Source organism: Streptomyces sp. NPDC015220, from assembly GCF_043079345.1.
Lineage (GTDB): Bacteria > Actinomycetota > Actinomycetes > Streptomycetales > Streptomycetaceae > Streptomyces.
Map to the genome: position 1 here is coordinate 1 of NZ_JBIBUK010000014.1, position 111,123 is coordinate 111,123.

Here is a 111,123-nt window from a genome sequence, read left to right on the forward strand (position 1 = left end):
GTCCAAATCAACCTCCCCAAAGGCCCCACCCTCCCCGAAACCACCCTCGAATGGCACATCCCCCGCTGGTCCAACACCATCGAACGCGACCGCGCCCGCCCCTACTTCATCGCCTACGCCGCCGCCATGGCCCTGCAATTCCTCCAACAAGCCACCACCCTCATCCGCGCCGGCCACACCCAGGTCTACGAGAACTTCGACGTCCCCGACCAAGCCATCGGCTGCGGCTTCCACGAAGCCGTCCGCGGCGTCCTCTCCCACCACCTCGTCATCCAAGACAAGAAAATCGCCAACTACCACCCCTACCCACCCACCCCCTGGAACGCCAGCCCCCGCGACCACTACGGCACCCCCGGCCCCTACGAAGACGCCGTCCAAGGCCAACCCATCTTCGAAGAAAACGGACCCGACACCTTCAAAGGCGTCGACATCATGCGCACCGTCCGCAGCTTCGACCCCTGCCTCCCCTGCGGCGTCCACATGTACCTCGGCAACGGCAAAACCCTCACCACCCACCACACCCCCACCTACGGAGCCACCCCATGACCGACGCCGGGCAGCACCACACACCCGGCACCAGGCTCGGAGATCCGGAGGTGGAGGCGCGGCTCGCCCGGATCGACGAACTGCTCGCGGGGCTGGAGTCCGCGCCGGGCCCGACCGTGCGCGCCGCGCTGGAGGCGGTGCGGCTGCTGACCGAGGTCCACGGCGAGGCGCTGGCCCGGGTGCTGGAGCAGGCGGACGCCGCACTGGCCCGGCGCCTGACCGAGGACGAGTTGCTGGGGCACCTGCTGGTGCTGCACGCGATCCACCCGGAGTCCGCCGAGCGCCGGGCCGTCCGGGCGGTGGAACGGCTGCGGCCCGCCGTGCGCGAGCGCGGCGGCGACGTGGAGTGGGCGGGCCTGGAGGGACAGGTGGCCCGGGTGCGCTTGACCTCGGGCGGCGGGTGCGGTTCGGGCTGCGGCGCGAGCGGCGCCGCGGACGTCGCCGAGGCGGTCCGCGAGGCGGTTCTCGCCGCCGCTCCGGAACTGGCGGCGGTGGAACCGGTGCCGGCCGCCACCGGAGGGCGGACGGCGCCCGCGTTCGTGCCGCTGGGCACTGTGACGCGCCGGGGCGCGGGCGCGCCCCGGGGGCGGGAGGCCGGGTGAGCGTGGACGGAGCGCTGGCCCGCCTGATCCGGACCTCGGCCGAGCGGACGGCGACGGCGGCACAGGTGTGCGAGGTCTGCGCCGCCCCGGTGCCCGGGGAGCACCCGCACCTGTACGACGCCGAGCGGGCTCAGGTGAGCTGTGCCTGCGGTCCCTGCTCGGTGCTGTTCGCCGGGGACGGCGCCGGCGGCGGGCGTTTCCGGCTCGTTCCCCGGCGCCGGGTCCGGCTCGGCCGGGTCGACACGGAGGCCCTCGGCGTGCCGGTCGGCCTGGTCTTCTTCGTGCCGCACGCCGACGGCACGGTCACCGCCCAGGGGCCGAGCCCGGCGGGGACCATGCGGTGGGAGGTGGACGCGGCGGCGTGGCGGCGGGCGGCCGAGCGCCGCCCGGAACTCGCCTCGATGGAACCGGAGGTGGAGGCGGTGCTGGTGAACACCGTGCGCGGCCTCGACCACCACTGGATCGTGCCCGTCGACGACTGTCTGCGGATGCTGGCGGTCGTCCGCCGGGAGTGGCGGGGCCTGTCCGGCGGCGGCCGGGTGTGGCCCGCCGTCGAGGACTTCTTCGCGCAGTTGACCGAACGGCGGTGAGCGACGCGGCGCGGCCGACGGCACGCGGGACCACGGACGACGACGCCGACGAGGACGACAGGGAGCGGCCGTGCACGAGTTGTCGATCGCGAGCGCGATCGTGGAGCGGGCCGGTGAGCTGGCCCGGGCCGACGGGACGGACGCCGTCTCGGTGGTGACGGTGCGGGTGGGCGAGCTGTCCGGCGTGGTGCCCGACGCCCTGGACTTCGCCTTCGAGGTGGCCCGGGAGGGCACCGCGCTGGCCGGGGCCCGGCTCGTCGTCGAGCGGGTGACCGCGCTGGCGTACTGCGGGCCGTGCGCGGCCGAGTTCGCGGTCGGCATGCCCCCCTTCTTCTGGTGCCCGCGCTGCGACCGCCCCTCGCGGGACCTGCGCAGTGGGCGGGAGCTGGAGATCACCGGGGTCGAACCGATGACGTCGACCGGACCGTGACGGGCGGTCGGCCGGGAAGCGGCCCCGCCGGCGCCCGAGGGCGTCGGCGGGGCCGCCGCTCTCCCGGTCAGCAGATGCGCGGGAGTTGCTCGCCGAGCGGCAGGTCGACCACCCGGGTGCCGCCGAGGCCGGTGGCGACGACGACCATGCCGGGGTGCTCGGTGACGCACTCGCCGATCAGCGCGGCGCCGGCGCCCTGCGGGTGGGCGCGCATCGCCGCCAGGACGGCCTCGGCCTCGGTGGGCGGGACGAACGCGACGAGCCGGCCCTCGTTGGCGACGTAGAGCGGGTCCAGGCCCAGGAACCCGCAGGCGTTGACGACCGCGTCCGGGACGGGCACGGCGCGCTCGGTCAGCCGGACGCCGGTGCCCGAGGCGCGGGCGATCTCGTTGAGGGAGGCGGCCAGTCCGCCCCGGGTGGGGTCGCGCAGCACATGGACGTCCGGGGTGACGGCCAGCATCGCCGCCACGAGATCGGCCAGGGGCGCGGTGTCGCTGGCGACCTCGACACCGAACTCCAGACCCTCCCGGACGCTCATGATCGCCACGCCGTGCAGGCCGATCGGGCCGCTGACGATCACGGCGTCGCCCGGCCGGGCCCGCTGCGGGCGGATGTCGACCCCCTCGGGCACGAGTCCCACGCCGGCGGTGGTGACGTAGACGCCGTCGCCGTGGCCGGACTCCACCACCTTGGTGTCGCCGGTCACCACGGTGACGCCGGCCGCCTCGGCCGCCGCGCCCATCGCACGGGCGATCCGGTCGACCACGGTCAGCTCCACGCCCTCCTCCAGGACGAAGGCCGCCGAGAGGTACGCGGGCCGGGCGCCGCTCATCGCCAGGTCGTTGACGGTGCCGTTGACGGCCAGGTCGCCCAGGCTGCCGCCGGGGAAGAACAGCGGCCGGACGACGTAGGAGTCGGTGGAGAACGCCAGCCGGGCGCCGCCGAGGTCCAGGACGGCGGAGTCCCCCATGGCGGCCAGGGTGGGGTTGCCGTAGGCCGGGGCGAAGACGTCCTGGATCAGTTCGGCGGACAGGGCGCCGCCTCCGCCGTGGCCCATGACCACGACCGGCTGGTCGCGCAGCGGGGCGGGGCAGGTCCAGTTCGCGGGGTCGACGGGGGCCTCGGACATGTCGGAGACCTCGGGAGCCAGTTCAGCCAACGGGGTTCATCTCCTCCTGCTGGGTACGGGAGACCTGTGCCGGAGCGCCGTTCATCCGGCGGTACAGGTAGTAGGCCGCGCAGGCGCCCTCGCTGGAGACCATGGTGGCCCCGAGGGGCGTGCGCGGGGTGCACTCGGTGCCGAAGGCGGAGCACTCGATGGGCTTGATCAGGCCTTGGAGGACCTCGCCGGCGCGGCACACCGCGGGTTCCTCGGTGCGGATGCCGGTGACGTCGAAGCGGTGCTCGGCGTCATAGGCCCGGTAGGCGTCCGAGAGGCGCCAGCCGCTGGCGGGGATGCGTCCGATGCCGCGCCAGGACCGGTCGGCGACCTCGAAGACCTCCTCCAGCATGCGCAGCGCGGCCGGGTTGCCCGTCTCGCGCACCGCGCGCGGATAGGCGTTGTCCACCCGGTGCTCACCGCGTTCGAGCTGGTGCACGGCACGGCGGATGCCCTCCAGGACGTCCAGCGGTTCGAAGCCGGTGACCACGATGGGGACGCGGTGCCGCTCGGCCAGTTCCGGGTACTCGGCGGTGCCCATGACGCTGCACACGTGTCCGGCGGCCAGGAAGCCCTGCACCCGGCAGGCGGGGGCGGTCATGATGGCCTCGATGGCCGGGGGGACCCGGACGTGGGAGACCAGGAGGGTGAAGTTGTCCAGGCCCAGCCGGCGGGCCTGGTGCACGGCCATGGCGTTGGCGGGGGCGGTGGTCTCGAAGCCGATGGCGAAGAACACGACCTGCCGGTCGGGGTGCCGGCGCGCCAGCTGGAGGGCGTCCAGCGGGGAGTACACCACCCGTACGTCGCCGCCCTCGCCCTTGACCCGGAACAGGTCACGGTCGGTGCCCGGCACCCGCAGCATGTCCCCGAAGGAGCAGAAGATCACGTCGGGGCGGGCGGCGATCTCCAGTGCCTTGTCGATGACCTCCAGCGGGGTCACGCACACCGGGCAGCCCGGCCCGTGGATCAGCTCGACCTCGTCCGGCAGCAGTTGGTCGATGCCGTGCCGGATGATCGAGTGGGTCTGGCCGCCGCAGACCTCCATCAGCGCCCACGGCCGGGTGACCGTGGCGCGGATCTCGTCCAGCAGCCGCCGGGCCAGATCCGGGTCGTTGAACTCGTCGATGTACTTCATCGGGCCTCGCTCCCGCTCTCCTTGCGTGCCACGGCGCCCGGGCTCCCCGGCACCGCGTTCCCGGCCTGCTCGGCCGCCTGCTGCCAGGCGTCGCCGAACTCCTCCTCCAGCAGCCCCAGTTGCTCGAACAGCTCCAGGGACGCCCGGGCCGACTCCTCGTCCAGCCGTTGCAGGGCGAACCCGACGTGCACGATCACGTACTCCCCCACCCGCAGGTCGGGCAGGTACTCCAGACACGCCTGTTTGCGCACCCCGCCGAAGTCGATCAGGCCGGTGAGCGGGTCGGCTCGATGGTCGATGGACACGACCTTGCCGGGCACTGCCAAGCACATGGGTCACTCCGTCTCGTCGCTGTCTGTGGTCCGCCGGCCGCGCGGTCCCCCGCGCGTGGGTCCGGCCGGCCCGGTCGGCTGGTACGGCGGCTCGCGGACGCCGCCGCTCCGGTCACTCGTGCCGTCGCTCGTGCGCCGCGACGACCAGTTGTCCGAGGGCCAGTCCGCCGTCGTTCGGCGGGACCTCGCCGTGGCGCAGCACGGCGAAGCCGTCGCCGCTCAGCAGCGTGGCGCACTCCTCCTCCAGCAGGGCGTTGGCGAAGACCCCGCCGCTGAGCACGACGGTGGTCAGGCCGGTGGCGGCGCGGGCGCGCCGGCAGATCTCCGCGACGGCCCGCGCCACCCCCCGGTGGAACCGGGCCGCGAGGACGGGCGCCGGGGTGCCGCGCCGCCGGTCGGCGAGGAGCGCCTCCAGCAGGGGCGCGGGGTCGCATCCGACGGGGCCCGCTCCGGTGGTCAGCCCGAAGGGGTAGGCCGCCGTGTCGGCGTCCCGTGCCTCGGTGGCCGCCGCCTCCAGCTCCAGCGCGGCCTGGGCCTCGTAGCGCGCGCGGTGGCAGACGCCGGCGAGGGAGGACACCGCGTCGAAGAGGCGTCCCATGCTGGTGGTCGGCACACAGGCCAGGCCCCGCTCCAACTGCTGTCGCAGCAGCGCGAGTTCCTTGGGCTGGCAGGCTTCTACGCTGGGCAGGTCGGGCTCCCAGGGCAGTCCCGCGGCCCACAGCCGGGCCAGCGCCAGGCGGCACGGGTTGGCCACGCCGGCGTCGCCGCCGGGCAGCGGGGCGGACGTGAGGTGGGCGAAGCGGCGGTGGCCGGCGTAGTCGGCGAGCAGCACCTCGCCGCCCCACACGGCGCCGTCGTCGCCGTATCCGGTGCCGTCGAAGGCGACGCCGATCACGGGTGTGGTGCCGGGCAGGCCGTGCTCGGCCATCGCCGAGGCGATGTGCGCGTGGTGGTGCTGGACGAGCACCGGCTCGGCGGCGCGCAGTTCGGCGGCTCGCCGGCGGGCCCAGCGGGCCGAGTGGTAGCCGGGGTGCCGGTCGGCGGCGACCACCGAGGGTGCGACCCCGGTCAGCCGCAGCAGTTGCCGTTCGGCCCGCCGGGCGGCCCCGAGGGTGGCCAGGTCGCCCATGTCGCCGATGTGCGGGCCGAACCAGGCGTGGTCGCCCTCGCCGACGCAGGGCGCGTTCTTCAGGTCGCCGCCGACCGCGAGCGCGGGGCGCACCGGCAGCGGCAGGCGCAGCGGGCGGGGCACGTAGCCGCGGGAGCGGCGCAGCACCTGTTCGGTCCCGTCGGGGCGGACCCGCAGCAGCGAGTCGTCGCAGGGGGACGCGACGGGGCGGTCGTGGGCGAGCCAGGCGTCGGCCAGGCCGGCCAGCCGGGTCAGCGCCTCGCCGTCGTCGGTGACGATGGGTTCTCCGGAGCGGTTGCCGCTGGTCATCACCAGCACCCGGGGGCCGGGCGGATCGCCGGGCAGTCCGAACAGCAGGGTGTGCACGGGTGTGTAGGGCAGCAGCACGCCGACGTGCGGACTGCCGGGGCACACGTCGTCGGCGAGGCGGAGGCCGTCCGGCCGGGCGCGCCGGCGCAGCAGCACGATGGGGCGGCGGGGGCCGGTGAGCGTGGCGCGTTCCCGCTCGCCCAGTTCGGCGATCCGCTCCGCGGTGGCGAGGTCGGCGCACATCACCGCGAACGCCTTGCCGCCGCGTTCCTTGCGGGCGCGCAGCGTGGCGACGGCGCGCGCGTCGGTGGCGTCGCAGGCCAGGTGGTAGCCGCCGACTCCCTTGACGGCGACGATCCGTCCCGCGGCGAGCAGGGCCCGGGCCGCCGTCAGGGCGTCGGCGTCCCGGGCCGGACGCGCGCCGCTGCCCTCGGCGGGCACCAGGCGCAGCCGGGGGCCGCAGTCGGGGCAGGCGACGGGCTGGGCGTGGAAGCGCCGGTCGGCGGGGTCGGCGTACTCCCGGGCGCAGGCGGGACACATGGGGAAGCCGGCCATGGTCGTGGCGGCGCGGTCGTACGGCATCGCGGTGGCGATGGTGAAGCGCGGGCCGCAGTGGGTGCAGGTGATGAAGGGGTGACGGTGGCGGCGGTCGGCCGGGGCGGCCAGCTCGCGCAGGCAGTCGGGGCAGGTGGCGGTGTCGGGCGGGAGGTGGGTGCGTCCGGCGGACCGCTCGGTGGGGCGGATGCCGAACGGGTCGGTGGCGCCGGTGACGGGGAGTTCCTCGGTGCCGATGCCGGTCACCGCGGCCAGCGGCGGCGGCTGCCGGGCCAGCCGGTCGCAGAACCGGTCGACGCCGTCGGCCGGGCCCTCGACCTCGATGAGGACGCCGCTCGCGGTGTTGCTCACGAAGCCGGCCAGCGCCAGATCGGCGGCGAGGCGGTGCACGTACGGCCGGAAGCCCACGCCCTGGACGGTTCCGCGCACGGTGATCCGGCGGCGGACCGGGCCGGCGGCGGGAGCGGTCATGAGGCGGGCGAGGACACCGGGGCCGGCGCCGGGTGGGGATGCGCCCGGTGGTCGGCCGTGTCCTCGGGCGCGTGTTCGTGGCCGTGCGCGTGTTCGTGGCCGTGCGCGTCGCCGTGGCCGTGCGGGTGGCCCTGGTCCTGGTCGTGCGTGTGGTCGTGCGGGCGGGGGGCGAGGGGCGGGCGGTGCGGCGGGGCTCCGTCGCGGGCGGCGAGCGCCCGGTCGAGGACGGTGTCGACGCCGTCGCCGGTGCGGGCGCAGGTCCGTACGATCTCCACCCCCGGGTTGACCCGGTGCACGTTCGCGCGGAAGGCGTCCTCGTCGAAGCCGGCCGGCTCGGCCAGGTCCGTCTTGGTGGCCACGACCAGGTGGGCGGAGCCGAAGGCGGTGGGGTACTTCAGCGGCTTGTCCTCGCCCTCGGTGACCGCCATGAGCACGATCCGCAGGGTCTCGCCGAGGTCGTACGAGGCCGGGCAGACGAGGTTGCCGACGTTCTCCACGAACAGCACCGCGGTGTCGGCGGGGAGCCAGCCGGCCAGGCGGGTGCGCACCTGGCGGGCCTCCAGATGGCACAGGCCGTCGGTGAGGACCTGCTGCACCGGGGCGCCCGAACGGGCCAGCCGGCGGGCGTCGTTCTCGGTGGCCAGGTCCGCGGTGAGCGCGGCCACCGGGACACCCCGCCCGACCGCGCGGGCCAGCACCCGGCCGAGCAGCTCGGTCTTGCCGCTGCCGGGGCTGGACAGCATGTTGACCACCGTCACGCCCTGCCGCGTCAGCTCCTCGCGCAGGGTGCGGGCCAGGTCGTCGTTCCTGGCGAGGACGGCCTGCTTGACGTCGACGGACCGGCACATGGCGGTTCTCCTCGGGGCGGGGGTCGGTGCGGGAGGGGCTCTTCGCTGTCGGCGGGGGCGGGCCGGGGCCCTCACCGATCCTGGGCCGCGCCGGTCGCGAGGTCCGGCAGCGCAGCCGTCCGCGGCGGCGCGGATTCGTCCGGGCGGCCCAACGGCGGGGTGGCGGCGGGGTCGGCGAGCAGCGCCGGGACCATCGTGTGCAGGGCCGTGACGGCGTGGCCTACGGCCGCGCGGACCGGGGTGCTGAGCCCGGGCATGATGTCCTCGTCCGCGCGTGGCACCGCCTCGGGCTCGCAGGCGAGCACGAGCACGCGCGGCAGGGGGCCCTCGCCGAGATGGGCGGCCAGGGCCAGCACCCTGGCCGGGTCCATGCCGTGGGCCTCCGGCGGGGCCGAGGCGGTGCCGTCCGGGAGGTCCGGCTCGATCAGGGACAGGGTGCCGGGGCGGTGGCCGCGCGGGGCGGCGTCGACCAGGACCACGGTGTCGTACCCGTCCAGCAGTTCGTAGGCGAGGTCCAGGCCCCGGATGCCGAAGTCCCGTACCCGCACCTCGGACGGCAGCGGCCGGGACCGCAGGGCAAGCAGCACTTCGGGGCCGAAGGCGTCGTCGGCGAGGAAGATGTTGCCGACGCCCGCGACCAGGAGGCGGGCGTGCGGCGTGGCCGGGCCCGTCATCGGACGTTCCCGGGGAGCGGGTCGCCGGCCGGCGCCAGGGGGCGGGCGGAGCCGCCGGGCGCTTTGCGGACGAAGGCCGAGCGCAGTGCGTGGTAGGGGGCGCCCGGGTCGAAGAAGACGGCGTGCATGCGGGCCAGTTCGGCGCGGCGGTGGTCGGCGAGCGGGCGGCGGGACTCGTCGCGCGCGCGTGCCGCCGCCTTGGCCTCGATCCGCCGGCCGAGGTCCGGTGCGGCGGCGAGCGCGGCGGCCGTCCGGCCGGTCTCGGCGGCGAAGCCGGCGGCGGGGACGGGGAGCAGCCGGTCCACCAAACCCAGGCCGTGCGCGGTGGCGGCGCTGACCGGCAGGGCCTCGGTGGTCAGCCGTTCGGCGGTGCGCGCGCCGACCCGGCGCGGCAGGCTGTACGTCCACAACTCCGAGCCGTACAGGCCCATTCTGCGGTAGTGCGGGTTGAGCACGGCGCCGGTGCGGCACCACACCTCGTCGGCGGCGAGGGCGAGCATGACGCCGCCCGCGGCCGCGTTGCCGCCGAGCGCGGCGACCACCAGCCGGTCGGTGGTCCGCAGCACCGCCTCGACCAGGTCGTTCATGGCGTTGAGGTTGGTCCAGGACTCGGCGGCCGGGTCGGGGGCGGCTTCGATGACGTTCAGGTGGATGCCGTTGGAGAAGAAGTCGCGCGCGCCGCCGAGGACCAGGACGGGGGTGGGGCGGTCGAGGGCGTGGCGGTAGGCGGCGAGGAGTCTGCGGCACTGGTCGGTGCTCATCGCGCCGCCGGGGAAGGAGAAGGTGAGGAAGCCGACGTCGCCCTGGCGCCGGTAGCGGATGTCGGTCCAGGTGCGCCGCTCGGGGGGCAGTTCCAGCGGGGCGGCGGCCTCCGGGAGCGCGGTGGGGCCGAGCACCGAGGCGGCCGGGCGCTTGAAGGGCGCCGGGTCGCCGGAGTTCTTGCGCGGCCTGAGCTCGGGGATCCACACGGCGCCGTCCCGGGTGGCGCGGCAGACCGCTCCGGCCCGGGTGGCGAGCAGTTCCCCGGGGCGGCCGCGCAGCCGGTCCTCCGGGTGGCCGCCGTGCAGGAAGACCTCGCGGCCGTGGACCTCGTCGAGCACTCCGGGCTGCGAGTCCGCGGCGCGCAGCTTGCGCAGCACGGTGTCGGTGCTGTCGCGGTCCCAGTCGATGCGCCGCCGCGGCTGGCGCAGGGGGTCGCGCCAGGTGACCTCGACCGCGGGGTCGCTCTGCGGCCGCGGTTTGTACGAGCCCTCGGCGTAGCGCCGTACGGCCAGCAGCACGGCGGCCACGGCGGCGTCGGACGCCTCGTTGCGGTACAGGTCGCTCTTGCCGACCGGCGCGGTCTCGAAGGGCGTCGCCGCCCAGATGTCACCGGCGTCCATGGCCGCCTCGGCCTGGAGCACCGTCACGCCCCAGTGCGTGGCCCGGTCGGTGATCGCCCAGTCCAGGGACGACGGGCCGCGGTCCCCCGGGGGCCCCGGGTGCACGACGAGGCAGGTGTGCTCCCGCCACAGGTCCTCGGGGAGCGCCGTCCTCAGCATCGGGGCGACTACGAGTTCCGGTCGCGTCCCGGCCACGGCGGCCCGGACGGCGTCGGCGCCGTGCGAGGCGAGGACGACGTCCACCCGGTGCCCGTGGTCCGACAGTTCGGCGTACACCCGCTGGGTCAGGCTGTTGAACGCGCTGGCGACGAGCAGAATGTCCATGACGCGGCATATTCGTCTCTTTGTCCGACGCACGGAAGGACCGCTGCGGCGTTTCGGCCGACTGCCCCGGGACCCTTCCTCCATCCGGATCGAGGCCCCGGCTCCTCCCGCACCGCGTCACGCACCGGTCCTGCCCGTTCCAGCACACCGGCGTGTCGTTTCGCTACTTTCTGCTCATATTATGTAACAGTCCGTGCATGATCTGGCAGCAGAACATCAACAGGGTCCCCGCCCCTCTCCCGGGGGCCCCGGTTCACCGGTCCCGGCGCGCACTGCGCGGGGCGCTGCTGGTCGCGGCGACCACCGCCGCGCTGGCCGGCGGCCCCACGGCGACCGCGCTCCCCTCCGGTGTCCGCGCTCCCGACTGGGACGCCATCGCGGCGTGCGAGTCGGGCGGCAACTGGAAGGCGAACACCGGCAACGGCTACTACGGCGGGCTGCAGTTCAAGCAGTCGAGCTGGGTCGCTGCCGGCGGACGGCGGTACGCGCCACGGGCCGACCTGGCCACGCGCAGGCAGCAGATCGCCGTGGCCAGGCGGCTGGCCGTGATCCAGGGCATGTCCGCCTGGGGCTGCTGGTGACGGCGTACCCGCGCCGCCCGGGACGCCCGGCGTCCTCCGTTCGGATCACGCAGGATCCGAACGGAGGACTTCGACCGGCGGCCCGTCAGAACGGGTAGTGAGCGTGCTGGGTGGCGATGGTGACCCAGCGGGTGCCGGAGAACGCCTCGATGCCCCAGCGGCCGCCGAAGCGCCCGTAGCCGGAGGCCTTGACGCCGCCGAACGGGGCGTTGGGCTCGTCGCCCACCGACTGGTCGTTGATGTGCACGATCCCGGTACGCACCCGGCGCGCGACGGTCAGGCCGTGCGTGGCGTTCTCGGTGATGATGCCGCAGGTCAGCCCGTTCTCCGTGTCGTTGGCGAGCCGTACGGCGGTGTCGTCGTCCGGGAACGTCTCCACCACGCACAGCGGCCCGAAGGCCTCCGCCCGGTACAGGTCGGCGTCCTCGGGCACCTGGGTGAGCACGGTGGCCGGGTGCAGCGCGCCGTCCGGTTCCCCGCCGCCGACGAGGACCTTCGCGCCCTTGTCCACGGCATCGCGCACCAGGGCGGCCACGCGCCGCGCGGCCCCCTCGCTGACCAGCGGTCCGACGACGGTCCGCGGCTGGGCGGGGTCGCCCGCGGGCAGCGCGGCGACCTTGGCGGTGAACTTGGCGGTGAACTCCTCGGCCAGCGACTCGTGGACGAGGACGCGGTCGCCTGACATGCAGATCTGACCCGCGTTCATGAACACGCCGAAGCAGGCGGCGTTCACGGCGTGGTCCACGTCGGCGTCGTCCAGCACGATCACCGCGTTCTTGCCGCCGAGCTCCAGGACGGCCGGCTTGAGGTGGCGGGCCGCGTGCTCGCCGATGATCCGGCCCACCCCGGTGGAGCCGGTGAAGTTGACGGCCCGCACCCGCGGGTCGGCGATCAGCGCCTCGGCGATCCGGGCCGCGTCCTCGCGGGCGTTGGTGACGACGTTGAGCACGCCGTCCGGCAGGCCGGCCTCGCGCAGCACGTCCGCGACGAGCAGCCCGCAGGCGATGGGCGCGTCCTCGCTCGGCTTGACGACGACGGTGTTGCCGGCGGCCAGCGGCGCGGCCACGGCCCGCACGCCCAGGATGACCGGCGCGTTCCAGGGGGCGAACGCCGCGACGACGCCGAGCGGTTCGCGCACCGCGAGACCGAGGACGCCCTCCTCCTGGGCGCTGAGCACCTCACCGCGCGGCGCGGTGACCGCGGCGGCGGCCTCCCGCAGGATGTTCGCGCCGAGCATGACGTTGAAGTGCGCCCAGGGCCGGGTGCCGCCGGCCTCCTGGGCCATGAGGACGGCCACCTCCTCGGCCCTGGCGTCCAGCAGGTCGGCGGCCTTGAGGAAGATCGCCCGCCGGGCGAACGGCGCCAGGGCGGCCCACTGTTCGAAGGCGGCGTCCGCGGCGTCCACCGCCCGGGTCACGTCCTCCGGTCCGGCGGCGGCCACGGTCGCGTACACCTCACCGGTGTGCGGGCTGACGTCCGTCTCGGTCCGCCCGGAAGCGGCGGGGACGTCCTTGCCGCCGATGAACAGCTCACGGGCTATGGGCATGATCGCGACCCTTCGGTGGTGCCGGTGTGCGCGGCGCGCACGGTGTTCGCACAGTGAACATTCGTTCACGTGATTACCGGCATGCTGCTCCCCTCTCCCGGCTACGTCAAGGGTCGCCCTTCCGGCCGTCGGGCACGACCGGAGGCGGACGGGCCCTCCGGCGAGGGAAGAGCAGGGCGCGAAGGCACGGCGCGGCACGCGGACGGGGGCCCGTCACGCTCCGGGGACCGGGCCGGTCAGCACAGGACGGCGAGGGCGCCGGGCAGCACCCGGGCCGTGACCGGCAGGACGGCCTCGACCTCGCCGTCGGCGCCGTAGGGCACTTCGCGGTCGGCCGCGATCCTGATCTCCCGGCCGCGCAGGATCCGCACCTGCGGCCGGTTCACGTGCGCGCCCGACTTCAGCTCGTTCATCAGCGCGAAGAAGAGCCGGCGCGGCGCGGCCCGGATCAGCACCACGTCCAGCAGCCCGTCGTCGACCCGCGCGCCGGGGGCGATCTTCCGGCCGGAGCCGTAGTAGGCCGAGTTGGCGGCCACCACGGTGTAGCCGCGGTGGGTGTGCTCCTCGCCGTCGACGGTGACGCGGTAGGTCGCCGCGCGCCAGGTGGCGACGGCCCGCAGTCCGCCGGCGTAGTACGAGGCGGCGCCGCGCAGCAGCCTGGCCTGGTTGGCGTGCCGGTTGGCGAGCGCGTCGACCCCCGCGTACACGCTGCCGAGGACCACGGTGCGGGGGTGGACGGCCGACTCCACCTCGATGGTGTCGACGGCGCGTGGCGCGCGGTGCAGCAGCACCTCGGCCAGCGCGGACGGGTCGGCGGGCAGGGCGAGCGCGCGGGCGAAGTCGTTGCCGCGGCCGGCCGGGACGAGTCCGAGTACGGTGCCGGTGCCGCTGAGCGCCCCGCCGACGCCGCCGGCGATGCCGTCGCCGCCCACGGCGAGGACGACCCGGCCGCGCTCCCCCGCCCGCCGGGCCAGCTCCTGGGCGTGGACGAGGCTGCGGCTGTACTCGGTCTCCAGCCCGGCGCCCGCCTCCCGCAGGATCCTGCCCACCCGCAACAGCGCCGCGGCGCCGGTGGAACCGCCCGCGGTGGGATTGACGATGGCGGTGAACTGTCGCATCGGTGGGCCTCCGGGCGAAGAGGGGCGGGTGGCGCGGTCACGGGACGGGGGAAGCCGGGCGGGGCCGTGCTCGGCGGGAGGGCCGGGCCGGGGGTCAGCCCGGGGGCAGGAGGACGCCCGGGTTGAGCAGGCCGGCCGGGTCCAGGCGCCGTTTGACGGCCCGCAGCGCGTCGGCGCCGAGCGGCCCTGCCTCCCGCAGGTACCAGTCGCGGTGGTCGGTGCCCACGCCGTGGTGGTGGCTGATGGTGCCGCCCGCGGCGAGGATCGCCTCGTTGGCGGCGTGCTTGGCGGGCGTCCAGTGCGCCACGGGGTCCTCGCCCTGCGCGCAGACCACCGTGAAGTAGAGGGATGCGCCGTTCTCGTAGACGTGCGAGACGTGGCACATCACCAGCGGCGGGGTGCCGGCCTCGGTGAGCGCCGCGGTCAGGGCGTCGCGGACGGCCGCGTACAGCCCGGGCAGGCGGGACCAGAAGGCGGCGGTCTCCAGTGTCTCGGCGAACGCGCCCACGTCCAGGAGCGCGTCGCGCAGGTACGGCGCCGAGTAGCGGCCGTGCGCCCAGCGCTCGCCCGGTTCCTCGCCGAGGTAGGTGCCGCCGCACTCGCGCAGGACGGCCGCGGCGCCCTCCCTGCGGCGGGCGACGTCCTCGGCGGTGCCCTCGTGGCCCACGATCGCCTGGCAGCCCGCCCGCGACGCGCCCGGGACGCCGATGGCGTCGGGCTGGGCGAGGCCGATCAGCGTCTCGGTCTCGTCGGACAGACGCAGCACGGTCGGCCGCGGCCCGTCCTGGGCGAGCCGGCGCAGCGCGGCGGCGCCCTCCTCGAAGGAGGCGAAGCGCCAGCCCTCGTGGACACGGGTCGTGGGCAGGGGGCGCAGGCGCACGGTCACCGAGGTGATGACGCCGAACGCGCCCTCGGAACCGAGGACGAGCTGACGCAGGTCGGGTCCGGCCGCCGAGCGCGGTGCGCGGCCGGTCTCCAGGGTGCCCTCGGGCGTGGCGAGGGTGAGGCCGAGGACCATCTCGTCGAAGCGGCCGTATCCGGCCGACGCCTGGCCGCTGGAGCGGGCGGCGGCGAACCCCCCGATGGTGGCCCACTCGTAGGACTGCGGGAAGTGGCCGAGGGTGAAGCCGTGCTCGGCGAGCAGCGCCTCGGCCCGCGGGGCGCGCAGCCCGGGCTGGAGGGTCGCGGTGCGGGAGACCGGGTCGAGGGCGAGCAGGCGGTCCATGCGGCGCAGGTCCAGGGCCACGAACGGGCGCCGGTCGGACGCCGGCCGCTCGGGGGCGAGACCGCCGACGACGGAGGTGCCGCCGCCGAACGGGACGGCGGCCAGGCCGTGGGCGGCGCAGGCGCGCAGGACGGCGAGCACCTCGTCGTGGCCGTCCGGGAGCACCACGGCCGCGGGGAGGCCGGTGACGTCACCGCTGCGGATCCGCAGCAGGTCGGGGGTGGACTTGCCCCGGGTGTGGCGGACGCGGGACTCGGCGTCCGTGCGCACGTGCGCCGCGTCGCCGACGGCGTCCAGCAGCGCCCGGTGAGCGGCGGCCGTCAGCGGCGACTCGGGGACGTCGAGGTCCGTGAGGCCGACCGGCCCCGTGCCGCGCGGCACGACCCCGAGCAGATCGCGCAGCAGCGCGGTCACCGAGTCGGGCAGCGGTGTGGCCTTGGCCGGGTCGCCCCAGCCGCTCCACAGCATGTCCATGGGGTTGTTCCTCACCGGTCGGTTCGAGGGGTGCCGTGCCCGCGCGCTTCACCGCCGGGGCGGGGGTGCGGCCTCGTGGGGCGTTACACTGTTACACATGACGCCTATTCGTCACAACGGTTCGGAGGGGGCCGACGGCTCGGCCGACGCGGCCGGTCCGGAGCATTCGGCCGGTTCCGCGGGCGCGGCCGGTCCGGAGCATTCGGCCGGTTCGGCAGGCGCGGCCAATTCAGCAGGCGCGGCCGGTTCGGCAGGTGATCCCGTGCTCGACGCCGTGCGCGACTGCGTCCTGGCCGTCGGTGTGCGCCGTACGACCATGACGGACGTGGCCCGTCGCGCCGGCGTCTCCCGGATGACGCTCTACCGGCGCTGGCCGGACGTGCGGTCGCTGGTGGGCGATCTGATGACCCGGGAGTGGATCGGGGTGGCCACCGGGGCGATGCCCGAGCGCCGGCCGGGTACCGGCACCCGCGCGCTGGTCGTGGACGGGCTGGTGGCCGGGGTGGCCGCGTTCCGCGCGCATCCGCTCTTCCGCAAGATCGTCGACGTCGATCCCGAGCTCCTCCTCCCCTACGTGCTGGACCGGCGCGGCGCCAGCCAGGAGGCCCTGCTCGACCTGATCGCCGGCTTCCTGCGCGAGGGCCACGCCGACGGGACGGTGCGGGTCGGGCACCCGGCCCGGCAGGCGCGGTCCCTGCTGCTGGTCGTCCAGTCCTTCACGCTGTCGCTGCGCACCATGACCGGCGAGGACGATCCCGAACTGACCGCGGAGGCGTTCCTCGCGGAACTGCGGACCATCCTGGAGAGGAACCTGACGCCATGAGCTCCGGCAGCAGCCCACTGAACCCGGACGACCCGGCCGGTCCGGCTCCGGGCTCGTCGCTGACCGCAGCGCGCCGCGCACGCGAGCTGGCCCTGACCGTCGGCGGACCGGCCGTGGACGTACTGGTCGTCGGACTGGGCGCGACGGGCGCCGGGGCCGCGCTCGACGCCGCCGCCCGCGGTCTGACCGTGGCCGCGATCGACGCGCACGACCTGGCCTTCGGCACCTCCCGCTGGAGCTCCAAGCTCATCCACGGCGGGCTGCGCTACCTCGCCTCGGCCCAGCTCGACGTCGCCCACGAGAGCGCGGTCGAACGCGGGGTGCTGATGGAGCGCACCGCGCCGCACCTGGTCGGCGCGCAGCCGTTCGTCCTGCCGCTGACTCCCCTGGTCTCCCGCGGTCAGGCCGCCCTCGCCTGGGCGGGCTTCCGCGCGGGCGACGGCCTGCGCCTGGCGGCGCGCACCGCCCGCGCCACCCTTCCGGCGCCGCGCAGGCTCTCCGCGGTGGAGACCCGCCACCTGGCCCCCGCGGTGCGCGGCACCGGGCTCCGCGGCGGCCTGCTGTCCTGGGACGGCCGCCTCACCGACGACGCCCGCCTGGTCACCGCCGTCGCCCGTACGGCGGCCGCGCACGGCGCGCGGATCCTGACCCGGGTCCGCGCGCTGGAGCTCACCGCTTCCGGCGCCCGCGTCCGCGACGAACTGACCGGCGAGGAGGGCGAGATCCGGGCCCGCGCCGTGATCAACGCCGGCGGCGTGTGGGCGGGCGGCCTGGTCGAGGGGGTCCGGATCCGGCCCTCGCGCGGGACCCACCTCGTACTGCGCTCCGACCGGCTGGGGCCGCTGCCCGCCGGACTGCACGTTCCCGTCCCCGGGGAGACCAACCGCTTCGTCCTGGTGCTGCCCCAGGGCGACGGCCGGGTCTACGTCGGACTCACCGACGAACCGGTCGACGGCGCGGTGCCCGACGTCCCCGAAGTTCCCGAGAGCGACATCGGCTTCCTGCTCGACGTGCTGGGTTGCGCCCTGGAGGCGCCGGTGCGGCGCGAGGACGTGGTGGGCGCCTTCGCGGGGCTGCGTCCCCTGCTGGACACCGGCCCGGCGGGCGGCACCGGCCCGGCGCCCCGGACCGCGGACATCTCCCGCAGGCACGCCGTGCTCACTTCGCCGGACGGTGTGGTCACCGTGGTCGGCGGTAAGCTCACCACCTACCGTCGGATGGCCGAGGACGCCGTGGACGCCGCCCTGACGGCGCGCGGGCTGGCCGCGGGCCCCTCCCCGACGGCCTCCCTCCCGCTCGTCGGCGCGGCGTCGCCGCGGGTCCTCGCCGCGCTGCGGGCGCCGCGCCGGCTGGTCCGCCGCTACGGCACCGAGGCGCCCGCCGTGCACGCCCTGGGCGTCCGCGACCCACGACTGCGCGAACCCGTGCCCGCGGGCCACCCCGTCACCCGTGCCGAACTGGTGTGGGCCGTACGCCACGAGGGCGCGCTCGACGAGGCGGACCTCCTGGACCGGCGCACCCGCATCGGCCTGGTCCCGGCCGACCGCGCGGCGGCACTCGGCGCCGCGCGGGACGCGGTGGGCGAGGCGCTGGAGTCCCGCTGAGCCCACCGGCGAGCACCGGTCGCGGCCAGCGTGTCCGGGGCGGGTGTGTGCGGGGCGGGTGTGTGCGGGGCGGGTGTGTGCGGGGCGGGTGTGTGCGGGGCGGGTGTGTCCGGCGTGGGTGTGTGCGGGGCGGGTGTGTCCGGCGTGGGTGTGTCCGGGGTGGGCGATCCCAGCGGGTGGGTACCGGTGGGTGAGTCCCGTTGGGCGCATCCCCGCGGGTGGGCATCGGTGAGCGCGTTCCGACAGGTGTGTCCCGGTGAGCGCGTCCCGGGTGTGTGTCTCCCGGCGGGTGAGTCCCGGCAGGCGCGTCCCGCTGTGCCCGCCGCGGCGGGCGGCCTCGGCGGGCGGCCCCGGCGGGTTCGCGGGCGGCGGGCTCAGGCCGCCATCGCCCGGCCCGGCTCCAGGCGGTCCAGGAGCTGGGTGCGGTGCAGGACGGCCACCGGCGCGAGGAAGTCGGGATGGCGCAGCAGCGCGGCGGCCCGGCGGTCCGCCTCGTCGGGTGCGAGCAGGCGCCTGAACTCGACCGGCGGGCCGCCGGCGCGCTCTCCGTCGGCGAGCGCGGTCACCGCGCGGCCGGCCAGGCCGGGGTCGGCGAGCAGACAGGCGGCCCAGCTGGCGACGACCTCGTCCACCCAGGTGCGCCAGGCGCGGGTGTCCGGGTCGTCCTCCTCGGCGCCGTCCGCGCCGGTGATCCAGTCCAGCCGGGCGGAGCCGCCGGGGCCGGACATGCCGACCAGCGCGGCGTCCATCGGCGTCGGGTAGCGCAGCCAGGCCGCCACCGTCACGGCCTGGCGCGCCTGCACCTCGCACAGGGCGGACGCCAGGGCGCCGCCGGCGGCCGGATAGGCGCTGGTGAGCCATTGGGCGGTCGCCGCGATGAGGGGGGAGAGATCTTCGAGCACTGGTGGGCCGTTCGAACTGTTCGCGGACACGGGGACTGCTTCGAACGGTAGCCCGCGGCTCGTGGCCGGCGATATGGTCCGGGCCTCCTCCGGGGCGTGGCTTCGGCCACACCGGGCGGAGGAGGCCCGGACGCTGTGCGGTGGGGCGGGTGCGGGTCAGACCCCCGCGGGGAAGCGTTCCCAGACGCGGTGCGCGCCCAGGAGGCGCACGATCTGCTCCAGCGTGGTGGTGCCGCTGTCGCCGACGATCACGCCGGGCGCGTCGGCGGGCACCCCGGCCGCCTCCAGCGCGGCCTCGGCGCCCTTCCAGGCGCCGATCGCCTTTCCGTGCCGGAACGCCTCGGACAGCAGCAGACCGACCCGCGGGTCGTGGGTCGCAAGCTGCGCCGAGGGGAGGGGGGACTTGGCGTCCCGGGCGCCGAAGGCGTCGGCGCCCACGCCCGGTGTCCCGGCCACCAGCAGGGCGTCGAACTCCACCGAGCGCGCGGTGGCGTAGGTGCGCTGGACGGTCAGCGCGTCGGCGCCGTCGCCGAGCCTGCCGCCGGACGGTGCGACGACGAGGGGCACCATGCCGCCGGCGAGCACCGCCTCGCGTACCGCCCGTACGCCGTCCACGTCACCGTCCGGGCCGGCGACGATGCCGATGATCCTGCCGTCCGTGGGCCAGGTCCGGCCGACCTGGGAGAGGGCGGCGCTGGGCTGGACGTCGGCGAGCGGCACGGTGGCCTCGGGCGCCGGCAGGCCGAGCCCGGCGGCGACCTCGGCGCACAGCTCGGGGTCGATGTTGGCCAGCACCTGCAGTCCGCGCTCCTTGATCGCCTGCTCGTAGCACTTGCCGAGCTCGAAGGTGTAGGCGCCGATGATGTGCTCGCGCTCGACCGGGCTCATGCTGAGCCAGAACCGGCGGGGCTGGCTGAAGTGGTCCGCGAACGTCTCCGGCGCCTCGCGTACCTTCCTCCCCTCGGGGACCCGTACCGGCGTCTCGATGTACGCGCCCGTGTCCGCGCCGGCGGTGAACGGGCAGCCGCCGTCGAGGGAGTTGGGCCGGTAGGGGGCCACGCCCCGGTGCACGGCCGTCTGGTGGAAGCCGTCGCGCAGCATGTCGTTGACCGGTGCGTGCGGGCGGTTGATCGGGATCTGCGGGAAGTTCGGGCCGCCCAGACGGGTGATCTGGGTGTCCAGGTAGGAGAAGAGGCGTCCGGCGAGCAGCGGGTCGTCGGTGATGTCGATGCCGGGCACGAGGTGGCCGACGTGGAAGGCGACCTGCTCGGTCTCGGCGAAGAAGTTGGACGGGTTGCGGTTGAGGACGAGCCGGCCGACGGGCTGCACGGGGGCGAGTTCCTCGGGGACGATGTTGGTCGGGTCCAGCAGGTCGATGCCCTCGAAGGTCTGGTCGGGGGTGTCGGGGAAGGTCTGGATGCCGAGCTCCCACTCGGGGTAGGCGCCCGCCTCGATGGCGTCGGCGAGGTCCCGTCGGTGGAAGTCCGGGTCGACGCCGCCGATGATCTGCGCCTCCTCCCACACCAGGGAGTGCACGCCGAGCTTCGGCTTCCAGTGCCACTTCACCAGTGTGGTCCCGCCCTCGGCGTCGACCAGCCGGAAGGTGTGGACGCCGAAGCCCTCCATGGTCCGGAAGGAGCGCGGGATGCCCCGGTCGGACATGTTCCACAGGACGTGGTGGGTGGCCTCGGTGTGCAGGGTGACGAAGTCCCAGTGGGTGTCGTGGGCCGTCTGCGCCTGGGGGATCTCCCGGTCGGGGTGCGGCTTGGCCGCGTGCACGATGTCGGGGAACTTGATGGCGTCCTGGATGAAGAAGACCGGGATGTTGTTGCCGACCAGGTCGAAGACGCCCTCGCTGGTGTAGAACTTCGTGGCGAACCCCCGGGTGTCGCGCACGGTGTCGGCCGAGCCGCGCGAGCCCAGCACGGTGGAGAACCGGACGAAGACCGGGGTCTCCACGTCCTTGGCGAGGAACGCCGCCTTGGTCACGGAGGCCGCCGTGCCGTAGCTGGTGAAGACGCCGTGTGCCGCGGAGCCGCGGGCGTGGACCACGCGCTCGGGGATGCGCTCGTGGTCGAAGTGCATGATCTTCTCGCGCAGGTGGTGGTCCTGCAGCAGGACGGGTCCGCGGGGCCCGGCCTTGAGCGAGTGGTCGGTGTCGTACAGGCGTGCGCCCTGGGCGGTGGTCAGATAGCTGCCGCTCTGCGCCATCCGGGCGCGGTCCGCCCCGGTCGGCTGCCCCGTGGGCGAGACGGTGTCCGGGCCGCTCTGGTCCGGCTTGGGCGGCAGCGGGTCCCGGGGCTCGGTCGGCTCCGCGACGGACGGCGACTCGGGCGCCGGCTTCCCGGGGATGCCCTCTTCCGGTCCCGCGCCGTCGCCGCGCAGCGCGTCGGTGACCTTCTGGGCTGCCTGCTTGATGGGGTTGGCCTCGCTCATCAGTGCTCGTTCCTCCGATCCTGGCCGTACCGCCGTACGGGCGCCTCGGCCGTGTGCTCTGCGATTGCCGGTCGTCCTCGGCCGCGCCGGTCCGTCACCGCTGGGCCCGATCCCTATGGGCGAGTGGATGAATCGCCACGAAAGGGCGTCAACCCTGTCAATCTCTCATGGGGTGGGCAGCGGCGCATGGGGCGGACAACGAGGGGGTGATCCCCGGGTAGCGTCCTCACCCCGTGCCCTCCCTCCGCACCCTCGCCGCATCGACCGCCCCACCCGCGTACCCCGGAAAGGGCGCTCAAGCCCGGTGGGACGTCCCCGGTCGCGGTGACCCGCCCGGCGGCGGCGCGGGACCCCGGCCGCCGGCTCGGTCCCTTCGCCCGTCGGCGCCGGACCCGCAACCGGCGCGCCGTGTCGATGCGGGCACGCCGGGTACCCGCCGGACACGAGAGGCGCCCGGGAGCGCGCCCGCGGCCGCCGCCGGTGCTCGGCCCGGTGCGCGTGGTCCGGGTTCGGTGCAGTGAATGGAGTGGGCATGGCACACAACGGAGGCGACGCGGCCCCCGCCCGGCAGGCGGGTTCCGCCGGCCTTCGTCTGGCCGCGGACGGTTCCTCGCGCCACGGAGCGCCACCGCGGGAGGAACACCTGCCGCGCGACCGCAACCAGGCGATCCTGGAGGCGGCCAAACAGGTGGGGGCGCTCCTGAAACGGAAGGGGCACGCGTTCGCGCTGGCGGGCAGCGTGGCCGCCTACGCGCACGGCGGCAGCGAGAACCTTCAGCACGACGCCGACTTCTGCGTACGCCCCGACGACGCCGAGGCGGTGGCGGACACCCTGCGGGAAGGCGGCCTGACCGTCTACGTGCCGCCGGAGGACTGGCTGATCAAGGCCAAGTGCTTCGACCAGGACATCGACATCATCTTCGAACTGGCCCACCAGCCCGTCTCCGTGGACATGCTGGACCGGGCCGAGGAGCTGTCGGTCGACTCCGTCCGGATGCCCGTGCTGGCCCCCACCGATCTGCTGTGGAGCCTGGTCTCCGCCTTCTCCGAACACCACTGCGACTTCGGGGCCGTCCTGCCGATCGCCCGCGCCCTGCGCGAGAAGGTCGACTGGGCGTGGATCCGGCGCGCCTGCGGCGACGAGCCCATGCCCGCCGCGTTCTTCTTCCTCCTCGAACGCCTGAACGTCATCGCCCCGCTGGAGACGCGGAAGGAGCAGTCATGAGCCAGCACGACGCGGAGCCGGCGGCCGGCGCCCCGGCCGGCGGGAACGACGCCGGGGCCAACCTGGAGTACCGCATCGCCCATCTGAGGGAGCGGATCGCCGCCGGCCCCCTGGGCGAGCTGGGGGTACGGCTTGAGGTGCGCGGCGAGGCCCTGTTGCTGACCGGCACGGTCCCCTCGGCGCACTGCCGCGACGAGATCTGCGGCCTCGTCGACGCGGAGCTGGCCGGGCACCGGGTCCACTGCGACATCGTCGTCGCCGACGCCACCTCTCCCGACCACGCGGAGGACCTCGCATGATCCGGATAGCAGCCGTCGGGGACATCCACATGGCGCCCGAGACCCGGGGCACGCTCCGTCCCGCGTTCGAGACCCTGCCCGACTGCGCCGACGTCCTGCTGCTGGCCGGCGACCTCACCCGGCACGGCACGCCGGAGGAGGCGCGGGTGGTGGCCGAGGAGATCCGGGACCTGGGCGTGCCGGTGGTGGCGGTCCTGGGCAACCACGACCACCACGCCGACCGGCCCGAGGAGGTCACCGCAGTCCTGGAGGACGCCGGCGCCCAGGTGCTGGAGGGGAGCGGAGTCGTCGTGCCCTGCGACGGGGCACGCGTCGGCGTGGCCGGCACCAAGGGGTTCGGCGGCGGCTTCGTCGGGCGCTGCGCGGGCGAGTTCGGCGAGCCGCTGATGAAGGAGTTCGTCCGGTACACCCGCCGCTGCGCCGACAACCTGCGCACCTCGCTGGAGCAGCTCGGCGAACAGGGCTGCGACGTGCGGATCGCGCTGACCCACTACTCCCCCGTGCCCGAGACGCTCGCCGGCGAGCCCCTGGAGATCTACCCCTTCCTCGGCAGCTACCTGCTGGCCGAGGCCGTCGACACGGCGGGCGCCGACCTCGCCGTGCACGGCCACGCGCACGCGGGCACGGAGAACGGCATGACCAGCGGCGGGGTGCGGGTGCGCAACGTCGCCCAGCCGGTCATCGGCCGGGCCTTCCACGTCTACCACGTGCACGCGCGCCGGCCCGTCCCGGCCGGCGCACCCGGCGGGCACCCCGGCTGAGCCCTCACCACCGGCGCGGCGCCGCCGTCCGCGACGCTCCGGCGGCGCCGTCGCGCACGGCGGGGGAGCCAGGACACGGGTGACACGGGCGGGCCGGAGAGGGCCCGGGGACGGCGGGGCCCGGGCCCGGCGGGGGCCACGGCGCGCCCCGGCGGCCGCTGCGTAGTCTGGGCCCGTGCACATCTGTTTCGTCTGCAGCGGGAACATCTGCCGGTCGCCGTCCGCCGCGCTGGTCCTCGCCGAGCGGCTGCGCCGGGCCGGACTGGCGGAGTCGGTGCGGGTCAGCAGCGCCGGCATCGGGCCGTGGCACGTCGGGGAGGCCATCGACGCACGAGCCGGTGCGGCGCTGGCCCGGCACGGCTATCCGGTCGAGCACGTGGCCGCGCAGGTCGGCGCGGAGCACCTGGACGCCGATCTGTTCCTGGCCATGGACCGGGGCCACGAGAAGGCGCTGCGCCGCCTCGTCGACGACCCGTCCCGGGTGCGGATGCTGCGCTCCTTCGATCCCGACGCCACCGGTGACCTCGACGTGCCCGACCCCTACTACGGCGGCCCGGAGGGGTTCGACGAGGTGCTGGCCATGATCGAGGCCGCGGTGCCCGGCCTGCTCTCCTGGGTGCGCGAGCGGCTGCCGTCGTGACCGCGGGTCCGGCGGCCGGAGCCGACGAGGGCGGACCGGGTCCCGGCGACGGCGGTCCGGGCGCCGCCGCGGCCCGGCTGACCGGGCGCCGGGTGACCGCCGAGCACCGGCTGTCCGCGACGCTCGCCGAAGTGACGCTCGACGACGGCCGGGCGGTGATGGTCAAGGACGGTGCCGAGCCGGACGCCGTGCGCGCCGAGGCCGCGGGGCTGCGCTGGCTCGCCCTGGCCGGAGCCGTGCGCGTCCCCGCGGTGCGCGGTCACGACCGGCGCCGGCTGGTGACCGACCGGGTCACCACGGGCCGGCCGGACGCCCGGGCCGCCCTCCGGTTCGGCCGTGACCTGGCCGCGCTGCACGCCGCCGGTGCGCCCGCGTTCGGCGCGCCGCCCCCGGGCGGCCCCGAGGAGGCGTACATCGGGCTCGCCCCGATGCGCAACGTCCCTCGCGACGACTGGCCGAGCTGGTACGCCGAGCACCGGGTGCTCCCCTATCTGCGCCGTGCGGTCGACGACGCCGCCCTGCGCCCGGCCGAGGCGGCGGTGATCGAGGGCGTCCTCGAACGGCTGCCCGAGCTCGCCGGCCCGGCGGAACCGCCCGCGCGGCTGCACGGCGACCTGTGGAACGGCAACGTCCTGTGGGGCGCGGACGGCCAGGTCTGGCTGATCGACCCGGCCGCGCACGGCGGCCACCGGGAGACCGACCTGGCCATGCTCCACCTGTTCGGCTGCCCGCACCTGGACCGGGTGCTGGCCGGCTACCAGCAGACGGCGCCCCTCGCCGACGGCTGGGCCGGCCGCATCGGGCTGCACCAGCTCTTCCCGCTGCTGGTGCACACCGTGCTGTTCGGACGCGGCTACGCCGAACAGGCGGTCGCGGCGGCCAGGAGCACCGGCCGGTGATCCTGGCCGCCACGAGCCCGGCCGGTCCCGCCCGGAGCTGATCCCGGGCCCTCCCCCGCCCGGCCCTTCCCGGCAGGGCGGGGCCGGCGTGGGCACGGGGCACCCGCAAGCCGCTGCCCCGCGTACCCGACGGCGCCGCACCGCACCCACGGACTCGCCGGACCCGCCGTCGGCGCAGGGCGCCACCAGCCGTCAACACATCAGCCCGCTTCCACCCTTGAGGGTGAAGAAGTCCCCCGCATGACGTGTTCACCTGCGGGGGGTCGCCCCGGCCATGTCCCGGTTTCGTCACCAAGTGGAACGGCTGCCCCAGCCGTCGCCGTACCGCGTCCGGCACGTGCTAAGAAATACGGCGTCACGGCATGCGGCGTACCACGGGGGTGCGCCACCGGTCATGCCGTTCGGCCCGTCAGGGCCGCAGGGGGAAAGGGTCACCCGAGTGAACCGCACACGCACGACCGTCGCCGCCCTGGCCGCCGCCGGGCTCGTCACCGCCGCCCAACTCGGCCTCGCCGGGGCCGCCTCCGCGGCGACCGCCGCACCGCAGAGCACCGGCTGCCCGGTCAACATCGTCTATCCGACCCGCTTCTACGTCGACCACAACGGCTGGGTCACCAACGGCGGCCTGTACTTCGGCGTCAAGAGCAAGACCGGCAAGAGCTTCAAGAAGGTCACCTTCACCGTCACCAACGTCAAGAACCTGCGCTTCGGCACGGCGGCCCCGACCGGCGGCCGGATCAGCCACAGGACCTCGCAGACCGTCTCGGTCTACACCTCGACCCTCAAGGGCAAGGCGAGCCTCGGCTTCCGGGTGCACACGCGCCTGCTGAACAACCGCAGCTACAAGCTGAAGCTCACCCTGCACGGTTCCGGCTGGAACTGCGCGGTCAACCAGGGCACCTGGGGCCACTGACCACGGGGACGCCCGTACGGTCCTGAACGCCGCACTCCCCCGGCGCCCCGGCCCAGCGGCCGGGGCGCCGGCATGCCCGGGCCGTGCCGCGCCCGCCTCGGTGCGGCCCCTCGCTCCCCGGTGCGGCCCCTCGCTCCCCGGTGGGACCGCACGCGTCGGCGGCCCCGCCTGGCGGCCCGGCGCGCATTGGCGTCATGATCGGAGTTGCGGGTACGACCGTGCGTGCGAGGTAGGCTGCGGCTGCCGGAGGGCGCGGGCGGCGTCACCCTCGCTGGGCGGGCGGCCGGGAGAAGGGGTGGTGCGGGCAGGATGGACTGGCGTGAGTTCGCCGAGCAGATGGCCGAGCTCGCCCGGCGTCTGCTGGCGCAGGGCTCCCCTCAGGCGACGCTCGACGGAGTCGTCGCGGCGGCGGTCCAGCTGATCGACGGGTGCGAGGCATCCGGGATCCTCGCCGTGCGCAGGGGCCGCGCCGTCAGCCTGGCGGTGAGCGGGGACATGGTCGCCGAGTCCGACCGGTTGCAGGGCGAGCTGAACGAGGGCCCCTGCTTCGACGCCGCCCGCCGGGTGAACGACGACCGGATATTCCGCATCGCCGACATGTCGAAACCGCAGCCCGCCTGGCCACGGTACGCGCCCGCCGCCCGTGACCTGGGCATCGGCAGCATGATGGGCTTCCTCCTCTACACCGAGGACGACGACTTCGGGGCGTTGAACTGCTACTCCAGCCGTCCCGGCGCGTTCACCCCGGAGAGCGAGACGGCCGGCTGGCTGCTCGCCTCGCACGCCGCCGTGGCGGTGTCCAGCGCCCGCACCGTCGACCAGCTCGAACACGCCCTGGAGACCCGGCACGCGATCGGCGAGGCCATGGGCATGCTGCGCGAGCGCCACCGGCTCAGCGAGGACGACGCCTTCGCGGTCCTGCGCCGCATCTCCCAGCACCACAACATCAAACTCCGCGACGTCGCCCAGAACATCCGCGACAAGGCGCCCGAGAAGCCCTGACGGGCACCCCGGAAAGGCCCGGTTCCCGGTCTCGCGGTCGCTTCCGTACTGCCCGTCCCGCTGACCTCCCGCACCGCCGTGCGCCCGCGCACCACCGCGCCGGGCGGACGCGACGGGCAGACGCGACGGGTGCACGCGGCAGACGGACGCGACGGGCGCACGGGGCGGGCCGTCCGGGTGGCGCGCGCCCGGCCGCGCCGCCCGGACGGCCCTACCGGTGTCCGCGGCCTGCCGGACGGCACCACCGGGGCGGTGACGCCGTCCCGCCCGGGGGCCGCCCCTCGATGTGGCCCCCTCCCCCGGAAAGCGGGCCCGCGCCGCCTCGCCTGTCGGCCGGACCGCCGTCGGAGCGGGCCTGGCCCGGTCGCTCCGACGGGCCGCAGCCACCGCCCACGCCGGCTCGCGCGTAAGGGGCCGACGTCTCCTCAGGAGAGGGTGACGGCCCTCGCCTCACGCGGCGCGGCAGTGTAGACATGGCAACATGGTCCGACTTCCGGGTCGAACCGGCCCCCGGTCGGCCCGCCGTCCCAGCGACGAGCGCCTCGATCACGCGCCCGGCCCCGCCCGCCGGGCGCGCGAGCGCGCCGAACGGAGGCGGTCCGCGGCCGGCCCGTCCGCCGGACTGCGCTCCGCGCTGCGCGGACGCAGCGTCGCCGGGCAGGTGTTCCTGCTCCAGGTGGTCGTCGTGCTGCTGCTGGTCCTGGCGGCCGTGGCGGCACTGGTGCTGCAAGTACGGCACGACAGCACCGAGGCGGCCGGCGACCGGTCGCTCGCCGTCGCCGAGACGTTCGCCAACGCGCCGGGCACCCCCGCGGCACTGGCCTCCCCCGACCCGTCGGCCCTCCTGCAACCGCGGGCCGAGGCCGCCCGCGCGGCCGCGCACGTCGACTTCATCGTGGTGATGAACACCGCCGGGGTCCGCTACACCCACCCCGTTCCGAACCGCATCGGAGGGAAGTTCGTCGGCGCCATCCAGCCCGCGCTGAACGGCGGCACCGTCATCCAGGAGGTCAACGGAACCATCGGGCCCCTGGTGCAGGCCGTGGTGCCGGTCAGGGCGCCGGACGGCACGGTGGTGGGACTGGTGGCGGCCGGCATCACCACCCGGAACGCCGGGGGGCCGGCCGACCGGCAGCTGCCCGTCGTGCTGGGCGCGGCGGCCGTGGGACTGTCCCTGGCCACGGGCGGAACGGCACTGGTCAGCAGACGGCTGCTGCGCCAGACACATGGTCTGGGGCCGGGCGAGATGACCCGGATGTACGAGCACCACGACGCGGTGCTGCACTCCGTCCGGGAGGGCGTCGTCATCGTCGGCGAGCAGGGCGAACTGCTGCTCGCCAACGACGAGGCGCACCGCCTGCTCGACCTGCCCGAGGACGCGGAGCGGCGGAGCGTGCCCGACCTCGGCCTCGACCCCGCCACCGCCGAGCTGCTGACCTCCGGACGGATCGCGACCGACGAGGTGCACCTGGTCGGCGACCGGCTGCTGGCCATCAACCAGCGGCCCACCGACCTGGAGGGCGGCCCGTCGGGCAGCGTGGCCACGCTGCGCGACTCCACGGAGCTGCGCGCCCTGTCCGGTCGCGCGGAGGTGGCCCGGGAACGCCTCAGCCTGCTGTACGACGCCGGGCTGGGCGTCGGCACCACCCTCGACGTGACCCGGACCTCCGAGGAACTGGCCCAGGTCGCCGTGCCCCGGTTCGCGGACTTCGCCACCGTGGACCTGTACGACGCGGTCCTGCGCGGCGAGGACCCGGAACCGGGAGCCGCGCTGCGGCGTGCGGCGCTCGCCGGCATCCGCGAGGGCGTCCCGCTGTATCCGGTGGGAAAACAGATGCGTTTCATCGCCTCCTCGCCGCAGGCCGACAGCCTCCGGTCCCGCAGAGCGGTCCTCGAACCGCGCCTGGCGGCGGCCGCGGGCTGGCTGGCCCAGGACCCGGAGCGCACCGAGCGGATCGTGGAGTACGGCATCCACTCGCTGATCAGCGTGCCGGTGCGGGCCGGGGCGGTGGTGCTGGGACTGGTCAGCTTCTGGCGGTCCGAGAAGCCGGAGCCGTTCGACGCCGAGGAGCTGGCCCTCGCCGAGGAGCTGGTCGCCCGGGCCGCGGTCTCCATCGACAACGCCCGCCGCTACACGCGCGAGCACGGCATGGCCGTCACCCTGCAGCGCAGTCTGCTGCCGCGCAGCCTGCCCGAGCAGAGCGCCCTGGACGTCGCCTACCGTTACCTGCCCGCGCAGTCGGGCGTGGGCGGGGACTGGTTCGACGTGCTGCCGCTGTCCGGGGCGCGGGTCGCGCTGGTCGTCGGCGACGTCGTGGGCCACGGGCTGCACGCGGCGGCGACCATGGGCCGGCTGCGCACCGCGGTGCACAACTTCTCCGCCCTGGACCTGCCGCCCGACGAGCTGCTGACGCTGCTGGACGAACTGGTGGGGCGTATCGACCAGGACGAGACGGCGGACGGGCCCGGCGCCCCCGTCGTCGGCGCGACCTGTCTGTACGCGATCTACGACCCGGTCTCCCGGCGGTGCGCCCTCGCCCGGGCCGGCCATCCGCCGCCCGCCGTGATCGACCCCACCGGCCAGGTCGCCTTCGCCGACGTGCCCGCCGGTCCACCGCTGGGTCTGGGCGGGCTGCCGTTCGAGACGGCCGAGCTGGAGCTGGCCGAGGGCAGCCGGCTGGTCCTGTACACCGACGGGCTCGTGGAGGACCGGAAGCGGGACATCGACACCGGTCTGGAGGAGCTGCGCGCGACGCTCGCCACGGCCGGCGAGTCGCCCGAGGAGACCTGCCGCGCGGTGCTCGACGCCCGGCAGCCGTTCCGGCCGGGCGACGACATCGCGCTGCTCGTCGCGCGGACCCGGGCCCTGGACGCCGATCGGGTCGCCGAGTGGGACGTGCCGCCGGACCCGGCGGCCGTGGGCGAGGTGCGCGCCTCGGTGACCCGGCGGCTGGCGCGGTGGGGGCTGGAGGAGCTGACCTTCACCACCGAGCTGATCCTCAGCGAGCTGGTCACCAACGCGATCCGCTACGGCAGCCCGCCCATCCGGGTGCGTGTGCTGCGCGACCGCGCCCTGATCTGCGAGGTGTTCGACAGCGGCAGCACCTCGCCGCACCTGCGCTACGCGACCGCCACGGACGAGGGCGGCCGGGGCCTGTTCCTGGTGGCGCAGCTCGCCGAGCGGTGGGGCACCCGCTACACGCGCTCGGGAAAGGTCATCTGGGCCGAACAACCGCTGCCCTGACGCGTCCCCGCCGCTGCCCAGACACGCGCCCGCCCCTTCGCAGGCTGCCTCCGTACGTACCCGCGGACTCCGCGCCCGAAGGGCGACGGCCTGGTCGAGCCGCCGCGCGCGCTCGGCCGGTTCGCCTGCTCCGCAGCGCTCGTGACGCCCGGCGGCGGTGACGAGCCGCCGACGGGTTTCCGCGGCCCACGGGATCGCGTCCCGCGCCGCCGCACGGAACCGCCGGCGAGGGCGTGCGGCGACGAGGAGGCACACCTCTACTCGTTCCTCCACGCGCCGAGGTGGGCCGGGCCGACAGACGGAGGCCCGGGGCGGCGCCGGCGGGGTCGGCACCGAACAGCGGGTCTTCTTCCCGCGCGGGCACGACCTCGGCCCGGGCCCCCGCCGCCGGCGGCGGAAGGCGTACGAGCCCCGGGCCACGTCGGCCGGCGCACGCGCGCCGGACCGGCCCCAGGGCCCTCGACGGGTCTTCGGGGGGCCGGCCCGGCCGGGGCGCCCTCAGCCGCCGCTCAGGCGCTGCCGGAGCAGTTGCTTGCCCAGCTCGGCGCCCTTGCGGCTGTCCGCCTGCGCCTTGCGGAACAGTTCCACGATCTCGTCGTCCTTCTCCCGCTCCGCGTCCTGGATGTACTGCTCCAGCCGCAGCGCGTTCTTCAGGCACGCCTCGACGAACCAGATGAGGTCGTAGTCCTTGTCCCGCGTACCGGTGACGTCACCGGTCTCGGTACCGCTCGTCATGCGGGCCTCCTCCTCGCCGGGACCCGGTGGGAATCCGGGACCTTCGTCCTCGGTGGGGCGCCGGGTACCCCCGGGCGACGCCGGACACACACCGGGTCAGCCCAGGGCCCGGTCGAGGTTGTAGGCGGCGCTGATCAGGGACAGGTGTGTGAAGGCCTGCGGGAAATTGCCCTGCTGCTCGCCGGTGCGGCCGATCTCCTCGGCGTACAGGCCGAGGTGGTTGCCGTAGGTGAGCATCTTCTCGAAGGCCAGCCGGGCCTCGTCTAGGCGGCCGGCCCGGGTGAGGGCCTCGACGTACCAGAACGAGCAGATGGAGAAGGTGCCCTCGTCGCCGCGCAGCCCGTCGGGACTGGTCCGCGGGTCGTAGCGGTAGACCAGGGAGTCGGAGACCAGATCCTCGGTGAGCGCGTCCAGCGTGGCCAGCCACTTGGGGTCGGTGGGGGCGATGAACTTCGCCAGCGGCATCATCAGCACGGCGGCGTCCAGCACGTCGCCGCCCTCGTACTGGACGAAGGCCTGCCGCTTCGCCGACCAGCCCCGGTCCATCACGCGCCGGTAGATCGCGTCCCGGCCCTGCCGCCAGCGCGGCAGATCGGCGGGCAGCCCGCGGCGGTTGGCCAGCCGGATCGCCCGTTCGACGGCCACCCAGCACATCAGGCGCGAGTACAGGAAGTCCTTGCGGCCGCCCCGGGTCTCCCACACGCCCTCGTCCGGCTGGTCCCAGTTCTCGCAGACCCAGTCGACCAGCCCGCACACGTCGTCCCACTGGGCGCTGGAGATCGGCTCGGCCCACTTGTCGTAGAGGTAGATCGAGTCGATCAGGGCGCCGTAGATGTCCAGTTGGAGCTGGTCGGCGGCTGCGTTGCCTACCCGGACCGGGGCCGAGTCCAGGTGTCCCGCCAGGTGGCCGAGTTCCCGCTCGGGCAGTTCGGTGCGGCCGTCGATGCCGTACATGATCTGCAGCGGGCCGGTCGCCCTGCCGTCGCCCGGGCTGATGTGCCGGGTCACGAACCGCATGAAGGCGGCGGCCTCGCCGGAGAACCCCAGCCGCAGCAGTGCGTAGACGGCGAACGCGGCGTCACGCACCCAGACGTAGCGGTAGTCCCAGTTCCGCTCGCCGCCCAGCCGCTCGGGCAGGCTCGTGGTGGGCGCGGCGACGATGGCGCCGGTCGGGGCGTAGGTGAGCAGCTTCAGGGTGAGCGCGGAGCGGTGGACCATCTCGCGCCAGCGGCCGCGGTAGCGGGACTGCGCCAGCCAGCGCCGCCAGTACGCCACGGTGGCCGCGAACTGCTCGTCGGCCTCCGCGCGGGCGCAGCGGCGCGGCACCACGTGGCCGCCCACCTGGTCGAGGGCGAAGACGGCCGACTCCCCTTCGATGAGCTTGAAGTCCGCCCGGACATCCGGTCCCTCGGCCTCCAGCGGCACGGTGGCGGTGAGGGAGAGGGACAGCGACGGCGACTCGAACAGGACCACCAGGCCCTCGGTGCGGACCGTGTGCGGGTCGGCGCCGTAGTTGAACCGGGGGGCCACCCGGGCCCGGAAGGCGAGGGTGCCGCGCACGCACACCACCCGCCGGATCAGCCGGTGCCGCTCGGCCTCCCCGGCGGCCCCGGCCCCGCCGGTCACCGGCATGAAGTCCTGCACCTCGCCGACGCCGTCCTCGGAGAAGAAGCGGGTGATCAGCACGTTGGTGTCGGGGAAGTAGAACTGCTTGGTGCGCGCCGCCTCGACCGCGGCGAGTTCGAAGCAGCCGCCCCGCTCGGCGTCCAGCACGGCCGCGAACACACTGGGGGAGTCGAAGGCGGGGCAGCAGTACCAGTCGATCGTGCCGTCGGTGCCGACGAGGGCGACGGTGCGCAGGTCGCCGATCAGGCCGTGGTCGGCGATCGGCACGTGGCAGGGCTCGTGGGGCGGGAGCTGCGGGCTCGGGGTCTCGGCCATGACGACGGCCTCCCTGTCTGGGCGCGCGGGCAGCTCAGGACCTCGGGCCGCTGCCCTGCCTTCTCGGGCTCTTCCAGCTTCTTCCAGCTTAGGAGCAGGTGGGCGGGCCGGAGGTTTTCCGGCACCGCGGGCAGGTACCCCTACAGCCGGCCGGCACCGGGCCGGCCACCGCCGAGGCCCTTCCGGATGCAGGGAGCGGCGCGGCGGGCAATCGTTGGAGGAGGTCCCGGTCCCGCAGCACGGGTCCCGCAGCACGGACCCGGGCGGGAACCCGGCCGGACCCGAGGAGGACACATGTCGACGTCAGAATCCGAAGCATCCCGCTCGTCCGGGAACCCGTGCACCCCGGACAGGCTGCTCCATGCCCGTACCGGCACCGATGTCTCGCCGGAGGACGTGGTGCTGGCCGCGGGCCGGGACATCACGCCGCGCAACCTGGAGTGGGCCAAGCGCAAGATCGAAACGGAGGGCCCGGCCGCCCTGGACAAGCTGCTGCCCTAGCTTGGCGGGCCGTGACGGTCCGTCGCCGCGGTGGGGTCGGAGCACGAACGCTCCGGCCCCACCGGCTGTTCCGGGTGCTGCCGCCGGCTGGTCCGGGTCCTGCCGCCGGCTGGTCCGGGTCCTGCCGCCGGCTGCTCCGTCCTGCCGCTCCCGCGGCGTCCGCGGCGGCCGGACGGTGACGGCCACGGGCGGACGGCGACGCGACGTCGGCGGCAGGTGCGGGCGGCCCGCGGCAGCACCGCGGGCGTCGCACGCCTCGACACGGGTTTGCACTGCTCGACACCAGGCCCGCCGCGGTCCGGTCGCCGTACGGAGCGTGGCGACCGGGCCGCTGCGGGCCGGGCGGCTCGGGGGCCGGGGGCGGAGGACGCGTGCGCGGGTCAGGATCGGTCGTAGTCGGAGCGGGCGGTGTCGTCCTCGACGACGTGCACCGCGGCCTCCTCGGCGCCGGCGGCTCCCGCGTCGATGCCCACGTCGGCGGCCACCTCCTCCTTGGTGGTGTCGGTGTGCGCGCCCTCGTCCGGGGCCACCAGCCGGCCGGCGCGGGCGTCGCCCGCCTCGGAATCCACCGGCTCGCCGTCGCCGCCGGGCAGGTCGCCCACGCCGTCGCCCTCGGGTTCCTCGATGTCCGGCCGCTCCTGGGCCAGCCGCTGGTCGAGGCTCTCGCCCTCGTGCTGCTCGGCGGCGGTGGTGCCGTACTTGTCGACGCCGAGCGGCTTCTCCGGCGGGGAGTACCCCTCGTCGAGGGTGTCGTCGTAGGTCCGCTCGTCCACCGCGTCCTGCATGTCCAGCGGCGCGGCGTCCTCCTGCTCCTCATTGCTCCCGGTGGGCTGGTAGGCGTCGTCGGCCATCGGATCGGTGCTCACGGGTCCTCCCTCGCGGTGGCTCACTGTCGGGTGTCGTGATCCGCGTTTCCCGCTGGGCCCGCTCCAATCACCCGGTCACGGGTTCCGGTCCGCCGCCGGTTCCGCGGACGTGGCCGGGCCCGCCGTGCACTTCTCCTCGATGCGGCCCACCTTCCGCACCACCAGGAACCGCCAGGGCGAGGGCCCGGGTGAGGAGGAACAGGCCGACGACGACGGTCCCGCGCCGTCACGACGGTCCGTGCGGCATCGGACCCGGGCCGCCGGGCACGGCCGAGTGGCACCGGGCCCAGCGGGATGAACGGACCTGGCCGGGTGGGACCGGGCCCAGCCGGACGGCGTGCGGCCGCGGTAGGCCCGCTCGCGGGCCGCTCGCGGGCCGGGCCGGGCGGCGTTCAGGCCGCCAGCAGCCCGCGGCCGAGCCAGTCGGCGGAGTCGCGCACTCCCGGGAGCACGAAGAAGTAGCCGCCGCCCCTCGGGGAGATGTAGTCGACCAGGGGTTCGTCGATCAGCCTGGTCTGTGTGGCCTCGAACTGGCGCATGACGTCCTGCTGGTAGCAGCAGAAGACCAGGCCCATGTCGAGGTTGCCGACGTCGTCGACGCCCCGGTCGTAGTTGTAGCCGCGGCGCAGCAGGCGGGAGGCGTCGGTGGCGGCGGTGCGCGGGTTGGCCAGTCGGATGTGGGCGTCCAGCGGGATCGCCGTGCCGTGCGGGTCCTTGGCGTAGTTGGGGGCGTCGGTCTCCTCGGCGCCGTCGAGCGGGGCGCCGGTGTCCTTGCGGCGGCCGAACATCTTCTCCTGCTCGGTCAGCGACACCCGGTCCCAGAACTCGACCAGCATGCGGATGATCCGGATGACCTGGTAGCTGCCGCCGGCCGCCCAGGCGGGCTCGCCCTGTCCGTCGCCCACCCAGATCAGACGGTCGGTCTCCCGGGCCGAGGTCACGTCCGGGTTGGCGATGCCGTCCTTGAAGCCGAGGAGGTTGCGCTGGGCGCCGCTGGGCCGCGGGGTGCTCTGGAAGCCGTCGACGCGCCATTTGATCTGCATGGCGCCGCGGGTGTGCCGGGCAATGTCGCGCAGCGCGTGCAGCACGGTGTCCTGGCGGTCGGCGCAGATCTGCAGGGAGAGGTCGCCGTGGCACTCGGCGGCCCGGAGGTCGTCGTTGGGGAAGGTGCGCATCGGGGTGAGCCTGCGCGGCCTGGCCCGGGCGAGGCCGTAGCGGTCGTCGAACAGGGAGGCGCCGACGCCCGCGGTGACGGTGAGGGCGTCGGCGGGGATCTGTGGGCCGAGGATGCCGTTGTCGGAGGGCGGGGCGCCGACGCCCAGGTCGGCGGGGGTGCCGCCGGCGGTGAGGAACCGGGCCCGCTCGGTGATGGTCCTCAGCAGGTCGGCGAGTTCCGCACGGCTGTCGGCGACGACCTGGAAGGAGACGAAGGTGGCGGCGGCCTGGGCCGGGGTGAGCACGCCCGCCTGGTGGGCGCCGTGGAAGGGAATCCTCGCGGCGCCGGATGCGCCGGAGGTGTCCGCGGCGTGCGCGTCGGCGCTGCCGGCCTGGCTCAGGGCGAAGCCGCCGCCGGCCAGGGCGGCTCCCGCGGCCCCCGCGCCCAGCGCCGTCCTGACGAAGGTGCGGCGGCCGTGCCCGGCGGGACAGCCGCCCTGCGGGGCGGACGTTTCGGCGGACGGCATGGAGCGGTTCCCTTCCGAGCGTGCGGTGGTCCGGGAGGTCCCGGTGCTGACGGTGGTTCCGGGCGCGGCGGCCCGGGAGGTCCCGGAGGACCCGGTGCTTCCGGTCGTTCGGGTGGTTCCGGGCGTGGCGGTCCGGGAGGTACCGGTGGGTGCGGCGAGCGGTGCGGTCATCAGGCCGATTTCCGGATCTCCAGCAGGTCCGGCACGGGGGCCAGGTCCTCCAGGAGCTGTCCCATGGCGCCGTCCAGGCGGGCCCGGGCGACCTCCCCGAGCCGGTCCACCGGGGTCCAGGAGTCGCCGTGGCGGGCCGCGTCGAGCAGCTTGCGCAGCCGCGCGACGTCCGTGTCGACGGTGGGCAGCAGGTGCGGCGCGCGGCTGGTGAGCAGTGGCTTCAGCACGGTGAGCAGTTCGCGGGTGCCGGTGAGGTTGGCGTCGGTGGTGGCCAGCTCGGTGCCGCTGCCCTGGTCGGCGTCGCCGGTGAGCTCGAACTGCAGGGTGTTCTCGAGGATCTCGTGGGCGCGCAGGGGCAGGTCGCCCGGGTCGAAGTCCTGGGTGGGGAAGGCCTTGCTCAGGCCGGCCGCGTCGGCGGCGAGCCGTCGGGCGGGGCCCTTCAGCCGGTCCGCGTCCTGACCGTGCCACAGGCCGTACTCGATGCGGCGGAAACCGGTGAAGTCCTTGTCGGCGACGCCGCCGGGCAGCCCGTCCGGCCTGCCGTCGATCTTCCGGTCGAAGTCCTCGAAGGTGCCGTAGGCGGCGCCGAGGGAGGCGTAGGCGCGGTGGGCGGTGAGCCAGTCGGCGCGGGCCGCGTCGAGGTGGCCTGCCTGGATGTCGTCGTTCAGCCGGGCGGTCCGGACGACGAGGTCGGCGAGCCCGGCGTCGACGTACCGCCGGTACTGCTCGAGCGGGCCGGCGAGGTCCTGCTCGGAGACGGGGACGACCGCCCGGGCGCCCGTCCCGCCGCCGACCCGGACGGCCCTGGAGGTGACGGCGGAGCCGCCGGTGGGCACGCAGCGCCAGGCGTAGCTGCCGCCCGCGACCGTGGCGACCAGGTCACGGGTGGTGCCGGGGGCCAGGCCCTCGATCTCGCCGTAGACCGCGCCGGTGGCCGGGTCGATCAGGTACACCTCTGAGGTCTTGGACCCGGTGTTGCGCATCCGGAAGGTCTGCCGGCCGGGTTCCGGCGCGGTGAAGCCCTTGCCGCACTCCGTCGGGGAGACGGCGACGGTCTGCGCCCCGGCGGGCTTGGGCCGGCCCAGCGCCACGACGAGCCCCGCGACGACCGCCGGCACCGCGACGACGGCGACGGGCACGACCCAGGCGGGACGACGGCGGGAGACGGGAGCGGCCGGAGCCGGGACCGGTCCGATCTGAGCCGGTTCGCCCGGGGCCGGGGCCGGGCCGGTCGTGCCCGCCGCCGGTTCGCCCGGGGTCGGTTCCGGCGGGGCCGCCGCCGGTTCCGCCGGCGCCGACCGGGCCGCGGTCGGCGCCGGTACGGCCCGGGCCGGCGGAACCCGCTCGGACACGGGCGGTGCGGGTGCGGTGACCGTGCCCCGGGGCGCCGACCCGGTCCCGGGCACGGCCTCGGAGCCCGCCGCCGTGGGCCGGGGCTCCGGCTCCGCCGTCGCGCGGGCCTCGGTCGCGGCCGGTTTCGCGGTCACCGCGGCGGTGCCCCGCACGCCGCGGACGAAGAGGGTCATGACCACGGCGAGGTAGCCGGCGTAGGCGACGACCTGGAGCCAGGTCATCGTCGGGGTCAGGTTGAGGACGCCCTGGACCAGGGTGCTGTACCAGGAGCCCGCGTCCACGCTCGCGCCCAGGTCGACGGCGTACGCGGCCTTGCCGGGCAGCGCACCGCCCTCCTGGAGGTCGCGCAGGCCGTACCCGAGGACGCCGGCCGCGATCACGATCAGGACGGCTCCGGTGGCGGTGAAGAACTTGGTGAGGTTGATCCTCAGGACCCGCCGGTACAGGCCCCAGCACAGACCGGCCGCGAGGACCAGGCCGATCCCGGCGCCCGTCAGCGGCCCGGCGGACTCGCCGGCCGCGCGGGCGGTGGTCCACAGGAACAGCGCGGTCTCCAGGCCCTCGCGGCCGACCGCGAGGAAGGAGGTGAGGACGAGCACGCCCGCTCCCATGGAGAGCGCTCCGGTCACCTTCTGCTTGATCTCGCCGGAGAGACCGCGGGCCGAACGGCGCATCCAGAACACCATCGCGGTGACGAACGCGACGGCCACCACGCTGAGGCCGCCGCCGAACGCCTCCTGCGCGGTCGCGGAGAGGGACGCGGCGGTGAAGGTGAGCACCGCGCCGAAGCTCAGCGCGAGCGCGATCGCCGCCAGGACACCGGTCCACACCTGCGGCAACCTGGACTTGGCACCGGCCCGGACCAGGGTCGCGACCAGGATGGAGACGATGAGTCCGCCTTCGAGCCCTTCTCGCAGTCCGATCAGGAAGCTCGGAAACGCGTCGTCCCACATGCCGTGCGGCCCTCCCCGGCACACCGTCCCGGCCACCGTGGGACCGAGTAAGAGAAGGCATGCCTTACTTCGCGCACCATCATGACTACACGCATGTAGTCGCCCGGTCATGAAGGGGTAATGACCGGGCAAAAGTCGGAGTGGGACGGGGTGCGTACGCCCTCACCGCGGTTCGGTTCACCCGTTCGGGTGATCACCGGAACACGGCGGCGATCGTTTTCGTCTACAGTGCAGTAGACGGTCTACAGATTTGTAGTCACTCGTCGGGTGCGCCGCCTGTCCGGCGCGTCCGCCGACCCTACGGAAAGGGCCCGCGACGATGCTCGCTCCCCCGTACCTGTCGTCGCAGCTCGCCGTCAACGTGCTGGACGCCCAGTCACTGCTGGCCGCCTTCGGCGTGCTGGGCGTCGGCGTGGTGATGTTCGCCGAGACGGGACTGCTGATCGGCTTCTTCCTGCCCGGCGACTCCCTGCTGTTCACCGCCGGGCTGCTGTGCACGGGCACGGCCGACCGGGGGGTGCGGCTGTCGTTGGCCCCGTTGCTGGTCGCCGCCGCCGTGGGCGCGCTCGCCGGCTCGCAGTGCGGCTATCTGCTGGGCCGCAGGGCGGGCGGCGCCCTGCTCGCCCGCAGCGGCTCGCAGCGCCTGCACGAGGGCGCCCGACGCGCCGAGGAACTCCTGACCCGCTACGGGCACGCGAAGGCGATCGTGCTGGCCCGCTTCGTGCCGGTGGTGCGGACGGTGCTCAATCCGATGGCGGGCGCCCTGGGCGTGCCGGTCCGGACCTTCACCGTGTGGCAGGTGGCCGGCGGTCTCCTCTGGAGCATCGGCCTCACGCTCGCCGGGTACGCGCTCGGCTCGTCCGTCCCGAACGTCGACAAGTACCTGCTGCCGGTGATCGCGCTGATCGTCGCGGTGTCGTTGATCCCGCTCGCGGCCGAGGTGCTGCGCTCGCGCCGGGCGGCGAAGGCGAAGGAGGCGCGCGGATGATCCTCGCCCTGTCGGGCTCGTCGATCGACGGTTCCCTCTACACGAACGTGGTGGATCTGGCCCGCCGCTCCCCCGGCTGGCTCGACGGCACCGTGTCGGCGTGGTCGGCGTACGGCCTCGCGGTGTTCGCCGTGCTGATGCTGGTCGGCTGGTGGCGGGCGCGCCGGGTGAGCGCCGCGGCGGCGGTGACCGCGCTGGCCGCGCCGGTCGTGGTGGTCGCCGCCTACGCGGTGAACTCGCTGGTGAAACTCGCCGTCCACGAGGTGCGGCCGTGCCGGACGCTGCACACGGTCACCCTGGAGGCCTGCCCGGCGCGCACCGACTGGTCCTTCCCCAGCAATCACGCGGCGATCGCCGCGGCGTCGGCGGTGGCGCTGTTCGCCGTCTCCCGCCGGCTCGGGGTGGTCGCCTGCGTGGCGGCGCTCGCGATGGCGCTCTCGCGGGTGTGGGTCGGCGCCCACTATCCGCACGACGTGTTGGTCGGGATCGTGACCGGCGCCCTGGTCGCCCTCGTCGCGACGAAGGTGCTGCTGCGCCGGCCGGAGGGGCTGGCGCGGCGGATCACCGGGACCCGGCTGCGGCCCCTGCTGGTCTCATGAGGCCCCGGGACGCGGCGGATCTGGCGGGCAGCGCGGGAGTGGGCGCCTGGGCGGCGTTCACCGTCGTCGGTCTGGTGGTCACCGGCGGCCGTGGCGCCCCGTTGCCCGTCGACCGGGACCTGCTGTCCTGGTCCGTCGGCCACCGCCCGGAGGTGGCTGTGGCCGTGGCCCGCGGGCTGACCGCCACCGGGACCGGTGTGGTGCCGTACGTGCTCGTGGCGCTGGCCGGTGTCCTCCTCGGCCGCACGGCGCGCCGGCGGGTGACGGCGGTGACCCTGGGCGTCTGCTGCCTGGCCCTGGGCCAGGTGGTGCGCTACGGCGTGATGGAGCTGATCGCCCGGCCGCGTCCGCCGCTCCAGGGCTGGGCGACGGTCGCCACCGGCTGGTCGTTCCCGTCCGGGCACACCACCACCTCGGCGCTGACGGCCGGGCTGGTGATCCTCGCGACGCTGCTGCGTGCCCCGCGCGGCCGGACGGCGCTCTGTCTCCTGGTGGGCTGCTGGGGCGCGCTGGTGGGGCTGACCCGGGTGTATCTCGGGGTGCACTGGTTCACCGACGTGGTCGGCGGCTGGCTCTTCGCCGCGGGCTGGCTCGGGCTGTGCCTGTGCGCGGCGGTCCGGTGGCTGCCCGCAGGCGTCCTGGACGGCCTGACGGGGCCGGCCGGGGGACGGGAGGCGGAGCCCGCGCCCCGGGATCCTCCCGGAGGGCAGCGGCGGTCGCCTTCGGTGTGACCCGGTCCGGCGCGGCCGTAGCGGGCGTGTCCCGCAGGCGGCGTGCCGCGGGCGGTGCGGCGGGCGCCCCGGACGCGGCTCCGGACGGTGCGGCGGGCGCCCGGTGCCGCGGGCGGGCCGTCAGACCGCCCGTCGGCGGATCAGCGCCCCGAGGACCAGCAGGCCGGGGACCAGGGGCAGCCAGACCGTCAGCAGCCGGTAGCCCAGGACCGCGGAGGCGGCCCCGGCGCCGGGCGCACCGGCGGTGGTGAGGGCGAAGGCGAGCGCCGCGTCCAGGGAGCCGAGGCCGCCGGGGGTGGGCAGCAGCGCGGCGGCGCTGCTCGCGGCGAGGTAGAGGAGGGCCACCCGGGCCGGGGCCAGGGGCAGTTCGACGGCCCGGGCGACGGCGATCAGCACCAGGCAGTGCGCCATGGCGAAGGCGAGCGAGCCGCCCCACAGGGCGGCGGCCCGGCAGGGCCGGGAGTGCACGGCCCGGATGTCCGCCAGCACCGAGCAGACCGCGCGCCCGCACCTGGACCGCAGGGGCCCGCGCAGCGCCACGGCCGGCACCACCGCGGCGGCCAGGACGGCGGCGACGGCCGGGCCGGGGACGTGCGGGATCCGCAGGACACCGGGACAGGCCGCGGCGAGCACCGCGATCAGGGCGGCCCGGGAGAGGGCCCCGGCAGCGGCCTTGACCGCGAGCGCGCTCGCCGAACGGCCGGCGGACAGTCCACAGCGCATCAGGAACCGCAGGTTGACCGCCCCGGCCCCGAGACCGGCGGGCAGCACGTGGTTGGCGGCGGAGGCGGCGAACTGGGCGGCCAGGAGCCGCCCGCCGGGCAGCCGTTCGGCGACCGCTCCCTGCTGGGCGAGGGTCGAACACCCCCAGGTGCCGACGGCGGCCGCCGCGCCGGCCAGCAGCCAGCCGTGGTCGGCGCCGGCGAGTTGGCCGGCCCCGGTCTCCAGCAGGGGCCAGTGCCGCCGGCCGAGGTACCCGGCGCACAGCAGGACCGCGAGCACGGCGGCGGTGTGCCACCAGGTCCGGCGGCGCGCGACGGCGGTGGCGGTGGCGGTGAGGAGCGGGGACGTCATGGGGCGGTGCCCTTCTGCGCCGTCGGCGCTACGTACAGGCCGAGGCGGCCGAACCGGTGGAAGGGCCAGGTGCGGGCGTACGGGGGTGGGGGGCCGTTCGCGGTGGTGAGCGCGGCGACCGGTGTCCGCCGGGCGGTCTCCTCGATGGCCGCCCGGGTGGTGTTGGTGTTGTTCCCGTCGGTCGCGGCGGAGCCGCAGCCGGCGTAGAAGGCGATCGGGATGGCGTTCTCGCCGGTGAGCAGGCAGGGCGGGCGCACTCCGAGGCGGTGCAGCGCGACGGCGGTGCGGTCCCAGTCGCGGTGGGCGGCGGTGGTACGGGCGACGGTCCGGGCCAGGACGGCGTACTGGACCGCCAGGTGGACGGCGAGCCCGAGGACGACCAGGCTCAGGGCGGCCGGCCGCCACTTGCCGCCGGGCGCCCGGACCAGGTGGACCAGGGCGTCGGCCACCGGGATCGCCAGCAGGGCGTAGGCGGGCAGCAGGAAGCGGGGCGCCGCGTACCCGACCAGGAACAGGTAGGGGAAGGCGGCCGTGGCGGCGCAGGCGAGCGCGGTCCACGTGGGCCGGGTGCGGCCGGCCCGCCGGGCCGGCACCAGGCCCAGCAGGGCGAGCACCGGCAGGACGTACCACCAGGCGGTGATCAGGAGACCGGGCGGCGCTCCGGCGCACGGGCGGCACAGGGTCCGTCCGCCCAGGCTGCGCAGTTGGTCCACGACGGCGAGGTGCCAGCCCAGGCCGCCCTGAGCGGCGGAGCCGTCGGACAGCCGCCGCAGCGGGCCGCCGTAGCCGACGTAGGCCTCGATCACCCACTCGGCGGACCCGGCCGCCAGGCCGGCGAGCAGTGCGGCGAGGGGCCTCCAGTGGCGGCCCGGCAGGGCGAGGGCCGGCAGCGGGAGGACCGCCCAGACGGCGTCCATGGGCCGCATCCACGCCATCAGGGCGGCGGCGCCGAGCAGACCGCACAGCGCGGCGCGGTCCCGGCGGTCCGCGCGGGCGCGCAGGAAACAGCCCGCGCAGGCGACGGCGCCGACGGCGACCCAGTAGTTGGGCATGGCCTGGGGGCCGTAGAAGAGGGTCACCCACAGGGTGGCGAACAGGGCGCCGGCGAGGGCCAGGACGTGGGCCGGGAAGAGCCCGCGCCACACACGCAGCGCGAGGTACAGGGCGAGGCCCGACAGCAGTGCGAGATAGACGCGCAGCAGCGCGGTGGACGAGGACCAGGAGGCGACGGGGGCCACCAGCAGCGGGACCCCGCGGGCGCGCGGGGCGCTGAAGAAGGCCGCCGGAGCGTGCGGGCTGACCTGGCTGACGTAGACGGTCTCGTCCCAGCCGAGGCCCATGCCGGGGCGGACGAGCAGCAGCTGGGCCAGGGTGAAGGCGGCGGCCACCAGTGCCACGGGCAGGCCGCCGCGCGGGCGCAGGACGCGGCCGGCGCCGGCCGGCAGGACGGATCGCCGGGTTCCGGCGAGTGTGGCGGGCGTGCCGTCGGTCATCTCCACCCCCTCCCCCTACGCACTGTAGGGTTTCTGACTCCCCACAGTCTGCGGGACCGGGGCGGGAGTCGGGTAAGGCATCAGGGAACCGTCGGGAAAGCGTCGGGGAAGAGTCGGCGGACTTCGGAGGAAGCCGGAAGGAAGATGAAGCGGAGCGAAACGGAAGAAGCAGGGACAAAATATCCCGCGTCGGTGCGCCCCGCCGGGCTGATACCGCCGGACGCCTGACATCACTACGCGCTGTAAGGTTGAGGGCATGGCTGGCAGAGGGCCTCACGGCAGGACGGAACGGCGCAGCTCGGGCGAGCTGGAGAGCGAGGTCCTCGCGGCCCTGTGGGCGACGGAGGGGCCGCTGACACCGGCCGAGATCCAGTCGGAGATCGGCGGCGACCTGGCCTACAACACCGTGCACACCATCCTCAAACGGCTCTACGACAAGGGTCTGGTACTGCGCGAGGTCGACGGCCGCCGGGGCGCCTACCGGCCGGCGAAGAACGCCGCCGAGCTCACCGCCCAGGCCATGCACGAGGCGCTGGACCGCGGCCCCGACCCGATCGCCGCCCTCCAGCAGTTCGTGACCGGGCTCAGCCCCGAGGAGGAACGGGCGCTGCGCGACCTTCTCTCCGGGGGCGCGGCGTGACGCTCGACGTCTACACCCCGCTGGCGCTGTCCCTGCTGCTCGCCGCGGTCAGCCCGGCGGTCGGCCGGCGTACGGCCCCGGCGCTCGCCGCGCGGGCGCTGACCGCGGCCGCGGCGGTGACGGCCGCGGCCACCGTCTGGTCCCTGGTCCTGCTGGCCGTGACGCTTCTCGACGACGCGCCGCCGGTCGTCGCCGAGGCGCGGGAGAGCGGCCGGCGGCTCGCCGAGCCGGTCCCCGGGGCGATCGGGTTCCTCGCCGCTCTGGCCCTGGCCGCCGTGGCCCACCGGCTGTGGCGCGCCGTCCGCGCCGAGGTGACGACGCGCCGGGCACTGCGCCGGCTGTGCGAGGGGCACCCCGGGGACACCGAGCTGATCGTCGCCGACTCGCCCGTGCCGCGGGCGTTCGCCGTCCCCGGATCGCCCGGCCGGATCCTGGTGACGGCCGCGATGCTCGGCGTGCTCGGGCCGGTGGAGCGCCGGGTGCTGCTCGCCCACGAACGTGCCCATCTGACCGGCCGGCACGCACTGTGGGTGAGCGCGGCGACGCTGGCCGCGGCCGCGAACCCGCTGCTCGCCCCGGTGCGCGCCACGGTCGCCTTCCTGGTCGAGCGCTGGGCGGACGAACGGGCCGCGGCGGCGGTCGGCGACCGCACCGCCACCGCCCGCGCGCTGGCCCGGGCGGCCCTCGCCGCCGGCCGTACGGAGCCGTCCTGCGCCCTGGGCTTCACCGACCGCGCGGTCACCCGCAGGGTCGCCGCCCTGCGGTGCGCCCCGCCCCCGCGCCTGTGGTCGGTGGCGGCCGCCGTCCTCGCCCTCGGCGCCCTGCCGGTCCTGGGGGCCGCCGACGCCACGGACGACCTGCTGCGCCTGCTGGCCGGCGTCCTGCCGTAGCGCGCTCGCCGCCGACGATCCGGCGGATCGTCGCCGGCGTCCCCGCACCGCGCCTCCCGAACGCCTCACCGGGCGTTCGGACGGCGGTGCGGCGGCTGCTCCGGGGCCGGCAGGTGCTCCGGCAGCGGGACCGGACGGACTTCGGGGGCGTCCGTCCGGAGGGGAACCACGTCGCCGTGGTGACGGACCGTCAGCGCCGGCCCGGAGAGCAGGGTGTACGTGGCGCTCTCCTGGGTGACCTCCACCCGCAGCCGGCGGCCGCGGAACTGGAGGCTGAACGCCAGGCGGCTGAACTTCTCCGGCAGGCGCGGCGCGAACTCCAGCCCGTCGCCGGCCCTGCGGGTGCCGCCGAAGCCCGCCACCAGCGCCATCCAGGTGCCCGCCAGCGACGCGATGTGCAGCCCGTCGCGGGTGTTGTGCTCCAGGTCCTCCAGATCCATCAGGGCCGCCTCGGCCGCGTAGTCGTAGGCGAGGCGCAGATGGCCCGTCTGCGCGGCGATGACCGCCTGCACGCACGCCGAGAGCGAGGAGTCCCGCACGGTCAGCGGCTCGTAGTAGGCGAAGTTGCGGGCGATGTGCTCCTCGTCGAACTCGGCACCGCAGGTGTACATGGCCAGCACCAGGTCGGCCTGCTTGATCACCTGCTTGCGGTACAGGTCGAAGTACGGGAAGTGCAGCATCAGCGGGTACTGGTCGGCGCGGGTGTCGGCGAAGTCCCAGCGCTGGTAGCGGGTGAAGCCGGCGTGCTGCTCGTGCACGCGCAGTTCGCGGTTGTACGGGATGTTCATGGCCTCGGCCGCGTCCCGCCAGGTGGCGCTCTCCTCGTCGTCGGCGCCCAGCCGCTCCGCCGCCTTCGGGTGGCGTTCGACGGCCTCGGCGGCGGCGAGCAGGTTCGCCCGGGCCATCAGGTTGGTGTAGGTGTTGTCGTCGGCGATCGCGCTGTACTCGTCGGGGCCGGTGACGCCGTCGATGTGGAAGGTGCCGCGGTGGTCGTGGTGGCCGAGCGACCGCCACAGCCGGGCCGTCTCCACCAGCAGCTCGACCCCGGTGTCCCGCTCGAAGTCCTCGTCGCCGGTCGCGGCCACGTACCGCACGACGGCGTGCGCGATGTCGGCGTTGACGTGGAACGCGGCCGTGCCGGCCGGCCAGTACGCCGACCCTTCCTGGCCCTCGATGGTCCGCCAGGGGAACGCGGCCCCCCTCAGACCGAGCTGCGCCGCCCGCTCCCGGGCGGCCGGCAGCGTGTTCTGCCGCCAGCGCAGTGCCTCGGCCACGGCGTCCGGCGAGGTGTAGGTCAGCAGGGGCAGCACGAACATCTCGGTGTCCCAGAAGGCGTGCCCGTCGTAGCCGGAGCCGGTCAGCCCCTTGGCGGGGATCGCCCGCTCCTCGGCGCGGGCGCCGGCCTGGAGCACGTGGAAGAGGGCGAACCGGACGGCCTGCTGGATCTCCTCGTCGCCGTCCACCTCGACGTCGGCGCGCGCCCAGAAGTCGTCGAGGTACGACCGCTGCTCCCCCACCAGCCCGGGCCAGCCGCCGTGCGCGGCGGCCGCCAGCGCGGCGTCGACCTGGTCGCTCATCGCGGGCAGTGAGCGGGCGCCGGACCACCCGTGCGCGACGAGCTTCTCCACCCTGAGCTTCTGCCCCGCCGCCAGGACCGAGGCGACCGTCAGCCGGGCCAGATCGGGGTGGCTCTCGCTGTCGGTGGTGGTCCGCTCGGGGCCGGTGACGACGTGGTCGGCGGCCACGGCCACGCGCAGACCGCTGTGCCGGGTGCGGTGCACCAGCCTCAGCCGGTGGCCGGAGGCGAAGTCCTCCTCCGGCTCCAGCGGCGCCTGGAGCGCGATCGCCGCCCGCGGATCCCCGTTGGCCTGCGGCAGCTGCTCGTTGGCGACGAGTTCGGACTGGATGACCACCCGCGCCTGGCAGTCGACCGGCTCCACCTCGAAGGCGATGGCGCCGATGGACCGCTGGGTGAGGGAGATCAGCCGGGTGGAGCGCACCCGGATCCTGGTCCCGGCCGGCGACACCCAATCGCAGGTCCGCTCCAGCAACCCAGTGCGCAGGTCGAGGACGCGCTCGTGGGAGAGGAGCCGGCCGTAGCGCAGGTCGAAGGGCTCGTCGTCGACGAGGAGGCGCAGCACCTTGCCGTTGGTGATGTTGATGACCGTCTGCCCCGACTCCGGGTAGCCGTAGCCGGCCTCCGCGTACGGCAGCGGGTGCACCTCGTACACGCCGTTGAGGTACGAGCCGGGCAGGCCGTGCGGCTCGCCCTCGTCGAGGTTGCCGCGCCAGCCGACGTGGCCGTTGGAGAGCGCGAAGACGGACTCGCTCTGGGCGAGCACGTCCAGGCTGAGTTCCGTCTCGCGCACGGTCCACGGCTCGACGACGTACGAACGATGGGTGATCACGCGGCGCCTCCCCGTCCGGTCCCTTCGGTCAGGAGTTCGGCGAGGTCGTCGACGACCACGTCGGCGCCGTGCGCGTACAGCGCGTCGCGCTGCCCGACACGGTCGACGCCGACGACGTACCCGAAGCGGCCCGAGCGGCCGGCGTCCATGCCGGCCAGGGCGTCCTCGAAGACGGTGGCCTGCCCGGCGTCGACGCCGAGGTCGTGGGCGGCGGCGAGGAAGGTGTCCGGGTGCGGCTTGCCGGGCAGCGCGCGTTCGCGGGCGACCACTCCGTCGATCCGGACGTCGAACAGGTGCTCGGCGTCGATGGAGCGGAGCACGTCGAGGGTGTTGGCGCTGGAGGAGACGATCGCCGTCCGCAGGCCCCGGGCCCGGACCGCGTCGATGTAGCGCAGAGTGCCGTCGTAGGCTTCCACGCCCTCAGTACGGATTTTCTCCAGAACGAGTTCATTCTTCCGGTTGCCGACCCCGTTGACGGTCGGCGCCTCCGGCGGGTCGTCGGGGGCGCCCTCGGGCAGTTCGATGCCCCGGGAGGCGAGGAAGGTGCGCACCCCGTCGGCCCGGGGGCGGCCGTCGACGTACTCGTCGTAGTCGGCGACGGCGTCGAACGGCCGGTAGTCCGCGCCCTCCCGCTCGCGCAGGAACGCGTCGAACGTCTCCTTCCAGGCGGCCGCGTGCACCACCGCCGTCCGGGTGACGACACCGTCGAGATCGAAGAGGCAGGCCAGGATTTCCGGGGGCAGACCGAGCTCTGTCATACAGGCACCCTTCCCCGCTTCGCGGCGTTGACAGAGTGGCGCACGCCACATCGGAGGTATTCAGCAGCCACTCTCCGGCCGACGGGCGCCCGCCGCACGCGGGCGGCCCCGGCCGTTCGGGTGACACACTGGGCGCGTGCCGCCGACCTTCACCGATCTCCTCGTCCGCGCCCGCTCGCTGCCCCGCGACGGGCACCGCGCGATCCTCGGCATCACCGGCAGCCCCGGCGCGGGGAAGTCCACGCTCGCCGAGCACCTGGTGCGCACGCTCAACGGCGCGGGCGAGCCCTGGGTCGCGCACGTCCCGATGGACGGCTTCCACCTCGCCGACCGCGAACTGGACCGGCTCGGCCGGCGCGCCCGCAAGGGTGCGCCGGACACCTTCGACGCGGCGGGTTACGCGGCGCTGCTGCGCCGGTTGCGGGAGGAGTCCGGGCAGGGCTCCGGGGAGACGGTGTACGCGCCCGGCTTCGAACGCGTCCTGGAACAGCCCCTCGCGGGCGCGGTACCGGTGCCGCCGTCGGCCCGGCTGGTCGTGACGGAGGGCAACTACCTGCTGCTCGGCACCGGTGCGTGGGCCCGGGTGCGGCCCCAGCTGGACGAGGTGTGGTTCTGCGAACTCGACGAGGCCGAACGCGTGCGCCGTCTCGTCGCCCGCCACGAGGAGTTCGGCAAGGACCATCAGGAGGCGGTCGCCTGGGTCCTCGGCACCGACCAGCGCAACGCCGACCTGGTCGCGGCGGACCGGGACCGCGCGGACCTGGTCGTGCCGGCGTCGGCCCTGCCCGGGCCCCCGGCACCCGCCCCCGGAGACCCGCCGGCCTGACCCGCCACCAGGTGCCGGCCCCTCCACCAGCCCCCGGGCGCGTCGCGGGACCTGATGAGGTGCCGGACCGACGCCCGCACCGCCCGCGTTCGGCGGCCGCCGACCGCGAACAGGACCAGGGCCCGGACTCCGCGAAGGGCCATCAGGCCGGGTGCCGGAACGCCTCGGCGCTCACGTGCGGCATGACGCGGCCGGCCACCCGGAAGCGGCCGTTGGGCACCTCGTCGGAGCGGGCGACGCGCACCGTCAGCGGGCCCGCCCACTCGTATCCGTGGCGGTCGGCGTGCCGGGCCAGGCTGTCGGTCAGCGCCTGCCCCACGCGGCTGCCCCGGCGCGTCAGTTCGTCGTGCACGGGGTCGGCGAGCTCGACGTCGTAGGCGTTGGGCACGATGACCCGCTCCTCGCTGCACACCACGGCGTTCGCGTCGCACTCGCGGTGCAGCGCGTCGAGGAGCTCGACCGGTCCCCGGCCGGCGATCCGCGCCCAGAGCGCCCCGAACCGGTTCTCCAGGGCCTGTTCCAGTGCGGTGAGCGCGCTCATCGGTCACTTCTCCTCGAAGTCGTCGGGGCGGATCCGCGCCTCCTGAAGCGCCTCGCGCAGCGTGCGGCCGGTCGCGCCCCGGTCCTTCGGCGAGCTCTGCCACCGGTCGGCCGTCGTCTCGTCGGCGGTGTCGGTGCCGGGCCGGTTCTCCTCGGGGACGGTCATGGTGCTCCTGCTCCTCGTCCGTCGGGTCTGTCCGGGGGGCTCTCCCCTGCGGCGGCGGGTTCCCGGGCGGCGGGCGCGTATCCCTGCGCGGGCCAGGAATCCGGAAGCGGTGGCCCGCGCCGGCGCCCGGGTCCTCGGTGCGCGGCCGGATCGGCTCGCACCGGCCCTGGTCATGACGGTGGGTGGGCTAGGTTGAACCTCCGTGGGAGACAATGCAGGCGCCTCGGCGCCATCGCCGCAGCAGGCTCGCGCCCAGGCGTCCACGATCACCTCGGGCAGGACGGCTCCGGAAGCGGAGCCCGCCCCGGCCTCCCAGCTCCGAGCGCTCTTCGACGGGCCGCACCTGTCTCCCGGCCAGCGCCGCGTCGCCCAGTACCTGATCGAGAACATCGCCGAGGCGGCGTTCCTGTCCATCACCGAGCTCGCGGACCGGGTCGGGGTCAGCCAGCCGTCGGTGACCCGGTTCGCCGGTGCGGTCGGCTTCAGCGGCTACCCCGCGCTGCGCGAGAAGCTCCAGTCCATCGCGCTGCGGACCCTCACCGGCGGACCGGGCACGGTCGAGGAGGACCGGGGCAACGAGCTCCAGGCGGCGGTCGACGCCGAGATCGGCAACCTGGAGAACCTGCGCCGCGACTTCGCCGACCCCGACCGGGTGATCGCCGTCGGCCGCGAGCTGTCGCGCTCGGCGCCGCTGACCGTGCTCGGGCTGCGCATCTCGGTCTCGCTCGCCGAGTACTTCGCCTACGCGGCTCGGCGGGTCCACCCTGACGTGCGACTGGTCACCCGCGGCGGCAGCGTCGCCTACGACGCGCTGCTGCAGTCCCGCGAGGCCGGCGGCACCTGGGTGCTGGCCTTCTCCATGCCCCGGCACGCGCACGAGACCCTGACCGCCGTCCGGGTGGCCCGCGGCGCCGGGCTCAAGGTGGCCCTGATCACCGACCTGGCGCTGGGGCCGGTGGCCGACGAGGCGGACGTCACCTTCGCCACCGGGACCGGTTCCCGGCTGGCCTTCGACTCCTACGCGGCGCCGGGCGTGATGTGCGCGGCGCTGTTGCAGGCCATGGCCGACGCCGATCCCGAGCGGACCCGGGCCCGGCTGGAGGAGTACGAGCAGGTCGCCGAGCGGCACCAGTTCTTCCTGAAGGACTGAGCGGTCCCCGCCGCCCGGGCCGGGTCCCGGCGGCCTGGCCGGTTCCCGGCGGCCTGGCCGGTTCCCGGCGGCCTGGCCGGTTCCCGGTCTCCCGGGCCGTCGTGCACCCCGGCGACCCTGCCCGCGGGGGCGGTCGGCGTCCAGGACGCGCCCCTCTGACCTCGGGCGACCGCGGTTCTGCCGGTGAGCATCGGTCGGAACGCAAACGACTCATGCACTCAAAGCAGTCATGAATGTTTTCATACGTCTTGCCAAGCGCATGGCATATATAAATACTGCTCACGGAACGCGATCGGTCCGCTCCAGGCACCGTACCGCTCCCCCGAAACCTGGCATCCGCCCGAGAAAGCCGACGGCCGCCATGCGCATCCCCCCGCCCGGTCCGCCCGGGCGCCGCCGGCGTCGAGGGCCCCAGTACGGGCCGCCCGGGCCGCCGCTTCCCACCGGCGGCGGCGCAGGGGCGTCCGGTCGGGCATCGCCGGCGCGAGCGCCCGCGGCGGCCCCGGTCATCCCCTAGGCCGGGGCCGCCCCACCTCGCCGGACCACCTACCACGACGCCGCACCCCCGGAAGCGATCACCATGCCCGTCACCACCACGCGGATCAGCCCGGACTGGCCCTGCCAGGTCAAACCCCCCGGCAGCTACGACTGGGAGCGCTCGGCGACCAGATGGCTGCGCGAACTCGTCCCCGCCCGCTACGGCAGCTACCCCGCCCTGGTGCGCCATCCCGTGCTGCTCGCCCGGCACGCGCAGATCCAGGTTCAGCAGGAGATCCGCGTGGCCCGCACCGCCCTGCGGACCGCGCGCGCCGACCTGCCCCGGCTGGGCCTGCCGGAGTCGGTCATCGAGCACACCATCAAGCTGTACGCCGGGGAACTGCTGCAACTCCAGCACATCGCCCGCAGCGTCCGGGCCGTGGCCGAGGCCCTGGTGGAGCGCGGCGGCCGCTGAGCCGCGCCACCCGGACCGGCGGCCAGGGTGACGGCCGAGGCGGCCAGGGTGACGGCCCGGACCATGAGGGGCGCGCGGGCACGGAACCCACGTGGTGGAGCCGGTGATCGGAGCGGCCCGTATGTGCGATGCTCGTCGCGTGAGCGAACCCGGGTTCCCTGCGGAGTCAGGCGCCGCGCCCGACACGGCGGCGCTGGCGAAGGTGGTGGCCAGGCAGCGTGCCGAGATGGACCGGTTGCAGAACCTGGCGGCGACCTCGGCCGTCGTGGAGCGGGCCAAGGGGGCGCTGATGGCGCTGACCGGCTGTTCCCCGGAGGCGGCGCACGACGAACTGCTCCGGCGGGCCAAGATCGCGGGCCGCACGCTGATGGAGGAGTGCTGGCTCACGCTCGGCACCCTGGTGCCCCCGCTGGGCCACACCGCCGGCCGGACGGCCCCGGCCTCGACGGGCGCCGGGAGCGGTGGGGCCGGGGCCGACGGGGAGAGCGGCGCCGTCGCGCCGTCGCCCGACGTCGGCGTCGGTGCGGCCGAGCAGGGGGGCGCCGACACCGTCGTCCTCGCCGCTGTCGGCCGGGCCCTCGTCCACGTCGGCACCGCGCAGGACCTCGCCCGCTGCCTCCAGGAGCACCTCGCCGCGCCCGTGGGCGCGGACGCGGTGATGATCTACCGGCGGCTGCCCGGGGGCGGGCTGGAGCTGATCGGCCACGCCGGGATCGAGGACGGGCTGGCGGGCCAGTGGCGGCACGTGCCGCCGCTCAGCGAGGTCGCCGCGAGGGATGCCCTGAACTCCCGTGAGCCACGCTGGCTGGAGGACCTCGCCGAGGACCGGAAGCGGTACCTGCTGATCGGCGACCCCGAGGAACGCTGGCCGTCGCGGGCGTGGCTGCCGGTGGCCACCGGGGGCGCCGCGGCCGTGGCCATCGGCGTGCTGCGCGGCCGGCCGGGTCCGTTCCCGCCGCGCGTCCGGGAGCTGCTGCGGAGCGTCAGCCGGCTGTGCGCCGGGCGGCTGCGCGCCCTGGGCGCCCGGCCCGAGCACACCGCGGGCGGCGCCCCGGAAGCGGTCCGCGCCCTGTTCCGCGCGCTGCCCGGCACGACGTTGCTGCTCACCCCGTTGCGCTCACCCGCGGGCGAGGTCGAGGACTACCGCATCGAGGCCGCCACCCCCCAGACCGTCGACGTGGCCGGCCGCCGCGGTCACGAGCTGGTCGGACTGCGGATCCTCGAGTGCTGGCCGGCCGTCGCCGAGGAACCGCTGTGGCAGGGCTGGCTGGGCACGCTCGACACCGGGGAGCCGTACGCGAGCGAGCCGTACGCGCAGCAGGAGCTCGTGGGCGGCAGTCAGGAGCTGTCCACGTACTCGGTGCGGGCCGCCCGCCTGCACGACGGGCTGGTCGTCACCTGGCTGCGGCAGGACTCCTCGGACCGGCAGGAGCAGCGCCTGGCGGACCTCCAGCGGCTCGGCCACCTGGGCTGGGCCACCTGGAACCTGGTCACCTCCGAGACGGCCTGGTCCTCGCAGGTCTACGCGCTGTGCGACCGCGACCCCGCGCTGGGCCCGGTCCGCCTGGCGCAACTGCCCGCCCTCGCCCTCCCCGACGACGGGCCGGCGCTCGCCCGTGCCGTGCGCGAGATCCTGACCGAGGGCAAGCAGTTCGACGTGCCGTTCCGGATCAGGACGGCGGCCGGCCTGCGGCACCTGCGGGCCGTGGCCGAGGCCGTCCCGGACGCCGAGGGCCGGCCGGTCCAGGTCCACGGCTTCCTCCAGGACCTCACCGCGCAGCGCAGCGCGGAACTGGCCCTGGTGGAGAGCGAGCGGGCCATGCTGGCGCAGCACGGGATCCTCCAGGCCGAACGGATGCTGGCGGGACGGCTTCAGCACGCGCTGCTGCCGATGCCGCGCCGGCCCGTGCGCCTGGCCGGGCTGCGGGTCGACCTCGCCTATCTGCCGGCCGAGGCCGGGATCAACGTCGGCGGCGACTGGTTCAGCGCGGTCGAACTGCCCGGCGGTGAAGCGCTGTTCGTGGTCGGCGACGTCGCCGGGCACGGGATCGACGCGGTGGCCACCATGGCCCAGCTCCGGTTCACCGCCAAGGGCATGATCTTCACGGGTTCGTCGCTGACCGGCGCGCTCGCCCGGCTGAACACGCTGCTGCTGCACTCCGGCGACACCAAGCGCACGGCCACCCTCGTGCTGGCGCGCTACCAGCCGGCGGAGCGCCTGCTGGTCTGGGCCCAGGCCGGTCATCCGCCGCCGTTGCTGCTGCGCCGGGGCGTGCCCCGCTACCTCGATCGCCCGCGCGGCATGCTCCTGGGCGCCACCGACGTCCCGGTCTTCGAGGAGGCCGAGTGCGTCCTGGAACCGGGAGACCGGCTGCTGCTCTACACCGACGGTCTGGTGGAGCGGCCCGGCGAGCCCATCGGAGTGGGTCTGGAACGTCTCACCCGGGCCGCCGCGGCCCACCGCGCGGACGCCCCCGGCTCCCTCGGTCCGCTGCTGGCCTCGATGCTGGAGGGCGAACGGCGCGACGACGTCTGCGTCCTGGACATCCGGGTCCCGGCCGGACCGGCCTGACCGCCGCGCGGCTGCGACCTGGCCGGCCCGGACTCCGCTCGCGCCCGGCCGGCCACGAGCGCCGCGGTCACCGGCCGCGCGGACCGAGTGGCCCGGCTCAGTCCGCCGGGTGCCCCGGCCGGATCCCGAGCGCGTCCGCCAGGCGGAGCGACGGCTCGCCCCGGGCGCCGGTCCCGCCGAAGCCGACCGGGTCGAGCACGAAGCCCACGTGGTCGCCGGCGTCGGCGCGCGAGTGGACCAGACCGACGAACCAGGCCGGCGCGTCGTCGAGGACGACGGCCCCGCCGTACCGGTCCGTGCAGCGCACGTCGGCGAACTTGTCGACGCCGTCGTCGCCGGTGAGGCCGCCGAACAGCTCGGCGAGCGCCCGCTGCCGCCGGGTCAGCAGGTGCACGGCGAGGCGGTCCGCCCGTTCGGCCACCCGGAAGGTCCGGTTCTCCTTGGACAGCCACACCACGAACCGCAGCGGGTTCATGGAGCACTGCGAGGAGAACCCGACCAGACAGCCCGCTCTCTCCCCGCCCGCCACGGCGGTCACCACGCACATGTCGGGGTCCAGCCGGTGGAAGAACGCGTTGCCGTCCGTCATGCCGTACCGCTCCGTTCCCGCGTCAGCGCGCCGTGTCCTCGGCCGGGGCCGCTCGCCGGCCCGCTCGGCACATCCGGTCGCCGTCTGCCCACCTCGTGGCGCGTCAAGCGTCGCCGTCCACCCACCTCGGGGCGCGTCAAGCGTCGCCGTCCACCCACCTCGGGGCGCGTCAACCGTCGCCGGCCCGGCCGCGCCGTTCCTCCACGGCTCCTCCGGGTTCCGTCACGGTTTCCCCCGGGCCCCCGGGTCCCCCAGGTCCGCCGGGTCCGCCGGATCCGCCGGGGCGCCGGGGCGCCGGTCCGTCCGAGCCGGACGACGCGGGCCGGTTCCCGGGGCGGCCCCGCCGTCCGGCTGTCCGTGCCCGGACGGCCCCGGCGCCCCCGGGCGCCTTCCGTCGGCGGCTGTCAGGGCCCCGTCGGGCGGCCCCGGGCGGTCACCGTCCGCCCCGCGCGGCGGACCGGTCGCCGCCCTCAGCGAGCGGCGGCGAGGAAGCGGTGCAGCGAGTCCTTCAGCGCGGCCACGAAGGAGTCCCGTGCCTGGTCGTCGAGGGCGTCCAGGGAGAGGTACGGGTTGAGGTCCTCCAGCTCGACCAGCAGCAGTTCGCCGCCCGGGGCGCGGCAGGCGTCGACCCGCTGGACGCCGTGGGAGAGGGTGTTCCAGTCGATGAAGCGCCGGGCGAACTCCAGGTCCTCGCCGGTGGGCCGGTACGGCCGCAGCTCCCAGCGCCGCTCCGGGTCCGGGGCGTACAGGGCGTACTGGAAGTCGTGGTCGACGAAGCAGAACGAGATCTCGTGGACGAAGTCGACGTGCGGCTGGACGAGGACCGTGCCGTCGACCAGCTCGGGCAGCCGGCCGGCGGGGACGGTGCGCAGCCCTATGGAGTCGGCGCCCAGCTTCGGCTTGACCACGTAACGGTCCGCCGCGGGCAGCCGGTGCAGGTCCTCGGCTCGGTCGACCGTGGGGATGACCGGGTACCCGGCGGCGGTCAGGTCGAGGAGGTACTGCTTGCCCGTCATGTCCGCCCGGCCGGTGAGCGGGTTGTAGACACGGGTGCCGGCGGCCAGCGCACGGCTCCGGAAGTCGTCGTGGGCCGCCCGGTACCCGAGGACGGGGCCGCTGTTGCGGACGACGACGGCGTCGAAGGCGTCCATCAGGTCCGCCGCGTCGCGCGGGTGGCACAGGGCCAGGCCGAAGTCCTCCCGGAGGCGGGCGGTCAGTCGGATGTCCTCGTCGCAGTAACGGCGACCGCGCGCCGGGTACGCCAGGTCGGTGACGTACAGGAGGCGGGGGCGGGCGGACGGCATGGCGGGCTCCTGGGGCGTGGCGCGCGGTGGGAGGGGGGTGAGGAAAGGTTACTGCGAGGCACGGGGACGGCTCGCGGGGCACTCCGTTCCCTGAATATTGCACTCAGTGCCAGAAGTTGGCCCGGCGCGGATGTTACGTTCCCGTCCATGAGTTTCGGCAACGCGGCGCCCGGCGGCGGCGACGAGGCGGGGGCGGCCACCGCGAAGCCGCCGATCCGGGACGCCCTGGCGGCGGCGGCGTTCCGGCTGTTCCTGGAACGCGGGTACGAACAGACCACCGTGGACGACATCGTGGCGCTCGCCGGGGTCGGACGGCGGTCCTTCTTCCGCTACTTCCCGTCCAAGGAGGACGTGGTCTTCCCCGACCACGAGCGGTGCCTGGCCGACATGACGGCCTTCCTGGCCGCCTCGGGCGAGGACGACGACCCGGTGGGGCGGGTCTGCGACGCCGCCCGTCTCGTGCTGCTGATGTACGCCGAGAACCCGACCTTCTCGGTGCAGCGGTACCGGCTCACCAGACAGGTGCCGGGACTGCGCGCTTACGAACTGTCGGTGGTGTGGCGCTACGAGCGCGCCCTCGCCGAGTACCTGCGCGGCCGGTTCGCCGGGCGGCCCGACGGGACGCTGATGGCCGATGTGATCGCGGCCGCGGTGGTCGCCGCGCACAACAACGCCCTGCGCTCCTGGCTGCGTTCGGACGGTCGGGGCGACGCGTGCGCGAGGGTGGACCACGCGCTGGACCAGGTGCGGACCGCCTTCCGCGAGCCGGCCGCGACGCCTCCCGCGCCCGAAGTGCCCGGCGGGCAGCGGCCGCGGGTGTCCCGGGAGGAGGACGTGGTCGTCGTCGTGGCGCGTCGCGGGGCGCCGCTGTGGCGGGTGGTGCAGGAGATCGAGACGGCTTTCGGCGGAGGCCGCCCCTCCGGGGACCGTGTCGATTGATGGTACGCAGTACCTTTACCTCTGGCACTGAGTGCCATACGCTGTCGCCGTGCACGGTGGCACCGCTGAACCGCGCACGGGCGTGCGCGGACTCGGCCGGGCACGCGGGATTCCGGCCGAGCGCAGGGAGTTGACCAGCGTGTACCACCACTCAGGCAACACCGTTCATCCGGCGGCCGGTTCCGCCACCGGCCTCCTGGAGCCCGGCTCCCGCGACCCTGAGGGCCTGTACTTCCAGCGCTGCACCTGGTGCGGCACCGCGATGTACAACCGGCTGCTGTGTCCGGTGTGCCGGGGCAGCGAGCTGCGCACCGAACGCAGCGAGGGCACCGGCACGGTCCGCCACTCCACGGTGGTGCACCGCAACACGCCCGCCGCGCGCAACGTGTCGCTGATAGAGATGGCCGAGGGCTTCGTCGTGCGGGGCAGGGTCATGGGCCCGCCCATCGGCATCCACGGCGGCGACCGGGTCCGGCTGTCCACGACGAAGGACCCGGTACGGGGCGAGCCGGTCTTCCAGTTGCTCGACGAGTCGTACCGCGCCTGGAGCTGACCCACCGCCGGCTGCCTCGCTCCCGAGGTGAGGCAGGCCGGAGCGGTTCGGTCCGGGGACCGGCGCGGAGTCGGGGCAGCGTGAGCGGCGAGGAGTCAGGACGGTAGGGAGCCGTCCGGCAGGACGCGGGACCGCACGGCGCCGGGAGTCCCGGCGGGCGCCCGGTACCGGGCGGGGCCCTGGGCGAGGGCGAGGAAGGTCAGCACCGCGCAGACGGCGTAGACGGTTCCGGGCCAGGCGAGCGGCGCCGGGTACGGGAGGGGACGGGCCAGGCCGTCCTCCACGCCGGACAGCCGGGGCACCAGGCGGGCGACGGTGACCAGCGCCCACACGACGAGGGTCACCTGGCTGAGCCGCCGCCGCCGGAGACGGCCGTGGGCCAGCCAGATCATGGCGGGCACGCACCAGATCCAGTGGTGGCTCCAGGAGATGGGACACATCAGCAGCCCGTACAACTGCACGGTGACCAGCAGGCCGAGCCGGTCGCCGCTCCGTACGGCCCCGAGCAGGGCCGAGACCGCCGCCAGGGTCACCAGGGCGAGCGCCGCCCACCACAGGCCCGAGGAGGCGACGTCCGGACCGAGCAACCGGGTGAGCGCGCCGCGCAGGGACTGGTTGCGCACCGACCACACCGGGCCGACCCGGCTCGTGTCCGTCACCAGCCCCGACCAGTAGCGCACCGACTCGCCCGGGGCGACGCACCAGGCCAGGGCGGTGACCGCCAGTCCGCTGCCCGCCGCCCACGCCGCCGCCCGCCACTGCCGGGTCGCCAGCAGGTACAGGCCGCCGACGGCCGGGGTCAGTTTCACCGACGCCGCGAGCCCCACGGCCGCGCCCCGGCCCGTCGCGCCACGGCACAGAGCCAGGCCGCCGACGACCACCGCGCCCAGCAGCAGATTGATCTGCCCCTGGTCGAGCGTGTGGCGCACGGGCTCCAGCCAGAGTCCGGCGGCGGCCCAGAGCAGGGCCCGGTCCCGCACCCGGCCGCCGGCACGCGGGGACAGCAGGCGCAGGGCGCCGGCCGTGACCACCAGCAGGGCCGCCACGGACACGGCCCGCCACAGCAGGATCACGGTGCCCCAGGAAAGATGCGACAGCGGGGTGAACAGCAGCGCGGCGAACGGCGGGTAGGTGAACGGCAGCACCGGGATGGGCGGGGCGGTGTGCACCGCGTAGTCGTACAGGCCGCCCGAGAACAGGTGCGGCGCGGCCCCGCGGTAGACGCTCAGGTCCAGCGGCTCGGACGGCCGCAGGACGGCGGTCAGCACGTACAGCGTCACGGAGCCGGCCAGGCACCGGCCGGCCCGCTCGGTCAGCCATTTCCCGGCCACCAGGCCCCGGGCCCGGATTCCCTTCACCGCACCAGCTCCGTCGTGTCCCCGCCGCCGCACCGGTATTGGTCGGCGGCTCCGGTCCGCCGTCCCGTGGGCCCGCGCCGGTCGGTGGCGAACGCACGGGTCCCCGTGACCGTCGCCCGTCCCGTCCGCGGCGCCCGCAGCCTAGCCCGGCGGACCCGGCGCGGAGCCGATGCCACGCGGACGACGGGCGCACCGGCGCGATCCCGTGCCCGCCCGGTCCCGGCCCGGCCTCCGCCCCCGGGCCGACGCCGGGGACGGTGCCGGCCCGGCGGCGGTACCGACCCGGTCGTAGGGCCGGCCCGGTGACCAGGCGAGGGGGCCGCACCACGCAGCGGGCCGGTCCCCGGCGGCCCGGCTCCCACGGGCGATCAGCTCGGGCGGGGGGCGCGGGCGGTGCCGGCCGTGAGGGTCACCCGGATCCCGACGGTCCCCCGCCCGCCCCGGCGCAGCCGGCTGCCGAGCAGGGTCAGGCGGCCGACGAGGCCGTACTTGCGGGCGATGAGGGCGCGGTAGCGGGCGGTGGTGGCCCGATCGCGGATCTCGGCCGTCGCCGGGACCTGCTCGCCGGTCGGGTTGCCGCGCAGGTCGCAGGGGCCGACGAGGACGTCGGCCCGATGGCGGATCCGCCCGACCTTCCAGGAGTCCGCGGCCGTCCAGACGCCGAGCGCCGCGCCGTCCCGGACCACCCACACCGGGGTGGCGACGGGGGCGCCGTTCCTCCGGTAGCTGGTGAGCAGCAGGTACTTGCCCGCCCCGAGCCGCTCCAGCAGGGCCTGTTCGCCACTCATCCGACGGCCACCGCCATGCGCCGTACCGCCTCGGCGAGCAGTTCCGGTGAGGTGCCGAGGTTCAGCCGCACATGGCCGGCGCCGCCCGTACCGAAGGGGAGGCCGGAGTTGAGCGCCACCCGGCCGCGGTCGAGGAAGACCTGGGCGGGATCGTCGCCGAGGCCGAGGGCGCGGCAGTCCAGCCAGGCCAGGTAGGTGGCCTGCCCGGGACGATGGCGGATCGCCGGCAGCCGGGCGGCCAGGAGCTCGGCGAGCAGCCGGCGGTTGTCGTCGAGGCCGGCCAGCAGGGCGTCCAGCCAGGGAACGCCGTCGCGCAGCGCGGCGGTGTGGGCGATGACGCCGAGATGGCTCGCGCCGTGCCCGACCTCCTCGGGCAGCCGGGCGAGATCGGCGGCGGCGTCCGGTCCGGCGACGGCGAGTGCGGCCTTGATGCCGGGCAGGTTCCAGCCCTTGCTCGCCGACATCAGCGACAGGCCCCGTTCACCGCCCGGCACGCTCAGGTACGGCACGAAGACGGCGCCGGCGGCGAGCAGCGGGGCGTGGATCTCGTCGGCGACGACCCGCACACCGTACCGGTCGGCGAGCGCGGCCACGGCCGCGAGTTCCTCGGCGGTGTGCACGGTGCCGGTCGGGTTCTGCGGGCTGCACAGCAGGTGGGCGGCGCGCCCGCCGTCCGCGACGGCCCGCCGGTAGGCCTCCTCCAGGGCGCCGAGGTCCAGGCGCAGGTCGGCGCCGAGCGGCACCTGGACGACCCGGCGGTCCATGTGCGTCACGAACTGGAAGAACGGCGGATACACCGGCGGGTTGACGATCACCGGGTCCCCGGGGCCGGTCACCAGTTTCAGCATCTCCACGACGCCGAGCATCACGTCGGGCACGAGCGCGGTGCGCTCCACCGCCAGTCCCTTCCAGCCCCACCGTTCGGCGGCGAAGGCCGCGAGGGCCTCGGCGTAGGCGGTGCCCGCGGGATAGCCGGTGTCGCCGAGCGCGAGGGCGTCGGTGACCGCCCGGACCACGGGCTCGGCCTGCGGCACGTCCAGCTCGGCGACCCACAGCGGCAGCACGTCGGCGGGATGGGTGCGCCACTTCATGCTGGTACGCCGCCCGAGGTCGTCGGGGGTCAGGACGCGCAGGGGATTCGGCTCACCGGACGTGTCGTGCGGGATCCTGTTCATGGGCACAAGATAGGGGGCGGAACGAGTGAGCCGGAATGACGCGGACGGTGCGTGGTGGCCCGCTCCGGGCGGGCCGCTGGAGGTCGCCTGCGACGAGTCGGGATCGGACGGCGAGAACCTCACCGGCGGGAACACGGACGTCTTCGCGCACGCGAGCGTGCTGCTGACCGCGGAGTCGGCGGCCGGGTGCGTGCGGGAGATACGGGACCGGATCCGCTCGCCCGCTCTGGAGTACAAGGCCACGCATCTGCTGCGGGAGAAGCACCGGGCGGTGCTGGAGTGGGTGCTGTCCCCCTCCGCGCCGCTGTACGGACAGGCCCATGTGGACCTCACCGAGAAGGCGTTCTTCGTGGTGGACCGGGCCGTCGACGTGCTGCTGGGCGACCCGGCGGCGGCGGTCGCCCTGTTCGGCGCCGGCCCGGGGGCCTTCGGCGCGCACCGGTGGCTGCGGTTCCTCCGGGCCGCCAACGACCTGCTGCGGGCCAGGCACGACGGGGAGCCCGCGGCGCCGGTCGAGGCGTTCCTCCGCGGCGTCGAGGAGCTGCGGGACGGGCACCGGCCGGCGGACGGGCCGGCGGAACGCGTCGCGGCGGTGCTGGAGCGGCTGGCTGGGAGCCGGGAGCGTGCCGACGCCTTCCGCGCCCGGGTGGCGGCCGGTCCGGCGCTGCTGCCCGTGCTCAATCCGCTGCTGCCCGCGGTCCTGCGTACGGCCGCGCGGTGGGGCGCCCAGGGGCGCGGCGTGCGGCTCGTGCACGACCAGCAGAACATGCTGACCCCCGACCGCGTCGACTGGCTGCTGCGGACGGCCCGGCAGGACGGCATCGGCCTGACCGGCGTGGACCTCGTCGACTCACGGCGCGATCCGCGGGTGCAGCTCGCCGACTTCCTGGCCGGCATCGCCCGCAAGATCGCCTCCGACGAGCTGAACGGACACGGCGACCCGGCCCTCACCGCGCTGCTTCGCCCCTACGTCGGCGCGGACTCCGTCTGGGGCGACGCCGCGAGCTGGGCCCGGCTGGGACCTGAGCGGACCGGGGCGGACGCCGACTCCGCCGCGCACGGGAGGCGTTGACCCGCGCCGACGCCAGGAGGACGGCCCCGCGCTGAACACGGCCGCGGCGCACCGCGTGCGGAGGCGGGGCGCCCGGCTGCTCCGCCATCCGGGGCTCGGCCGCGGCGGACACGGACAGGCCGGTCAGCCGAGCGCGAGCAGCACGGTGGCGGCCGCGGCGCCCAGCAGCCCGGCCGCCTGCCGCCTGGTGACCCGCTCGTGCAGCGCCACGAGTCCCAGGAGGACGGGGAGGGCGGGGTACAGGGAGGCGAGGACGACGGCGACCGCGAGCATCTGCCGCTGGGCCGCGAGCAGGTACAGGCTCAGCGCGAGGGCCGCGCCCGCCCCGGTCAGCAGGGCCTGCGCGGCGCGTACCGGGGACGGGCGCGGGCCCCGGAGCGGACGCGTGCCGCCCACGACGGCCGGCAGCAGCACGGCGACCGCCGCGAGGCGGCCCGCCGCCACGGGCCACAACCCGCTCGACGGCCCCGCCTGAGCCAGCGCCAGGTACTGGACGGCGACGCCGGCGCTCGCCCACAGACCGTCCGGTGTGCCGCGGCCCGCGCCCTCCCCCGCGCTGCGGGCGCGGGCGGCCCCGCCGCCGGAGACGAGCCAGAGCGCGGGCGCGGCGACGGCGATTCCCGCCCAGGCCAGGAAGGTGGGCCGGTCGCCGAGGACGAGGACGCCGCACAGCACGGACAGGGCGACGGAGGTGACGGCGCTCACGGGCACCACGACGCTCATGGCGCCGCGGCTCAACCCCCGGTTGAGCAACAGCATGGCGGCGCCGCTGCCGACGCCGGACAGGGCGCCCCAGCACAGGTCCGCGGGGCGCACCGAGTGGGCCGGGACAAGGAGCGCGGCGGTGACGGCGAGCAGCAGCCCGCCCAACTGGCCGAGGAACGTGACCGCGGTGAAGTGGAGGCGGCGGGACAGCATCCCGCCGGCGAAGTCGACGATGCCGTACAGGACGGCGGAGGCCAGAGCGAGAAGGGCACCCATTCGCAAAGGGGTGCCCCCGGACGACCCTGCGATGCCCGGTGGTTCAGGCGGCGCGGTCCGAGTGCGGAGCGGCCTGGGCCCACTCCAGGACGAGGCGCTGGTACACCTCGCGCTGCTCGGTGGTCAGTGTCCCGCCCGACCGGCGCCACAGGGCCCGGATCTCCTCGTTGACCTCCGCGGCCGATCGCTCGGAGGCGGCTTCAACAGTGGTGGACATGCTGTGAAGCATATGCCGGACGACGTGAAGGCGCTGTGAGTAAGTACGATCGATTCGGGCATTTCGGACCGTGTTACTCATCACGTCGATCCGGCACAACCCGCCCGGCACCGGCTCACGTTCCCGGTTTGCGCCCGTACACGAAGACGTCGTCGCCCTTCCTCAGCAGCGACCAGTACTTCTTGGCGTCCTTCGCCGTCATGTTGACGCAGCCGTGCGAGCCCGGCGGGTTCCACATGCTCAGCCCGACCGAGTGGAAGGCCTGGCCGCCGTCGAAGAACTGGCTGTAGGGCATGGACACGTTGTAGAGGGTGGAGACGTGGTCGATGTCACGCCAGTAGATCTTCTTCAGGCCGGTGCGGGTCTCGTACCCGTCCCGTCCGGTGCGCACCGGCACGGGCCCGTACACGAGCCGGCTGCCGTCCTGGATCCAGCTCAGCTGGAGGGTCAGGTCGACGCAGGCGATCCGGCCCTTGTTCGTCGGGCACTTGTGGCCCTTGTCGGGCTTCTTGCCCGCGGCCTTCTGCTTGTTCATGAGGTCCATCACGCCCCAGGTGACGGGCCCCGCGTAGCCGATGGCCGGCGTGATGCCGTGCTTGTTCTGGAAGGCCCGGATCGCCGTGCAGTCGGCGGCCGACTGCCGCCCGTCGACCCGGCGGCCCAGGAACTTCTCGACCTGCTTCTGGTACGGCCCGGTCCGCGTCGTACAGCTCGCCGCCTGCGCCGGCGCGGTGCCGAGCGCGAGTGTGAGCGGCGCCACCAGCGAGGTGACGCCGACTACGACGGCTCCCCGTCTGCCCATGTGCTTCATGACCGCACGGTCCTTCCCCCTCGGTGCGTTCGCGTGTCCGCGCTCTCGGACTCCTAGACAGCCTCGGGGGGACGGCGGTTGTAGGGCACCCCAGGTCGAGACGGAACGGTGACATTGGGGGCGTCGCGCGGGCGCTGACCACACCGACCACACCGACCACACCGACAGGATGGCGCGGCGGCCGCGGGGTGGTGAGGCGACCAGCCCTGCGGGGCGTGGGGCTCATGGGACCGACGTGACCGGAGGTGAGCGGTGGTGGTGGCGGCGGACGGTGCTGGTGGCGGACGGATCGGAGGGCGGGGCCCGGCCCGGCGGAGGCGCGCCCGCCGGGTGTCCGGTCCGCGCGGGCCGGTCGGGCGCCCGCTCCGGCCGGAGCCGGAGCGGGGCTCGCCCTCGCCGTGCCGTCCTCGGCCGGTCCGACGACCCGTGGCGGACCGCGGCGGACGGCCGAGCCGGCCCGGAAGGAGGGGCACGAGGTCCGTCCGGTAGCCGCGGCCGCCGGGGTCACGGCTCCCGGACGGCCGTGCGGAAGCCGGTGTTGACCGCGGTGAGGCCGCCGTCGACGGTCAGCGCGGTTCCGGTGATCCAGGCCGCGTCACGGGAGGCCAGGAAGGCCACCGCGGCGGCGATGTCCTCCGGCTCGCCGACGCGACCCAGCGGGTACAGCGGGCGGACCCGGTCGAGTTCGGCGTCCCGGCCCCGCCACGCCGAGGTGCGGACCGTGCCGGGCAGCACGAGGTTGACGCGCACGCCCCGGGCGGCGGCGTGCCCGGCGAGGGTGCGGGTCAGCGAGGCCAGCCCCGCCTTCGCCGCGCTGTAGGCGTGGTTGCCGAAATCCTGGACGCCGTTGACCGATCCGATGCTCACGATCGCACCGCGGCCGGAGGCCGCCAGGTGGGGCAGCGCGGCACGGCAGCAACGGCGGGCGCCGGTCAGGGTGACGTCGAGATCGAGCGCCCACGCGTCGTCCGGCTCGTCCTCGAACAACGCGGTGTCGGGCGTGCAGTGGGCCGCGCAGTTGACCAGCACGTCGAGCGAGCCGAACGCGTCGACCGCACGCGCCACCGCCGCCTCGACCGCCGCCCGGTCCGCCACGTCGCACGCGGCCGCGCGGGCGTCGAGCCCGCTCCCGCGCAACGCCTCGGCGGTCCGCTCCGCCTCGGCCCCGTCGGTGTCGGTGACCAGCACCCGGGCGCCCTCCTCGGCCAGCCGCCGGGCGGTGGCCGCTCCGATGCCGCGGGCCGCGCCGGTGAGGAGAACGCCGTGTCCGTCGAAACGCCTCGTGTCCGTCATGGGCCAGAACCTACTGCCGCGACGATCGAACCGGCAGATAGCGTGCGCCGCATGGACACGTTCGTACAGCAACTCCCCGCGCTCATCGGTGTCGTGATCGGCGCGCTCGGCTCGTACCTGGCGGTCGTGCGCAGCGACCGGGAACGGTCCCGCCGGGAACGGAAGGACCGTTGGGAGGAGCGCCGGCTCGCCGTGTACTCGGACTACGCGCGCACGCTCAAGAAGTCCGTCACGCTGGCCTACCGGGTCGCCTCCCACCTCGGCAACGATCCGCATCCGCATCCGCTGCCCCTCGCCGAGGCCGAGCCGCTGCTGACGGAGGCCGCCCTCGCCCGCGACCCGTCGGGCGAGTCGCTGATCATGCTGGGCAGCCCGCAGGTCGTGGAGCGGGCGCGGGTGTGGGTCGTGGTGGTGATCGAGATGGAAGGGTTCCTGCGCGACGGGCGGCGGGAACCGGACGCCTGGCAGGAACTGCTGGAGCGGCAGCGCGCCGCGCGTCAGGGGTACTACGCGGCCGTGCGGGCCGACCTCGAACTGCCGCCGGGCCACGCGGCCCGCTGGCCGCTGCCCGGCATGCGGCCGGCCCCGGACGGCCGGCGGTAGCCGCTCGTCCCGGCCGGCCGGCGTCCCGGGCCGCCGGGGCGGCCGCCGTCGGGGACGGTGCAGCCATGCCCCGGCGAGGGGGCACCGGAGCGGACCGGCCGTTGCGCGCGCCGCGTCCGTCCACGGCGGCGGCGCCGAGCAGGCCGGGCGTCACGCCCCGCCGGCCCGCGGAGCGCGCCGGGCGAGGCGTGCGCGGCGTGCTCCGTACGGACCGCCCGCGGCCTGCGTCCCCGGTGCCCCTCGGGTGCCGCGCCGCTCAGTGCCCGCGGGCGATCCACTCCTGGAGGTGCGGAGCCTCGGCGCCGATGGTGGTGGAGTCGCCGTGACCGGTGAGGACCTTCGTCTCGGGCGGCAGCGTGAGGAGGCGGTCGCGGATCGAGTCGATGATCGTCGGGAAGCTGGAGTAGGAGCGGCCGGTGGCGCCGGGACCGCCCTGGAAGAGGGTGTCGCCGGTGAGGACGACGCCGAGCCCGGGGTCGTACAGGCAGACCGCGCCCGGGGCGTGGCCGGGGGTGTGCAGGACCGTCAGGTCGGCGCCCGCCGCCTCGATCACCTGGCCGTCGGCGAGATGTTCGTCGGGTTCCCGGTCCGGGTGGGTCATCTTCCACAGCGGCAGGTCGTCGCGGTGCAGCCAGATCCTGGCGCCGGTGAGGTCCGCGAGCGCGGGGGCGGCGTTGACGTGGTCGTTGTGGGCGTGGGTGCACACGATGGCGGTCAGCCGGCGTCCTCCCACGGCGGCGGCGATGGCCTCGGCGTCGTGCGCGGCGTCGATGACGACCGCCTCGTGGTCGTCGCCGACGATCCACACGTTGTTGTCCACGTCCCAGGAGCCCCCGTCGAGCGTGAACTTCCCGGAGGTGACGAGGCGTTCGATGCGGGCGGCCATCACAGCACCACCACCGAGCGCAGCACGTCGCCGTGGTGCATCCGCTCGAACGCCTTCTCCACCTCGTCCAGCCGGATGGTCTCGGTGACGAACTTGTCCAGCGGCAGGCGGCCCTGGAGGTGCAGGTCGATGAGCATCGGGAAGTCGCGGGAGGGCAGGCAGTCGCCGTACCAGCTCGACTTCAGGGCCCCGCCGCGCCCGAAGACGTCCAGCAGCGGCAGTTCCAGCTTCATCTCCGGGGTCGGCACGCCGACCAGGACGACCGTACCGGCCAGGTCGCGGGCGTAGAAGGCCTGCTCGTACGTCTCCGGGCGCCCGACGGCCTCGATGACGACGTCGGCGCCGAACCCGCCGGTCAGCTCGCGGATCGCCTCGACCGCGTCGGATTCCTTCGAGTTGACGGTGTGGGTGGCGCCCATGGTGCGGGCGGTCTCCAGCTTGCGGTCGTCGATGTCGACGGCGATGACCTTGGCCGCGCCGGCCAGGTAGGCGCCGGCGATCGCGGCGTCACCGACGCCGCCGCAGCCGATGACCGCGACCGAGTCGCCGCGGCCCACGTTGCCGGTGTTGATCGCCGCGCCGATGCCGGCCATCACGCCGCAGCCCAGCAGCCCGGCCACGGCCGGGGAGACCGCGGGGTCGACCTTGGTGCACTGGCCGGCCGCGACCAGCGTCTTCTCGGCGAAGGCGCCGATCCCGAGGGCCGGGGAGAGCTCGGTGCCGTCGGTGAGGGTCATCCGCTGCTCGGCGTTGTGGGTGTCGAAGCAGTACCAGGGCCGCCCACGCAGACAGGCACGGCACTTGCCGCACACCGCGCGCCAGTTGAGGATCACGAAGTCGCCGGGAGCGACGTCGGTGACGCCGTCGCCTACCGACTCCACGACACCGGCGGCCTCATGGCCGAGCAGGAAGGGGAACTCGTCGTTGATGCCGCCCTGTTTGTAGTGCAGATCGGTGTGGCAGACGCCGCAGGCCTGGACCCGTACGACGGCCTCGCCGGGCCCGGGGTCCGGCACGACGATCGTCTCGACCCGTACGGGTTCGTTCTTCCCAGGTGCGATCACGCCGCGCACTTCCTGCGCCATGGGTGGGTCCCTTCCTTAGACCGGTTGTACACCCTCGACCCTACGCGTGATTGATCGGCGACGGCACGGAGACCGGGCCGTCCGGGACCCGTCGGCCGGGCGCCCGCGGCTGCGCTTGCCGAGCCCGGCGGGGCGGAGGAGTCTCGGAGAGGAGGCCCGTCGCGGCCCGCTCCTGAAGGGCCGCGACCCCGCAGGAGGTCACCATGGCACCCACCGCAAGCCCCTCGTTCGACACCGACACCCTGCGCCGCGGCATCGAGGACCACGCGGCGTCGACGCTGCTGTCGCTCTACGCGGACGATGCGGAGATCCGCATCGTGGACCGCGACACCCAGCCCAGTCGTCCCAAGGTCCTGCACGGCCGGGACGAGATCGGCTCCATGCTGGAGGAGGTCTACGGCCGGGACATGACCCACGCGCTGGAGCACTGCGTCGTCCAGGGCGACCACGTCGCCTTCCTGGAGTCCTGCCGGTATCCCGACGGCGTCCGGGTCCTGGCCGAGTCCATGATCTCGCTGCGCGACGGCAAGATCAGCGAGCAGATCATGATCCAGGCATGGGACGAATAGGCAGACGGACCGCGAGGATCCAGGTGAGCTCCCGGCTGACCTGGACCTTCTCTGCCCGGGCGGGTCTGGGGCGGTCACGCTCCTCCGTGCCGCGGCGGTCACGGCCGGCGTCCGCCGCCCTCCTCGGGTCACTGCTGCGGGCCGTACGGCCCCGGCCGTGTCCTCCGGCGCCCCGGGCGCCGCGCACCCGGCACGCCCGGCGCCGGTGAGCCGTGCCCGGGTCCGCCCGGCGGGCGGGCGCGGCAGGGCGGCGGCGGAGGACGCGCGGGCCACGGCGGTCCGGAGCACCCGCCCGAACGGATGTCCTGACCCCGGGCGCGGACTCGGTTAGGGTGGGACGGGGCCGTGACTGGCGCTGAGGTGGAGCACCACCGGGGAGCGGTCCACACAGAGTCGTAGCCGCGCGCCTGGGCGATCCGTCGAACGCTCAGGAGTGGCTCATGTCCCAGGCCCGCCTCATGGACGGCACCGCACTGGCCCGCCGCATCGTCGAGGAGACCGCGAAGAAGGCCTCCGAGGTCACCGGCCGCACGGGCACGGCGCCGTGTCTGGCGACCGTGCTGGTCGGCGAGGACCCCGCGTCCGTGACGTACGTCCGGATGAAGCAGAACCGGTGCCGCACGGCCGGCATCGCCTCCCGGCACGTGGAACTGCCCGCCGGGACCAGCACCGGGGAACTGGTCGCCACCCTGCGGTCGCTGTCCGAGGATCCCGCGGTGCACGGCATCCTGCTCCAGCACCCGGTCGGCGAACACATCGACGAGCGGGCCGCGTTCGAGGCGATCGCCCCGGAGAAGGACGTCGACGGCGTCACCTTCGCCTCCTTCGCGTCGATGAGCTTCGGGGGGCCGGGGTTCGTCTCCTGCACCCCCGGCGGCATCCTGCGGCTGCTCGACGCCCACGACGTCGACCTCGCCGGGAAGCGGGCCGTGGTGGTCGGCCGCAGCGCGATCCTGGGCAAGCCGGTGGGGATGCTGCTGCTCGCCCGCGACGCCACGGTGACGTACTGCCACTCCCGGACCCGGGACCTGTCGTCCGTGGTCCGCGAGGCGGACGTCGTCGTCGCCGCCGTGGGCCGGCCGCGGCTGGTCCGCGGCCAGGACATCAAGCCGGGCGCGGTCGTGGTCGACGCCGGTTACAACCCGGGCAACGTCGGCGACGTGGACTTCGACTCCGCCGTCGAGCGGGCCTCGCTCATCACGCCGGTGCCCGGCGGCGTCGGACCGATGACCATCGCGACGCTCCTGGAGCAGACGGTGACGGCCGCCGCCCGGCAGCTCGGCGTGTGACCGGCGCGTCAGGGCGCGGCGGCGCCGCGCCCTGATCCGGTCCGGTCCGCTGGGCGGGCCCGGGCCGGGGGGCCTCCGCAGCGTGGCGGGGAAGGCGCGGAGTGACGGCGCCGACACCCCACGGGTCGTTCACGGGCGGCGGGCCGCCCCGCCCGCATACTGACCGACGTGCGCGTTGCGATCATGACGGCGGGATCCCGGGGAGACGTGGCCCCCTTCACCGGGCTGGGGCACGGCCTGACCCGTGCGGGCCACGCGGTCACCCTGGTGACCCACGGGTGCTTCGAACCGCTGGTCGAGGGCTCGGGGCTCGGCTTCCATCCGCTGCCGGTGGACCCGCGGGCCGAACTCGACTCCGCGCGCGGCCGGGGGCTGCACCGCAGCGCCACCAGTGCGGGGAAGATGGTCCGGGCCGTCGGCCTGGCGCGGGCGGCCGTGGCCCGCATGACGGACGATCTGATCGCGGCGGCCGAGAAGAACGACGTGCTGCTGCTGTCCGGCTCCCTGGGACCGGTCGGGCACGCCATCGCCGAGGCGCTCGGCATGCCCAGTATCGGTGCTCACCTTCAACCCCTCTCCCCCACCAGGGAGTTCGCGCCCCCGTTGCTCGGCGGCGGGCACTGGGGCGGGGCGGCGAACCGGCTGGCCTGGCACGGGGTCGACCTCGCCGTGGAGCGGGTCTTCTCGGCGGCCGTGCCCGCCGTGCGGACCCGGCTGGGGCTGCCCGCCGCCCGCGCCGGCATGCCGGGGCGCGTCCTGGCGGGGCGGCGCCGGCCGGTGCTCCACGGGTTCAGCCCGCTGGTGGTGCCCCGGCCGCGCGACTGGCGGGCCGGTCTGGAGGTGTGCGGCTACTGGTGGCCGCACGACCGCGGCGAACGACTCCCCGACGAGTTGCGGGAGTTCCTGGACGCGGGGGCGGCGCCGGTCTTCGTCGGCCTGGGCAGTGCCACCGTGCCCGACCCGGCCGGGCTGAGCCGGACGATCGTGCGCGCGCTGCGGCTGGCCGGGCTGCGCGGGGTGGTGCAGCGGGGCTGGGGCGGGCTGGAGGCGTCCGGCGACGGCGTGCTGGCCATCGGGGAGGTCCCGCACTCGGCGCTGTTCCCACGCATGGCCGCCGTGGTGCACCACGCGGGGGCGGGCACGACGGCGGCCGGCCTGCGCGCCGGGGTGCCCGCGGTGCCCCTGCCGGTCCAGTTCGACGAGGGCTTCTGGGCCGAGCGGCTGATCTCGCTGGGTGTGGCCCCGAGCGCCGTCCCGCTGCGCGCGCTCACCGCCGACGCGCTCGCGACGGCCCTCGACCGGGCCACGCGGGATCCCGCGCACCGGTCGCGGGCCGAGGCGCTGGGCGCCCGGATCCGTGCGGAGGACGGCGTCGCGCCGGTGCTGTCCGCGGTCGACCGGCTGGCGGGCTGACGGCCGCCCCCGGGGCGACGGCGACGTGCCGCCGGGCCCCGCCCTCCCCGGCGGGCGTCGCGCGGACGGCCCCGCGGGCCGTGCTCAGTGGTCCGTGCGCCGCTGGAACAGGCCGGTGGGCACGGCGTCGGCCAGGGCCTGGTAGCCGGCGGGGTCGAGATGGAGGTGGTCGCCGGTGTCGTAGGCGGGCAGCAGTCGGCGGGGGTCGCCGGGGTCGCGGGCCGTCCGGTCGAAGTCGATGACGGCGTCGAACCGTCCGCTGGTGCGGATCCACCGGTTGACCGCCTGCCGGGCGGCCTCGTGGGCGCCGGCCGGGTCGTCGTAGCCGTTGCCGCCGAAGGGGGTGAGGGTGGCGCCGTAGACGCGGATGCCCTGGGCGTGGGCGCGGGTGATGATCTGCCGGTAGGCGCCGATGAGGTCCGCGGTGATCCGCCGCCGTGCCCCGGGCGACGGCGGCGGCTGCTCGGGCATGGCCGCGCCGTCCGCACGGCCCGGCCGAGCGCGCCGGCGAGCCGTTCGGCGGCGAGCCCCCGGCAGGGGGATCGGCTCGGTGGCGGTGCCGAGGGCGGCGAGCCGTGCGGCCCTCGACGGCTGGTCCGCCGCGACCGGCACGGGCGGCACGGCGGCACGGGCGCCACCGGCGCCACGGGCGGCACGGGCGCCACCGGCGCCACCGGTGGCACGGGCGGAGCGCCGGACCGGGGCCCGGCCAACGACGCCGCCGCACCAGTCGCCGTGCCCGGGCCCCGGTCATAGAGTGACCTGCACCACGCTGGTCGTCCGCTGCCCTCACGCACCGTCCACGGTCCGGCCCACGACGGCGGCCGGACGCCGCCGCGGTGCGCGTCGCACGGGCGGCGCGCGCTCCGGTGCGGCCGTCACTCCCGGGGGCGGCCACGGCTCGGCGCGGCCACGGCTTCGGGCGGTCCGCCGCGCGAGCCGACCGTAGCGGGGTCCGGCGTGGCGGCCGGCGGCTGCGCGCGAGGACGCCCGGCGGAGCACCGCCCCGGCACGGACACCACCGGCACCACGGGGGCCACCGGCCTCCTGGGGAACACCGCGGGAAGGGAGCGCGGCGTGCGTGACATCCTTCCGGTCCTGGCGCGCTGGTACGCGGCACGGGTGCCGTTCGCGCTGGCCACCGTCGTCTCGGTCAGCCGCAGCGCACCGCGCGACCCCGGCGCGGCGATGGCGGCCGGCCCGGACGGCGAGGTGGTGGGCAGTGTGTCCGGGGGCTGTGTGGAGGGGGCCGTCTTCGATCTGGCCCAGGAGGTGGCGGCCGGCGGGGAGGCGCGCCTGGCGACCTTCGGCCACGGCGACCAGGACGCGCTCGCGGCCGGGCTCACCTGTGGGGGCGAGATCGGTGTGCTGGTCAGACTCGTGACAGCCGAGGCGGATCCCGCGTTCGGCGCGGTCGCGGCGTCGGTCGCCGCCGGCGAGCCGGTGACCGTGGCGAGCGTGGTCGACGGGCCCGCGCCGCGCGGGGCCACCCTCTCGGTGTGGCCGGAGACGGTGGCGGGCACCCTGGGCGCGCCCGGCCTGGACGTGGCGGTCACCTCGGACGCCCGGGGCGGGCTCGCCCTGGGCGCCACGGGCACGCGGCACTACGGGACGCACGGCGAGCGGCGCGAGGACGCGGTCACCGTGTTCCTGCACTCCTTCGCCCCGCCGCCGCGGATGCTGGTGTTCGGCGCGATCGACTACGCGGCGGCGGTGGTCCGGATCGGAGCCTTCCTCGGCTACCGGGTCACGGTGTGCGACGCCCGCCCGGTGTTCGCCACGCCCAGGCGGTTCCCCGACGCCGTGGAGGTCGTGGTCGACTGGCCGCACCGCTACCTGCACGGTACGGACACCGACGAGCGCACGGTGATCTGCGTGCTCACCCACGACCCCAAGTTCGACGTCCCGCTGCTGGCGGAGGCGCTGCGCCGGCCGGCCGCCTACATCGGGGCGATGGGCAGCCGTCGTACCCACCACGAACGGATGGAGCGGCTGCTCGACGCCGGTCTGACCGAGGACGAGCTGTCCCGGCTGCGCTCGCCGGTCGGCCTCGATCTGGGCGCCCGTACGCCCGAGGAGGTGGCCGTGTCCGTCGCGGCCGAGATCATCTCGCTGCGCTGGGGCGGCACCGGCGCGCCCCTGACCGCGACCGCGGGAGCCATCCATTCCAACGGCTCCGCCTGATGTCCGGGAGCGGAAGTCCGGGACCGATGTACGTACCGGGAGGGGGTCCCGGGACCGATGTACGCAAGCGGGGGTGCCGGAACCGCCCCCGTCTTCGCGGCACCCCCCGGCCGACGACGCCTGGCAGGCGGTCCACGATCACCGGTGGGCCGCCTCGGCGCGGCCGACGGGCCGGAGCTGTTCCCGCGCGGCCGACGGGCCGGAGCTGTTCCCGCGCGGCCGACGGGCCGGAGCTGTTCCCGCGCGGCCGACGGGCCGGAGCTGTTCCCGGTGGGGCCACTGTGGGCCCACCGGGTGCGTGGTGCCCATGTGAACAGCGATTTTTCGATTTTTTCCAGGATTGCCGGATTAGGTGGTTGGGGTCCCGCAGGAGGGGTAGGCGGCCAGCAACGGATGAGGCATGCACGCCTCTGCAGCACATGTGCGGCACACCCCCGCTGGAAGGAGGTCCGTGACAGCGCATACTCGCAGCTTCCGGGCTGCTTCCGCGCACGGAGCGGCCCGGATCTCGCCGAGAAGTCGGAAACGAGAAAGGGAATAGTGACCCTGGGGCGGCCCTGACGGGGGCCGCCCTCCGGTGTGCGTGCCCGCCGGGGGCACCGGCGGGCGCCTTTCCAGTGGAAACCACCGCCGCGGTCGCAGGTCGGGGGGCCGCTGCGCACCGTCTCGGCCCGGCCGAGTGTCACGGCGCGGCGGCGTCCGGCTGCCGTCGACCGCGCGTCCAGGTCGGCCTGGCCCACTGCCACGGCGCGGCGGCGTTCGGTCCCCGTCGGCCGGCCGCCGACCGGCCGGAGCGTGTCGCCCGGCGGGCGGGAGCCGGACGACAGGGCCGGGGGCGCTCAGGCGGCCGGGCGCGGCGGCAGCCGGTGCAGTTCCACCTCGGCGAGCCGGCCGTCGGCGACGGTGGCGGTCATGTAGGTGCAGTGGGGCTGGCGGCGGCGGTCGGTCGGGGAGCCGGGGTTGAGCAGGCGCAGCCCGGTGGGGGCGGTGGTGTCCCAGGGGATGTGGCTGTGGCCGAAGACCAGCACGTCGAGATCGGGGAAGCGGGCGGCGCAGCGGGCCTCGCGACCCTGAGCCGGTCCGGTCTCGTGGACGGCGCCGAAGCGCAGCCCGTCCAGGTCGGCGCGGGCCACCTCGGGCAGGCGGGCGCGCAGTTCGGGGCCGTCGTTGTTGCCGTAGACGCCGATCAGCCGGCGGCTGCGGCTCTCCAGCAGGTCCAGGGTGGCGGTGTCGACCCAGTCCCCGGCGTGGAAGACCACGTCGGCGCGCGGGAGTTCGGCGAGCAGCCGTTCCGGCAGGGCCTTGGCGCGCTTGGGGAGATGGGTGTCCGCGATCAGGAGCAGGCGCACGGGGCCAGGGTACTGCGGGACGCCGTGCCGGAGATCGACTGCGCGGGGAGCGGCTGCGCCTGGCCGGCCGAAAAGCCTTCAGGCAAACTGTTCAGTCCAGACTGGACAGTTTTGCTTCACGGCCCTACCGTGACGCCATGGACGACAAGCCCACCGAGGTGCCCGAGGGCATATCCGTCTCCGCCGCCCGGGCCGCGCGCGACCTGCGGGTGGTCTTCAGCAGGCTGCGCCGCCGGATACGCGAGGTGGCGCGGGACGAGGACCTCACACCGTCCCAGGTCTCCGCGCTCACCCTGGTCGGCAAGCACGGTGCGGCCACGGCCAGCGCCCTGGCCGCCGCGGAGGGCGTCCGGCCGCAGTCGATGGCCGCCACGCTGGCCGCCCTGGAGCAGCACGGGCTGATCCGGCGCAGTCCGGACCCGGACGACGGCCGGCGGCAGCTCGTCACCCTGACCGAGGACGGCCGGGAGCGCATCGAGGGCAACCGTGAGATCCGCGCGGAATGGCTGACCCGGGCACTGGAGGACCGCTACACGGAGGAGGAGCGGCAGACGCTCATCGCGGCCTTCACCCTGATGGAACGGCTGTCCCGGCCGTGACGGCGAGGCTCACCCGGGCCGCGCGGGGCTCGGCCGCGGCGCGCCCGGCCCCCGTCGGGTTCGACCGCCGGCTGATCGCCCCGATGATCCTGGGCTCGGTCCTGAACCCGATCAACTCCTCGATGATCGCGGTGGCCCTCGTCCCGATCGGCACCGCCTTCGGGGCGCCGCCCGCCCGGACGGTCTGGCTGGTCTCGGCGCTCTATCTGGCGACCGCCGTGGGACAGCCGGTCGTCGGGCGGCTGGTGGACATGTACGGGCCGCGCCGGCTCTACCTCACCGGTACGGCGCTGGTGGGCGTCGCCGGCGTGCTGGGCGCGCTGGCGCCGTCGCTGGGCGCGCTGATCGGCGCGCGGGTGCTGCTGGGGTTCGGGACCTCCGCGGCCTATCCGGCGTCCATGCAGCTCACCCGGCGGGAGGCGGAGCGGACCGGGCAGGAGGGGCCGGCGGGCGTGCTGACCGCGCTCGCCGTCGCCAACCAGACGGTGGCCGTGGTCGGCCCCGCGCTCGGCGGACTGCTGATCGGGGTCGGCGGCTGGCGCGCGGTGTTCACCGTCAATGTGCCGCTGTCGGCGGCCTGCCTGGTCCTCGGCTCCCTGCGGCTGTCGAGGGAGGAGCGGTCCGGGGCGGCGCGCGGGGACGTCGATCCGCCCGGCATGGTCCTGTTCGCCGGGACTCTGGTGGCGCTGATGCTGTTCCTGACGGCGCCGCGGACGGACCGCTGGTACCTACCGCTGCTCGCCGCCGCGGCGGGCGCCGCCTTCGCGGTGCGGGAACTGCGGGTCGCACAGCCGTTCGTGGACTTGCGGGTGCTGGGCGGGAATGTGCCGCTGCTGGCCACCTATGTGCGCCAGCTCCTCGGCTACACCACCTCCTACGCCCTCATGTACGGCTACACGCAGTGGCTGGAGGAGGGCCGCGGGCTGTCCTCCGCCACCGCCGGTCTGGTGCTGCTGCCGCTGTCGGGCGCCGCGCTCACCGTCTCCACCCTCACCGGGCGCCGCGAGGCCGTTCGGGCGAAGCTGGTCGCCGGGGCCGCCGTCCAGATCGTGGCCTGTGCGACCCTGCTGCTGGTCGGCCCGGGCAGCCCGGTGTGGGTACTGCTCGCCGCCGGGGTCCTGATGGGCGTACCGCAGGGGCTGATCGGCCTCGCCAACCAGAACGCGCTCTACCGGCAGGCCGATCCCGCGCGGATCGCCTCGGCCGCCGGGCTGCTGCGCACCTTCATGTACCTCGGCGCGCTGGGGGCGTCCGCCGCCACCGCGGCGTTCTTCCCCCACCGCGCCGACACGGGCGGGCTGCACGGCCTCGCCCTGTTCATGGTCGCCGGGTCGGTGCTGCTCCTGCTGAGCACGCTGCCCGACCGGTCACTCGCACACCTCACCCCCCGAAAGGCCTGAGCACATGGCACTCACCACCCTCGACCCCCGCACCGCCCTCGTGGTGATCGATCTCCAGGCCGGCATCGTCTCCGGGCCCACCGCTCCCCACCCGAGCGCCGAGGTGGTCGCCCGGACGGTCGAGCTCGCCGAGGCCTTCCGCGCCCGTGAGCTGCCCGTCGTCCTGGTCCGGGTCTCCTTCGCCGCCGACTTCGCGGACGCCGTGCCCGGCCGTACCGAGGCCGCGCGCTCCGGCGGCGGCGGCCGCCCCGAGGGCTGGGACGTGATCGTCCCCGAACTGGCCGGCCGCCCGGGCGACATCACCGTCACCAAGCACAACTGGGGCGCCTTCCACGGCACCGACCTCGATGTGCAGCTGCGTCGCCGCGGGGTGACGCAGATCGTGCTGACCGGCATCGCCACCAGCATCGGCGTGGAGTCCACCGCGCGCGCCGCCCACGAGCACGGCTACCACGTCACGCTGGCCACCGACGCGATGACCGACCTGGACGCCGAGGCCCACCGGGGCAGCGTGGAGCGGATCTTCCCGCGGCTGGGCGAGACGGGCACCACCGCCGAGGTCCTCGAACTGCTCGCCAAGACCCACGGCTGACACGGCCGCGGGGGTGCCCGGCGCACTCGGCGCCGGGCACCCCCGCGGGGGCCCGTACGGGTGATGGTCGCGCGGCCGGGAGGCGGCGGTCAGTCCTCGCCGCGCACGATGTTCCACTCGGAACCGGTACGGTCCCGGCGCGGGCCGCCGCGCTCCTCCTCCAGCGCCGGAAGGCAGGTGCGAACGCCTTCCTCCCGCCGCCGTCGGGCCGTCGCCCAGCCCGTCTCGGTGCTGTGGACTGCCGGTTTCTCGGTGGTGTGCGCGGTCACGGCTCCTCGTCTTCCCTCTGCGTCCGGTCCCGGCGGGATCCCACCGGGACCCTGGTGGTCTCGGTCGGGTCCCCGGGCGCACCGCGCGCAAACCCCGCGGGGCGGCCCGGCGTCATCGGCCGCCGGAGCCGCCGCTTCCGAAGGAGCCGCCGGAGCCGGAGTCCCAGCGGGGACGGCTCTGGTCCTCGCTGCGTCTGCTGCCGGAGGACCCGAGTTCGTGCGGGGTCATGCGGCGGCCGGTCTCCTCGGCGCGCGGGACCTCGTCCGGTTCGCGTTTCTGGTGGGTCTCGTGGACCGGCCCTGACTCCGGCATCGTGGGGTGCTCACCGCCCCGGGGGGTCCTGGGTTCGCGCTGCTTCACCCTGATGCCGAGCCGCACGGCCCAGATCAGCAGGCCGACGACGATCAGCCCGCCGACGACCAGAAGGATGATGCCGACGGCCGAGCTCGCGGCCGCCGCTTCGTACCGGGTGGTGTCCATGCGCGCCGGGTACCCGCCCCTGGTCGGCGGATACGCGGCCGCTCGGCCCGCGCCGGCGGGTTCAGCGCGCCGCCGGGCCCGCCTCGCCGTCCGGCCGCGCGGCCCGCTCCACCTCGGCCTCGACCTCGGTGCGGGGCCTGCCCTCCTGGTGCGCGTAGTCGCCCAGGGCCGCCTGGAGGTCCCGGGCGAGGTCGCGCCAGGCACGCCAGGCCGTCTCGTAGGTCTCGCTCTGCGTCCCGGTCCACCGCTCCTGCGCGGGCGGCCCATAATTCTCACGCAGTTGTTCGACTCGAGTGTGCGCCTCGTCGGCCGCCCGCTGTTTCGCCACAAGCTCTTCGAAGGTGTGTGACACAGCCCAGGACCCTAAGCACGGCAGGGGCGCGCGGGGCTCCGACCTGCCGTGACCCGGGCGCGGCGCACCCGTGTGGCGGGGTGGGGCGGCGGGTCTGGACTCCCACCGACCCGGCGGCGCCACGCCCGTCGCCACTCCCGTCGTCGGGGCCGCCCGGACTCCCGGTGACCAGGACCGCGCGGCCGTCCGCGCCGCCGCCGGACTGCGGCGCGGCAAGGCGGCGTCGGCCGCGGACACCGGGCCGGAGCCGGTACCGCCCGCCGGCCGCGGCCCGGCGCACGGTCCGCCCCGTCCGCGTGTCGGCCTCGCGCGCACCCCCTGCGACGGCTGCGTGGGTCCAGGTGCGGCATGCCGCCCGACATTGCGCTCGAAATATGTCGAACACATTTTTTCGAACGGGTTCGGCCTCGATATTTCGAACAGATCTTGACGTATGCGTTACGCACGACGGTCTGGTGACAGGTGTGACTGTCAGCGGCCACCGCCCGGCTGGAAAGCTCATTGCCGACCAGGGAGGGGAACGGACATGGACCAGCGCTACGAGGTGTACGCGCTCGCCGATCCGCACTTCTACGAGACGCCGGACCGGCTGTCCGAGGAGGGTCGGCCCGCCACGCCGCTGTACGAGACGGCCCGGCGCGCGGTGCCCGAGGGGTGGTACGCGGCTCGGATCGGCGACTGGCTGACCCTCACGCCGCTGGACCCCGACGGCCGGCCGCAGTCCGGCCCTGCGCAGGGATGGAAGATCCATGCCTCGGCCACCCGTGCCAACGCCGAGCAGGTCGCCTCGATCGTGTGGGACTACTGCGTACCGCGCCGCATCCCGTTCAAGTTCGTTCCCGGACCGCACCTGCTGCACCTGCGCAACACCAAGTACGCGGGGCGCGACACCAGCGGCAAGTTCGTGACGATCTACCCGGCCGACGAGGACCGGCTGCACGAGGTGCTGCGCGAGCTCGGCGCGCTCCTCGAGGGCTTCGAGGGGCCGTACATCCTGACCGATCTGCGCTGGGGCGACGGACCGCTGTACGTCCGCTACGGCGCGTTCGCCCGGGTCTTCGTCGTCGACGACCGCGGCTCGCTGGTGCCGGCGGTGCGCGACGGCGAGGGGCGGCTGGTGCCGGACCGGCGGGCGCCGTCCTTCCAGGTCCCGGAGTGGGTGACGCTGCCGTCCTTCCTCCAGCCGCACCTGGCGGCGCGCAACACCACGACGGTCGGGGAGCTGCCGTACCGCATCGAGAAGGCGCTGCACTTCTCCAACGGCGGCGGGGTGTACGCGGGCACCGACACCCGCGACGGACGCCGGGTGGTCCTCAAGGAGGGCCGGCCGCACGCGGGCCTGGCCGCCGACGGCGCCGACGCGGTCACCCGGCTGGAGCGGGAGAAGGCCGCCCTGGAGCAGGTGGCCGGGACCGGCGTGGTGCCCGAGGTGCGCGACTGGTTCACCCTCGGCGACCACCGCTTCCTGGTCATGGACTTCCTCGAGGGCAGGCCGCTCAACTCCTACTTCGGCGAACGGCATCCGCTGCTCACCCCGGACCCCGATCCCGGGGCCGTGGCCGAGTACACCGCGTGGGCGCTGCGCGTCCACCGGGCGGTGGAGCGGGCGGTGGAGGCGGTGCACGAACGCGGGATCGTCTTCAACGACCTGCACGTGTTCAACATCATGGTCGGACCCGACGGCGAGTCGGTCTCCCTCCTCGACTTCGAGGCGGCGGCGCCGGCCTCGGAGGGGGGCCGGCAGGTGGTCGCCCACCCGGGCTTCTTCGCGCCGCCGGACCGCACCGGCCCCGACGTGGACCGCTACGCGCTGGCGTGCCTCCGGCTCGCCCTGTTCCTGCCGGTCACCACACTGTTCGTGGTCGACCGCGGCAAGGCCGCCCACCTGGCGGAGGTCATCGCGCGGCAGTTCCCCGACGTACCGCGGGAATTCCTGGACGAGGCGGTTACGGAGATCACCCGCGACACCGGCTCCGGCGCGCGGGACGGGACCGGCCCGCGCACGGTCGGCGCCACCTCGCTCGTCGACCCGGCCGACTGGCCCTACAGCCGCGACTCCATGGTCAAGGCGATCCTCGCCTCGGCCACCCCGGAGCGCACCGACCGGCTCTTCCCCGGGGACATCGCGCAGTTCTCCGACGGCGGCGGGCTCGGCCTGGCGCACGGCGCGGCCGGCGTGCTGCACGCGCTGGCCGAGTGCGGCGCGGAACGGTACGAGGAGGGCGAGCGCTGGCTCCTCGCCCGCACCGCACCACCCCCGGCGGGCACGCCGTTCGGTCTGTACGACGGTCTCGCGGGCGTCGCCCACGTCCTCGACCGCCTCGGCCACCGGCAGCGCGCCCTCGACCTGGTCGACGGCATCCTGAAGGAGCGGTGGCAGAAGCTCTCCTCCGACCTGCGCGGCGGGCTGGCCGGGCTGGGCCTGGTCCTCGGCGACCTTGCCCGGGCGACGGGCGAGCCGGAACTTCGCGAACGGGCCGCCGAGACCGCGCGCATCCTCGCCGACCGGCTCGCCGAACCCGTCCCGGACACCCCCCGGCAACGGGCCGGGCTGCTGCGGGGCGCCAGCGGGCCCGCGCTGTTCCTGCTGCGGCAGTACGAGTGGACCGGCGAGCGCGAGTGGCTGGACGCGGCGGCCGTCGCACTCCGCCGGGACCTGGGACAGTGCGTCCGGCAGAAGAACGGCGACGGCCTGGAGGTGGACGAGGGCTGGCGGACCCTGCCGTACCTGGGTGACGGCAGCGTCGGCATCGGCATGGTCCTGGACGACTACCTCGCGCACACGCCCGACGAGGAGTTCGAGGCGGCCCGCGCCGGCATCCTGACCGCCGCCTCCTCCCGCTTCTACGCCCAGCCCGGCCTCTTCCAGGGCCGCGCCGGAATGATCCTGCACCTCAGCCGCACCACCACGCCGGGCGCCACACCTCGGCGGCTCGCCGAACAGGTCGCCGCCCTGGGCTGGTACGCGATGTCGTACGAGGGCCAACTGGCTTTCCCCGGCCACCAGATGATGCGGCTGTCCATGGACCTCACCACCGGAACGGCCGGGTGCCTGCTCGCTCTGGCGGCGGCGCTCGACGGCGAGTCCGACGCCCGGCTGCCGTTCCTGCCGCCACTCGGGCGGCCCTCACAGACGCGGCTCCGCGACCTGACGGAGTCGTGACACAACCCCCGTCCCCAGCAAGGGTATTCAAGGGACGTCTACCGAAGGGAATCGAAATGGCCCTGCTCGACCTGCAGACGATGGAGTCCGACGAGCTCAACGGCGGTGGCGGCGGCGCCAGCACGGTCAGCCTGCTGTCGTGTGTCAGCGCCACGAGCGTTCTGCTCTGCCTCTGACGTACGTCGTGACTCGACGGCTCCGGGCGGTCCTCCCCCTGAAGGAGGGCCGCCCGGAGCCCCTTTCGCGTGAAGGATGCGAGGCACAGCCGTATGACGACCAGGCCCGGCCGCGGCACGACACCCGGCCGAGAGACGACGGCCGGCCCCGGGCCGACGCCCGACCGCGGGACGGTGGACGGCCGCGGGACGGTGGACGGCCGCGGGACGGTGGACGGCCGAGCCGAGCAGGCCGCCGCCCGCACCGGACCGGCGGCGGACCGCGGCCTACTCGGCTCGGCCGTCCGGCACAGCGGGGCCCGGTGCGCCGCCCTGTGCCTGGTGAGCGCCGCGGCGACCGGGGCCGGACTGCTGCTGCCCGCCGCGCTGGGCCGCACCCTCGACCTGCTGCTCACCCGCGCACCGGCCGACCGCTGGGTGCTCTGCTCCAGCGCGCTCCTGCTGCTGATCGCGCTGCTGGACATGGCCGAGGCCGTGCTCGACGGCACGACCAACGCACGGGCCACCGCGTGGCTGCGCCGACGGCTGACCGGGCACGTGCTCGCCCTCGGCCCGCGCGCCACCGCCCGTTTCGGTCCGGGTGAGCTGGTCGCCCGGCTCGTCGGCAGCGCCGCCCAGGCCGGGACGGCGCCCGCCGCGCTGGCCGCCACGGTCTCGGCCCTGGTCGGCCCGGTCGGCGGGGTGGTGGCGCTCGGCCTCATCGATCCGTGGCTCGCCGTGGTGTTCCTGGCCGGTGCGCCGGTCCTCGCGCTGCTGCTGCGCGCCTTCGCCCGCGACTCCTCGGCGTGCGTGGCGGACTATCAGCAGGTGCAGGGCCGGATCGCGGCGGGGCTCGCGGAAGCCGTCGGCGGCGCCCGCACGATCCGGGCGGCCGGCACCGCCGACCGGGAGACGGCCCGGGTGCTGCGGCCGCTGCCCGAACTGTCCCGGGCCGGACGGCTGATGTGGCGGGCGCAGGGACGGGCCGCCGCGCGGGCGGTCGCCGTGGCCCCGCTGCTGCACCTGGGCGTCGTCGCCGTGGCCGGGCTGCTGCTGGCCCGGCACCGAGTGACGGTGGGCGAGGTGCTGGCCGCCTCCCGGTACGCGGTCCTCGCGACCGGCGTCGGCGTGCTGGTCGGGCAGCTCTCGGCACTGGTACGGGCCCGGGCGGCGGCCGGACGCCTCGGCGAGATCCTCGCCGAGCCCGCGCCGGACCACGGCAGCCGCCCGCTGCCCCCGGGGCCCGGCCGGCTGGAGCTGCGCGGGGTGAGCGCTCGGCGCGGCGGCCGTACGGTGCTGGACGGCGTCGATCTCACCGTGCCCGGCGGCACGACACTCGCGGTGGTCGGCAGGTCCGGCTCGGGCAAGTCGCTGCTGGCCGCGATGGCCGGGCGGCTGGCCGACCCGGACGGCGGGCAGGTGCTGCTCGACGGCGTGCCGCTGCCCGAACTGACCCACGACCAACTGCGGAGCGCCGTGGGCTACGCCTTCGAACGGCCCGTGCTGCTCGGCCCGAGCGTGGCGGACGCGATCGGCCTCGGGGTGCGGACGCCCGGACCCGGCCGGATCCGGCAGGCGGCCCGCACCGCCCGCGCGGACTCCTTCGTCCGCCGCCTGCCCGACGGCTACGGCACGGCCCTGGCCGACGCGCCCCTCTCCGGCGGCGAGTACCAGCGGCTCGGCCTCGCCCGCGCCTTCGCCCACGACGGCCGGCTGCTCGTCCTCGACGACGCCCTCTCCAGCCTGGACGCGGTCACCGAACGGCACATCGCCGACGCCCTGACCGGGGGCGGCTCCCCCACCACCCGGATCGTCGTCGCCCACCGCGCCGCGACGGCGGCCCGGGCCGACACGGTGGCCTGGCTGGACGGCGGACGGGTGCGCGCGGTCGGACCGCACGCGCAGCTGTGGCGACAGGCCGGGTACCGGCAGGTGTTCGGGGAGTACGGGGAGTACGGGGCAGCCGGGAACGACTCCGGGGAGGCCGGTGACGGATCCTCGACTGCCGGGGGCGGCGGCGGAGCGGCGGCGACCGCGGGCGCAACCCCGACCACCGAGGACAGAAGCGGAACAACGACGACCGGGGGCGGAGCCCCGACTGCCGGGGGCGAAGGCCCGGCCGCCGGCGCGGCGGACCGTGTGGAGGGAGTTCGGCCGTGAGGAAGGAGTCCGTGGTGCGGGAGCGCGGCGCCGGCGTCCCGGCCGGACCGCCTGAGGGCGGCCCGGGAGGCCGGTGGGCCGGCGCCCGGCGTGGCCTGCGCTTCCTGCGGGCCCGGTGGCGGGTGCTCGGCCGGCTGGGCGGCTGGTCGCTGCTGGAGACCGGGCAGACGTTCCTGCTCGGCTACGCGTTGGCGCGCGCCCTGGACTCGGGGTTCCTGGCGGGGCGGGCGGGGGTCGGGCTCGCCTGGCTGGCGGTGGCCGGGCTCGGTGTCGTGGTCGGCGCGTACGGGACCGGCCGGGTCTACGGGGTGGTCGCCGCGCTGGTCGAGCCGGTCCGGGACCGGCTGGTGAGGCGGGTCGCCGCGCAGGGCGTGCGGGACGCGGACGGCGGGGCGCTGTCCCGGCTGACCCAGCAGGTGGAGATCGCGCGGGACACCCTGGCCGGGCTGGTCCTGGTCTCCCGGTCCTTCCTGGTCGCCGCGGCCGGCGCCCTCGTCGGCCTGTTCTCGCTGGCGCCGCTGCTCCTGCTCGTGGTCGTGCCGCCGCTGGTCGCCGGGGTCGCCGTGTTCGCGGCGACGCTGCCGCCGCTGGCCCGCCGTCAGGAGGCGTACCTCGTCGCCGACGAGGCGCTGGCCGAAGGGCTGGCGACGATCTGCCCGGGGCTGCGGGACGTCACGGCCCTCGGCGCGGAGGAGCGCGTCGCGGCGGGCGTCGAGGAGTCGGTGGACGCGGAGCGCAGGGCGGCGGGCGCGCTGGCCCGGTGGGGCGTGGCACGGGTGGCGGCCCTCGCGCTGGGCGGTCACCTGCCGGTCGTCCTGCTGCTGGCCACCGCGCCCTGGCTGCTCGCCCACGACGTCACCCCGGGCGCCCTGGTCGGCGCCCTCGCCTACGTCACCCAGTCCCTGCTGCCCGCCCTGCAGAACCTGATCCACGGTCTGGGCACCAGCGGCGCCCGCCTCACGGTGGTCCTGCGCCGCCTGCTCCCGGCGGACCGACCGGACGGCGCCCCGGCCGGGGCTGCCGGAGCTGCCGGAGCTGCCGGGGCGGCCGGGGCGTCGAGCGCCCACCGCGCGGTCACCCCGCCGGGCCCGGCCCGGACCCGGGCGGCGGAGCCCGCCCTCGCCCTCTCCCGCGTCACCTTCGCCTACGGCCCGCACAGCGCGCCCGTGCTGCGCGACCTCGACCTGGTCGTGCCGCACGGCGGGCACCTGGCGGTCGTCGGGCCCAGCGGCATCGGCAAGTCGACGCTCACAGCGCTCGTGGCCGGACTGCTGGAACCGGCGAGCGGCGGGATCCGGGTGTGCGGCGCTCCGGTGCCGGGGGACGAGGCGGCCGCGCGGCGGGTACTCATCCCGCAGGAGGCGTACGTCCACACCGGCACCCTCGCCGAGAACCTGGCGCACCACCGCCCCGACCCCGTGCCGGAGGCCGAGCTGCTGGCCGCCGCCGAGGCGGTCGGGCTGACCGAGCTGCTGCGCCGGCTCGGCGGGCCCGACGCACCGGTGGACCCCTCGACGCTGTCGGCCGGCGAACGCCAGCTCATCGCGCTGACCCGGGCCTATCTGTCGCACGCACCGCTCGCCCTGCTGGACGAGGCGACCTGCCACCTGGACCCGGACTCCGAGGCCCGAGCGGAGCGCGCCTTCGCCACCCGGCCGGGCGGCACCCTGGTGGTCGTGGCGCACCGCGTGAGTTCGGCGCGGCGCGCGGACCGGATCCTGGTCATGGACGGGCGGGACACCGCGTACGGAACGCACGAGGAGCTGCTGTCGCGCTCCTGCCTCTACCGCGATCTGGTGTCCGGCTGGGCGCCGCCGGGGTCACAGCCACCCCTCCCCCTGGGAGATTCTTATCGCGTCGATGCGGTTGCGGGCCCCGGTCTTGCGGGTGATGGCCGCCATGTAGTTGCGCACGGTCCCGTGGGACAGGTGCAGGCTGCCCGCGATCTCGGCGACGGAGGCGCCCTCGGCGGCCAGTGACAGCACGCTCAGCTCCCGCCGGGTGAGCGGCATCTCGGCGGCCTTGAGGAAGCCGAAGCCCAGTGAGTCGTCGACGAATCGCTCCCCCGCGGCGACTCGCCGAATGCCGCGCACCAGCCGTTCCGGTGACCCCTTCTTGTCGACGTAGCCGAGCGTCCCCGCCTCGATGGCCCGGCGTAACAGGCCTGGGCGGTCCGCGGTGGTCAGCACGAGCAGGCGCGGCGACCGGACGCCGGCGCCGCGCGGACACAGTTCGCCGAGCGGCGCGAGCCCGTAGGCGTCGGTGTGGTCGAGGTCTGCGGCGCACACGTCCGGCCGGACGGACCGCACATGGCCGGACGCCTTGCGCCACGGCGTGTCGTACACCTCCAAGTCGGCCTCCCGGCGCAGCCACTCCGCCATGACAGATCTGACCAGACACGCGTCGTTCACCAGAAGCACCCGGATCACTGCCGCCCCTTCGACTCGCCTTGCGCCTGCTGTGGATGGTGGTTGAGCGCGTGCCCAATTCTTGGCGGCGTGGACCGTCACCGGGCGCGCAGAACCGGCCATCGGGGTGCGCGGGGGCGCACACGCAGCGCCCGCCCGCCGCCACGCGCTCCGAATACAGGGGCATGGAGAACGGCCGTCGGGGTACGGCGCCTCCTTCGCCCCGTCGCACACCCGGCCGCGGTCCTCACTCTTCCCGTACTCGGCCGGGCCACTGGGCCGAGCGCCTCGATCCCGGTCACCCGGGCGGTGCGCGAGCGGGGCGGAGCCGGGTCGAGGGCGAGGAGGAGACGCCGGCCCGCCGCCGTGGACGGATCACCGCGGTCCCCCTGTCCGTCCGGCCCCCGCGGCGCCGCCCCCGGCGGCCGAAACCGCCGCACAGGGCGCGGGCCTCGTGACCCGGTTCCCGACATCCCGGGGCGGGGCGCGCGCCGTCGTCCGGTGTAGGGCCGGGAACGCGCCCGGCCGGCGGGCGGTGCGCGCGACCGCGGGGGGGCGCTCGACCGGGTCCGCCGGCTCGCCCCGCACCAGGCCGGATCCGAACGGACACGCCCTGGGGTCGACCGGTGACTACGCGTCGACGACCTGGCGCCGACGGAGAGCGGAATCCCCGCTTCAGGGAATCTGCACAGCGCGTGCCCAGCGAGGTCACCGTGCGGGGCGGATCTGCACAACCGCGCACCCCGGCACCGGTCTTTAGGCGCGGTCTGCCGGATTCGCCGCCGTGACGGCAAGGGCGCGGCCGGGCCGATGCCGTGGGGCATGTGAAGAAGTGGCCGACAACTCGTGGCCGCACATCCACCAAAGAGCCCCGTGGCAGGGCAACTGTGCTGGTGAGGGCCCTGGACGAGTGGAAGCGGCGGGATGCGCCGTGCTTTGATCCATCGCACCGCGGGGCCCGCCGGCCGCCTGGGAAGACAGCGTCCGGCGCCCGTGGCGGCGGCTGTCCGCCTGTCCCCAGAGGGGGCCGCTCCCCCTTGTGAAACCCCATACGAAGGGAAGTTCCAGCATGAACTCCACCCCCCAGGTCGAGACCGTCGAGATCTCCGACGCCGAGCTCGACAACGTCTCCGGCGGTCTGTCCGTGAACGCTCTCGGCACCGTCGCCGGTGTGGTGGACGGCGTCGCCCCGGTGACCGGCCTGGTCGACACGGCCATCGGCACCGTCGAGGGTGTGACCGGCCTGAACACCGCCCCGGTCACCAACCTGGTCGCCGGTCTCTGAGCGCACCGCGTTGCCGCCGAGTCCCCGGAACCGCGCACCGGTTCCGGGGTTCTCGGACGTCCCGAAGAAGCCTCTCGCACAGGTGAGGGAAGTTCCGTGCAGTTCCGCCAACAGGCCCTCGCCAAGCTCCAGTCGCCCGAGGAACTCGACCTCCCGGTCCGCCTCGCCCGGCCCCGGGGCTGGCTCGTCCTGTCCGTCACGCTGGTCGCCATGGCCGCCGCCACGGTGTGGGCGGTGACCGGCTCCGTGGCCTCCACGGTCACCGCGCAGGCCGTCCTGACCCATGGACAGGGCAGCTACGTCCTGCAGAGCCCGGTCGCCGGCCAGGTCACCGCGGTCCTCGCCGAGGAGGGCGAGCGGCTGCCCGCCGGCGCGCCGGTGCTGAAGGTCCGTACGCCGCGGGGCGAGTCGGTCGTCCGCACCGTCGCCGCGGGGCGCGTCACCACGCTCGCCGCCTCCCTGGGGCAGATCGTCTCCACCGGGGCGGACGTCGCCGCCGTCGAGAAGGTGGCCCACACCACCGACCCGTTGTACGCGACCGTGTACGTCCCCGCCCAGAACGCCGCCGCCGTGCCCGTCGGCGCCGCCGTGGACCTGTCCGTCGCCTCCGCGCCGGCCCAGCGGTACGGGGTGCTGCGCGGCCGGGTGAAGTCGGTGGACCACGCCCCCCAGTCGGCCCAGCGGATCGCCGCCTTCCTCGGCGACACCCGGCTGGGCGAGCAGTTCACCCGTGACGGCCGGCCCGTCGCCGTACTCGTGCGGCTCGACGCCTCGGCCGCCACCAGGAGCGGTTACCGCTGGTCCTCCGCGGACGGGCCGCCGTTCCGCCTCGACTCCATGACGTCGGCCTCCGCCTCGATCCGGCTGGCCGGCCGGCGTCCCCTCGATTGGCTGCTGCCGTGACCACCACCACCCGCACGGGCCGCGGCCGTCGGCGTGCCGCGCCGCCGGGCCGCCCGGCCGCCGGGCGGCGCGCCCGGACCGTCCGTACGCCCACGGTCCTCCAGATGGAGGCCGTGGAGTGCGGTGCCGCCTCGCTCGCCATGGTGCTCGGCCACTACGGCCGCCATGTCCCGCTGGAGGAACTGCGCATCGCCTGCGGAGTCTCCCGGGACGGCTCGCGGGCGAGCAACCTGCTCAAGGCCGCCCGCGGTTACGGCCTGACGGCCAAGGGCATGCAGATGGACACCGCCGCCCTCGCCCAGGTGCGGGCGCCGGCCATCCTCTTCTGGGAGTTCAACCACTACGTCGTCTACGACGGCGTGGGACGCCGCCTCGGCCGGCGCGGCGTGTACCTCAACGACCCCGGCAAGGGCCGCCGTTTCGTCGCCATGGAGGACTTCGACGCCGGCTTCACCGGTGTGGTGCTGGTGCTGGAGCCGGGCGAGGACTTCACCAGGGGCGGGCGCAGGCCGGGCGTCCTCGGCGCCCTGCCCGCCCGGCTGCGCGGCACCGCGGGCACCCTGCCGACGGCGGTGCTGGCGAGCCTGCTGCTGGTGGCGGTGGGCGCCGCGGTGCCCGCGCTCAGCCGCACCTACATCGACACCTACCTGATAGGCGGCCAGTCCTCGCTACTGGGAGTGCTGTTCGCGTCGATGGGCGCGTGCGTACTGCTCACCGTCGCGCTGACCTGGCTCCAGCAGACCAACCTGCTGCACGGGCGGATCGTCTCCTCCACGCTCGCCGCCGCCCGTTTCCTGCGCCATCTGCTGCGACTGCCGGTGACGTTCTTCGCCCAGCGCAGCCCGGCCGACCTGGTGCAGCGGCTGCAGTCCAACGACGCGGTCGCCGAGACGCTCGCCCGCGACCTTTCGGCGGCCGGCGTGGACGCGGTGGTCGTGGTGCTCTACGCGGTGCTGCTGTACACCTACGACCCGCAGCTCACCTTCGTCGGCATCGGCGTCGCGCTGCTCAACATCGTGGCGATGCGGGTGGTGGTACGGCTGCGCGCGACCCGGACGGCGAAGCTGCGGGCGGACACCGCACGGCTGACCAACACCGCCTACACCGGGTTGCAGTTGATCGAGACGATGAAGGCGACCGGCGGCGAGGACGGCTACTTCCGCACCTGGGCCGGCCAGCACGCCACCACGCTGGAGGAGCAGCAGCGGCTCGGTGTGCCGAGCGCCTGGCTGGGCGTGGTCGCTCCGACGCTCGCCACGCTCAACAGCGCCCTGATCCTGTGGATCGGCGGGCTGCGGGCCGTCGAGGGCCACCTGTCGGTCGGGCTGCTGGTCGCCTTCCAGGCCCTGGTGGCCCGGTTCACCGCCCCGCTGACCCGGCTCAACGGCGTCGCGGGCCGCATCCAGGACTTCGCGGCCGACGTGGCCCGCCTGAAGGACGTGGAGGACTTCCGCACCGACCCGCTCTACGCCCGTCCCGGCGGCGGTGACTCCGCCCGCCGGCTGCACGGTCACGTCGAGCTGCGGAACATCGGCTTCGGCTACAGCCCGCTGGACCGGCCGCTGCTGACCGGCTTCGACCTGACCGTGGGACCGGGACAGCAGGTCGCGCTGGTCGGGGGCAGCGGCAGCGGCAAGTCGACCGTCTCGCGGCTGATCTCGGGACTGTACGCGCCCTGGGAGGGTGTGATCCTCATCGACGGGCAGCGGCTGGAGGACATCCCGCGCGCCGCGCTGGCCTCCTCCGTGTCCTTCGTCGACCAGGACGTGTTCCTCTTCGAGGGCACGGTCCGCGACAACGTGGCCCTGTGGGACCCGTCGATCCCGGACGACGCCGTGGTGGAGGCGCTGCGCGACGCCGCCCTGTACGACGTCGTCGTCCGACGTCCCGGCGGCATCCACAGCAGGGTCGAGCAGGACGGCCGGAACTTCTCCGGCGGACAGCGGCAACGCCTGGAGATCGCGCGGGCGTTGGTGCGCCGCCCGAGCGTCCTCGTGCTGGACGAGGTGACGAGCGCCCTGGACGCCGAGACCGAGCAGGTCGTCATGGACAACCTGCGGCGGCGCGGCTGCGCCTGTGTGGTGATCGCCCACCGGCTGTCCACCGTGCGCGACAGCGACGAGATCGTCGTGCTCCAGCACGGCGCGGTGGTCGAACGCGGGCGGCACGAGGAACTGGTCGCGCGCGGCGGCGCGTACGCGGCGCTGGTCAGGGAGCGGTGAGATGACGTCCGTTCAGGAAGGCGACCTGGTCCTCGGCGCGCTCGGCTCCCTGGGCGCACCGGTCGACTGCGCCGGCCTCGGCCGGCTCGACCTGGCGGGACCGCAGTCGCTGTGGCTGGTCGCGGCCGGCGCGATGGACCTGTTCGCGGTGGACGCGGAGCAGCGGGGACACTGGCACCACCTGGGCCGGCTGGAGGCCGGCTCGCTGCTGCTGGGCCCGGCCCCGGGCCCGCGGCACACGCTGGTGGCCCGCCCGCTGCGCGACTGCGCGGTCCGCCGCATCGGCCTGCGCGAGCTGTACCAGCCGGCGAACACCCAGACCTGGTCCTACGACGAGTACGGCAACCCGCAGTACGTGCCACCGGCCACCAGCCCCCTGGAGTACGCGCTCGCGCTCGGCGTCGGCCGCGGCCTGTCGGTGCTGTTCCAGGCGCCGATGGCCCAGGAGCGGCCCGCGGCGCCCGCCGACGACGAGGTGTTCTGGATGCAGGTGCCGCCGGGCAGCGTCCGGTACGGGGCGCTGTACGGCGCCGAGGCGGCCGCCGACCTGCTGATGGACCCCGCCGTGTGGCAGGCCGTGGTGGACCAGCAGTACCGGCTGCTGACGGCCCTGGACCGCTGGATCGAGGAGCTGGAGCGCACCCACGAGAACCGGGCGGCGGCCGGCATGAAGGCCGGTGAGGCGGTGCGGGCCCGGGCCGACCGGACGCTGCTGGCGTCCATCGGCCGGTCCTCCGCGAGGCCGGCCACGGCCGCCGACGCGGACGCCACCTACGCCGCCTGCGAGCTGGTCGCCCGCGCCGCCGGGATCACGCTCGCCGCGGCGCCGCGGTCCGGCACAGTGAGCGACCGGCTGGACCCGGTGGAGCAGGTGGCGCTGGCGTCCCGGGTGCGCACCCGGGCCGTTCGCCTGGAGGGCCGCTGGTGGCGGGAGAACGCCGGCCCGCTGGTCGGCCGGCGGGCGCTGTCGGGCGCGCCGGTCGCGTTGCTGTGGCGGCGCGGCGGCTACGTCGCCGTGCATCCGGCCACCGGGCGGGAGACAGCGGTGGGGAAGGCGAACGCCGGGGAGTTCGAGCCGCGCGCGGTGATGTTCTACCGGCCGTTGCCCGAGCGCCGGCCCAGTGCGCTGGGATTGGTGCGGTTCAGCCTGCGCGGCTCCCGGGGCGACCTGGCGAATCTGCTGGTCAGCGGGCTGGTGACGGTCGCGGTGGGGGCGCTGGTGCCGGTGGCGACCGGCCGGGTGCTCGGCCAGTACGTGCCCCGGGCCCAGCAGGGGCCGATCGCGCAGGTGTGTCTGGCGGTGCTGCTCAGCAGTGTGGTGGCGGCGGCCTTCATGCTGCTGGAGAACCTGACCGTGCTGCGGCTGGAGGGCCGCGTCGAGGCGAACCTCCAGCCGGCCGTCTGGGACCGGCTGCTGCGGCTGCCGACGCGGTTCTTCACCGAGCGTTCCACCGGGGAGCTGGCGAGCGCGGCGATGGGGGTCAGCGCGATCCGCCGGCTGCTGGCCGGCCTCGGCCCGGTCGTGGCGCAGTCGGTGACCGTGGGGGCGATGAACCTGGCGCTGCTGTTCTGGTACGACGCCGCGATGGCCTGGGCGGCGGTCGGCATGCTCGTCGTGATCGCGGCCGTGTTCCTGGGGCTGGGGCTGTGGCAGGTGCGGTGGCAGCGGCGGCTGGTGGTGCTCACCAACAAGCTGAACAACCAGGCGTTCCAGACCCTGCGCGGGCTGCCGAAGCTGCGGGTGGCGGCGGCCGAGAACTACGCGTACGCCGCCTGGGCCGACCGGTTCGCGCGCAGTCGTGAGCTCCAGCAGAAGGTGGGCCGGATCAAGAACCTGACCACGGTGCTGGGCGCGGTGTACCTGCCGGTGTGCACCCTGCTGATGTTCATGCTGCTGGCCGGGCCGGCGCACGGCTCGATGTCGGCCGCGGCCTTCCTGACCTTCAGCACCTCGGTGACGATGCTCCTGACCTCGGTCACCCAGCTCACCGGCGCCTTCGTCTCGGCGGTGGCCGCGCTGCCGCTGCTGGAGGAGATCAGGCCGGTGCTGGACGCCGTCCCCGAGGTGCGCGCGGCGAGCACCCGGCCGGGGCCGCTGTCCGGGGCGATCGAGGCACGGCGGCTGTCGTTCCGGTACGCCGACGACGGGCCGCTGGTCCTGGACGACGTGTCGTTCCAGGTCCGGCCGGGCGAGTTCGTGGCGATCGTCGGGCCCAGCGGCTGCGGCAAGTCGACGCTGCTGAGGCTGCTGATCGGCTTCGAGCGGCCGCTGTCCGGCGGCGTGCTCTACGACGGCCAGGACCTCGCCGCGCTGGACCAGTCGGCGGTGCGCCGGCAGTGCGGGGTGGTGCTCCAGCACGCCCAGCCGTTCTCCGGCTCGATCCTGGACGTCATCCGGGGCACGGAGCCGTGTTCGCCCGAGGAGGCGATGGCGGCGGCCGAGCTGGCGGGGCTGGCCGAGGACATCAGGCGGATGCCGATGGGCCTGCACACCATCGTCTCCGGCGGCGGCGCGGTCTCGGGCGGGCAGCGGCAGCGCCTGATGATCGCCCAGGCCCTCGTCCGGCGCCCGCGCATCCTCTTCTTCGACGAGGCGACCAGCGCCCTGGACAACGACACGCAGCGCATCGTGATCGACAGCACCCGCAAGCTGAACGCCACCCGGGTGGTCATCGCGCACCGCCTGTCGACGGTGCTGGACGCCGATCGCGTCATCGTGATGGAGGACGGCCGGGTCACCCAGCAGGGCCCGCCCGCCGAACTGCTCGCGGACACCGGCGGCCGGCTGCACGAGCTGGTCAGGCGGCAGCTCGCCTGAGCCCGGCCGACGCCGGTGCCGGTGCGGTGCCTGAGCCCGGCCCGTGCCGGTGGGAACAAGACTTCCCGCACTGTTCATACGCCCTTCGTGCGCCGTTGCCCGCGGCGCAGGGCGTACGGGAAGGCGCGGCTGGGTACCCACCGGGCCATGCGAATCAGCGTGGTGGACGTAGGGTCGAACACGGTTCGACTGGTGGTCGCGGACGCGGTGGGCGGGGTGCCGCTACCGGTGCACACCGCCAAGTGGCGGCTGAGACTGTCGGAACAGGTCAGACCCGGACAGGACATCCCTCAGGAGGCGGTGGGACGGCTGGTCCGGGCGGTCGGCGAGGCGAGTGAGACGGCGGCCCGGTGGGGCGCGGCCGACCCCTCGGCCTTCGCGACCACCGTGGTGCGCGCCGCCCCGAACCGGCTCCAGGTGCTGCGCGCCGTCCGGGCGCGCACCGGGGTGGCGCTGTGCACGCTGCCCGGCGAGGTCGAGGCCGAGCTCACCTTCCTGGGGGCGCGGCGCTGGATGGGCTGGCGGTCCGGACCGCTGGCCCTGTTCGACATCGGCGGCGGCTCGCTGGAAGTCGCCTTCGGACGGGGTCGCCTGCCCGACTTCGCGGCCTCGCTGCCGCTCGGCGCCGGCCGGCTGACGCACGAGTTCTTCCCGGACGGGGGGCCGGCCTCCCCGGAGCAACTGCGGGCGCTGCGGCGCGGCGTCCGGCACCAGCTGCGGGACGTGGCCGCCCGGATCCGCTGGGAGGGGCCGCGCACGGCGGTGGCCACCTCCCGCACCTTCCAGCAGTTGGGGCGGCTGTGCGGGGCCGCGCCCGGACGGCACGGGCCCTTGGTGGAGCGGAAGCTGGAGCGCCGACAGCTGCGCCGGGCGGTCGACCGGCTGGCCGCCCTGCCCGCCGCCGAGCGCGCCGGGCTGCCCGGCATCTCCGCGCCGCGCGCCGCGCAGAGCCTGGCCGGCGCGGTGGTCGGGCACACGGCGATGAAGCTGACCGGTCTGAGGACGGTCACCCTGTGCCCCTGGGCGATCCGCGAGGGCGTGCTGCTGCGGCACATCGAGGACGGGCCGTCCTGGTGGGCGGAGGTCTCACGGCTGAGCGAGGACACTCCGCCCCCGCAACCCGTGCCGAAACCGGTGCCGCTGCGCGTGGCGGCCGCGGCTCGCTGAGGCGCGGGAGCCGGACGCGAGGAAGGGCCGCGTCGGACGCGCCGGAGCGGGAAGAAGACGGATCCGAACCGGAAGACAAGAAGGAGACAGAGGCATGCCCGAGAAGGACGACAAGCGGAACCACGACAAGCCCGAGACGGCGCTCGGGGAGGTCCTGCGCGAGTTCGAGGAGGCCGAGACCGATGTCGACGGCTCCCGGGGCAGGCGGCACCGGGGCGAGGCCGCCGAGGCGATCACCCCGAACTCCCGGGCCGAGGAGGAGGCCCGGGAGGAGTCCCAGGACGGCTGAGGCCGGCCCACGATCATGGCGGATGGCCGGTCCCCGCACGGGTACCCGGGCGACATGGACCACGATCGCCGCGAACCCTGCCTGCCTCCCGCGCGGGGGCCGCTCTCCGCCGCCGTGACGGCGTACCTGCTCGGTACCGGACCGCTCCCCCGCGCCGAGGAAGCCGACGGCGCGGCGGCCTACGGGGACGACCTCCAGCTCGCCCTCTACCTCTGCTACGAGCTGCACTACCGCGGCTTCGCGGGCGTCGCCGCACGACGTGAATGGGATCCGGACCTGCTGCGCGTCCGGGCGGCGCTGGAGCGCCGTTTCCTGACCGCCCTGCGCGCGGACACCCCCGGCCACGACGGTCTCGACGACGCGCTGGCCGACCTGCTGGTCGAGCCCGTCCAGGGCGCCGGTGTCAGCCACTACCTGCGGGACGAGGGCGAGTTGTGGCAGCTGCGCGAGTACGCCGCCCAGCGCTCCCTGTACCACCTCAAGGAGGCGGACCCGCACGCCTGGGTGCTGCCCCGGCTCCGGGGCAGGGCCAAGGCGGCGATGGCGGCGGTGGAGTTCGACGAGTACGGCGGCGGCCGTGCCGCCCGCGTCCACGCCCGGCTGTTCGCGGACCTGATGACGGACCTGGGCCTGGACACGGCGTACGGCCGCTACCTGGACGCGGCCTCGGCGGAGGTCCTGGCCACGGTGAACCTGATGTCGCTGTTCGGTCTGCACCGCGAGACGCGCGGCGCCCTGGTGGGGCACTTCGCCGCGGTGGAGATCACCTCCTCGCCCGGCTCCAGGCGGCTGGCCGAGGCGATGCGCCGCACGGGCGCCGGTCCGGCCGCGGAGTTCTTCTACGACGAGCACGTCGAGGCGGACGCGGTGCACGAGCAGGTCGTGCGCCACGAGGTCATCGCCGGGCTGCTGGAGGAGGAGCCCCACCTGGCGGCCGACGTCGCCTTCGGCATCGACGCGACCGGGTACCTGGAGGACCGTCTGGGCGACCGGCTGCTCGCCGACTGGCGCGCGGGCCGCTCCTCGCTGCGTGTGCCGCTCGACGCGCAGACCGCCCCGGCCCCGGCCTGCTGACACCACGACGATCTCCTGATATCCGTGGCGTTCGGGGGTACCCGCGTGGTGTGAGTGAACTGCTACTTCCGGGGGTCTACGCCCCGCAGGACGACACCGCGCTGCTGGCCGAGGCGCTGTCCGGGGAGCGGGTCCCGGTGGGCGCGCGGGTTCTCGACGTGGGCACCGGGAGCGGTGCCCTGGCACTGGCGGCGGCCCGGCGGGGCGCCGAGGTGACCGCCGTCGACGTGTCCTGGCGGGCGGTGTGGACCACCCGGCTCAACGCCTGGCTGACCAGGCTTCCGGTCCGCGCCCACCGCGGCAACCTCTTCGGTCCGGTGCGTGGACGGTCCTTCGACGTCATCCTGACCAATCCGCCCTACGTCCCGGCGCCCGAGGAGCGGCACGCGCCCCGGGGCAGGTCCCGCGCGTGGGACGCGGGGGGCGACGGGCGCCTGGTGCTGGACCGGATCTGCCGGGAGTCGCCCGCGCTGCTGCGGCCCGGCGGTGTGCTGCTGGTCGTCCACTCCGCGCTGAGCGGGCCGGAGCGCACCCTGGAACTGCTGCGTTCGGCCGGTCTCAAGGCCACCGTGGTGCGCCGCCGCTGGATCGCCTTCGGCCCGGTGCTGCGGGCCCGGCAGGGGTGGCTGCGCGAGCGCGGTCTGCTCGGGGCGGCCGAGGAGAAGGAAGAGCTGGTGGTGATCCGTGCCGAACGACCCCTCTGAGTCCCCCCGCCCCCCGGCCCGCCGGGTCACCATGCAGCGGCAGGGACCGATCCTCGTCGAAGGCCCGGTGGAGGTGGAGCTGGAGGACGGCACCACGGTCTCCTCCGACCGGTTCCGGGTCGCCCTGTGCACCTGCCGGCGCAGCCGCCGCTACCCGTGGTGCGACACCAGCCACCGCAAGCGGGTCTAGGACCAGGCGGCCGGCGCGTGCGACGGTGCGTGCGCGGCGCGCTCCGCGACGGTCGATGCCAGGGATCGGCGGGCGGCCCCACTCCGCCCGGCCGATCCCTGGTGCGGAATCGCCGCCGGTTCCCGTGCCCGGGCCACGCACTCCCCAGTCACGAGGCCCCTGGTGCTGCGCGGGAACCGCGCGATCCCGGTCTAGAAGGCGAAGACGCTCGTCATGGCGGCGTTCTTCACGCACTCGTTGGCGAAGGTGCGCTCGTAGGAGACCCGCTTGCCCTGCCAGACGCCGGCGGCGGTCACCACCACGGGGTCGTACTGCCTGGTGCACAGTACGTCGCCGGCCGCCGTGAGGGCGTCGAAGTCGCCGCCCGCCGCCCGTAGTTCGGCACAGGCGTCGGGTGCGGCCGGGTGGGTTCCGGAGGCGGTCGGGGCGCAGGTGAGGGTGACGGCACGCTCGGGGGTGGCCGTGGCGGCGGTGTTTCCGTGGCCGACGGTGAGCACCAGGGCCGAGGGGGCGTAGAGGGAGGCGGGGGCGCCGGCCGGAGTGGCGAGGGCGGTCGTGGTGAGCGGGCCGCAGACGGCGGTGGCCGTCAGACCCAGGGTCGCTGCCCAGCGCGCGGTGTTCCGCATTGTGTGCTTCCTTCCGCAGGTTCGACGTAGGACACCGTTCCGGCTCGGTCGGTGCCGGACCCGGCGAGCGGGAGTCTGCCGAGTCCGGTACCGAAACTCACATCGGACCCACGGGTTTCGGTAACCTTGCGTATTGAATCAGTGGCGCGAAGTCACGGAGATCGGACGTGCCGGCCCCCGAACCACGGGCCTGTCGATCAAGCGATCCGGCCGGATGGCTTGTTCCCCCACGTTCGGCAATCGACTTGAAACATCCCGGTAACCCACGCCGAGGGGGCCGCGGCCCCGGCACGGGACCACCACACCGTCGACCGTCCGGCGTCCTCCCGCCCGCGCGAGCCGGTGAGGAGCCCCGACCCGGCGGCGGCCGGGGTCCGAGCGGCGCCCCGCCGTGCCGCCGGGGTGCGCTCCACCCGGGTACGGGCCAGGACTTACCCGCCAGTATCGTCGGTGCGGCGCGGAACCTGCGACGAGAGGCGGGACGTACGGATGGCGAAGCACTGGGCGGACTTCCAGTACGAGATCTATCTCAACGGGATGACGGGCGCGGTGCCGCGGCTGCCCACCGATCTGAGCCGGCTGGAGGAGCTGACCGAGCAGCGGCTCGGCCCCGGCCCGGTGGGCTACGTGGCGGGCAGCGCGGGCAACGGCAGCACCCGGCGCGCCAACCGGGCGGCCCTGGACCGGCGCCGGATCGTGCCGCGGATGCTGCGGGACGTGCACGAGCGGGACCTGTCGGCCGAGGTGCTGGGCCGCACGCTGCCCGCCCCGCTGGCGCTGGCGCCGGTCGGCGTGCTGTCGATCATGCATCCGGACGCCGAGTCGGCCGCCGCCCGGGCCGCGGCGGCGCAGGGCGTGCCGTTCACCCTCTCATCGGCCTCCAGCACGCCCATGGAGCAGGTCGCGGAGGCGATGGGGGACGCCGAGCGCTGGTTCCAGCTGTACTGGGCCAAGGACCGCGAGGTGACGCGGAGTTTCCTGCGGCGGGCCAAGGCGTGCGGGTTCAGCGTCCTGGTGGTCACCCTGGACACTCCGCTGCTGGCCTGGCGGCCCCGCGACCTCGACCAGGCGTACCTGCCGTTCCTGCACGGAGTGGGCACCGCCAACTACTTCACCGACCCGGCGTTCCGGGCGGGCCTGGCCAAGCCGGTGCACGAGGATCCGAACGCGGCGGTGCTGCACTTCGTCGGCATGTTCGCCGACCCCGGCAAGACCTGGCCGGACCTCGCGTTCCTGCGGGAGAACTGGGACGGCCCGATCGTCCTGAAGGGCGTACTGCACCCGGACGACGCCCGCCTCGCCGCCGACGCGGGCATGGACGGCGTGGTGGTCTCCAACCACGGCGGCCGGCAGGTGGCCGGCTGCGTCGCCGCCGCCGACGCGCTGCCGGGTGTGGCGCGGGCGGTCGGCGACCGGCTGACCGTCCTGTTCGACAGCGGGGTGCGCACCGGCGACGACATCTTCAAGGCACTCGCGCTGGGGGCGCGTGCGGTGCTGCTGGGCAGGCCGTACGCCTACGGGCTCGGTCTGGACGGTCAGGCGGGCGTGGAGCACGTGATCCGTTGTCTGCTCGCCGAGTTGGACCTCACCCTCGCCCTGTCGGGTCACGCCACCCCGGCCACCGTCGGCGCCGCCGATCTGGTGGAGCAGCCCGCCTGACCGGCGGGCGCTCAGATCTCCCAGGAGCGCAGCCGGCCGGCGGCGCCGTAGACGTCGGTCTTGCCCGACATCAGGTCGCGGGCGAGATCGACGAGGGCGCCGTAGGGCGGGTCGATGCCGACGCCGCTGGCGTACATGTACGCGACGGCCGTGGCGCAGGCGAAGCGGGCGTTGGCCGACGGCAGCGGCTTGAGCACGGCGAGGGTGTGCAGCAGCGCGGCGGCCCGCCAGGCCGGGTCGGAGTCCACGCCCAGGCGCGGCGGGTCCACGCGATGGCGGGCCACGGCGGCCACCAGGGCCGAGAAGTCGTCGACCGCGGGCTGGTCCGGCAGCACCTCCTCGTGGCGCTGGAGCAGCCAGGGCACGTCGATGTGGATGACGGGGGTCATCGGTCAGGCGGCTCGTCCCTCGCCCCGGGCGGGCGGCTCGTCGTCGGGGAACGCGGCGGCGAATTCCTCGGCGTGGGCCGTGAAGAACCGGCGGAACGCCTCGGCGCCCTCCTGCAGGGCCCGGTGCCGGGCTATGTCGGCGGCGGCGGCCTCGCGCACGAGCGCCTTCATCGACGTACCGCGTTCCTTGGCGATCTGCCGCAGGTCCTCTAGCTCGCGGTCGCTGAACTCCACATTGAGCGCTGGCATGCCCCAAACGGTACCGCTCGGGTACTCCGGCGTAAATAACGTCAGGTCACAGCGACGGGACCCGGTACCGCAGAGCCGGCCGGCGTACGTCGCGCACCGGGACGCGCGGCCCGGACGGCACGGGACGGGCCGCCGCCGTCCGTGCCGGCCGGCTTCCGGTGCGGACGGCCCTCGCCCGGTCAGCGCGCCATGCCGATGCCGGACCGGGCGGGCCGCCCGGGCCTTACGCCTCCAACCTGCTGATGCGCACGGCCCCCCGGGGATCCCCCGGGTGGGCGCTGGTCAGGGTGAGCCGGAGGCGGGAGCCGCGCACCGCGTCGAAGGTGAGCACCGTGGGGGCGTCGGAGGCGTCGGCCCAGTCGGTCCGGACCCCCTTCGCCGGCCGCCAGGCGCGACCGTTCCAGACGGCCACCTCGACGGCGGCGGGCAGGGTGTGGGCGGCGTCGACGGTGAAGGAGACGGCCACCCGGTCCAGGGTCCGCGTCCGCCCCCAGTCGAGGCTGACCCAGTCCTTCGGGCGGGCCCCGTCGAAGGCCGGCAGCAGCGCGGTGGCCGACTTGGCGAAGGCGTTGGACCACCCGGTCGCCGGGTCGCCGTCGAGCATGGCGGCGGGCAGGGTGTCGGAGCGGCCGGAGTAACTGGCGTCCGCGAGCGGGTAGTCCGCCGGGGCCGGGTGGTCGGGTGCGAAGCGGAGTGCCGGCGTGGTCGCCGTCGAGCCGGCGGTCGTGGTGCGGACCGTCGCGGTGCCCTCGCGCAGTCCCTCCGCCCGTGCGGTGACCCGCAGCGTGCCCGCCCTGGTGCCGGAGCGGACGATCGCGAGGGCCTTGCCGTGGAAGGCGGTGCGGGTGCTCGCCTGGTACCGTTCGGCGCTCTCCTGGCGCCCGTTGTCGAGGCCGGCCGGCGAACCGCCCGTCACCTCGAAGGAGATCAGGTGCTCCGCGTCGGGCACCACCACGCCGTGCGCGTCGACGACGTCCGCGGTGACGAAGACGAGCGAACGGCCGTCGGCGGCCAGTGACGTGCGGTCGGGGGTCAGCCGCACCGCGTGCGGCCGGCCCGCCGTGCGCAGGACGTCGGTGGCCACCGTCCTGCCGTCCCGCCGGGCCACCGCCTTCAACTCGCCCGGCCGGTACGGCACCTTCCAGGTCAGGTGGAGCCGGCCCGCGCTGCCGTTGGGGCTGGTGTAGCTGCCCGGGTAGGGGCCGCCGGTGAAGGTCTTGTCGTCGCCGGTGGCCTCGGTGGTCTCCAGATAGGTCCGTCCGTCGGTGGTCGTCTTGGTGTCGAACGTCCGCGTGCCGAGGGACTCGCCGTCGAGGAAGAGCTCGACCGACTCGACGTTGGCGTACGCCCAGACCTCGACGACGTCCCCCTCCTCGTGGTTCCAGGTCATGGGCACCAGGTGGACCATGGGCTCGGCCGTCCACTGGCTGCGGAAGAGGTGGTACATGTCCTTGGGGAAGCCGGCCGTGTCGACCGCGCCGAAGAAGGACGCCTTCACCGGGAACACGTCGTACGGCGTGGGCTCCCCGATGTAGTCGATGCCCGACCACAGGAACTGTCCCGCGAACCACTTGCGGTCACGGTCCTTCTTCAGACCGTACTCCCCGCTCATCGTCCAGGAGGCGAGGTTGTTGTCGTAGGAGGAGGTCGCGCGCCTGCCGGGGGTGTGGTTCTCGCCGGTGTTGAGGTGTTCGGGCTCCTGGTAGGCGCCCCTGGTCGAGGTCTCGGAGGAGGACTCGGACTCGAAGAGGAACAGGTGCGGGTAGGCGGCGTGCAGGGCGTCGACCGACTTGGCGGTGTTGTAGTTGAGGCCGAGCCCGTCGAGCTTGGCGAGCATGAGGTCGGCCGCCGAGCCCTTCTTCGGGAGGCTGCGGTACTTGTCCGAGCCGATGACCAGCGGGCGGGTGTCGTCGGCGGCCTTGACGGCGGCGATGACGCGGTCGGCCATGGCGAGGCCGGCCGTGGTGGTGGAGTCGGGGATCTCGTTGCCGATCGACCACAGGACGACTGCGGGCGAGTTCCGGGCGGCGAGCACCATCTCGGTGGCGTCCTTCTCGCACCACTCGTCGAAGAACCGGCCGTAGTCGTACCTCGTCTTGCCGGTGCGCCAGCAGTCGAACGCCTCCACCATCATCACGATGCCCAGTTCCTCGCAGACCTGGATCATCTGCGGGGAGGGCGGGTTGTGGGAGGTGCGCAGGGCGTTGACGCCCATCGACTTCATGATGGTCATCTGCCGGCGCACGGCGTCGAGGCTGACCGCGGCGCCGAGCGCGCCCAGGTCGTGGTGCAGGTCGACGCCCTTGATCTTGGCGTGGGCTCCGTTCAGGAAGAAGCCCTCGTCGGGGTCGAAGCGGCAGGTGCGGATGCCGAAGGCGGTGTCGTGGGTGTCGGCGACCCGGCCGTCGACCCGCAGTTCGGTCCGCAGTGTGTAGCGGTGCGGGGCGGTGAAGTCCCACAACTGGGGTTGGGAGACGGAGAGTTCGTGGGTCTCGGTGTGCTCCTCGTCGACCGTGGCCGTGGTGGCGGTGCGGGCCACCGTACGGCCGCCGGGGTCCACGACGCTCGACCGGACCTCCACCCGCGCCGCCGCGCCCGAGTCGTTGGCCACCGAGGTGCGGACCCGGACCACGGCCCGCTCGGCGGAGACCTCGGGCGTGGTGACGTGGGTGCCCCAGCGGGCCACGTGCACCGGCTCGGTGATCACCAGCCGGGCCTCGCGGTAGATGCCGCTGCCCGAGTACCAGCGGCTGCTGGGCAGTTGGTTCCGCACCTCGACCGCGATGACGTTCTCGGTGGCACCGTCGGTGTGCAGCAGTTCCGTGAGGTCGAAGGCGAAGCCGGTGTAGCCGTAGGGGTGGCGGCCGACCGCGGCGCCGTTGCAGTGGACGGAGGAGTCCATGTAGACGCCGTCGAACTCCACCGAGATCCGCTTTCCGGCGCAGGCGGGCGGCAGCGTGAAGGCGAGGCGGTACCAGCCGAGGCCGCCGGGGAAGAAGCCGGTGCCGCTGGTGGTGCCGTGGTCGGTGGTCGGCGTCCGCTCGATGCTCCAGTCGTGCGGCACGGCCACCCGGCGCCAGGCGGAGTCGTCGAAGCCGGGTTCGGCACGGTCCGCGTAGGCGCCCGTCGGGTCGGTGGCGCCGTCCGGGTCGACCAGGGCGAACCGCCAGCCGTCGCGCAGAGCGACCGTGCGGCGGCCCGGGAAGCGCCCCGTGGCGTCCGCCGCCTCGGTGGCCAGGGCGGCGGGGGCCGCACCCACCAGGGCTCCGGCGGCCGGGGCCGCGGCGCCGGCGATCAGGACCGATCTGCGCGTGACCGTCATGCGAATCTCCCTCATTCCCTCAGTAGGGCTCAGAAGCGATCACGAATACTCGCTACCGAACAGATTCTGACGGGGTGGCACGTGTGATCGTCAAGGGGGCGGCAACCGCTTTCGTCCCCGGCACGGGATCGGCCGCCCCGCCGACGCCCCTCGGACCCGCCCGCGACGGGGTCGCCGGCGGCCCATGAGGGGGGTCGCCGACCGCGCGGGGCCGGTACGCACTAGGCTGGAACGCGAGTGACACACCTGATCACTGTGAGTGTGCGCGATGGAGTGGCGACGATGAGCCCGGTGTACCCGTTCGACGATGCCGCCACGGCACGGGCCGTCGTCGACGAGCGGGGCGCCGTCGTCGAGTGGAACGAGGGCGCGCGCCGGCTGCTCGGCTGGGCGCCGCAGGAGGTCCTGGCCCGGCCCGCGGCGCGGCTGCTGGCCGACGGCGCGCGGCGCGCCGTGCCCCGGGAGCCCCGCTGGACCGGCACCCTCGCCCTGCGTCACCGCGACGGGCACACCGTGCCGGTCTGGGTGCTGGCCCACCACAGGCGCCCGGAGGACGGCGGCGACTGGCTCCTGGTCACCCCCCTGCCGAGCGGCGCACCCCCGGCTCCGGACGACCCGCTGGCCCACGTCCTGCTGGTGCAGTCGCCCTGTGCCGTCGCCGTCTACGACGACCGGCTGCGCCTGCACGCGGTCAACGACGCCATGGCCGAGGTGATCGGCCTCCCCGGCGAGCGGCTGCGGGGACTGCGCCACTCCGAGATCGGCGGCCGGTCGCACAGCGGGGACATCGAGGAGCACATGCTCCGGGTGCTCGGCACCGGCCGGGGGCACGACGTGCGGACCTACGTGCCGGTAGGCTGCGACGACCGGATGACCACCTGGCTGGCCCGGATGTCCCCGATCAAGGACGCCGAGGGGCGGGTGCAGGGGGTGTGCGTCGCCGTCCACGACTTCACCGAGCAGGCCAGGGCGCGCGAGCGGTTGCAACTGGTCAACGAGGCGAGCGTGCGCATCGGCACCACCCTCGACGTCACCCGGACGGCACAGGAACTCGCCGACGTCTGCGTGCCCTCCCTCGCCGACCTGGTCGGCGTCTACCTGGTGGACCCGCCCGGGCACGGCGGCGAACTGCCCACCGGACCGCTCCAGGTGCCGGTCTCGCTGCGCCGCGTCGCCCACCGCTCCGTCACCGAGGCCGGGGTCCCCACCGGGCGCAGCGAGGTCTATCCCGCCGTCTCGCCGCAGGGCGCGGCCCTGCTGACCGGCCAGACGATCGTGGTGACCGACAAGTCGGGCCGCGACCTGGAGAACTGGCTCGCCTGGGATCCGGAGCGCGGCCGGCTCGCCGCGCGCCTGGGCGTCCACTCCACGATGTCCGTGCCGGTCCTCGCCCGGGGCGTCACCCTGGGCGTCGCCGTCTTCACCCGGTTCGAGCAGCCCGCCCCGTTCATGCCGGACGACGTGCTGCTGGCCGAGGAGGTCACGGCCCGGGCCGCCGTCTGCATCGACAACGCCCGCCGTTACTCCCGCGAGCGGGAGACCGCCCTGGCCCTGCAACGCAGCCTGCTGCCGCGCACCCTGCCGCGCACGGCCGCCGTGCAGGCGGCCTCCCGCTATCTTCCGGCCGCGCGGGCCGACGTGGGCGGCGACTGGTTCGACGTCATCCCGCTGTCCGGGATGCGGGTCGCCCTGGTGGTCGGGGACGTCATCGGACACGGGGTGCGGGCCTCGGCCGCCATGGGCCGGCTGCGCACCGCGGTGCGCACCCTGGCCGACATCGACCTCGCCCCGGACGAACTGCTCACCCATCTCGACGACGTGGTCGTCCGGATGTCCGCGGAGGCCGGCGACGAGGGCGGCGGTCCCGGCGAGGTCGGTGCGACCTGCCTGTACGCCGTCTACGACCCGGTCTCGCGCCGGTGCACGCTCGCCCGGGCGGGGCACCCCTCGCCGGTCCTGGTGCCCCCCGACGGCCCGCCGCACCGGATCGAGATGCCGCCGGGCCCCCCGCTGGGCCTGGGCGGACTGCCGTTCGAGTCGATCGAACTGGACCTGCGGGAGGGCAGCGTCCTGTCCTTCTACACCGACGGGCTGCTCGAAAGCCGTGAGCGTGACGTCGAGGCCGGGCAGCGGCTGCTGTGCGAGGCGCTGGCCGGGCGGGCGGACTCCCTCGACGAGACCTGCGACCGTATCCTGCGGGCCCTGCTGCCCCGGGGCAGCGCCGGCGACGACGTCGCGCTGCTGCTCGCCCGCACGCGGGGCCTGCCGGCCGCCCAGGTGGCGACCTGGGACATCCCCGCCGACCCGTCGCTGGTCGCCCCGATCCGCAAGCAGGTCGTCGAACAACTCGACGACTGGGGGCTGAGCATGGCGGCGTTCACCGCCGAGCTGGTCGTGAGCGAGCTGGTCACCAACGCCATCCGGTACGCCACCCCGCCGATCCGGCTGCGCCTGATCCATGACGAGACCCACCTGATCTGCGAGGTGTCCGACACCAGCAACACCGCTCCGCACCTGCGCCGGGCCAAGACCTGGGACGAGGGCGGCCGCGGCCTCCTCCTGGTCGCCCAGCTCACCCAGCGCTGGGGCAGCAGGCACACCCTGGAGGGCAAGACGATCTGGGCGGAACTGAGCCTGCTCCACGAGGAGTGACGGCCACCGGCACGGCCCTCGCACTCGCCCCGCGCCCGGCCGGACGCCGGCGGCAGGACGGTACGGGGCCCGCCCGGCGCCGGGGCCGCGGGAGCCGGCCGAGCGGGCGGTGCCGGGTGCCTCAGGACAGATCGGTCAGCCAGGGCCGGACCTGGCGGCGCGCCTCGTGCAGGCGCGACTTCAGCGTGCCCAGCGGGATTCCGGCCCGCTCGGCGGCCTCGGCGTAGTCCAGCCGGCAGATGTCCCGGTAGACCAGCGGCGCCACCAGGTGGGGATGCTCCCGCTCCAGCCGGTCCAGCGCCTCCAGCAGGTCGATCCGGGAGCCCGCGATCACACTGGTGGTGCGCGGGTCGGCGTACCGCTCGGGCTCGATCGCGGCGGGCCGCTCGACGGCGCGCCGCTTGAGCTCGCGGTACTTCTGCCGGCAGCAGTTGGCGACGACCGTGTGGAGCCAGGTGCTGAAGCGGCTGCGCCCCTCGAAGGCGGTGATCTTGCGCGCGACCTGGAACAGCGCGTCCTGCGCCGCCTCCTCCGCGTCCTCGCGGCAGGGCAGGAAACGCCCGCAGCGCCGGACCACCTCGGGCCGGATCTCCGTGAGCAGCTCCTCCAGCGCCGTACCGTCTCCGGCGGCGGCTCGCCGGGCGAGTTCTTCGGTCGGCGCCGGGTCCGGCACGACGGGCCTCCTTGGAGTCGATCTCAGGGCAGGCATGATAGTGGCATGCACTCCGTCGAGCGGATCGGCCGCTACCGGCTCGAACGGCGCCTGGGCACCGGCGCCTTCGGCACGGTGTGGCTCGCCCACGACGACGAACTCCAGGCCCCGGTGGCCGTCAAGGTCCTCGCCGAGAACTGGGCGCACCGACTCGACGTGCGGGAGCGGTTCCTGTCCGAGGCGCGGCTGCTGCGCAAGGCCGCCTCGCCCCGGGTGGTGCAGGTGCACGACATCGGCGAACTGCCCGACGGCAGGCCGTACTTCGTCATGGAGTACGCCGACGCCGGCACCCTCGCCGACCTGTTGGCCACCGGGCCGCTGCCGGTGGCCGAGGCAGTGCGGCTGACCGCGCTCGCCGCCCGCTCCGCGCACGCCCTGCACGAGGCGGGCATCGTGCACCGGGACGTCAAGCCGAGCAACGTCCTGCTGCGCACCGCGCCCGACGGCACCCGGCGGGTCCTGCTCGCCGACCTCGGGCTCGCCAAGAGCCTGGCGGAGGCCTCGGGGCTCACCCTGGCCGCGGGCTCGGCCGGCTACCGGCCGCCGGAGCAGGCCGAACCGGGCGCCGGGATCGACGCCCGGGCGGACGTCTACAGCCTGGGCGCGGTCGGCTACCAGCTGGTCACGGGGACGGTTCCGGCGGCGCCGGGCAAGGTCGAGCCACTGCAGCGGCTGCGGCCGGACCTGGACCCCGGCGTGACGGGTGCGCTGATGCGCGCCCTGGAGCCGGACCGCGAGCGGCGCTGGCCCACCGCTCGGGCGCTCGCCCGGGAGCTGGAACGGCCGACCGCGGCGGCCCCGGCCGCCGGCCGGCCGCCCGGGCGGCGGCGCCGGGCCGTCGCGCTGACCGGCGCGGTGGCCGCGGTCGCGGCCGGGGGTGTGGCCCTCGCCCTGACGCTGTGGCCCTCGACGTCCGCCGCGCCGGCCGGCGTGCGGGTGGCGGACGCCACCGGCCGGGTCGAGCTGCGGGTGCCGGACGGCTGGGCGGGGCAGCTGCGGGACTCCGGCTGGGACCCGCGGGCGCTGGGGCTGCCCGCCGGGCACGAACCGGGGCTCGCCGTCGCCGACGACCTGACCCGCTGGCAGGACCTCGGCGCCGACGTGGACGGGGTGTTCGTCGGCCTGAGCGAGCACGGTGACGTCACCGCCCGGGTGGACGCCGTCGGCCGTCCCGGCTGCCACGACGACGGCGGCCGCGACTACGCCGACGGGCACTGGCACGGCCGGATCCGCGTGTGGAGCGGCTGCCCGGGCGGCGGCCGGCTCACCGAGGCGGCACTGGTCCCGGCCGGCGCCGCCCGGCAGCCCCAGGTGTACGTGCAGATCCGCCGGAGCGGCGGCGCCGACCCGACCGACCGCATACTCCGCTCGCTGCGGGTCACCTGATCCGGTACGGGTGAAGGGCGCGCGGCCCCCGCGGGAAGGCTCCGGGGAAGAAAAGTGCGGGCGGCCGCGAACTTTCCGCCCGGTCCGTGCATCGGACACTCATGACGGCGCAGGAAGCGCCGGAAGCGCCGCCCCGACGGCGTGCGACCAACCTCCAGGAGCGTGGATCATGGCGTACACCTCCCCGTCCCACCGCCGTGCGGCCCTGCTCGCGAGCGCCATCGCCGCGCTGGGTCTGCTGACCGGCTGCGGCACCGACCACGGCACTTCGAGCGGCCCTCGGCAGGTGCCGGGCGACGCCGCGCCCGCGACCGGTGGCACGGCGACCGGCGCGGCGCCCGCCGAGAGCACCGCCCCGAGCGGCACCACCACCACGGGCCGTTCGGCCCCGCCCCCGGCCTCCGTCCCGGCCACGTCCGGTTCCCGCGCCGGAACCGGTACGGGCACCGGCGACGTCGCGGACGGCGCCGCCCGGAGCTCCCGGTGCCACACCTCCGAGCTGCGGGCCACGGTGGGCCGCAACGATCCCGGCGCCGGGCAGGAGAACTTCCCGGTCGTCCTCACCAACACCTCCGGCCGCACCTGCACGGTGCGCGGCTACCCGGGCGGCGCCTTCGTGGACGCCTCCGGCAGGCAGCTGGGCCCCGACCCGAAGCGTTCGGCGGGCTCGTCCTCGACGGTGACCCTGAAGCCGGGCCGCAGCGCCTGGGCGGGCCTGACCTTCTCCAACCCCGGCGTGAGCGGGGCGAGGACCGCGACGCCGACCGCGCTGGTCGTCACGCCGCCGGACGAGCGCGACCACCTCACGGTGAAGTGGACGGCGGGCCAGGTACCCGTGGGCGGCAACGCCTCCTCGGTGTTCCTGACCGTGCTCAGCCCCGGCACCGGACCCTGACGCGGGCCGGTCCCCGGACGCCGCCGTGGGATTCCCGCAGCCGTTTGCTTTGATGTGCGGGCACCGTTGATCGCGTCCGGAGGACCGAGCCCTGAACACCCCGCTCGCGGAGACCCTGTCCGTCGTCCTGCTCGTCGCCGTGCTGGGATGGGCCGTCGTCCGCCCCTTCGGCCTGCCCGAGGCGGTCATGGCGGTCCCCGCGGCCGGGATCGCCGTCGCCACCGGCGCCATCACCGTGGACCACGCGCGCGCCGAGGCGGAGCGGCTGGGACCGGTGGTCGGGTTCCTGGCCGCGGTGCTGGTCCTCGCCCACTTCTGCGACGTCGAGGGGCTGTTCCGGGCGTGCGGGGCGTGGATGGCCCGGTGGGCGGGGGGCCGCCCCGTACGGCTGCTGACGGCGGTGTTCGCGCTGGCCTCGGCGATCACGGCCGTCCTCAGCCTCGACGCCACGATCGTGCTGTTGACCCCCGTGGTGTTCGCCACCGCCGCACGGACGGGCGTACGGCCCAAACCGCACGTGTACGCCTGCACGCACCTGTCCAACACCGCGTCGCTGCTGCTGCCGGTCTCCAACCTCACCAACCTGCTGGCGTTCGCGGCGAGCGGCTTGGGTTTCACCCGGTTCGCCGCGCTGATGGCACTGCCGTGGCTGGTGGCGATCGGCGCCGAGTACCTGGTCTTCCGCCGCTTCTTCGCCCGCGACCTGGCGGCCGCGGCGCCCTCGCGGGGCGCCGGCGAGCCGCCCGGGCTGCCGTTGTTCGCCCTGGTCACCGTGGCCTGCACGCTCGCCGGTTTCGTGGTGACCTCCACGTTCGGCGTGGAACCGGCGTGGGCGGCGCTGGCCGGGGCACTGGTGCTGGCCGGGCGCGCGCTGGTGCGGCGCGAGGCCACCCCGCCGACCGTGGTGCGGGCCGCCGCGCCGGCCTTCCTCGCGTTCGTCCTGGCGCTGGGCGTCGTCGTCCGCGCGGTGGTCGACAACGGGCTCGCCGACGCGCTCGGGCACGTCCTGCCCGGCGGCACCGGGCTGCCCGCGCTGCTCGGCGTGGCCGCGCTGGCCGCCGTACTGGCCAATCTGATCAACAACCTGCCGGCGGTGCTGGTCCTGCTGCCGCTGGCCGCGCCGACCGGGCCGGGGGCCGTCCTCGCCGTGCTGCTCGGCGTCAACATCGGCCCGAACCTGACCTACGCCGGATCGCTGGCGACCCTGCTGTGGCGGCGGATCGTGCACCAGCACGAACACGGGGTGGACCTCAGGGAGTTCACCCGGCTGGGGCTGCTGGCCGTGCCGGCCGCGCTGGTGCCCGCGGTGGTGGCACTGTGGGGGGCGCTGCGGATCCTGTGAGCGGCGGGCAGCGGCCGGGAAGGACCCAGGGGTGAGGGAGGCTGCCGTATGCGCGTGATCGCCTGGCTCGTCGAGGGCACCTGGCCCGCCTGCGTGGACGCCGTGCGCGCCCACGCGCCGGACACCTCCCAGGTGCTGCTGCTGCACGTCAGCGGAGCGGAGGTGCCCGGCGTGGCGCACGGGGCGTTCGCCGGGCTCCTCGGACGCGGTCATCGCGAGAGGGACCCCGGCGACCGGCTGACGGATCTCGGCGGCACCTCGGCGGCCGAGCTGCTCGACGCGGCGGCGGCCCGGCTGGGGCGGCCGTGCACGCGGCTGGAGCGGTCCGGTCGGGTGGAGCGCGAGGTGGTCGCGGCGGCCGAGGACGCCGATCTGCTGGTGCTGGCCCGCGACGGGGACCGTGACCGGCTCGGCCCGCACAGCCTGGGACCGGCCGTGCGGTTCGCCGTCGATCACGCGCCCTGCCCGGTGCTGCTGGTGTGGCCGGAGGCGGCGCCGGCCCTCACGACGCTGCCGCCGCCTCCGCCGACCCCGCCTCCACCGCCCCGGCACCGCTGAGGCGGGCCGGTCGTCGCCCGCGCCGCCCGGGCGGCGGGGCCCCGGGCCGGTGGACGCGGTCAGGCGGCGGGCAGGCCGTGAGGCCGCCGTGCGCCTCCCGGTCGGCGGCCTCCGGACAGAGGCGGGGCTTGGGCCGGGTCGATCGCGCGGCGGCTCAGTGGCCGCTGACCGCGTGCGGGGTGTAGGGCCGCTCCAGCTCCTCGATCTCCTTCTCGCCCAGTTCCAGGTCGACGGCGGCCAGCGCGTCCTCGAGGTGCCGCGGCTTGGCGGCGCCGATGATGGGCGCCGTCACCGTGTCCTGGTGCAGCAGCCAGGCGAGGGCCACCTGGGCGCGCGGGACACCGCGCTCGCCGGCGACGCGGCCGACGGCCTCGACGACGGCCCGGTCGCCCTCCGGGTAGAGGGTGCTGCCGAAGGCGTCGGTGGTGCTGCGACCGGTCGCGGCGCCCCAGTCCCGGGTGAGGCGGCCGCGGGCGA

At 75.1% G+C, this 111,123-nt stretch carries 99 protein-coding genes, 2 pseudogenes and 1 riboswitch (1 of these 102 only partly in view); of the genes and pseudogenes, 55 read left to right on the forward strand and 46 right to left on the reverse strand.

Going from position 1 to position 111,123, the window contains the following annotated elements; genetic code table 11:
• The 4 genes from ACF061_RS24910 to hypA form a co-directional block, all read left to right on the forward strand.
• A partial coding sequence (locus tag ACF061_RS24910; protein WP_392269177.1) for a nickel-dependent hydrogenase large subunit occupies window positions 1-546 on the forward strand: 546 nt, incomplete at its 5' end.
• Window positions 543-1,148 carry a NifU family protein gene (locus ACF061_RS24915; protein WP_392269178.1) on the forward strand — a complete coding sequence of 202 codons (606 nt, stop codon included), beginning with the start codon at window positions 543-545 and terminating at the stop codon, window positions 1,146-1,148. The genes ACF061_RS24910 and ACF061_RS24915, both read left to right, overlap by 4 nt.
• Window positions 1,145-1,738 (forward strand): DUF5947 family protein, encoded by a 594-nt coding sequence (locus ACF061_RS24920; RefSeq protein WP_392269179.1) that lies wholly within the window; start codon window positions 1,145-1,147, stop codon window positions 1,736-1,738. Before ACF061_RS24915 ends, ACF061_RS24920 begins: the two co-directional genes overlap by 4 nt.
• Before the next feature lie 70 nt (window positions 1,739-1,808).
• On the forward strand, window positions 1,809-2,168 hold the full coding sequence (hypA, locus tag ACF061_RS24925) for a hydrogenase maturation nickel metallochaperone HypA (protein WP_392269180.1): 360 nt from the start codon (window positions 1,809-1,811) through the stop codon (window positions 2,166-2,168).
• A gap of 67 nt (window positions 2,169-2,235) precedes the next feature.
• On the opposite strand, the gene hypE is transcribed toward hypA, so the two are convergent.
• The 7 genes from hypE to ACF061_RS24960 all read right to left on the reverse strand — a co-directional run bounded on the left by hypE (window position 2,236) and on the right by ACF061_RS24960 (window position 10,486).
• Entirely contained in the window at window positions 2,236-3,297 is a 1,062-nt protein-coding gene (hypE, locus tag ACF061_RS24930; RefSeq protein WP_392269351.1) for a hydrogenase expression/formation protein HypE, read from the reverse strand.
• A 22-nt stretch (window positions 3,298-3,319) separates the two neighbouring features.
• A complete protein-coding gene (gene hypD, locus ACF061_RS24935; RefSeq protein WP_392269181.1) occupies window positions 3,320-4,462 on the reverse strand; it encodes a hydrogenase formation protein HypD in 1,143 nt (380 codons plus the stop codon).
• Window positions 4,459-4,794 (reverse strand): HypC/HybG/HupF family hydrogenase formation chaperone, encoded by a 336-nt coding sequence (locus ACF061_RS24940; RefSeq protein ID WP_392269182.1) that lies wholly within the window; start codon window positions 4,792-4,794, stop codon window positions 4,459-4,461. The genes hypD and ACF061_RS24940 overlap by 4 nt, the downstream gene beginning before the upstream one ends.
• 112 nt (window positions 4,795-4,906) lie before the next feature.
• Window positions 4,907-7,258, reverse strand: coding sequence for a carbamoyltransferase HypF (hypF, locus tag ACF061_RS24945; RefSeq protein ID WP_392269183.1), 2,352 nt, complete (start codon window positions 7,256-7,258; stop codon window positions 4,907-4,909).
• Entirely contained in the window at window positions 7,255-8,106 is an 852-nt protein-coding gene (gene hypB / locus ACF061_RS24950; protein ID WP_392269184.1) for a hydrogenase nickel incorporation protein HypB, read from the reverse strand. Before hypB ends, hypF begins: the two co-directional genes overlap by 4 nt.
• Before the next feature lie 71 nt (window positions 8,107-8,177).
• Window positions 8,178-8,780, reverse strand: a complete 603-nt coding sequence (locus ACF061_RS24955) for a hydrogenase maturation protease (RefSeq protein ID WP_392269185.1) — start codon at window positions 8,778-8,780, stop codon at window positions 8,178-8,180.
• On the reverse strand, window positions 8,777-10,486 hold the full coding sequence (locus ACF061_RS24960; protein ID WP_392269186.1) for an enoyl-CoA hydratase-related protein: 1,710 nt from the start codon (window positions 10,484-10,486) through the stop codon (window positions 8,777-8,779). The genes ACF061_RS24955 and ACF061_RS24960 overlap by 4 nt, the downstream gene beginning before the upstream one ends.
• 197 nt (window positions 10,487-10,683) lie before the next feature.
• Here ACF061_RS24960 and ACF061_RS24965 point away from each other — a divergent pair, with 197 nt between their 5' ends.
• Window positions 10,684-11,067, forward strand: a complete 384-nt coding sequence (locus ACF061_RS24965) for a transglycosylase family protein (RefSeq protein ID WP_392269187.1) — start codon at window positions 10,684-10,686, stop codon at window positions 11,065-11,067.
• An 85-nt stretch (window positions 11,068-11,152) separates the two neighbouring features.
• Here the strand turns inward: ACF061_RS24965 and ACF061_RS24970 are convergent, their stop codons facing one another.
• From ACF061_RS24970 to ACF061_RS24980, 3 genes are all read right to left on the reverse strand, one after another.
• Complete coding sequence (locus ACF061_RS24970; RefSeq protein ID WP_392269188.1) at window positions 11,153-12,613, reverse strand: aldehyde dehydrogenase family protein; 1,461 nt, start codon at window positions 12,611-12,613, stop codon at window positions 11,153-11,155.
• Window positions 12,614-12,849: 236 nt separating this feature from the next.
• Window positions 12,850-13,731: a YegS/Rv2252/BmrU family lipid kinase gene (locus tag ACF061_RS24975; RefSeq protein ID WP_392269189.1), complete on the reverse strand. Its 882-nt coding sequence runs from the start codon at window positions 13,729-13,731 to the stop codon at window positions 12,850-12,852.
• A gap of 94 nt (window positions 13,732-13,825) precedes the next feature.
• On the reverse strand, window positions 13,826-15,430 hold the full coding sequence (locus ACF061_RS24980) for an FAD-binding oxidoreductase (RefSeq protein ID WP_392269190.1): 1,605 nt from the start codon (window positions 15,428-15,430) through the stop codon (window positions 13,826-13,828).
• Between the two features lie 262 nt (window positions 15,431-15,692).
• Between ACF061_RS24980 and ACF061_RS24985 the strand changes: the two genes are divergently transcribed.
• Both ACF061_RS24985 and ACF061_RS24990 read left to right on the forward strand, forming a co-directional pair.
• The gene (locus ACF061_RS24985) at window positions 15,693-16,253 is read left to right on the forward strand and encodes a TetR/AcrR family transcriptional regulator (protein WP_392269352.1); all 561 of its coding nucleotides are present in this window, start codon (window positions 15,693-15,695) and stop codon (window positions 16,251-16,253) included.
• On the forward strand, window positions 16,250-17,857 hold the full coding sequence (locus ACF061_RS24990) for a glycerol-3-phosphate dehydrogenase/oxidase (RefSeq protein WP_392269191.1): 1,608 nt from the start codon (window positions 16,250-16,252) through the stop codon (window positions 17,855-17,857). Before ACF061_RS24985 ends, ACF061_RS24990 begins: the two co-directional genes overlap by 4 nt.
• Window positions 17,858-18,231: 374 nt before the next feature.
• On the opposite strand, the gene ACF061_RS24995 is transcribed toward ACF061_RS24990, so the two are convergent.
• Both ACF061_RS24995 and ACF061_RS25000 read right to left on the reverse strand, forming a co-directional pair.
• Window positions 18,232-18,759: a hypothetical protein gene (locus tag ACF061_RS24995; protein ID WP_392269353.1), complete on the reverse strand. Its 528-nt coding sequence runs from the start codon at window positions 18,757-18,759 to the stop codon at window positions 18,232-18,234.
• Window positions 18,760-18,915: 156 nt separating this feature from the next.
• A complete protein-coding gene (locus ACF061_RS25000; RefSeq protein WP_392269192.1) occupies window positions 18,916-21,195 on the reverse strand; it encodes a catalase in 2,280 nt (759 codons plus the stop codon).
• A gap of 532 nt (window positions 21,196-21,727) precedes the next feature.
• Between ACF061_RS25000 and ACF061_RS25005 the strand changes: the two genes are divergently transcribed.
• From ACF061_RS25005 to ACF061_RS25040, 8 genes are all read left to right on the forward strand, one after another.
• Complete coding sequence (locus ACF061_RS25005) at window positions 21,728-22,420, forward strand: hypothetical protein (RefSeq protein WP_392269193.1); 693 nt, start codon at window positions 21,728-21,730, stop codon at window positions 22,418-22,420.
• Entirely contained in the window at window positions 22,417-22,719 is a 303-nt protein-coding gene (locus tag ACF061_RS25010; protein ID WP_392269194.1) for a hypothetical protein, read from the forward strand. The genes ACF061_RS25005 and ACF061_RS25010 overlap by 4 nt, the downstream gene beginning before the upstream one ends.
• Entirely contained in the window at window positions 22,716-23,480 is a 765-nt protein-coding gene (locus ACF061_RS25015; RefSeq protein WP_392269195.1) for a metallophosphoesterase, read from the forward strand. The genes ACF061_RS25010 and ACF061_RS25015 overlap by 4 nt, the downstream gene beginning before the upstream one ends.
• Before the next feature lie 175 nt (window positions 23,481-23,655).
• Entirely contained in the window at window positions 23,656-24,120 is a 465-nt protein-coding gene (locus tag ACF061_RS25020; protein WP_392269196.1) for a low molecular weight protein-tyrosine-phosphatase, read from the forward strand.
• Entirely contained in the window at window positions 24,117-25,019 is a 903-nt protein-coding gene (locus tag ACF061_RS25025; RefSeq protein WP_392269197.1) for a fructosamine kinase family protein, read from the forward strand. Before ACF061_RS25020 ends, ACF061_RS25025 begins: the two co-directional genes overlap by 4 nt.
• Window positions 25,020-25,458: 439 nt before the next feature.
• Window positions 25,459-25,932: a hypothetical protein gene (locus tag ACF061_RS25030; protein WP_392269198.1), complete on the forward strand. Its 474-nt coding sequence runs from the start codon at window positions 25,459-25,461 to the stop codon at window positions 25,930-25,932.
• 309 nt (window positions 25,933-26,241) lie between these two features.
• Entirely contained in the window at window positions 26,242-26,934 is a 693-nt protein-coding gene (locus ACF061_RS25035; protein ID WP_392269199.1) for a GAF and ANTAR domain-containing protein, read from the forward strand.
• A gap of 481 nt (window positions 26,935-27,415) precedes the next feature.
• A complete protein-coding gene (locus tag ACF061_RS25040) occupies window positions 27,416-30,178 on the forward strand; it encodes a SpoIIE family protein phosphatase (protein ID WP_392269200.1) in 2,763 nt (920 codons plus the stop codon).
• A gap of 498 nt (window positions 30,179-30,676) precedes the next feature.
• Here ACF061_RS25040 and ACF061_RS25045 read toward each other — a convergent pair whose 3' ends face one another.
• Entirely contained in the window at window positions 30,677-30,913 is a 237-nt protein-coding gene (locus ACF061_RS25045; protein ID WP_392269201.1) for a hypothetical protein, read from the reverse strand.
• Between the two features lie 96 nt (window positions 30,914-31,009).
• Window positions 31,010-32,854: a glycoside hydrolase family 15 protein gene (locus ACF061_RS25050; RefSeq protein ID WP_392269202.1), complete on the reverse strand. Its 1,845-nt coding sequence runs from the start codon at window positions 32,852-32,854 to the stop codon at window positions 31,010-31,012.
• Window positions 32,855-33,148: 294 nt separating this feature from the next.
• Here ACF061_RS25050 and ACF061_RS25055 point away from each other — a divergent pair, with 294 nt between their 5' ends.
• Entirely contained in the window at window positions 33,149-33,355 is a 207-nt protein-coding gene (locus tag ACF061_RS25055) for a hypothetical protein (protein ID WP_392269203.1), read from the forward strand.
• A gap of 380 nt (window positions 33,356-33,735) precedes the next feature.
• On the opposite strand, the gene ACF061_RS25060 is transcribed toward ACF061_RS25055, so the two are convergent.
• The 3 genes from ACF061_RS25060 to efeU form a co-directional block, all read right to left on the reverse strand.
• Window positions 33,736-34,221, reverse strand: coding sequence for a DUF5709 domain-containing protein (locus ACF061_RS25060; protein ID WP_392269204.1), 486 nt, complete (start codon window positions 34,219-34,221; stop codon window positions 33,736-33,738).
• Window positions 34,222-34,613: 392 nt separating this feature from the next.
• Window positions 34,614-35,903 carry an iron uptake transporter deferrochelatase/peroxidase subunit gene (efeB, locus tag ACF061_RS25065; protein ID WP_392269205.1) on the reverse strand — a complete coding sequence of 430 codons (1,290 nt, stop codon included), beginning with the start codon at window positions 35,901-35,903 and terminating at the stop codon, window positions 34,614-34,616.
• 170 nt (window positions 35,904-36,073) lie between these two features.
• On the reverse strand, window positions 36,074-38,380 hold the full coding sequence (gene efeU, locus ACF061_RS25070; RefSeq protein WP_392269206.1) for an iron uptake transporter permease EfeU: 2,307 nt from the start codon (window positions 38,378-38,380) through the stop codon (window positions 36,074-36,076).
• A 319-nt stretch (window positions 38,381-38,699) separates the two neighbouring features.
• On the opposite strand from efeU, the gene ACF061_RS25075 reads away from it, so the two are divergent.
• From ACF061_RS25075 to ACF061_RS25085, 3 genes are read left to right on the forward strand one after another with little or no spacing between them, the layout of a single operon-like run.
• The gene (locus ACF061_RS25075; protein ID WP_392269207.1) at window positions 38,700-39,368 is read left to right on the forward strand and encodes a DedA family protein; all 669 of its coding nucleotides are present in this window, start codon (window positions 38,700-38,702) and stop codon (window positions 39,366-39,368) included.
• Window positions 39,365-39,967, forward strand: a complete 603-nt coding sequence (locus tag ACF061_RS25080) for a phosphatase PAP2 family protein (RefSeq protein WP_392269208.1) — start codon at window positions 39,365-39,367, stop codon at window positions 39,965-39,967. The genes ACF061_RS25075 and ACF061_RS25080 overlap by 4 nt, the downstream gene beginning before the upstream one ends.
• The gene (locus ACF061_RS25085) at window positions 39,964-40,698 is read left to right on the forward strand and encodes a phosphatase PAP2 family protein (RefSeq protein ID WP_392269209.1); all 735 of its coding nucleotides are present in this window, start codon (window positions 39,964-39,966) and stop codon (window positions 40,696-40,698) included. Before ACF061_RS25080 ends, ACF061_RS25085 begins: the two co-directional genes overlap by 4 nt.
• A gap of 120 nt (window positions 40,699-40,818) precedes the next feature.
• Here the strand turns inward: ACF061_RS25085 and ACF061_RS25090 are convergent, their stop codons facing one another.
• Both ACF061_RS25090 and ACF061_RS25095 read right to left on the reverse strand, forming a co-directional pair.
• Window positions 40,819-41,772, reverse strand: coding sequence for a lysylphosphatidylglycerol synthase domain-containing protein (locus ACF061_RS25090; protein WP_392269210.1), 954 nt, complete (start codon window positions 41,770-41,772; stop codon window positions 40,819-40,821).
• On the reverse strand, window positions 41,769-43,265 hold the full coding sequence (locus ACF061_RS25095; RefSeq protein ID WP_392269211.1) for a hypothetical protein: 1,497 nt from the start codon (window positions 43,263-43,265) through the stop codon (window positions 41,769-41,771). Before ACF061_RS25095 ends, ACF061_RS25090 begins: the two co-directional genes overlap by 4 nt.
• A 256-nt stretch (window positions 43,266-43,521) precedes the next feature.
• Here ACF061_RS25095 and ACF061_RS25100 point away from each other — a divergent pair, with 256 nt between their 5' ends.
• Together ACF061_RS25100 and ACF061_RS25105 are read left to right on the forward strand one after the other, a co-directional pair.
• The gene (locus ACF061_RS25100; RefSeq protein WP_392269212.1) at window positions 43,522-43,905 is read left to right on the forward strand and encodes a BlaI/MecI/CopY family transcriptional regulator; all 384 of its coding nucleotides are present in this window, start codon (window positions 43,522-43,524) and stop codon (window positions 43,903-43,905) included.
• Window positions 43,902-44,795, forward strand: coding sequence for a M48 family metalloprotease (locus tag ACF061_RS25105; protein WP_392269213.1), 894 nt, complete (start codon window positions 43,902-43,904; stop codon window positions 44,793-44,795). The genes ACF061_RS25100 and ACF061_RS25105 overlap by 4 nt, the downstream gene beginning before the upstream one ends.
• A 65-nt stretch (window positions 44,796-44,860) precedes the next feature.
• On the opposite strand, the gene ACF061_RS25110 is transcribed toward ACF061_RS25105, so the two are convergent.
• The gene (locus ACF061_RS25110) at window positions 44,861-47,203 is read right to left on the reverse strand and encodes a glycoside hydrolase family 65 protein (RefSeq protein WP_392269214.1); all 2,343 of its coding nucleotides are present in this window, start codon (window positions 47,201-47,203) and stop codon (window positions 44,861-44,863) included.
• Window positions 47,200-47,961 carry an HAD family hydrolase gene (locus ACF061_RS25115; protein ID WP_392269215.1) on the reverse strand — a complete coding sequence of 254 codons (762 nt, stop codon included), beginning with the start codon at window positions 47,959-47,961 and terminating at the stop codon, window positions 47,200-47,202. Before ACF061_RS25115 ends, ACF061_RS25110 begins: the two co-directional genes overlap by 4 nt.
• Window positions 47,962-48,097: 136 nt before the next feature.
• Between ACF061_RS25115 and ACF061_RS25120 the strand changes: the two genes are divergently transcribed.
• Window positions 48,098-48,787, forward strand: a complete 690-nt coding sequence (locus ACF061_RS25120; RefSeq protein WP_392269216.1) for a nucleoside/nucleotide kinase family protein — start codon at window positions 48,098-48,100, stop codon at window positions 48,785-48,787.
• A 142-nt stretch (window positions 48,788-48,929) separates the two neighbouring features.
• Here the strand turns inward: ACF061_RS25120 and ACF061_RS25125 are convergent, their stop codons facing one another.
• Together ACF061_RS25125 and ACF061_RS25130 are read right to left on the reverse strand one after the other, a co-directional pair.
• Window positions 48,930-49,328 (reverse strand): DUF3662 domain-containing protein, encoded by a 399-nt coding sequence (locus ACF061_RS25125; protein WP_392269217.1) that lies wholly within the window; start codon window positions 49,326-49,328, stop codon window positions 48,930-48,932.
• A 3-nt stretch (window positions 49,329-49,331) separates the two neighbouring features.
• Window positions 49,332-49,493: a hypothetical protein gene (locus ACF061_RS25130; protein WP_392269218.1), complete on the reverse strand. Its 162-nt coding sequence runs from the start codon at window positions 49,491-49,493 to the stop codon at window positions 49,332-49,334.
• 202 nt (window positions 49,494-49,695) lie between these two features.
• Between ACF061_RS25130 and ACF061_RS25135 the strand changes: the two genes are divergently transcribed.
• From ACF061_RS25135 to ACF061_RS25145, 3 genes are all read left to right on the forward strand, one after another.
• Window positions 49,696-50,643 (forward strand): MurR/RpiR family transcriptional regulator, encoded by a 948-nt coding sequence (locus ACF061_RS25135; RefSeq protein WP_392269219.1) that lies wholly within the window; start codon window positions 49,696-49,698, stop codon window positions 50,641-50,643.
• 574 nt (window positions 50,644-51,217) lie between these two features.
• Entirely contained in the window at window positions 51,218-51,595 is a 378-nt protein-coding gene (locus ACF061_RS25140; protein ID WP_392269354.1) for a hypothetical protein, read from the forward strand.
• A 121-nt stretch (window positions 51,596-51,716) separates the two neighbouring features.
• Window positions 51,717-54,167: a SpoIIE family protein phosphatase gene (locus tag ACF061_RS25145; protein WP_392269220.1), complete on the forward strand. Its 2,451-nt coding sequence runs from the start codon at window positions 51,717-51,719 to the stop codon at window positions 54,165-54,167.
• 97 nt (window positions 54,168-54,264) lie between these two features.
• Here the strand turns inward: ACF061_RS25145 and ACF061_RS25150 are convergent, their stop codons facing one another.
• Both ACF061_RS25150 and ACF061_RS25155 read right to left on the reverse strand, forming a co-directional pair.
• Window positions 54,265-54,756 carry a flavin reductase family protein gene (locus tag ACF061_RS25150; protein WP_392269221.1) on the reverse strand — a complete coding sequence of 164 codons (492 nt, stop codon included), beginning with the start codon at window positions 54,754-54,756 and terminating at the stop codon, window positions 54,265-54,267.
• Window positions 54,757-55,226: 470 nt separating this feature from the next.
• On the reverse strand, window positions 55,227-56,060 hold the full coding sequence (locus tag ACF061_RS25155) for a hypothetical protein (RefSeq protein WP_392269222.1): 834 nt from the start codon (window positions 56,058-56,060) through the stop codon (window positions 55,227-55,229).
• Window positions 56,061-56,207: 147 nt separating this feature from the next.
• Between ACF061_RS25155 and ACF061_RS25160 the strand changes: the two genes are divergently transcribed.
• Both ACF061_RS25160 and ACF061_RS25165 read left to right on the forward strand, forming a co-directional pair.
• The gene (locus tag ACF061_RS25160; RefSeq protein ID WP_392269223.1) at window positions 56,208-56,999 is read left to right on the forward strand and encodes a TetR family transcriptional regulator; all 792 of its coding nucleotides are present in this window, start codon (window positions 56,208-56,210) and stop codon (window positions 56,997-56,999) included.
• A 139-nt stretch (window positions 57,000-57,138) separates the two neighbouring features.
• Entirely contained in the window at window positions 57,139-57,552 is a 414-nt protein-coding gene (locus ACF061_RS25165; RefSeq protein WP_392269224.1) for a Zn-ribbon domain-containing OB-fold protein, read from the forward strand.
• Between the two features lie 95 nt (window positions 57,553-57,647).
• Here ACF061_RS25165 and ACF061_RS25170 read toward each other — a convergent pair whose 3' ends face one another.
• From ACF061_RS25170 to ACF061_RS25180, 3 genes are all read right to left on the reverse strand, one after another.
• The gene (locus ACF061_RS25170) at window positions 57,648-58,910 is read right to left on the reverse strand and encodes a glycosyltransferase 87 family protein (protein ID WP_392269225.1); all 1,263 of its coding nucleotides are present in this window, start codon (window positions 58,908-58,910) and stop codon (window positions 57,648-57,650) included.
• A 368-nt stretch (window positions 58,911-59,278) separates the two neighbouring features.
• The gene (locus ACF061_RS25175) at window positions 59,279-59,698 is read right to left on the reverse strand and encodes a PPOX class F420-dependent oxidoreductase (RefSeq protein ID WP_392269226.1); all 420 of its coding nucleotides are present in this window, start codon (window positions 59,696-59,698) and stop codon (window positions 59,279-59,281) included.
• A complete protein-coding gene (locus ACF061_RS25180; RefSeq protein WP_392269227.1) occupies window positions 59,695-60,873 on the reverse strand; it encodes a MalY/PatB family protein in 1,179 nt (392 codons plus the stop codon). Before ACF061_RS25180 ends, ACF061_RS25175 begins: the two co-directional genes overlap by 4 nt.
• A gap of 25 nt (window positions 60,874-60,898) precedes the next feature.
• Between ACF061_RS25180 and ACF061_RS25185 the strand changes: the two genes are divergently transcribed.
• A complete protein-coding gene (locus ACF061_RS25185; protein ID WP_392269228.1) occupies window positions 60,899-61,945 on the forward strand; it encodes a hypothetical protein in 1,047 nt (348 codons plus the stop codon).
• 123 nt (window positions 61,946-62,068) lie between these two features.
• Here the strand turns inward: ACF061_RS25185 and ACF061_RS25190 are convergent, their stop codons facing one another.
• The 4 genes from ACF061_RS25190 to ACF061_RS25205 all read right to left on the reverse strand — a co-directional run bounded on the left by ACF061_RS25190 (window position 62,069) and on the right by ACF061_RS25205 (window position 65,247).
• On the reverse strand, window positions 62,069-62,926 hold the full coding sequence (locus ACF061_RS25190) for an EamA family transporter (protein WP_392269229.1): 858 nt from the start codon (window positions 62,924-62,926) through the stop codon (window positions 62,069-62,071).
• 43 nt (window positions 62,927-62,969) lie between these two features.
• Window positions 62,970-63,155 (reverse strand): hypothetical protein, encoded by a 186-nt coding sequence (locus tag ACF061_RS25195; RefSeq protein WP_392269230.1) that lies wholly within the window; start codon window positions 63,153-63,155, stop codon window positions 62,970-62,972.
• Between the two features lie 103 nt (window positions 63,156-63,258).
• Complete coding sequence (locus ACF061_RS25200) at window positions 63,259-63,954, reverse strand: L,D-transpeptidase family protein (protein WP_392269231.1); 696 nt, start codon at window positions 63,952-63,954, stop codon at window positions 63,259-63,261.
• 504 nt (window positions 63,955-64,458) lie between these two features.
• The gene (locus ACF061_RS25205; protein ID WP_392269232.1) at window positions 64,459-65,247 is read right to left on the reverse strand and encodes an SDR family NAD(P)-dependent oxidoreductase; all 789 of its coding nucleotides are present in this window, start codon (window positions 65,245-65,247) and stop codon (window positions 64,459-64,461) included.
• A 51-nt stretch (window positions 65,248-65,298) separates the two neighbouring features.
• Between ACF061_RS25205 and ACF061_RS25210 the strand changes: the two genes are divergently transcribed.
• Complete coding sequence (locus ACF061_RS25210; protein ID WP_392269233.1) at window positions 65,299-65,850, forward strand: hypothetical protein; 552 nt, start codon at window positions 65,299-65,301, stop codon at window positions 65,848-65,850.
• A 256-nt stretch (window positions 65,851-66,106) separates the two neighbouring features.
• Here the strand turns inward: ACF061_RS25210 and ACF061_RS25215 are convergent, their stop codons facing one another.
• Complete coding sequence (locus ACF061_RS25215) at window positions 66,107-66,736, reverse strand: MBL fold metallo-hydrolase (RefSeq protein ID WP_392269234.1); 630 nt, start codon at window positions 66,734-66,736, stop codon at window positions 66,107-66,109.
• Window positions 66,736-67,821 (reverse strand): S-(hydroxymethyl)mycothiol dehydrogenase, encoded by a 1,086-nt coding sequence (locus ACF061_RS25220; protein ID WP_392269235.1) that lies wholly within the window; start codon window positions 67,819-67,821, stop codon window positions 66,736-66,738. The genes ACF061_RS25215 and ACF061_RS25220 overlap by 1 nt, the downstream gene beginning before the upstream one ends.
• A 203-nt stretch (window positions 67,822-68,024) precedes the next feature.
• Between ACF061_RS25220 and ACF061_RS25225 the strand changes: the two genes are divergently transcribed.
• The 3 genes from ACF061_RS25225 to ACF061_RS25235 all read left to right on the forward strand — a co-directional run bounded on the left by ACF061_RS25225 (window position 68,025) and on the right by ACF061_RS25235 (window position 71,092).
• Window positions 68,025-68,390, forward strand: a complete 366-nt coding sequence (locus tag ACF061_RS25225; RefSeq protein ID WP_392269236.1) for a nuclear transport factor 2 family protein — start codon at window positions 68,025-68,027, stop codon at window positions 68,388-68,390.
• A gap of 335 nt (window positions 68,391-68,725) precedes the next feature.
• Window positions 68,726-68,810, forward strand: a riboswitch (ZMP/ZTP riboswitch).
• A 20-nt stretch (window positions 68,811-68,830) separates the two neighbouring features.
• Window positions 68,831-69,679 (forward strand): bifunctional 5,10-methylenetetrahydrofolate dehydrogenase/5,10-methenyltetrahydrofolate cyclohydrolase, encoded by an 849-nt coding sequence (locus ACF061_RS25230; protein WP_392269237.1) that lies wholly within the window; start codon window positions 68,831-68,833, stop codon window positions 69,677-69,679.
• 183 nt (window positions 69,680-69,862) lie between these two features.
• Window positions 69,863-71,092, forward strand: a complete 1,230-nt coding sequence (locus tag ACF061_RS25235) for a glycosyltransferase (RefSeq protein WP_392269355.1) — start codon at window positions 69,863-69,865, stop codon at window positions 71,090-71,092.
• 84 nt (window positions 71,093-71,176) lie between these two features.
• Here the strand turns inward: ACF061_RS25235 and ACF061_RS25240 are convergent.
• A pseudogene (locus tag ACF061_RS25240) lies at window positions 71,177-71,542 on the reverse strand (GDSL-type esterase/lipase family protein); the annotation flags it as partial.
• Between the two features lie 627 nt (window positions 71,543-72,169).
• Between ACF061_RS25240 and ACF061_RS25245 the strand changes: the two are divergent.
• Window positions 72,170-73,276 carry an XdhC family protein gene (locus ACF061_RS25245; RefSeq protein WP_392269238.1) on the forward strand — a complete coding sequence of 369 codons (1,107 nt, stop codon included), beginning with the start codon at window positions 72,170-72,172 and terminating at the stop codon, window positions 73,274-73,276.
• Window positions 73,277-74,115: 839 nt separating this feature from the next.
• Here ACF061_RS25245 and ACF061_RS25250 read toward each other — a convergent pair.
• Window positions 74,116-74,625 (reverse strand): metallophosphoesterase family protein, encoded by a 510-nt coding sequence (locus ACF061_RS25250; protein WP_392269239.1) that lies wholly within the window; start codon window positions 74,623-74,625, stop codon window positions 74,116-74,118.
• Between the two features lie 137 nt (window positions 74,626-74,762).
• On the opposite strand from ACF061_RS25250, the gene ACF061_RS25255 reads away from it, so the two are divergent.
• From ACF061_RS25255 to ACF061_RS25265, 3 genes are read left to right on the forward strand one after another with little or no spacing between them, the layout of a single operon-like run.
• Complete coding sequence (locus ACF061_RS25255; RefSeq protein WP_392269240.1) at window positions 74,763-75,224, forward strand: MarR family winged helix-turn-helix transcriptional regulator; 462 nt, start codon at window positions 74,763-74,765, stop codon at window positions 75,222-75,224.
• Window positions 75,221-76,624: an MFS transporter gene (locus tag ACF061_RS25260; protein WP_392269241.1), complete on the forward strand. Its 1,404-nt coding sequence runs from the start codon at window positions 75,221-75,223 to the stop codon at window positions 76,622-76,624. The genes ACF061_RS25255 and ACF061_RS25260 overlap by 4 nt, the downstream gene beginning before the upstream one ends.
• Window positions 76,625-76,628: 4 nt before the next feature.
• Window positions 76,629-77,216 carry a hydrolase gene (locus ACF061_RS25265; protein ID WP_392269242.1) on the forward strand — a complete coding sequence of 196 codons (588 nt, stop codon included), beginning with the start codon at window positions 76,629-76,631 and terminating at the stop codon, window positions 77,214-77,216.
• 89 nt (window positions 77,217-77,305) lie between these two features.
• Here ACF061_RS25265 and ACF061_RS25270 read toward each other — a convergent pair whose 3' ends face one another.
• The 3 genes from ACF061_RS25270 to ACF061_RS25280 all read right to left on the reverse strand — a co-directional run bounded on the left by ACF061_RS25270 (window position 77,306) and on the right by ACF061_RS25280 (window position 78,318).
• Entirely contained in the window at window positions 77,306-77,485 is a 180-nt protein-coding gene (locus ACF061_RS25270; RefSeq protein ID WP_392269243.1) for a hypothetical protein, read from the reverse strand.
• 112 nt (window positions 77,486-77,597) lie between these two features.
• Complete coding sequence (locus ACF061_RS25275; protein ID WP_392269244.1) at window positions 77,598-77,966, reverse strand: DUF6479 family protein; 369 nt, start codon at window positions 77,964-77,966, stop codon at window positions 77,598-77,600.
• Between the two features lie 61 nt (window positions 77,967-78,027).
• A complete protein-coding gene (locus ACF061_RS25280; RefSeq protein ID WP_392269245.1) occupies window positions 78,028-78,318 on the reverse strand; it encodes a hypothetical protein in 291 nt (96 codons plus the stop codon).
• A gap of 526 nt (window positions 78,319-78,844) precedes the next feature.
• Here ACF061_RS25280 and lanKC point away from each other — a divergent pair.
• The 4 genes from lanKC (at window position 78,845) to ACF061_RS25300 (ending at window position 85,775) form a co-directional block, all read left to right on the forward strand.
• A complete protein-coding gene (gene lanKC / locus ACF061_RS25285; RefSeq protein WP_392269246.1) occupies window positions 78,845-81,481 on the forward strand; it encodes a class III lanthionine synthetase LanKC in 2,637 nt (878 codons plus the stop codon).
• 56 nt (window positions 81,482-81,537) lie between these two features.
• Entirely contained in the window at window positions 81,538-81,657 is a 120-nt protein-coding gene (locus tag ACF061_RS25290; protein WP_392269247.1) for a SapB/AmfS family lanthipeptide, read from the forward strand.
• A 93-nt stretch (window positions 81,658-81,750) separates the two neighbouring features.
• On the forward strand, window positions 81,751-83,796 hold the full coding sequence (locus ACF061_RS25295; RefSeq protein ID WP_392269248.1) for an ABC transporter ATP-binding protein: 2,046 nt from the start codon (window positions 81,751-81,753) through the stop codon (window positions 83,794-83,796).
• Window positions 83,793-85,775, forward strand: coding sequence for an ATP-binding cassette domain-containing protein (locus ACF061_RS25300; protein WP_392269249.1), 1,983 nt, complete (start codon window positions 83,793-83,795; stop codon window positions 85,773-85,775). Before ACF061_RS25295 ends, ACF061_RS25300 begins: the two co-directional genes overlap by 4 nt.
• Here ACF061_RS25300 and ACF061_RS25305 read toward each other — a convergent pair.
• Window positions 85,701-86,327, reverse strand: a pseudogene (locus ACF061_RS25305) (LuxR C-terminal-related transcriptional regulator); the annotation flags it as partial. The gene ACF061_RS25300 and the pseudogene ACF061_RS25305 overlap by 75 nt on opposite strands.
• 946 nt (window positions 86,328-87,273) lie before the next feature.
• On the opposite strand from ACF061_RS25305, the gene ACF061_RS25310 reads away from it, so the two are divergent.
• The 9 genes from ACF061_RS25310 (at window position 87,274) to ACF061_RS25350 (ending at window position 96,856) form a co-directional block, all read left to right on the forward strand.
• A complete protein-coding gene (locus ACF061_RS25310; protein WP_392269250.1) occupies window positions 87,274-87,489 on the forward strand; it encodes a type A2 lantipeptide in 216 nt (71 codons plus the stop codon).
• Window positions 87,490-87,585: 96 nt separating this feature from the next.
• A complete protein-coding gene (locus tag ACF061_RS25315; protein WP_392269251.1) occupies window positions 87,586-88,392 on the forward strand; it encodes an HlyD family efflux transporter periplasmic adaptor subunit in 807 nt (268 codons plus the stop codon).
• A complete protein-coding gene (locus tag ACF061_RS25320) occupies window positions 88,389-90,614 on the forward strand; it encodes an NHLP family bacteriocin export ABC transporter peptidase/permease/ATPase subunit (RefSeq protein WP_392269252.1) in 2,226 nt (741 codons plus the stop codon). The genes ACF061_RS25315 and ACF061_RS25320 overlap by 4 nt, the downstream gene beginning before the upstream one ends.
• Window position 90,615: 1 nt before the next feature.
• Window positions 90,616-93,432 (forward strand): NHLP bacteriocin export ABC transporter permease/ATPase subunit, encoded by a 2,817-nt coding sequence (locus tag ACF061_RS25325; protein ID WP_392269253.1) that lies wholly within the window; start codon window positions 90,616-90,618, stop codon window positions 93,430-93,432.
• Window positions 93,433-93,579: 147 nt separating this feature from the next.
• Complete coding sequence (locus ACF061_RS25330; RefSeq protein ID WP_392269254.1) at window positions 93,580-94,599, forward strand: Ppx/GppA family phosphatase; 1,020 nt, start codon at window positions 93,580-93,582, stop codon at window positions 94,597-94,599.
• Between the two features lie 94 nt (window positions 94,600-94,693).
• Entirely contained in the window at window positions 94,694-94,888 is a 195-nt protein-coding gene (locus ACF061_RS25335; RefSeq protein ID WP_392269255.1) for a hypothetical protein, read from the forward strand.
• 54 nt (window positions 94,889-94,942) lie between these two features.
• On the forward strand, window positions 94,943-95,962 hold the full coding sequence (locus tag ACF061_RS25340; protein ID WP_392269256.1) for an iron-containing redox enzyme family protein: 1,020 nt from the start codon (window positions 94,943-94,945) through the stop codon (window positions 95,960-95,962).
• Window positions 95,963-96,012: 50 nt separating this feature from the next.
• A complete protein-coding gene (locus tag ACF061_RS25345) occupies window positions 96,013-96,666 on the forward strand; it encodes a HemK2/MTQ2 family protein methyltransferase (protein ID WP_392269257.1) in 654 nt (217 codons plus the stop codon).
• Window positions 96,647-96,856 carry a CDGSH iron-sulfur domain-containing protein gene (locus tag ACF061_RS25350; protein ID WP_392269258.1) on the forward strand — a complete coding sequence of 70 codons (210 nt, stop codon included), beginning with the start codon at window positions 96,647-96,649 and terminating at the stop codon, window positions 96,854-96,856. The genes ACF061_RS25345 and ACF061_RS25350 overlap by 20 nt, the downstream gene beginning before the upstream one ends.
• Window positions 96,857-97,047: 191 nt before the next feature.
• Here ACF061_RS25350 and ACF061_RS25355 read toward each other — a convergent pair whose 3' ends face one another.
• Window positions 97,048-97,482, reverse strand: coding sequence for a protease inhibitor (locus ACF061_RS25355; protein WP_392269259.1), 435 nt, complete (start codon window positions 97,480-97,482; stop codon window positions 97,048-97,050).
• A 489-nt stretch (window positions 97,483-97,971) separates the two neighbouring features.
• On the opposite strand from ACF061_RS25355, the gene ACF061_RS25360 reads away from it, so the two are divergent.
• On the forward strand, window positions 97,972-99,141 hold the full coding sequence (locus ACF061_RS25360; protein WP_392269260.1) for a lactate 2-monooxygenase: 1,170 nt from the start codon (window positions 97,972-97,974) through the stop codon (window positions 99,139-99,141).
• 11 nt (window positions 99,142-99,152) lie between these two features.
• Here ACF061_RS25360 and ACF061_RS25365 read toward each other — a convergent pair whose 3' ends face one another.
• The 3 genes from ACF061_RS25365 to ACF061_RS25375 form a co-directional block, all read right to left on the reverse strand.
• Window positions 99,153-99,530, reverse strand: coding sequence for a toxin Doc (locus ACF061_RS25365; RefSeq protein WP_392269261.1), 378 nt, complete (start codon window positions 99,528-99,530; stop codon window positions 99,153-99,155).
• A gap of 3 nt (window positions 99,531-99,533) precedes the next feature.
• Window positions 99,534-99,779, reverse strand: coding sequence for a hypothetical protein (locus tag ACF061_RS25370; protein WP_392269262.1), 246 nt, complete (start codon window positions 99,777-99,779; stop codon window positions 99,534-99,536).
• Between the two features lie 223 nt (window positions 99,780-100,002).
• The gene (locus ACF061_RS25375; protein ID WP_392269263.1) at window positions 100,003-103,101 is read right to left on the reverse strand and encodes a glycoside hydrolase family 2 TIM barrel-domain containing protein; all 3,099 of its coding nucleotides are present in this window, start codon (window positions 103,099-103,101) and stop codon (window positions 100,003-100,005) included.
• Window positions 103,102-103,383: 282 nt separating this feature from the next.
• On the opposite strand from ACF061_RS25375, the gene ACF061_RS25380 reads away from it, so the two are divergent.
• Window positions 103,384-105,753 carry a SpoIIE family protein phosphatase gene (locus ACF061_RS25380; RefSeq protein ID WP_392269264.1) on the forward strand — a complete coding sequence of 790 codons (2,370 nt, stop codon included), beginning with the start codon at window positions 103,384-103,386 and terminating at the stop codon, window positions 105,751-105,753.
• 121 nt (window positions 105,754-105,874) lie between these two features.
• Here ACF061_RS25380 and ACF061_RS25385 read toward each other — a convergent pair whose 3' ends face one another.
• A complete protein-coding gene (locus ACF061_RS25385) occupies window positions 105,875-106,426 on the reverse strand; it encodes an RNA polymerase sigma factor (protein WP_392269265.1) in 552 nt (183 codons plus the stop codon).
• A 45-nt stretch (window positions 106,427-106,471) separates the two neighbouring features.
• On the opposite strand from ACF061_RS25385, the gene ACF061_RS25390 reads away from it, so the two are divergent.
• The 4 genes from ACF061_RS25390 (at window position 106,472) to ACF061_RS25405 (ending at window position 110,646) form a co-directional block, all read left to right on the forward strand.
• Complete coding sequence (locus tag ACF061_RS25390; protein ID WP_392269266.1) at window positions 106,472-107,851, forward strand: serine/threonine-protein kinase; 1,380 nt, start codon at window positions 106,472-106,474, stop codon at window positions 107,849-107,851.
• A 169-nt stretch (window positions 107,852-108,020) separates the two neighbouring features.
• Window positions 108,021-108,746 (forward strand): DUF4232 domain-containing protein, encoded by a 726-nt coding sequence (locus ACF061_RS25395; protein WP_392269267.1) that lies wholly within the window; start codon window positions 108,021-108,023, stop codon window positions 108,744-108,746.
• Window positions 108,747-108,837: 91 nt separating this feature from the next.
• Window positions 108,838-110,088: an arsenic transporter gene (locus ACF061_RS25400; protein ID WP_392269356.1), complete on the forward strand. Its 1,251-nt coding sequence runs from the start codon at window positions 108,838-108,840 to the stop codon at window positions 110,086-110,088.
• A 48-nt stretch (window positions 110,089-110,136) separates the two neighbouring features.
• On the forward strand, window positions 110,137-110,646 hold the full coding sequence (locus ACF061_RS25405) for a universal stress protein (RefSeq protein WP_392269268.1): 510 nt from the start codon (window positions 110,137-110,139) through the stop codon (window positions 110,644-110,646).
• 154 nt (window positions 110,647-110,800) lie between these two features.
• Here the strand turns inward: ACF061_RS25405 and ACF061_RS25410 are convergent, their stop codons facing one another.
• Window positions 110,801-111,123 carry the final stretch of an aldo/keto reductase gene (locus ACF061_RS25410; RefSeq protein WP_392269269.1) on the reverse strand. Its footprint extends 646 nt past the window's final position, so 323 of the gene's 969 nt are visible here — the last part of the coding sequence; its start codon lies off the right edge, out of view — the gene reads right to left on this strand; the stop codon is at window positions 110,801-110,803.

What these genes read in the sequence shown, in the direction of transcription:
- ACF061_RS24915 (WP_392269178.1), top strand. Translation starts at nt 543, where the DNA reads ATGACCGACGCCGGGCAGCACCACACACCCGGCACCAGGCTCGGAGAT.
- hypE (WP_392269351.1), bottom strand. Translation starts at nt 3,297, where the DNA reads ATGTCCGAGGCCCCCGTCGACCCCGCGAACTGGACCTGCCCCGCCCCG.
- hypD (WP_392269181.1), bottom strand. Translation starts at nt 4,462, where the DNA reads ATGAAGTACATCGACGAGTTCAACGACCCGGATCTGGCCCGGCGGCTG.
- ACF061_RS24940 (WP_392269182.1), bottom strand. Translation starts at nt 4,794, where the DNA reads ATGTGCTTGGCAGTGCCCGGCAAGGTCGTGTCCATCGACCATCGAGCC.
- hypF (WP_392269183.1), bottom strand. Translation starts at nt 7,258, where the DNA reads ATGACCGCTCCCGCCGCCGGCCCGGTCCGCCGCCGGATCACCGTGCGC.
- hypB (WP_392269184.1), bottom strand. Translation starts at nt 8,106, where the DNA reads ATGTGCCGGTCCGTCGACGTCAAGCAGGCCGTCCTCGCCAGGAACGAC.
- ACF061_RS24955 (WP_392269185.1), bottom strand. Translation starts at nt 8,780, where the DNA reads ATGACGGGCCCGGCCACGCCGCACGCCCGCCTCCTGGTCGCGGGCGTC.
- ACF061_RS24960 (WP_392269186.1), bottom strand. Translation starts at nt 10,486, where the DNA reads ATGGACATTCTGCTCGTCGCCAGCGCGTTCAACAGCCTGACCCAGCGG.
- ACF061_RS24965 (WP_392269187.1), top strand. Translation starts at nt 10,684, where the DNA reads ATGATCTGGCAGCAGAACATCAACAGGGTCCCCGCCCCTCTCCCGGGG.
- ACF061_RS24970 (WP_392269188.1), bottom strand. Translation starts at nt 12,613, where the DNA reads ATGCCCATAGCCCGTGAGCTGTTCATCGGCGGCAAGGACGTCCCCGCC.
- ACF061_RS24975 (WP_392269189.1), bottom strand. Translation starts at nt 13,731, where the DNA reads ATGCGACAGTTCACCGCCATCGTCAATCCCACCGCGGGCGGTTCCACC.
- ACF061_RS24980 (WP_392269190.1), bottom strand. Translation starts at nt 15,430, where the DNA reads ATGGACATGCTGTGGAGCGGCTGGGGCGACCCGGCCAAGGCCACACCG.
- ACF061_RS24990 (WP_392269191.1), top strand. Translation starts at nt 16,250, where the DNA reads ATGAGCTCCGGCAGCAGCCCACTGAACCCGGACGACCCGGCCGGTCCG.
- ACF061_RS25000 (WP_392269192.1), bottom strand. Translation starts at nt 21,195, where the DNA reads ATGAGCGAGGCCAACCCCATCAAGCAGGCAGCCCAGAAGGTCACCGAC.
- ACF061_RS25005 (WP_392269193.1), top strand. Translation starts at nt 21,728, where the DNA reads ATGGCACACAACGGAGGCGACGCGGCCCCCGCCCGGCAGGCGGGTTCC.
- ACF061_RS25010 (WP_392269194.1), top strand. Translation starts at nt 22,417, where the DNA reads ATGAGCCAGCACGACGCGGAGCCGGCGGCCGGCGCCCCGGCCGGCGGG.
- ACF061_RS25015 (WP_392269195.1), top strand. Translation starts at nt 22,716, where the DNA reads ATGATCCGGATAGCAGCCGTCGGGGACATCCACATGGCGCCCGAGACC.
- ACF061_RS25035 (WP_392269199.1), top strand. Translation starts at nt 26,242, where the DNA reads ATGGACTGGCGTGAGTTCGCCGAGCAGATGGCCGAGCTCGCCCGGCGT.
- ACF061_RS25040 (WP_392269200.1), top strand. Translation starts at nt 27,416, where the DNA reads ATGGTCCGACTTCCGGGTCGAACCGGCCCCCGGTCGGCCCGCCGTCCC.
- ACF061_RS25045 (WP_392269201.1), bottom strand. Translation starts at nt 30,913, where the DNA reads ATGACGAGCGGTACCGAGACCGGTGACGTCACCGGTACGCGGGACAAG.
- ACF061_RS25050 (WP_392269202.1), bottom strand. Translation starts at nt 32,854, where the DNA reads ATGGCCGAGACCCCGAGCCCGCAGCTCCCGCCCCACGAGCCCTGCCAC.
- ACF061_RS25055 (WP_392269203.1), top strand. Translation starts at nt 33,149, where the DNA reads ATGTCGACGTCAGAATCCGAAGCATCCCGCTCGTCCGGGAACCCGTGC.
- efeB (WP_392269205.1), bottom strand. Translation starts at nt 35,903, where the DNA reads ATGCCGTCCGCCGAAACGTCCGCCCCGCAGGGCGGCTGTCCCGCCGGG.
- efeU (WP_392269206.1), bottom strand. Translation starts at nt 38,380, where the DNA reads ATGTGGGACGACGCGTTTCCGAGCTTCCTGATCGGACTGCGAGAAGGG.
- ACF061_RS25075 (WP_392269207.1), top strand. Translation starts at nt 38,700, where the DNA reads ATGCTCGCTCCCCCGTACCTGTCGTCGCAGCTCGCCGTCAACGTGCTG.
- ACF061_RS25080 (WP_392269208.1), top strand. Translation starts at nt 39,365, where the DNA reads ATGATCCTCGCCCTGTCGGGCTCGTCGATCGACGGTTCCCTCTACACG.
- ACF061_RS25085 (WP_392269209.1), top strand. Translation starts at nt 39,964, where the DNA reads ATGAGGCCCCGGGACGCGGCGGATCTGGCGGGCAGCGCGGGAGTGGGC.
- ACF061_RS25090 (WP_392269210.1), bottom strand. Translation starts at nt 41,772, where the DNA reads ATGACGTCCCCGCTCCTCACCGCCACCGCCACCGCCGTCGCGCGCCGC.
- ACF061_RS25095 (WP_392269211.1), bottom strand. Translation starts at nt 43,265, where the DNA reads ATGACCGACGGCACGCCCGCCACACTCGCCGGAACCCGGCGATCCGTC.
- ACF061_RS25100 (WP_392269212.1), top strand. Translation starts at nt 43,522, where the DNA reads ATGGCTGGCAGAGGGCCTCACGGCAGGACGGAACGGCGCAGCTCGGGC.
- ACF061_RS25115 (WP_392269215.1), bottom strand. Translation starts at nt 47,961, where the DNA reads ATGACAGAGCTCGGTCTGCCCCCGGAAATCCTGGCCTGCCTCTTCGAT.
- ACF061_RS25125 (WP_392269217.1), bottom strand. Translation starts at nt 49,328, where the DNA reads ATGAGCGCGCTCACCGCACTGGAACAGGCCCTGGAGAACCGGTTCGGG.
- ACF061_RS25130 (WP_392269218.1), bottom strand. Translation starts at nt 49,493, where the DNA reads ATGACCGTCCCCGAGGAGAACCGGCCCGGCACCGACACCGCCGACGAG.
- ACF061_RS25145 (WP_392269220.1), top strand. Translation starts at nt 51,717, where the DNA reads ATGTGCGATGCTCGTCGCGTGAGCGAACCCGGGTTCCCTGCGGAGTCA.
- ACF061_RS25150 (WP_392269221.1), bottom strand. Translation starts at nt 54,756, where the DNA reads ATGACGGACGGCAACGCGTTCTTCCACCGGCTGGACCCCGACATGTGC.
- ACF061_RS25155 (WP_392269222.1), bottom strand. Translation starts at nt 56,060, where the DNA reads ATGCCGTCCGCCCGCCCCCGCCTCCTGTACGTCACCGACCTGGCGTAC.
- ACF061_RS25160 (WP_392269223.1), top strand. Translation starts at nt 56,208, where the DNA reads ATGAGTTTCGGCAACGCGGCGCCCGGCGGCGGCGACGAGGCGGGGGCG.
- ACF061_RS25175 (WP_392269226.1), bottom strand. Translation starts at nt 59,698, where the DNA reads ATGAGTGGCGAACAGGCCCTGCTGGAGCGGCTCGGGGCGGGCAAGTAC.
- ACF061_RS25180 (WP_392269227.1), bottom strand. Translation starts at nt 60,873, where the DNA reads ATGAACAGGATCCCGCACGACACGTCCGGTGAGCCGAATCCCCTGCGC.
- ACF061_RS25190 (WP_392269229.1), bottom strand. Translation starts at nt 62,926, where the DNA reads ATGGGTGCCCTTCTCGCTCTGGCCTCCGCCGTCCTGTACGGCATCGTC.
- ACF061_RS25195 (WP_392269230.1), bottom strand. Translation starts at nt 63,155, where the DNA reads ATGCTTCACAGCATGTCCACCACTGTTGAAGCCGCCTCCGAGCGATCG.
- ACF061_RS25200 (WP_392269231.1), bottom strand. Translation starts at nt 63,954, where the DNA reads ATGAAGCACATGGGCAGACGGGGAGCCGTCGTAGTCGGCGTCACCTCG.
- ACF061_RS25205 (WP_392269232.1), bottom strand. Translation starts at nt 65,247, where the DNA reads ATGACGGACACGAGGCGTTTCGACGGACACGGCGTTCTCCTCACCGGC.
- ACF061_RS25210 (WP_392269233.1), top strand. Translation starts at nt 65,299, where the DNA reads ATGGACACGTTCGTACAGCAACTCCCCGCGCTCATCGGTGTCGTGATC.
- ACF061_RS25215 (WP_392269234.1), bottom strand. Translation starts at nt 66,736, where the DNA reads ATGGCCGCCCGCATCGAACGCCTCGTCACCTCCGGGAAGTTCACGCTC.
- ACF061_RS25220 (WP_392269235.1), bottom strand. Translation starts at nt 67,821, where the DNA reads ATGGCGCAGGAAGTGCGCGGCGTGATCGCACCTGGGAAGAACGAACCC.
- ACF061_RS25225 (WP_392269236.1), top strand. Translation starts at nt 68,025, where the DNA reads ATGGCACCCACCGCAAGCCCCTCGTTCGACACCGACACCCTGCGCCGC.
- ACF061_RS25230 (WP_392269237.1), top strand. Translation starts at nt 68,831, where the DNA reads ATGTCCCAGGCCCGCCTCATGGACGGCACCGCACTGGCCCGCCGCATC.
- ACF061_RS25235 (WP_392269355.1), top strand. Translation starts at nt 69,863, where the DNA reads ATGACGGCGGGATCCCGGGGAGACGTGGCCCCCTTCACCGGGCTGGGG.
- ACF061_RS25255 (WP_392269240.1), top strand. Translation starts at nt 74,763, where the DNA reads ATGGACGACAAGCCCACCGAGGTGCCCGAGGGCATATCCGTCTCCGCC.
- ACF061_RS25265 (WP_392269242.1), top strand. Translation starts at nt 76,629, where the DNA reads ATGGCACTCACCACCCTCGACCCCCGCACCGCCCTCGTGGTGATCGAT.
- ACF061_RS25275 (WP_392269244.1), bottom strand. Translation starts at nt 77,966, where the DNA reads ATGGACACCACCCGGTACGAAGCGGCGGCCGCGAGCTCGGCCGTCGGC.
- lanKC (WP_392269246.1), top strand. Translation starts at nt 78,845, where the DNA reads ATGGACCAGCGCTACGAGGTGTACGCGCTCGCCGATCCGCACTTCTAC.
- ACF061_RS25290 (WP_392269247.1), top strand. Translation starts at nt 81,538, where the DNA reads ATGGCCCTGCTCGACCTGCAGACGATGGAGTCCGACGAGCTCAACGGC.
- ACF061_RS25295 (WP_392269248.1), top strand. Translation starts at nt 81,751, where the DNA reads ATGACGACCAGGCCCGGCCGCGGCACGACACCCGGCCGAGAGACGACG.
- ACF061_RS25310 (WP_392269250.1), top strand. Translation starts at nt 87,274, where the DNA reads ATGAACTCCACCCCCCAGGTCGAGACCGTCGAGATCTCCGACGCCGAG.
- ACF061_RS25325 (WP_392269253.1), top strand. Translation starts at nt 90,616, where the DNA reads ATGACGTCCGTTCAGGAAGGCGACCTGGTCCTCGGCGCGCTCGGCTCC.
- ACF061_RS25330 (WP_392269254.1), top strand. Translation starts at nt 93,580, where the DNA reads ATGCGAATCAGCGTGGTGGACGTAGGGTCGAACACGGTTCGACTGGTG.
- ACF061_RS25335 (WP_392269255.1), top strand. Translation starts at nt 94,694, where the DNA reads ATGCCCGAGAAGGACGACAAGCGGAACCACGACAAGCCCGAGACGGCG.
- ACF061_RS25340 (WP_392269256.1), top strand. Translation starts at nt 94,943, where the DNA reads ATGGACCACGATCGCCGCGAACCCTGCCTGCCTCCCGCGCGGGGGCCG.
- ACF061_RS25355 (WP_392269259.1), bottom strand. Translation starts at nt 97,482, where the DNA reads ATGCGGAACACCGCGCGCTGGGCAGCGACCCTGGGTCTGACGGCCACC.
- ACF061_RS25360 (WP_392269260.1), top strand. Translation starts at nt 97,972, where the DNA reads ATGGCGAAGCACTGGGCGGACTTCCAGTACGAGATCTATCTCAACGGG.
- ACF061_RS25365 (WP_392269261.1), bottom strand. Translation starts at nt 99,530, where the DNA reads ATGACCCCCGTCATCCACATCGACGTGCCCTGGCTGCTCCAGCGCCAC.
- ACF061_RS25370 (WP_392269262.1), bottom strand. Translation starts at nt 99,779, where the DNA reads ATGCCAGCGCTCAATGTGGAGTTCAGCGACCGCGAGCTAGAGGACCTG.
- ACF061_RS25375 (WP_392269263.1), bottom strand. Translation starts at nt 103,101, where the DNA reads ATGACGGTCACGCGCAGATCGGTCCTGATCGCCGGCGCCGCGGCCCCG.
- ACF061_RS25380 (WP_392269264.1), top strand. Translation starts at nt 103,384, where the DNA reads ATGAGCCCGGTGTACCCGTTCGACGATGCCGCCACGGCACGGGCCGTC.
- ACF061_RS25390 (WP_392269266.1), top strand. Translation starts at nt 106,472, where the DNA reads ATGCACTCCGTCGAGCGGATCGGCCGCTACCGGCTCGAACGGCGCCTG.
- ACF061_RS25395 (WP_392269267.1), top strand. Translation starts at nt 108,021, where the DNA reads ATGGCGTACACCTCCCCGTCCCACCGCCGTGCGGCCCTGCTCGCGAGC.
- ACF061_RS25405 (WP_392269268.1), top strand. Translation starts at nt 110,137, where the DNA reads ATGCGCGTGATCGCCTGGCTCGTCGAGGGCACCTGGCCCGCCTGCGTG.